This window comes from Rhodococcus sp. B50 (genome assembly GCF_013602415.1).
Taxonomy (GTDB): domain Bacteria; phylum Actinomycetota; class Actinomycetes; order Mycobacteriales; family Mycobacteriaceae; genus Rhodococcus.
The window spans coordinates 1,148,966-1,264,308 of the sequence record NZ_WPAG02000002.1; the positions used below are offsets into that span (position 1 = coordinate 1,148,966).

Sequence of the window (115,343 nt, forward strand, 5' to 3'; positions counted from 1 at the left end):
GTGATGAATGCGGTGTACTACCGCGTGGTCGGTCCGCGACGAAGCCGCCGGTACATCGCGTATGCGGTCAGGGCGCGTCGGTCGGCGGCACCGACCTCGACCTCCCACAGCGTGCGCGCCGCCGGGTGCAGCAGAGCGCGCACGACCCGGGCCGGAACCCCGCGCTGGACCCAGTCGCGAGGCCGCAGGATCTGGTCGCGGTAGCGGTCGCCGCTGGGGGTGCGCACCAGGAGCGAGGTGCAGGCGTCGTCGAAATAATCGGTGAACTCCGCCCAGTCCTGCGGCATCCGCCGATCCGAGATGCCGTAGCGCCGGTACCACGCACAGCAGTCCCGGTAGAGCGCTTCCTTCTCCGACTCCTCGAGTCGCCGGGCGAAGCCGTCGATCATCGCGACGAGTGTGTCGACGTAGGTGGCGTGCTGGAAGAAGAAGACATCCGGGTCGAGCGCGTGGTACCGACGACCGAGATCGTCCGTTCCCTTCACGTCCTCGTGCGCGAACCGGACGATCGGGTGGATGTGCCGATCGTCGTAGGCGGCACGGACGAGGACGGGCACGGTCCGGCGTTTGTGCAACCAGAGCCTGCGCGGCGTCCGCGAATGGTCCATGCCCGCCGCGATTGCCGGATGCAGCATCTGCAGTGCTACCGCCCGAGGCAGGGCGAGCAGGAAACGGCGGTCGTGCAGGTAGCGCCGCAACAGCCCATCCGGGTCGATGTCGGTGTCGGGAACCGTCATGTGCAGGTCAGATCAGATCGCGACCGGATCTGACGCGGCGACGTAGATCGGCGACGAGCGCTTCGCTTCCACCGTGTCGCAGGAAGCGCGGAATGAACCTGTTGACGAACGAGACGAACACGAACAGATGCTCGTAGCGTCGACGGTCGGCTTCGCTCCATTCCAGATCCAGACCCTCCCGGAAGATGGGGGGCAGGCTCCCGATGGTGAGGAAGCGCAACAGGTTCCGGAACATCAGACGCATCGGCCAGTTGATCATCTTCAGGTTCACCAGGTCCATCAGGTACGCCTTGGTGGTCTCGTCGAAGACGACCCGCTCGCACGCGATGTTCCAGTACCTGTCGAAGTCGGCCCGCGTCGCCGGCCACATGTCCTCGGTCACCTGCAGGGTCGTGCCGAGGGTGGATCCGGTGCGGTAGAACGCCTCGAGCTGCTCGTCGTCGAGCTTGCCGTGCAGCAACTGGTACATGTCCTCGATGCCGATGTACAGGCAGGCCGCCACCCACAGCTGCAGTTCGCGGTTGAACGCGTTGTACTTGACGGGGCTGTTCTCGTCGGAGCGCACGAACCGGTGGGCGCCGTTGACGGCCTCGCGGTAGGCCTTGCGGTCGTCGTCGTTGCCGAGGATTGCCACGGCGAGGTAGGTGGCGGTGGTGCGAGCGCGCTTCCACGGGTGTTTGACCAGCGAGCCGGACTCGACCTTGCTCTCCATGACGCCGTACGCAACTTCGGGCCAGCCGAGCTGCATGATGACGTTCGCGGCCGCACCGGCGAAGGACCAGAAGTCGACGGCGTCGGAGACCTTGTGCTGCTTGCGACTCCACCGGTTGGGTCCGCTCGTGATGGTGATGCGGGTCCGGCGCGAGTTCAGTACCGGTTCCCGGTCCAGGTCGTCGAGATAGGGAGTGGGCATCGCGTGTCTCCTCGTGGTGTGGGTCAGAGTGTTTCGACGTTGTCGACGAGCCAACGGTCATCCGCGCGAACCAGGGAGAAGACCATGCGGAAGCGCGAGGTGCCCCCGTCGGGCGTCGAGACGTTCGTCGCGTTCTGGTCGGCGAACACGAGCACCGTGGCGGTGTCGCCGTCGGTGTGCTCGGCGGCCGCGCGCAGCGCCTGCGCTTCGGCACTCCCCTGCCCCTCGGTGACGAGTTCGCGCAGCGCGTCGACCATCGATCCGTAGCGCTCGGCGAAGGCCGGCGTGGACATCTCCGCGATCCGCTCGCGGTTGGCGTCGAGGTTCTGGTAGTCGAAGGTCGACATCACCACGGCGTACTCGCGTGCCAGTGCCACGGCGTCCTGCGCGGCCTGTTCGTCGGTGCGCTGCTCTACGAGGACCACGACGAGTGTGGCCAGCGCCGCGACCAGGGTGGCGATCGAGACGATCAGCGCGACCGCCAACGCTCGGGATTTCGACGAGCGTTGTTCACGGGTTGCCGGTTCCGCGACCGGGGCCTCGCCGAGGATTGCCGTGCCGGCGTCATCGTGTGCCATCGGTATTGCCTTCCAGCAGACTCTTCCAGAAGTAGAGAAGTTCGGTGCCGCTCGGGATGAGGATGGGATCGGCGACGACCGGCGGTCCGATCACCGTTCCCGGGGTGGAGCCCCCGAGTCCTAGGTCGCTGGGTCGGGGTGCGTTGCGGGAACCGCGCTGCTCGAGGTCCTGGCCCGGCGGGCAGTAATAGGAGAGGTTCGGTTCGATCGGGGACGTGTCGCCGAGAGCGCGGCGAGGGTTGTCGTAGTAGCAGGCCGGCCCCTGCGTGGCGATCAGGGCGAAGTCCGCGCGGTCGCCGTGCACGATCGATTCGAGCGCCGCCAGGCCGCGAGGAATCGCGACCAGGCCGGTGCGCAGCGCAGCGGACCGATCGGAGATCACCGGGCCGACGGCGCCGAGATTGGCAAGCACCGCGGAGAACGACTCCTGGTTCGCGGCGAGGGTCTCGTCGGCGCGGCGCATCGCGTCGGGGCCGGTGGCCATCATCGAGGCGATGCGATCCTCGTTGGCCTGCAGGGATTCGGCAACGGTCCGCGCCGACGCCATCCCGTCGACGAATTCGGTGGAGTTCTCGGCCATGGTGCCCGTCAGTCCGGCCGCGCGGTCGAGCAGTTCTGCGACGGCGGGTGCATCCTCGGCGAGCTGCGCGGAGATCCGGTCGGCGTCGGTGACGAGACGGGCCAGGTCGGGTCCGAGTCCTTCGAAGGCGCTGCCGAGTTCATGACCGACCGTCGAGATCACTGCGGGGTCGATGGTTTCGAGGAGATCGGCGGTGTGGGCGAGTGTTTCGGAGATCTGGGTGGGCTGTTCGTCGGCGGGCATCGCGATCTCGTCGCCGTCGGCGAGATAGGGGCCGTGGTCGACACGCGGGAAGATGTCGACGTTGAGCATGCCCGCCATGGTGCCCTGGGTGATCTTGGCGTAGGAGTCGGCGGGGATGCGAGTCTCGCCGTCGAGCGCGAAGTCGATGCGCGCCCGGCGGGTGTCGGGATCGATTCCGATACCGGTGACCATGCCCGCTTGGACACCGCGATAGGTCACGACCGTGCCCTCACCGACACCGAGGGCGTTGTCGACCGTGGCGTGGATGTTGATGCGGTCGCCGACGCCGGTGGGTCCGACGATGTAGTAGATGCCGTAGGGCACGACGGTGAGGGCCGTGATGACGAACAGGACCAACTGGACGACAACGATCTTCTTCATCGCTCTCCTCCGAGCAGTTCTTCCAGCGAGGGCGGCGCCGAGGCTTCGTCGACTTCGGTGAAGTCACCGGTGAAATAGCCGCCGGTGAAGATCGTGTCGAGACTCTCGGGGATCTCCAGGGCACCGTCGAACACCAGGTAGTCGCCGCGGACGGAGCTGTCGAAGGCAGCCATGAACGCGTTCATGTTGGCGAGGGTGGTGCCGATGCGGTCGTTGAAGGATGCGAGCGTGGCAGTGATCGTGTCGGCGTCGCGCAACAGTCCGCCCGCCCCGTCCGGGATGGCGGCGGTCAACTCGTTGACGTTCGCCGCCAAGCGGGTAGTGGCGTCGAGCAACGATGTCATGCTCTCGCGCTGGGCCACCAGCACGTCGACGGCGCCGGCGGTCTCGACGAGATAGCGGTCGAACATCTCCTCCTCCTCGACCATCCGGCGGGTGACGTCGGCGGCGAGCGTCATCGCCTGGTCGAAGGCGGTTTGTTCGTCGATCGCGCGGGTCATCATCTCGGTGGCGGTGTCGGCGAGGGACCGGACACTCTCGGATCGGCCGGTGAACGCGACGTTGAGCTCGCGCACGACCGTTTCGAGTTGGGTCAGGCCGCTGCCGCTGACGACGTTGCCGAGCGCGGCGAGCATGGTCTCGACCCGGGGGCCGAGTTCGACCTTCTGCTCGGATACGACGTCCCCGTCGGCGAGCAGCGTCGAACTCGGGTTCGGTGGCGGGACGAGCCGCAGGTACGGGCTGCCGAGCGCGGACGGGATCTCGACGGAGACGAGGACATCGGAGGGGACCTCGAGGTCCTGCTCGAGGGAGACCCGCACGTCGGCGCCCCCTCGGGCGGTGTCGAGTCCGGCGACGCGGCCGACGATCTGCTGGCCGTAGCGCACGTCGGCGCCGAGGACCAGGCCATCGGCGGACGGCAGTTGCACGGTGACCTCGAAGTCGCCACCACCGATGGAGCGTCCGACGGGCAGATCCTGGATGCCGTAGCCGCAGGCGGACATCACTGTCGCGCAGGTGAGAGCGGCACCCACGAGCGCCAGACCCCGCGTCACGGACCGGCGCGGTGACGCTGCAGAAGCTGTGCTCACGGGTTGCCTCCTGGTTGTCCACCGGTGATAGCGCTGACGATGCCGAGCGGATCCGAGGCGCTGATCGGAAAGGAGATCGGATTGGTGAAGCCGGCTCCCGTGCACAACGGGAGCGGGTGCTCCGCACACAACGGAGCCGCGACCGCAAACTGCGTCAGCGCGGTCGAGATGTTCAGACGGATGCGACCGCGGCCGTCCGGGCCGATGGTGTTGGTCAGGTTCTCCATCATCAGTGGGACGAGGTCCATGAACTCGGCCAGGCCCTGCGGGTTCTCGCCGAGGGTGCCTCCGATGACCTGCAGATTGTCGGAGATCGCACCGAAGCTCTCCTGGTGCTGTGCGACGAAGGTGTCGACCTCGTCGAACACGACCTGCAGTTGCTGCAAGGGCTCGGTGACGTCGAGATCGCTCTCCTCCCAGACCGCAGCGAGCGTACTGAGATCGGTGACCATGCTGTCGAGACCCACCGACCGTTCGTCGAGGGCGCGCAGCAGTGCCGACAGGTTCTCGACGAGCAATGCGAAGTCCTCGCTGGATGCCCCGACGACGCCCGTGGCCGCAGCGAGATCGGCGATGGCGTCGTGGAAGGCCGCGCCCCGCCCCTCCCACACCTCGGCTCCGCTGGTGAGGACGGCGCCGAGGTCGGCGTTGTCCGGTCCCATCGTCTCGATGATCGTGGACAGGCTGTCGAGCATATTGTCGATGTCGATCGGCGAGTGGCTGCGGTCCTTCGGGATCACCCCGCCGTCGGAAAAGCTCGGGCCACCGTCGTAGGCGGGGCCGAGTTCGACGTAGCGTTCGCTGATGATGGCGGGGCTCATCACGTAGGCGGAGACGTCCTCGGGCAGTGTCACCTCGTCCGGAACGGTCATCGTCACCCGCACCGAGGTGCCCTGCGGCTCGATATCGGTGACGGTGCCGACCTTCACGCCGAGCACCGCGACGGTACTGCCCACGTAGATGCCGTTGACGTATTCGAAGTCGGCGTGGACGGTGTGGCTGCGATCGGTGCGGCCGAAGACGTACCAAGCGGGCAGTGCGATCAGGAGCAGTACGACCAGCGTCGCTGCGACGATCTTCTTCCGTCGCGTACTCCCGGTCGGTGTCGAGGTCACCGGCATTCCTGCATCACTCCGATCGCGCAGAGAAGATTGTCGGGAAGGACCGTGGCCGGGGTGACGACGTCCGCCCAGGAGCCGTTGCCGGTGGCGTCGGTGACGGTTCGCAGGGCCGGCGGCAGGCGGTCCATGAGCAAGCCGATCTGGTCGGCGTTGTGCTGGAGGGTCCCGGAGACCTCCACCAGGTTGGTGACGAGCCGGTCGGCGTCCGCGCGGTTGGCGGTGAGCGTCTCCGACAGGCTCGCGATGACGACTCGCAGATTCTCGACGAGGCGGGTGAGCGTGTCCTTGCGGACGACGAGGGTCTGTACGAGGGTGCGGGCGTCGACCGCGTTCTGCACCAGGGTGTCCTGCTGGTCGACCGCCATCTCCGACAGTTTCCGGGCGGTGTCGAGGAGCTGGTCGAACTGCTCACCGTGCCGCGAGAACGCCGTCGAGGCGGCGCTGATCCCGGTGAGGGCACGGTCGAGCTCGTCGCTCTCCCGGGGCATCACCTGCGACAGGGTGCTCATCATCTCGGTCATCGCGACAAGGTCGAGGTCCTCGGCGACCGTGTCGGCTCCGGCCCCGATCTCGTCGAGCGAGTAGGGAACGGTGGTGCGGGCCAGCGGGATCCGGTTCGATCCGTCGTCGACGCCGGCGGGCCGGAGGTCGAGATACCGCTTGCCGAGAACGGTTTCGAGCCGGACCGACGCCGTGGAGGTGTTTCCGACGGCGCGCTGCTTGTCGAGGCGGAACTCGACATCGACGTGTGTGCCGGCGAGACGGATGCCTTCCACGCGCCCGGCCGGCACACCCGCGACATAGACGGGGTCGCCGGTGGCGAGTCCGGCGGCGTTGGCGAACTCGGCGGAATACGGCTCGGTGCGCACCTGATACCACACCCGCGGAAGTCCCACGGCGGCACCGAGTCCGACGACGAGGACGAAGATCCCGATGGTGCCGAGCACGAGCGGCATATGGGTGGTGTTCTGCCGTCGGCCACCGCCGAACAGGAATTCGAGGGCACCGACGAAGATGTCGATGAGCTTGACGAGGAACATCATCGGGTGATCGCGCCTCCTCCGGCAACCGAGGCTGCGTTGCCCTCGAGGACGTGGACGAGATCGTCGATGTAGGTGATGCCCACCGCGACGAGCGAGACACCGGCGACGGCCACCACGACGACGACAGTCCAGGCCGCGACCTGGGGCACGCGACCGATGCCGCCACCGAGCGCGGTGACGAAACGTACGAGCAGATCGATGATTCGGGTGAGGGTCATCATGAGCACACCGGCGAATGGGTCGGGCCGAAGATGTTCACTTCCGCGTCGCCTGCTTTCAGGGTGAAATTGCAGAGATAGAGACTGATGAAGCTGCCGTACTGCCCCGTGTGGTTGATGTTGTCGGCGAAGGCGGGCAGGCCGGCCAGCATGCGCTCGAACTCGGGTGTCGATGCGATCCACTGGTCGGTGACGGCGCCGAACTGCTGGAGGCTGCGGGTAAAGGCGCCCTGAGAGTCGGCGATGGTGTCCGCCAGTGCGGACACGCTCTGCGCACCGGTGTCGAGGAAGGAGGCGAGTTGTCGGCCGTCCCCTACCACCGACGCGCTCAGCGCGGCCAGCCCGTCGGTGAGGTCGCGCAGTTCCTCGTGCCGGTTGTCGAGTGAACCGAGGATGCGGTTCATGTTGGTGGTGACCTCTCCGAGGATGTGTTCGCGGTCGCCGAGCTGCGTCGACAGCACCGCCACCCGGTCGAGGAATCGGGCGACCGCGTCGCCGCGGCCGTTGAAGGTGTCGACCACGTTCCGGGCGAGGACGTTCACCTCCTGCGGAGGCAACGACTCGAACAGGGGCCGGAAGCCGTTCATCAGCGCGGTGAGGTCGATGGGCGGGGTGGTCTGCGAAACGGGCACCACGCTTCCCGGTTCGAGCACCTCGGTGCCGTCGGATCCGGCGGGGACCCCCGCCTCGGGCAGCGTCAGGGCCACATAGCGGGCGCCGAGCATGTCGCCGTACCGGACGGACGCCTCGACGTCCTTCGGGAGGGTGCGGCCGCGTTCGACCTCGACGGTGACGCGGGCGAGCGCGCGACCGTCGTCGGTGTCGGCGACGTCGACCGCGTCGACCCGGCCCACCCGCACCCCGGACAAGGTCACGGGATTTCCGGGGTTGAGCCCTTCTACATCGGTGAACTCGAGGACATAGTTGTCGCTCGCACCCCGCACCGGCACGGCCAGCGCGTTGTAGACGAGGGCGCCGCAGACGACGCCGATGGTGCAGTAGCCGACCAGGGTCGAGACCTGAAGTCGTGTCAGTTTCACGGAATCCGTACCTCGCTTCCGCGGAAGAGGGGGGCGAGCAGCGCCGTGACCGCGGCGTGTGGGCCGGTCGGTTCCGCCCTGTCCTGTTCGGCCGGCGCCGCGGCGGGCTCACCGCGTAGCTGCTGTTCCAGAAGTTGCAGGGGACCGGCCTCGGCGGCCGCGTCGATCACCGGCTTCGCGGCACTGTAGGTGCCGTTACCAGGGCTGTTGCAGTTCGCGCCGGTGAGGGACCCGTAGCTCGGGCAATCCACGGCGGTGTAGGGCAGTGGGCCGGCGAAGGTCGGGACGGCGGTGATGTCGAACCGGCCGCTGCCGAAGACCCGGGCACCCGCGGCGCCGAAGGTCTCCGCGTTCGCGAGGGTGGCGTAGAGGCCGTCCGGGTTGGTGCCGGTGGTCGCGAGGATCGTGCCGAGCGAGTCGGTGACCGTGATCATCGTGTCCAGTCGGGGGCCGGCGAATCCGTCGACGGAGGCAGCGAGCAGGGTGGCCGCACCCATCGAGTCGGCCAGGTCGTCGCGGTGTTCGACGATGGCCCGGGAGACTTCGGTCGCGGCGGAGAGCACGCCCATCATGTCCGGGGTCGCGGACTGGAGGGATTCCATGACCGTGACGAAGTGCGGTGTCACGTCGATGAGCCCGTTGAGCGACGGAGTGAGCTGGTCGGTGGTCGCGGCGAGCCGGTCGATGGTGCGTCCGATCGTCTCGCCGTTGCCGTCCAGGGCGCGCCCGAGCGCGTCGAGAGCCTTGGCCATCTCCTGCGGCTGCATCTGTTCGAGCACACTCGCCATCCGGGTGAACACGTCGTACATCGCGACGGCCTCGGGCCCGGTGTCGACGGCGATCCTGTCGATGTCGGCGAGAGCCGCCGCTTCGGTGGTCGCGGCGCCGCCCTGGGCCGCACCGCCATCGGCCGGATCGGTGGTGACCAACTCGACGTAGATGTCGCCGAAGAAGGTGCGGGGCACCACGCGGGCCAGGACGTCGGACGGGATCGTGCGGGAGACCTCGACGTCGATCGCCAGTCGCACCCGCGATTCGGTGGCGCCGGCCTCCATCGAGGCGATGCGGCCGACGTCGACACCGAGATACCGGACAGGCGCTCCGGCGTTGACCAGACCCACGGCGGAGGGCACCTCGACGAAGATGTCGTCGGTCCGGTCGAAGGTGCCGGTGCCACGCAGCACCATCGTCGCCGCGACCCCGATACCGACGGCGAAGGCCAGGGCACCGCGAACCAGATAGTTCAGTCGCTCACGTGAACTGGGACGATCCACGAATCACACCCCCATACCAGGAATTTCGGGAACCAGTCCCCACAGCGCGAAGGTCAGGAGCACGTCGAGCACACCGATGGACAGGATCGCCGTGCGCAGCGCCCGCCCCGCAGCGGCACCCACGCCGGCGGGTCCGCCCGAGGCGTAATAGCCGTAAGCGCAGTGCACCAGGCTGACGACCATCGCGAAGACCATGGCCTTGATTCCGGAGTACAGCAGGTCCTGCGGGGTGAGCACGAGGTGGAAGAAATAGTCGTAGGTACCGGCGGATGCACCGTTGAACACCACCACGACCAGTCGGGTGGACAGGTAGCTGGCCAGTAGGCCGATCATGTAGATCGGGATCACGCAGACCATCGCGGCGATGGTGCGGGTGGCGGACAGGAACGGGATCGACTTGATGGCCATCGAGTCGAGGGCATCGATCTCGTCGGAGATGCGCATCGCCCCGATCTGGGCGGTGAAGCCGACGCCCACCTTCGCCGACAGCGCGATGGCGACGACGACCGGTGCCAGTTCGCGGGTGTTGGCCACCGCGGAGAGCATGCCCGACATCGTGGTCATCCCGACGAGTTCGAGTCCGCGCTGGGTCTCGACGCCGAGCATCATGGCCGCGGCGAGCGACATCGCGAAGACGATGCCGATCGTGCCGCCGCCGGAGAGCAGCGACTGCGTGCCGAAGCTGACCTCACTGATCTGCGCGACAACGTGCTTGCGGAATCTGGTGAGCGCGTAGGGAATCGACGCCAGGGTGCGGCAGTAGAAGGTGACGTGCATTCCGAGTGTGGCAAGGTTGTCGCCGGTCTGCCGGATCGGTTGTGCGAGCCGTGTGGCCTGCAGACGGACATCGGTGCTCATCGGAACTCACCCACTGCCGGGACGATCACCGTGTACAGCGCCGACAGTGCGGTGTTGACGATGAACACGAGCGCGAAGGCGATGACGACGGCTTCGTTCACCGCGTCGGCCACGCCCCGCGGCCCACCCTTGGTGTGCAGACCTTTGAACGTCGCGACCAGGGCGGCGAGCAACCCGAAGACCGCGGATTTCACGAGGGCCATGACGAAGTCGGCTGGACGGCCGTATTCGGCGAAGGTCGCCATGAATGTGCCGGCAGGCAGATGTTGCACGTAGATGTGATAGAGCCAGCACGCGGCGACACCACCGACGGTGACCATCGAGCACAGCGCCAACGACACGACGACGGCACCGACCAACCGCGGAGCGACGAGACGCTCGAGGATGTCGAGACCCATCACCTCCATGGCGTCGATCTCCTCGCGGATCTTGCGTGAGCCGAGGTCGGTACAGATCGCCGAGCCGGCCACACCGGCGAGCATGAGCGCACAGACCAGGGCCGAGGCCTGGCCGACGATGATGAACGCGACGACGGCGCCCGAGTAACCACCCGCACCGATCCGGCCGGCGAGTTCGCCGACGGACACCGCGATGAACACTCCCACCGGGACCATCAGCAGCAGGGACGGCCCGGTGCACACCCTTCCGATGAAGAGTGTCTGAGTGACCGTCTCGTGCAACGAAAGTCGCCTCCGGAGCACCGCGGCCGCGAGGACCACCAGCGATTGGACGGCGAAGCCGATGAGATAGCCACCTTCCGTCGCGACGTCCTTGACGGGGCCACGCGAGTTCGGCAACTCGTAGGTCATCTACCGGATCCCTTCATCGATCCCCCATGGATGTCGGCGCCGGAGAACCGCCCGTCGGCGCCGAGTGGAACTGTCCGGCCGGTGGCGGAGCGCGGCACGGTCCGAGCGCGTGAAGTGTGCCACACCCAGCCCGTCCCGGACAAGAGCTAAGTGAACAACCATTCCGACGCTCAGGTCATGCACACGTCGGAGAAGATGAGGACCGGCCAGCACACGATCGATCCGAGGAACGAGATCACCAGATCCACTCCGTCCATGGCGCCGAGGTGCGAGGTGTGGGTGAGGGTCCAGATCACCCCCACCAGGCCGTATGGGATGGCAACGAGGATGACGAGGCCGATGAACTCGGCGACGGTCATCTCGTAGGACAGGATCGTGCGGGCGATGGCAAGCATGGCGGAGCCCTCCTCGACGGATGGAAGAAAGAGCGGAGAACACGGTCCCGGTCCGGACCGGATCAGGATCGATCGAACCGGCCCGCAGGCACGACCGCCGGGGAGGTTATCAGGAACGTCCGATATTTGTGAACGTTGATTCCGAGCCTTCCGAAGTCTCGGGCCGGCCCGGGTCGATATCTTTCCCCGGCCACCGATCGCGGTGGGAGGCGGGCCGCTCGGATGGATCGGTACCGCGCCGATGTGTACTCTTCTCGCAGAACGGGTCGAGAATCCCCGCCGGAGTGACACCGATCCTCCGCGAACGACATCCAGAGTCAGTGAGGCGAACACGCGTGGTCGGCAAGACGTCCCCGGAACCCGGACGACGAACCCGCCCGAAGGATCGTCGTGCACGGATCGCTGCCGTCGCAGCCGTCGCCTTCGCCGAGCGCGGCTACCACGGCGTCAGTGTCGAGGACATCGCCACCGAGGTCGGTGTAACGAAATCCGCGTTGTACCGGCACTTTCCGGGGAAGTATGCACTGTTCCTGAACTCGGCGCTCATGTTGATCGAATCCCTCGAAGGCGCGCTCGACTCCGTGCCCGACGATCCCGCGTGCGATCCACGCGAGACCCTCCGCGCCCAGGTGTCCGCGATCGTCGCGGTGACCGTCGAGCAGCGTCGCTCGGCCGGGATCTACCGATGGGAACGCCGATATCTCCGGAAGGAGGACCGGCCCGCCATCCGGGAACGGTCCTGGGCGGTCAATGCCCGCATCCGTCGCACACTGCAGCGGAACCGGCCGGATCTGCCCGACGACGACGCGTTCGTGCTCGTCGCGGCGATGCTCAGTACCATCGGCAGTATCACCGTGCACAATCTGACGCTGCCCCCGCGGTACATGGAGCAACTGCTGCTCGATGCGTGCACCGCGCTCGCCGAGACACGGTTCTCCCATGCTCCCGCCCCGCCGAGGCCTGCCGTCGGCACGGATCGTCGCGGGCAGGACAACATGCGGGAGAACCTGCTGCGCTCGGCGATCGTGTTGTTCCACCAACGGGGCTACAACGAGGTCGCGGTCGAGGATATCGCTGCCACGGTCGGCCTTCCCGCCTCCGGGATCTACCGTTATTTCGTGTCGAAGGCCGACATCCTTGCTGCGGCCTTCCACCGAGCCGCCGATCGACTCGAGACAGCCGTGGCTGCCGGGACGGCCACGACGTCCGATCCGGAGGATGCGCTGCGGTCACTGGTCTCGATCTACGTCGACCTGTCGTTCTCCCAACGGGAACTGATGTCGGTGTACTTCGCCGAGCTCGTCAACGTCCCCGAGGCGTCCCGCGCCGATCTTCGACTGCGCCAGCGCGCCAATGTGGAGCAGTGGTCGTCCCACCTGCAGGCGATCTGCGAGGACCTGTCCGCGGCGGATGCCCGTTTCCTCATGTACGCGGCGATCAACCTGGTGCCGGACCTCGGGGTCCTGCTGGGCACGTCCGCGGCGCAACAGCAGGTGGAGAACATCCACCGGTGCATGCTCGCAGTGTTGCTGAGCCGCTCCGCTCGTGGAGTCGACCACGATGAGGACACCCCGTACACGCCGCCGCTGGGATCCACACACTGAGCGGCGCCGCTCGGTGCCCATGAGCGGCCGATCTCGGTGCACATGAGTGCATACCGCAGTTTCAGTCGAAATACACCTGTCCCAACCTGATCGAAGTCGCCCCATTGTTTTTTGCACTTTGTTGCACATAGGCTGGTGTCGGATGACCGCGCAGAGACAAGAAGGAGCCACATCATGACGCTGCCACCGATCCTGTCCGGCCCACTGAGCGTGCCCCTGGTCGCTTCCCCGATGTTCATCGCATCGGGGCCGGAACTGGTGTCCGCCCAATGCCAGGCCGGTGTCATCGGATCGTTCCCGGCACTCAACGCCCGCCCCCAGTCGACGCTCGCCGACTGGCTGCAGCAGATCACCGAGAGCAACGCCGACTACGCCACACGCCATCCCGAGCAGTACGTCGCGCCGTTCGCCGTCAACCAGATCGTGCACCGCTCCAACGAGCGGCTCGAGCAAGACCTCGAGGTCATCGTCGAGCACCGGGTGCCGATCGTGATCACCTCCTTGGGGGCGCGGGAGGAGGTCAACGAGGCCGTGCATTCCTACGGCGGCATCGTTCTCCACGACGTGATCTCCAACGAGTTCGCCCGGAAGGCGATCGACAAGGGCGCGGACGGAATCGTCGCCGTCGCCGCGGGAGCAGGAGGACACGCCGGTGTGCAGTCGCCGTTCGCGTTGCTCCAGGAAATCCGCCGGTGGTTCGACGGCCCCCTGCTGCTGTCGGGATCCATCGCGCACGGCCGCTCCATCCTCGCCGCGCAGGCAGCCGGCGCCGACCTCGCGTACGCAGGCACGGCGTTCCTCGCGACCGGAGAAGCCCGCAACCCCGATGCCTACAAGCACATGATTGTCGACAGCACCGCCAAGGACATCGTCTACAGCAACCTGTTCACCGGCGTGCACGGTAACTACCTGCGAGGAAGCATCGCCGCCGCCGGCCTCGACCCCGACAACCTCCCCGAGTCGGATCCTTCCGCGATGAACTTCGGCTCCGGTGGCAGCACCGACGCCAAGGCCTGGCGCGACATCTGGGGAGCAGGTCAGGGCATCGGTGCGATCGAGTCCGTCGTCGACGTCCGCGAGCTCGTCCAGCGGCTCCGGGACGAATACGAGCAGGCCTGGACCTCGCTCGAACGTCGTCGGGTCGTCGCGATCGACGCCGGATAGCGTGGCCTAGGCTGGCCCGATGTCACTCAGGTTCGCCATCCTCACCGCGCTGGTCGAGCGCGACAGCACCGGACTGGAACTGGCGCGGCGCTTCGACCGGTCGATCGGTTACTTCTGGCCGGCGACCCACCAGCAGATCTACCGCGAACTCGACCGGATGCGGGCGGGCGACCTGATCCGCGAGGTCCCGACGGACGGCAAACCCGGCCGAGGCCAGCCCCGGCGGTTCACCATCACAGCCGACGGGCGCCGGCTGCTGCGCGGCTGGATCTCCGAGAGCGAGGATCCGGACGTGGTGCGGTCCAGTGTCTCCGTCCGCCTGCGCGCGGCCGCGGCGCTGGACGATCCCGACTCCGCACGTCCGGCGCTGGAACATCAACGCGTGTATCGGACGGCGTTGCTCGAGCAGTATCGGGCCATCGAGCAACGCGACTTCGCCGAGGCCCGGGGCGATGCGCGGAGCACCCTGCAGCACCTCGTGCTCCGGCTCGGCATCGTCCTGGAAGAGACGTGGTTGACCTGGCTGGACGACACGCTCGACACGATCGACCGGCTCGATACGACACCGGATACTTCCGACGACCGGAGCGGAACGCTGTCGCAGGCCGAGCACGATCACACGTCGGTGCCCGACCCGATCCACGGGTCGTGAGGCTGTCCGAGCTCCTCGCATGGCGGTTCAGTCCTGCGGATCGAGCATCGCCGCTGCTGTTGCGAGGTCGGGTTCCTCTCCGGTGCTCAATGCGAAGAGGGCGTACCCGATGGGAGCAGCCTCCCACAGGTACTTCGCCTGGGCCGCCATCCCGTCGTGGACGCGTCCGCCCGCTGCTCCGTAAGCCGCGAGGGTGACCCGGAGCATGTCCTCCCCCGCAGCCCCGTACTGGCTCGCAAGGTCGCGCGCGGGATCGTCCACGCGTGCCGTGGTCCAATCCAGAACACCCGTGACGACACCGTCCTCGTCGAGCAGGACATGCGCGGGATAGATCTCACCGTGTGTCATGACCGTGTAGTCGGGCCAGCAACTGTCGTCGTCGAGCCAGACCTTCCATGCGTCGCCGAGAGTAGACGCGACGGTGAAAGCGTCACACACCCGCGCGATGTCGTCCTGCCATGCCTGGCGTGCCCGGTCGGGGGTGCGCACTTCGACTCCGGCCGCACCTGCGCGTTCCGCGTCGATCGAGTGCAGACGTGCCAGCAGCCGTCCCAGCCGCTCGGCGTAGCCGGGGTCGGCGGGGTCCATGTGCCAGACGGGTTCAGCGGCGTCGTTCAGGGTGAGTCCCGGCGCGCCGGGCAGAGCGCGGTAGGCGATGAGATCAGAAGTGTGGATCTCCCAGCGGGGCACCGCGATGCCGTCCTCGGCGAGGACGGGCCCGACCAGATCGAGGATCCGCAATTCGTCGGCCGTTGTCGCCGCGACGTCGGGTCGGCGCGGGATGCGCAGGACCCACTGTTGCCCGGTGTCGTCGGGGGCGATGACGACGCGGTAATCAAGTCCGGCTTCGTTCACCGTCACGCCGTCCGCCGAGAGGTGCAGGTCGTGCCGGGTGGCGAGCGAGAGGGCGTCGGTGACGTCGAAGAGGCTCATGCGGTTCACGCTCTCATCGCCGCACCGCTGTGGTCCACCGATTTCCTCGGGCCCCGTGAACACTCACTGCCGTTACAGGCGGGAACAGGTCGGCTCCACACGCGTGTCCTGACCCGGAATCGCCGGCCGCTCGTGGCAATGTCCACAGAATGCATCCGTACGACCAGGGGTTCGAACCTCCGCAAGCGTGCTCGGAGTGGTGCCGGGCGCGCTCGTTCGACCTGCAGGTGCTCGACGAGGGCGTCACCGTCGACCTGAAGTGGTGGAACAGTCATCTCGAGCGTGCCGGGCACGAGATCCACCTCCGCGGACGGAATCTCGACGGACGGATCATCGATGACGGTGACGCGATCATCCAACGCAACGACCTTCGCCTCGACAGTGAACTGATCGAGGCCGACCACGCCGGACTCGGTCTGCTGTTCCTGTGTGCGGCCTGGCGAAGTGCACACCCGAGGCGACGCGGGGCCCGACGTTTCCCCGATGTCCGAGACGTACATGCCCCGAAGGACCGGGACAGGTTCGCCAAGATCAAAGGAGTCCTCGACTACTGCGCGAAGACCAAGTCACTGCCCGACACTGCTCGGCAGACCTGGTCCGGATGGCCGGACACCCCCGGGGTCGGCGTGCCACTGCTGGCGACCTACCTGTGGGCGGTCGAGGTCCGGACCGAGGCGGGGCCGGCGCAACTTCTCGATCAGCACGCGGTGTCGACGCTCATTCACGAAGGGTGGCTCGAGGATCCGTCGGTCGCCGATTTCACCCTGCGGCGCTACCACCGGTACGTCGAACTCCTCAACATGTGGGCGTCGTTGATCACCACGCGTCCGGAGATGGTGGAGATGTGGCTCGTCGACCGCTGGCACGCCCGTATCTGTGAAGCCCGGGACGGGTCGCACGCGACTCCGCGATTGTTCTGACACCGCTCGGGTTGTCGACGCGAGGGCGCCCGAATCGGCAACGCCACGACTCCGGGGAGCACCCCACCTCGACTTCGTGCCATCGACATGTTGGTCGCGCCGCCGGGAAGGCGTCATGATGGAGGAGTGACGCCCGCGTCGCCCGGAGCCTACTTGCTCCTCGCCCGGATCCGTACTCGGGATCCGGAATCGCTGTGCGCCAGTTCTGTTCACGCAATCACCGCACGCCCTTCCATCGCGGATCCGCGCAGGAGTGACCGTACGGCACGAGGAGCAGCACCATGACATCGATCGAACCTTCCCGCGGTGGGGGTGGCGGCACGATGGCGCGGCCGAACTCGTCCGGCCTGGCAGACGTCATCGACACCATTCTGGACAAAGGCCTCGTGATCGACGCGTTCGTGCGGGTGTCGCTCGTCGGAATCGAGATCGTGACCATCGATGCCCGCATCGTGGTCGCCAGCGTGGACACCTACCTTCGGTTCGCGCAGGCCGTCGACAGACTGGAGATCTCGCAGACCCAGCCGAAAGGTGTGCCCGAGATCGTCGGTGGTATCGGCGGGAAGGCCGTGGAGAGCGCCGCCAAGCACAAGACCCACAGCGCCCTGGACTCCGCTGCCGAGAAGGTGCTCGGGTTCCTCGACGACGTGTCGGAGAAGCGCCAGGAAACTCCGCGGAACAAACGGTAGCAGCGGTAGCGGATCGATTCCGTTTTCTGCCGGCGAAGGGAGCCATGGGCAGGACCCGGCGCGCGTGACCCGCCTGTGGTGCAGGTGGGACTTCAGGCGCCACCGAACTGTCCGACGAGCGGCCTGCCGGTCATGAGCTGAGGAACCACGCGTCGTCGCTCTATGCTCGGACGATGTTCCTTCTCTTCGGTTTCGGCACCAAGCGACAGAACCTCGGTCAAGGGCAGAACCGGACGTGCCCTCGCTGCCACAACACCACGCAGTGGGCCCGAATGCGGGAGTTCAAGCAGTTCACGTTGTTCTTCGTCCCGGTTGCACGCTGGAGCCGGCGGCAGCTGGAGCAGTGCGGGATCTGCGGTACGGCCGTGGAGATCTGAGGGCGGTCAGTCGGGATCGGCGAAGGCGGGGGGCCGCTCGGCCATGCGCGCGGTGACGGCCTCGATCTGATTGGGCGATCCCATCAGCTCGACCTGCAGTGTGCTTTCGAGCAACAGCGCGGACTCCGCATCGGAGCCGGTCCACGTCTCTTCGTACAGGCGTTTGGCCGCCTGTACGGCGTGCGGCGACTTGCCGGCGATTTCGTGGGCCAGCTCCTGCGCCGCGGCCAGCGGATCGTCGGAGACATGGGTGACGAGACCGAGGGCGTCGGCCTCGGTGCCGGAAACGATGCGTCCGGTGAAGGTGAGTTCCTTCGCGACGTCCAGGCCGACGAGCCGCGGCAGGCTCTGGGTTATCCCCATATCGGGGACGAGGCCCCACTTCACTTCCATGATCGACAGTCGTGCGTCGGGCGTCGCGAAGCGGATGTCGGCGCCGAGGGCGATCTGCAGGCCGCCGCCGAAGCAATTGCCGGTGATCGCGGCGATCACCGGAGCGGGAACCCTGGACCAGCCGTAGGCCACGCGTTGGCCGTGGCCGGCGATCCGACCGCCCTCCCGTGCAAGAAGGTCTCGCGGGACGATGCCGTTCCTGTCGCCGAGACCGGTGATGTCGAGTCCGGAGCAGAAACTCTTGCCCGCCCCGTGGAGCACCACGGCGCGTACCGTGCGGTCGGTCGCGAGCTGCTCGGTGGCGTCGACGATCGCATCGAACATCGCCGGATCGAGCGCGTTGTGCTTCTCGGCGCGGTTCAAGGTCACGGTTGCGACACCGAACTCGTCGATCTCGATCTGCACTCTCTGCTCGCTCATCCGCCCGAACCTCCTCGAGTTTCCATGGGGACCGGGACGTACAGACACTTCTGCCCGCGATCGCGAAGCCGACTGTACAGCAAGGACTTCGCCGCCGGCGGTGAACATCCGACGGGTTGCGACGAACGCCCTCGGTCACCCTTCGGGGACTCGCCGCCACACCGGCGCCGCCCGCCTCCGGCGTGCAGACCGTGACCGAACCGTTATAGTCGGCATCATGACTACAGTTCTCGGTGTCTCGGTCGGTGCCAGCGCGGTGCGCTTTGCGCGCCGTGACACCGGGAGCCTCGACAGCCCCGTCTTCCGATCCCGCTCGATGCCCGCCCTGCTCGACCGGCCGGCCGAGATGGCCGCGGAGTCCATCGAAACGATGATCGCAGAGACCGACGAGATCGAGCAGGTGCGTGCCATCGGCGTCGCGTACCAGAACGAGACGCAGGCCGATTTCGTCCAGGGTGCGATGAGCCGCCTGGACATCGACAACTTCCGACTCGTCCCGGAAGTGACCGCTGCGCTCGAAATGCTGGAAACCACGGGCGATCTCGGCGACCACGAGACACTCGTGTTCTACGACCTCGGCAGCTCGGGCCTTACCGTCACGGTCGTCGACCGGGGCATCCGCATCGCGTTGAGCACGGCCCGCTCGGACGGGATCAGCGGCGACCTCGTCGACCGGTTGATCTACGACCACCACGTCGAACTCCAGCGCTTCGCCGAGCCGGCCGACATGGCCGCGCAGCGGGCGCTCACCGCCCGCTGCAGAGACGCGAAGGAGCAGCTGTCCTCGAAGGATGCGGTGTGCATGCCGGGTGAGGGTGGTCTGCTGCTGCTCTCTCAGGACAGCTTCGATTCGCTCATCGACGGACCCGTGAAGGCCTCGGCCCGCCTCACCCTCGACGTGATCCGTCGCTCGGGACGCACACCCGACGCCGCGGTGCTCATCGGGGGTGGCGCGAACATTCCGCTGGTCACCGCAGTGATGGAGTCGTGGCTCGACATTCCGGTCATCGTGCCCCCGCAGCCCGAACTCGTGGCGGCGGAGGGAGCGGCGCTGCTCGCCCGCCCGGCAACCGCGGAGTCCGCCGAGACCGCGGAGTTCGCCGCGACGCCTGCGTTCACCGAGACGGCACAGTTCGCCCCGCAGGTCCTCGCGCCGGATGCGCCCACCGAGAGTTTCGTTGCCGCCGACATCCGGCAGGAGATGAGGGCGCCCGCGCAGCCGCGGAACCGTCGGCGCCTCCTGCTGGCGGGCGGGGCTGTCGTCGTCGCCGCGGCGATCGGCCTGGGTGTCGACCTGCTGCAGGGTTCCGGACGCGAGCCACAACCGACCGCGACGCAACAGGAGATGCAGGTGCCGCCGGCCCAGCCGGCAGCGGAGCCACGTCCCACGACAACCACGGACGCCGCCACCTCATCGGAAGTCAGGCCCACGGTGGTGGACGAGCAGTCGACGGTCACGGACCGGAGCGAGTCCCGCACCACTTACCAGCCGCAGACGCAAACCTCCCCGCAGGCGCCCATCTCCACCGGGGCGCAGGAGGACGCGGCGGTCGACACCCCCGTGCCGTCACTCGAACCGGCGCCGGCCCCGATGGTCCCCGGACTCCCCGGGTTCGAGCTGCCGACGCTGCCGCAGCCCCCGCAGATCCAGCTCCCGCAGCTGCCCCGCATTCCCGGGTTCTGATCCGTCAGCCGCAGACCGCCGGCGTCCCCCGAGGACTCGCCGGTTCCGGATGAGGCAACAGTCGCTGCCACCACCGGGCCACCCGTGGACTCGGAAACAGCCGCGCGGCACGGAACCGGATCGCGTCGGATTCGGTGCGAACCGACAGGGCAGGTGCCACGACCTGCGTTCTCGGCGCCGAGTGCACGCGTTCGTCGTGGCACCAATCGACCACCACCGACCGCGCCCCGCTCCGGAGGATCAGCGACCGCACCGGCCCGTCGACGAAGACCTCCCGGTCGACGTGACGTGGGCCGAGACATCCGGCCTCCAGGACGGACGCGACGCCCAGAAGAATCTCGGGTTCGGTGGACGGCCGGCTGGCCTCGACCAACAGACGCTCTTCGTCGACCTCACGGACGGCGACGTCGCTCCCTCCCGAAACGTCCCCTACCAGCAACGCCACGTAGTCGGTCTCACTCTCCGAATCTCGGATCGCCAACAATCGGGCCTCCCGGGAGCCGCAGCGCAGCGATTCGTCGAGCTCCGGTGTCACCGTGCGCGCAACCTCTGCAGCACTCAGGTCGATCCGTCTCGACGTCCAGCTGAAGAACGGCTCCGACGATGTCGTGGTCATCACCAGCTCCTTCGGCCGCTTTCCGTTCGGTTACCTCGACGACTCCATCGTGGTCGCCGAAGGTGGGGACGTCGCGCGTAGTCGAGTACTCGATCTGCGGTCGCCCGCCGGAGGTGAAATCTCCAACCCGGAGATATCCGCACTCTGCACATCTACGATCGTGTGCATGGATCAGCGCTGGCCACTGATTCAGCGGCGGGGGGAACTGGAGATCATTGTCGCGGCCCTGACGGACCCCGACCGAGGCGGTGTGGTCCTCACCGGAGATCCCGGCGTCGGCAAGACCACCCTGGCCCGCATGGCCACCGACTCGCTGTCTGCCCCGGTGCGCTGGATCGCAGGAACAGAATCCGCTCGCAGCATCCCGCTGGGTGCCTTCGCGCACCTCATCGAAGCTCCCCCCGCTCGCGACCCCGTCGCCTTCCTCGCCGCCGCACGACAGACGCTGCTGCACGAGCACGGCTCCGATCACGCACGCCTGGTCCTCGGAGTCGACGACGCCCACCTGCTCGACCCGCTGTCGGCCACCTTCCTCCACCAGCTCGCACTCGATCGCGCGGTCCACGCGGTGGCCACGGTCCGCAACGGCGAGGCCGTGCCCGACGCCGTCACCTCCCTGTGGAAGGACGGCCATCTCATCCGGTTGGAGCTGTCACCGTTCACCCGGCAGCAATGCATCGACCTCGTCGAAACGGTGCTCGGTGGCCCATTGGAGGAGTTGAGCGCCGACCTGATCTGGAACGCCTCGGGCGGGAACGCCCTGTTCGTCCACCACCTGGTGATCGGAACCCGTGAAGCAGGCACACTCCGCCGCGCCGGGAACGTGTGGCAGCTCCGTGGCGGCACCGCCGTCACCTCCGAGCTGGCCTCACTCCTCGAACATCGCATCGATCACCTCGCGCCCGAGGTGCTGCAGGCGCTGCAACTGCTGGCGTTCTGCGAGCCGCTCGACCTCGAGATCCTCTGCGGTCTCGCCGGCGACGACGCGGTCGAGGAAGCGGAACGACGAGGGTTGATCGACGTCGTCGACGACCGCAACTTCCGCGTTCGCTACACCCATCCTCTGTTCGGTGAGGTGGTGCGCCGTCGCGTAGGCCGAGTCGCGGGTCGCAGGATCCGCGGTCAACTCGTCGAGGCACTCGGCTCCCGCGTCCAGCGGAGTCCGGCCGATCGAATCCGGCTGGCCGAGCTCTCCCTGGACAGCAACCGGTCCATCGATCCCGAACTGCTCGAGACCGCGGCCCACGACGCGATCGCCCTGGGCGACGCGCCGCTCGCCGAACGTCTCGCACGCGCGGCGTTCGATGCCACGGGCACGTTCTCGGCGGCGGACCTCCTCGCCCGCGCACTGGTGTGGCTGGGCGGCATCAGCGAGGTCGAGTCCGTTCTGGCCTCGTTCGACCCCCGCACCCTCGACGAGAGCGAACTCGTGCGGTGGGGCGCAACCCGCATCTCCAATCTGTTCTGGGGGATGGGCAACGCCGCCGAGGCCCAGCAGGTGCTCGCCACCCTCCGCGAACTCGTCACCCGACCGCATCTCCGCCTGGTGGTCGACGCGATCGACTGCGGGTGTGCGGTGTACGAAGGGCGCCCACGCGACGCGCTCACCCTCGCCCATCGCATCCTCGCCACCGAAACCGCACTCCCGTGGGCCGTCGAATGGGCCTTCTTCGGCGGCGGACTGGCCCTCGCGGTGATGGGACGCGGTCACGAGGTCCCCGCGATGGCTGCGCGCTGCGCCGCCATCGCCCACCAGGTCGACGGCCTGCTGCGCTATCCCGCCGGTCTGGGCGAAGTCCTCGCACTGCTCCTCACCGGAAACCTCGACGAGGCCGAGCGACGCGCCGAGACCTACCGGGAAAGTGCGGTGCGGGGTCCCGCCGACGCCCATGGGACCGCCACGTCGATGGGACAGTATCTCGCGTGGGGCCTGGCGAACATCCTGCTCGGCGTCGTCGACACCACCCGGGGGCGGTTCGTCCACGCCGTGCACCGCCTCGAACAGGCCGTCGCCGCCCTCCAGGTGGACGACCGCGCCGCCGTCGTCTCCTGGAACGTGCCGGCGTACATCGCCCTCACGCAGGGCTACGCCGTCCTCGGTCGTGTCAACGACGCGGATGCCGCACTGGCGCAGGCGACATCGTGCAGCGGGCGGCACGTCGCCGTCTTCGATCCGCAACTCCGGACCGCGGAGGCTTGGCTCGCCGCGGCGCGCGGCGAGACCACGAACGCGATCGCCCTCGCCCGAACCGCGGCCGAGACCGCGGCCCGGAGCGACCAGTTCGCTGTCGAGGCGAGCGCCCTGCACGTCGCCACCCGATTCGGGGATCACACGACAGCCCAACGACTCTCCGAACTGGCCGAACAGTGCGACGGGCGCCTCGTCGCGGTCATCGCCGCCCACGCGACCGCAGCCGCGGCCAGCGACGGCCGGGGACTGTCCGCCGCGGCGGCCGACTTCGAGGCCCTCGGCGCCCTCGCCGACGCCGCCGACGCCCACGCTCTGGCCGCCATCGCCTACCGCGATCACGGGGACACCCGGCGCTCGGTCGAGGCGGCCGCCGCGGCCGCCGCACTCGCCGTGCGATGCGACCACGCCACCTCGCCGGCCCTGGACGAAGCGGCCCGCCCGCTCCCCCTGACCAGCCGGGAACGGGAGATCGCCGCCATGGTCACCGCCGGCCTGTCCAACCGGCAGATCGCCGACCGTCTCGTGGTGTCCGTTCGCACCGTCGAGGGTCACATCTACCGGGCATGCACCAAACTCGACGTGTCCGACCGCACGGCGCTCGCCGAAATGATGCGGGACACCGGCCGGCGATAACAGGACCGCCGGCTCATCCCATCGACTTCGCGCCGTCGAAGGATTCGCGGATGATGTCGGCGTGACCGGCGTGCTGCGCCGTCTCCGCGACGATGTGCAGCAGCGCGCGGCGCACCGACCACGTCTCCTCGATGTTCCACGGCGCCTTCGGTAGTTCGTGGATCACGTCCAGCGACGGCAGCGTCCGCACCAGCTCGTCCGTCCGCGCCGCCACCTCGTCGTAGGCGCGCAGCGCTCCTTCGAGGGTCTCACCGGGCTGCAGCTGGAAGTCCTTGTCGCGCTCGGCGAAATCCTCTTCGGTCCACTCGGTGAAATCCTTCTCCATGTAGGCGGCTCCGATCACGAGGAAATCCGCCCATCCCCGCTCGACCTCGGTCACGTGCTTGATGAGTCCGCCGATCGTCAAGGCGCTCACCGTCGTTCGTTGTGAGGCCTGTTCGGTGGTGAGATCGCGGGCCGTGAACCGCAGGAAGTGCCGCGCGTGGGCGAGGCTCGACAGCAGATCGCGGCGTTCCTGGTCGAGGGTCGGGGTGGCGTTCCGGGTGGTGGTCTCGGTCATCGGGTGCTCCTCGTCGTCGTGGTCCGGCAAGAACTACGCTAGGAGCCATTGGTGCCAGTTCCTGTCACTTATAGGTCTGCAGGTGCGGAAGAATGAGGTCATGTCCGACACGAGCTCCCGCACCCTGCGGCTTCTGTCGCTGTTGCAGACCCACCGCTACTGGCTCGGCGCCGAACTCGCCGACCGTATGGGCGTCTCGCTGCGAACCCTGCGCCGCGACATCGAACGTCTCCGCGATCTCGGATATCCGGTGCGTTCCGATCGTGGGGTCGGCGGCGGGTACCAGCTCGCGCCGGGCGCGTCGTTGCCACCGCTGGCCCTCGACGACGACGAAGCGGTCGCGCTCGCGGTGGGACTTCTCACCGCCGCACAGACCTCGATCACCGGGATCGCCGAGATCTCCGTGCGGGCGCTGGCCAAGGTCATCCAGGTGATGCCGCCGCGATTGCGACGCCAGGTGGAGGCGCTCGATGCGGCGACGGTCTCCGCCGATACCCCCTGGGCGACCTGCGCGACCGATTCGCAGCAACTCGTCACCGTCGCGCGCGCGTGCCGCGACGACGAACGCATCGTCTTCGAGTACACCGCGGCCGACGGCACCGCGACGAGCCGGCGCGTCGAACCCCGGCAGCTCGTCTCACTCGGGCGACGCTGGTATCTCGTCGGCTACGACCTCGACCGCGGTGACTGGCGCAGCTTCCGGCTCGACCGCATGTCCGAGACCACAGCCACCGGGATGCGCTTCCGGCAGCGCGACCTGCCCGGCGGCGACGCCGCGGCCTTCGTCGAACGCGGCATCCGCAGCCGCTCCCACGTGAAGGTCAGCGCGGAACTGGAGGCGCCGGAGCACGAGGTGCGGCGTCGGATAGGCCAGTGGGCCGATGTGATCGCGATCGACTCCGAACGGTGCCGGATCGAGGTGGACGCCGACAGCATGGACTGGGCGGTCTTCGCCGTGGGCATGTCCGGTGGACGGCTGCTCGGTGCGTCACCGCCGGAGTTCGTCGAGCACCTGGAGACCTGGTCGAATCGGCTGGTCACCGTCGTCGACCACTCGGAATGACCGCCTTTCCGGCGCCATGACCCATCTCACAATCATTCGAGCGTCGGAATGCCGTCGGGGTGGGAGTGGTTGCGCCACCCATGGACCTGTTCACACCTGTAGCCCTCGGAGACCTCGAACTCGCGAACCGTATCGTCATGGCGCCGCTGACCCGCCTGCGTGGTGGTTCGGCCGGTGTACCCGGAGATCTGATCGTCGAGCACTACCGCCAGCGGGCGAGTGTCGGTCTGATCATCGCCGAGGGAACCTATGTGAACTTCGAATCCCAGGCCTTCGTCGGCCAGCCCGGAATCGTCACCGACGAGCAGGTCGCCGGCTGGCGCCGCGTGGCGGACGCCGTGCACGACCGCGACGGTCGCATCGTGGTTCAGTTGATGCACGGCGGTCGCGTCACACATCCGGGCGTCAACGGCGGCCGACGGGTCGTCGCGCCGAGCGCCATCGCGATCGACGGCCAGGTGCACACCGAGCAGGACAAGCAGCCCTACCCCGTGCCCCATGCACTGACTACCGGCGAGATCCCTTCCGTCGTCGACGACTTCGTCGCCTCGGCCCGCCGCGCCATCGACGCCGGACTCGACGGCGTCGAGGTCCACAGCGCCAACGGCTACCTGCTGCACGAATTCCTCTCTCCCGTCTCGAACGTGCGGGACGACGAATACGGCGGTTCGGTGGAGAATCGGACCCGGCTGGTCGTCGAGGTCGTCAAGGCCGTGTCGGACGCAGTCGGTGCCGGACGCGTCGGGCTGCGGATCTCCCCCGAACACAACATCCAGGACGCGCTCGAGACCGATCGCAACGATGTGCGCGCCGTCTACGGCGCTCTCGTCGACGAACTGCAGCCCCTCGGCCTGGCTTATCTGTCCGTCCTGCACAAGGAACCGACCGGCGATCTGGTACAGGAACTTCGGAAGCGTTTCGGCGGCAAGGTGATCGCCAACAGCGGGTTCGGTTCGCCGACCACCCGCGACGAAGCTCTGCAGCTGATCGAGGATTCGCACGCCGACGCCGTGGCGGTCGGTCGCGCGCTGATCGCCAATCCCGACCTGGTCGAGCGCTGGCGGGACGGGCAGCCGGAGAACGCACCGCGTCCGGAGCTGTTCTACGCGTCCGGGGCCGAGGGGTACACCGACTACCCGTTCCTGCAGACCGTCTGAGCGTAAGTCCTACGAGGCGCTCGGATCCTTGCGCGCCGAACCGTTTCTCGCCGCTGCTGTAGCGCGGGCGAGGCCCGGTTCGGCGCGCGAGGATTCGGCGCGGGCGTCCGATGTCACTCGTTCCGACGATCGCGGCCTGCACCGCCGCACCATTTCGCGAGCGCGTCGTCGAGACCGTCCGTCGAGCCCTCTCCCACCCATGCCACGTGCCCGTCGGGACGGACAAACACCGCCGTAGGCGCGTCCACGACACCGAGCATCGGCAACTCCCATACGCCGCCGTAGCGCGCTCGCACACTGTCGATGTGATCGGGTAGGTCCTCGGAATCAATTGGTAGGCCGTCGAATCGAAACAGGATCGGACGGGCCTGGTGCATGAGTTCGAACACGCGCACTACCTTTTCCTCGACAACGATGTCGAGATCCGGCATCCGCCGCCCCACCAGCGGATGGCCCTTACCGAGGTCATAGGCGACGTCGAGGCCGGAGAGCAACGCCGCGATCGGTGATCCGGCGTCGTCGACGCGAAGCACCTCGTCGATCAGCTCGCGCACGGCCTCCTGGCGCGGATCGGCCTTCTGGAAAAGAGATTGGGCCATCGTGAATTTCAGCGCCCGCGCCCCGGCCGGGTACCGTTCGGCGTGATAGGTGTCGAGCAGGTCCTCCCCCGAGACCCCTCGCGCGACCTGCCCGAGTTTCCAGCCGAGGTTGACGGCATCCTGGATACCCAGGCCGATACCCAGTCCGCCGGTGGGTGAATGCACGTGTGCGGCGTCGCCCGCGAGCAGGACCCGGCCCGCGCGATAGGTCGTCGCCTGCCTGGTCGCGTCAGTGAACCGCGAGAGCCAGGTGGGATCGTGCACACCGAAATCGGTGCCGAACACGTGGATCAGTTCTCGTCGCAGGTCGTCGAGCGTCGGCGGCGTGGGAGGTCCCAGTTCGGTTTCGGTCACCACGACCCGCGCTCGGCCCTCCCCCATCGGGTACAGACCGTGGACGCCGCGTTCGTCGATCTTAACGTCGGTGGGGAGTTCCTCGGTGACCCGTACTTCGGCGATCAGGCTGCTGCGTGTCGCATCGGGCCCTTCGAAACCGATCCCGGCCTCGCGGCGCACGACACTGCGCCCACCGTCGGCACCCACCACGTACCGAGCCTGCATCGTCTCCCCTGATGCGAACCGAAGACGGACGTTCTCCTCGTCTGCGTGGACCCCGACGACCTTGATGTTCCGCCGGATCGGCACGCCGAGTTCCTCGACCCACTGCAGCAACAGTCGTTCGATGTGGTTCTGGAACAACGCGAGCGTGTACGGATGGGGGGTGGGCAGACGGCCCACGTCGAGCCTGGTGCCCCCGAAGGTCACGGTGTTCACCGTTCGCCCCTCGGCGAGGAAGCGCTCGGCTATTCCTCTTTGATCGAGCAGTTCGATGGTGCGGGCGTGGATACCACCGCCCCGCGACCCTGCGAGTTCCTGCGATTCGCGACGTTCGAGAACGATGACGTCCACCCCGGCCAGGCGCAGCTCCCCCGCCAGCATCATTCCTGTCGGCCCGCAGCCGACAACCGCTACCTCGTGCATACCCGCCCCTCTCCTCGGCATCGGACGGGCAGTATGAACCCCTGCTGGGGGCTTGCGGCAAGCCCCCAGCAGCGCGATACCGTGAGAAGGGGCAGGACGACAAGCCCCCGTCAGCTCTCGAGGATGCGCTTGATCGCGTCCAGGGTCGCCGGAATCCCGCTGCGGGCGGACTGTTCCCGCGCAGCGATCTGGGCGGGTGCCTCCGCCCCGAACTTCTCGTGGAAGAACTCCTGCCCCGCTTCGGTGAACTCCCAGGTCTCCGTCAGTTCCGTGCCGGCGTCCGCGGGCTTGATGACGTAGCTCCAGCGCACGAGACCGGGACCGACCGACCATGCGAATTCGCGGCCCGGGGAGGCGACGACGACCTCCGAGCGGGTCTCCCAGGTGCGCTCGGGGGTGACGTTCCGGCCGGTGAAGAAGGAGCCGACCTCGGGGCCCTGCCCTTCGTCCCACCAGCATTTCGCACAGACGGGAGACCACTCACCGGTGCGGGTGACATCGGAGACGAGGGCGTACACCTCGTCGGGGGTGGCGGAAACGACGACGGAGGACTCGAAGGTCAGGGGTGTGGTCTGCATGGCCACCATCCTGCCCGACGAGACCTCCGGAATCGGCAGCGACACCCTGACGAGTACTGATCAGGACACGAGATTGCTTGCCGCCCACGCCATGTGCGAACGCACCGTGGACGCAGCCTTGTCGGAGTCGCCGGTTTCGATGGCGTCGACGATGGCACTGTGACGCCCGACATCCATGTTTCCGACGGCCTTCTCCAGACCTGCGAACATGATCGACATGCGGATCGATCCCTCGAGCGACTGCCACGAGTGCATCAGCGTTTCGTTGCCGGTGAGACGGCAGAGAAGTCGGTGGAAGTTCAGGTCGGACTCGATGCGCGCTTCGAGGTCGTTCTCGGCGTGCGCCATGGCTTCGAGCGCTTCGCGCAGGGCCGGGATCACCGAGGCACGGTCGGCCCGTTCGGCGAGGTCGCGGACGGCCAGTGCCTCCAGGGCCGCGCGCACAGCGAAGATGTCGCGGATCTCCTTGGCATCGAGGTGCCGAACGTAGAGGCGCCCGCGGGGACCGGCGGAGATCAGGCCTTCCTGCTGCAGTTGGCGCATCGCCTCACGCAGGGTCCCCCGGCTGATCTGGAGCATTTCGGACAGCTCGGTTTCGACGAGGGGGCTGCTCGGGGCGAGCGCTCCGCTCGTGATCGCGGTGCGCAGGGCGGCGACGGCCTGCTGACGCAGGCTGGTCCTCTCGAGCCCCAGTAGCGCAGCGGGTTGAGCAGCCATCAATTGCCTCCAGGTGTCAGCGGCCGACTGTCGACAACAGTCTGTCGACAATGGTACGGGTCCCGCACCGGCTCCGGTGCGGGACCCGTACCGCGGGTCGGTCAGCCGAGCTCGTCGAGCACCCGCGCGACCACCCGGTCGGTACTCAATCCGTACCGATCGTGCAGGGTCGGCAGCGCCCCGGCGTCGAGGAACCGGTCGGGAAGCCCGATGGGGACAACTCTCTTTCCCAGTCCCGCCCCGACGACCGCGGCAGCGACGGTCTCGAAGAGTCCGCCCACCACGGTGTGGTTCTCGAGAGTCACCGCCAGTCGGTCGGTGTCGATCTCCGCCAGGACCGTGGCCGCGTCGAACGGCTTGATCGTGGGCGTGTGGACGACCCCGACGTCCACCCTGTGGGTCGCCAGCACGTCCGCCGCCTGCAACGCCCTCATGGTCATCAGCCCGCTGGTGACGAAGACGACGTCGTTCCCACCGCGAAGCACCTTGGCCTTGCCGAGTTCGAAGCGGTAGTCGTACTCGTCGAGGACGGTGGCGACCTTGCCCCGGAGCAGACGGAGATAGGTGGGTCCATCACTGGCGGCGAGCTGCGGCACGGCCTGTTCGATGTCGATGGAGTCGCATGGGTCGACGATCGTCAGGTTGGGCATGCCCCGGAAGATGGCGATGTCTTCGGTGGCCTGGTGGCTGGGACCGTAACCGGTGGTCAGGCCGGGCAGCCCGCCGACGATGTTGACGTTGAGGTTCGGCTCGGCGATGTCCAGGCACAGGAAGTCGTACGCGCGGCGCGCAGCGAACACCGAATACGTCGACGCGAACGGGATCAGGCCGGTCTCTGCCATGCCGGCCGCAGCGCCGAGGAGCAGCTGCTCGGCCATGCCCATCTGGAAGAAGCGGTCCGGGAACGCCTCGGCGAAGATGTGCATGTCGGTGTACTTCGCAAGATCTGCGGACAGACCGACGATCCGGGCGTCCTCCTGAGCCGCCGCGACCAGCGCGTGGCCGAACGGCGCGGCGGTGGTCCGCTGACCCGGGTCGACGAAGGAGGCGATCATTGCCGAGGTCTTGAGCTTGGGGGCGGTGGTGGTCATCGGACGTCCTCGCGGTTGTGGCCGGCGGTCAGCTGGTCGCGGCAGATCTGCCATTCGTCTTCGTCGATACGCATGAAGTGCGCCTTCTCCCGCGCCTCGAGCAACGGAACGCCCTTGCCGACGCGCGTGTCGCACAGGACGATCGCGGGCGATCCGGTCGGAGCGGCATCGGCGACCGCTGCGTCGAAGGCGTCGAGCAGTGCGCCGGTGTCGTTGCCGTCGACGCGGTAGGTACGCCATCCGCAGGCTGTCCACTTGTCGTGGACCGGTTCGGTGCTCAGCACTCCGCTGGTGGCACCGTCCGCCTGCAGTGCATTGATGTCGACCATCGCGATGAGGTTGCCGAGCCGGTGGTGGTGCGCGCTCATGGCCGCTTCCCAGGTCGACCCTTCGTCGAGTTCGCCGTCGGACAAGAAATTGAAGACCCGTGCCGGTGAATTCTGGTGACGCAGGCCCAGTGCCATGCCGACGGCGATCGGAAGGCCGTGGCCGAGCGAGCCGCCGGAGATCTCCATGCCGGGGGTATAGGTCGACATGCCCGACATCGGCAGGCGCGAGTCGTCCGAGCCGTAGGTGAGCAACTCGTCGCGCGAGATGATCCCGGCCTCCGCGAGCGCCGCGTACAGGCCGATGGCGTAGTGGCCGGTCGACAGGAGGAACCGGTCGCGGCGGTCCCAGTGCGGGTCGTCGGCGCGGAAGCGCAGATGGTCTCCGTAGACGGTGGCGAGGATGTCCGCGGCGCCGAGCGCCTGGCCGACGTAGCCCTGCCCTTGTTCCTGGCCCATGTCGAGCACGTTGTGTCGGAGACGGTAGGCGAATTCGTCGATGGCGGCGAGTCGCTCGTTCCGAGGCGGGGCGATGCCGGGACGGGGATGCGCTGTGGTGGTCACAGAAGTTCCTTTTCCTTGGTGCTCGATGCCGCGTGGGCTCCGCCGGGCAGCGGGCTGTCGGGGCGATCGGAAGGGTGTGAGTTCGACCGGGTCGCCTGATCGGCGAGGCGGCGCTCGCTCGGCCCCCAGGTCTCGCGGGTGACAAGGGCGCAGACGAGACCGACCAGGCCGTAGAAGCTGAACAACAGGGCCGGGCCGATCCAGCCGATGGCGAAGTAGAGCAGCGCCGTGATGAACGGGGTGAACCCGGAGACCATCGCCGAGATCTGGTAGGCCAGGGACGCTCCCGAGGCGCGGCGCGCCGCTCGGAACAGTTCGGGGAACCAGGCACCTTGCGCTCCGGCGAGGGCGTTCTGGCAGACGGCGTAGGCGATCACGACGGTGGCGAGGATCAGCACGAACATGCCGGTGTTGACCAGGAGGAACATCGGTACCCCGAACAGAGCGGCGAACGCGCAGACCCCGAGATACACGGGCCGGCGGCCGATCCGGTCGGTCAGAGTGGCCCAGCCGACCGTGGCGAAGATACCGATCGCCGAGGCCACGCACAGCGCCAGCAGGGTTTCCGACTTCCCGGCGAGGTCGTTCTCGTGGAGGTAGGAGATCATGTAGGTGATCGACACGGCGTAGCCGGCGGTTTCGGCCACACGCAGACCGATGCCGCGGAGGATGTCGCGCCAGTCCTTCCTGATGGAATCGAGGACCGGAGAAGCAGCGATCTCACCGCTGTCCTTGACGTCTTCGAAGACCGGGGATTCGGGCACCTTGGACCGGATGATCAGTCCGACGGCGACGAGGATGATGCTCGCGAGGAACGGCACCCGCCACGCCCAGTCGCCACCGAGGTGGACGCTGAACAGGAACACGAGGTTGGCCAACAACAGCCCGACGGGGAATCCCGCTTGGACGATGCCGGTGTAGCGGCCCTTCGATTTCCACGGTGCGTGTTCGTAACTCATCAGGATGGCCCCGCCCCATTCGGCGCCGAAGGCGAGTCCCTGGATGATGCGGACGGTCACCAGCAACGCCGGCGCGATGAGACCGACCTGGCCGTAGGTCGGAAGGAGGCCGATGGCGAAGGTGGCCAGGCCCATGACGATCAGTGAGGCGACGAGGACCGGTTTGCGCCCCACCTTGTCACCGAGGTGACCACCGAGGATCCCGCCGAGGGGTCGAGCGGCGAATCCGACCCCGAGGGTGGCGAAGGCGGCGAGAGTACCGATGACGGGATCGCCACTGGGGAAGAAGGCCGTCCCGAAGTACAACGCTGCGGCGGTGCCGAAGCCGATGAAGTCGTAGGTCTCGATGACGGCGCCGACGGAGGAACCGACCGCGACGCGTTTGGCGTCCTTGGTGCCCTCGACGGGACCTCGCATCTCGAGCGCTTCTGTGCTCATGAATTTCTCCTTGCGGACCGAGGATACGGCCGCTGGTGCGACGGGGAAGACGATGTCGACTGTTAACAGTGACCTCAGTGTGAGCGCGGACACCCTGCCCTGTCAACTGTCATTAGGCGACGGTTGACTGTTGACAGTCGGCAGGGTTAGCGTGGTCCGCATCACCTTCCAGGAGGTTCCCGTGTTCCACCCTCGGCTCGGCTGCTCGACGATCAGCTTCCGCCACCTAGACCTGCCCACGGCGCTACGGACCATCGTCGATCTGGGTTTCGTCGAGATCGACCTCGGCGCCCTGCCCGGAGTGTGCGATCACGTCCCGTTCGCGCTCGACGCGGACGCCGTCGCCCGCGTCGCCGACGAGGTGGCAGCCTCGGGCCTGCGCGTCCGTAGCGTCAACGGCGACGTCGGCGACCTCGACGCGCCGTTGCTCCCCGAAGAACAGGACCGACGGGATCACCATCTCGACCGGTTGCTGACGCTCACCTCCCGCATCGGGGCACGCGCCCTGGTGCTCCCGTGCGGGCATCTCGACCACCGGCCGATCCGGTCCCTGGACGAAGACCTCGACACCGTCGCGGCTCAACTCGAACGGGCACGCGTCCGGGCCGAGGACTTCGGGGTGGGCCTGTGGACCGAATCGCTCCACGTCCATCGACTGTGCTGCGATATCGCTCGCGCCGCCCGACTGACGACACGCTTGTCCCCCGACATCGGCGTGGTGATGGACTTCAGCCACATCGTCGCGTCCGGGAGCGATCCCGTCGAGTTCGTGGATTTGTTCGCCTCCCGCATCGTCCATGTACATCTACGGGACGCGGTGCCCGGCAACATCAACCTCAGCATCGGCAACGGCCACGCCGACTTCGCCGGGGGCCTGGCTGCCCTCGACGCACGCGGGTACACCGGGCACTTCGCCCTCGAACTCGAAACCCGCGACATCACCGACCCTCGACGACCCGAAAGCACCTCTCGGGCCGCTCGATTCGTTACCTCCCTCCTATCCTGACCCACCTTCCAAGGAGAAATCTCATGTCCTCGATCCGACGCACCGCAGTCGTCACCGGCGCCACCTCCGAGCGCGGCATCGGCCTCGCGACCGCCCGCCGCTACGCCGAGGACGGCTGGGCCGTCGTCGTCCTCGATCTGGACGGCGAGAAATCCGCCAAGGTCGCCGCCGAGATCGGCAGCGAATACTCCGTCCCGTCCTTCGGACACGAGATCGATGTGGCCGATGAGACGTCGGTGCAGACAGCGCACGACGCCGTCGCCGCGGAAGTCGCCGCGGGCAACCTCCCACCCGTCGGCGCGATCGCGAACATCGCCGGCATCACCTCGCCGGTACCGTTCCTCGAGACGAGTCTCGAGCTGTGGAACAAGGTGATGGCCGTCAACGCCACCGGCACCTATCTCGTCACCCGCGCATTTCTGCCGGGCATGATCGAGAACGGATGGGGGCGCATCGTGAACATGTCGTCCGTCTCCGCCCAGCGCGGTGGCGGCGTCTTCGGCAAGGTCCCCTACTCGTCGGCGAAGGCCGCCGTCCTCGGGTTCACCAAGTCGCTCGCCCGCGAGCTCGGCGACAGTGGCGTCACCGTCAATGCGGTCACCCCCGGCGCGGTCGACACCAGCATCCGCGTCGGCAGCACCCCGGAGCAGGAAGCGGCCATCTGTCGCGACGTCCCGCTCGGACGCACCGCCACCACCCGCGAGGTGGCGTCGGTCATCACGTTCCTGTCCTCGGAGGATGCGGCCTACCTCACCGGCACGACCGTCGACATCAACGGCGGCAGCCACATGCACTGACCACATCGTCCGGTGTCCGCTCGCCCACCGCCACGGTCGGACACCGGACGGCACCACATCACTCCAGCCGCCGGACGACACCCATGATGACAACTCTTGCCACTCCATCCGGCAATCGACCGGACTCGGCGCTGCAGCAATGGCAGACGCGCGCCGACTGCCGATTCATCGATCCCTCGATCTTCTTCCCCTCGGACGACGAATCGCGCGGGATGCGGCAGCGTCGCGAACGAACGGCGAAACAGATCTGCACATCGTGTCCCGTCCGGATCCCGTGCCGGGACTACGCATTGGAAACCCGCGAACGTCACGGGATCTGGGGCGGAACCTCCGAAGCCGACCGTCGCCGCGAACGACATCCGCAGGCGCGGAACGGACGACTGGTGCCGTCGGGATGAATTCGCAGGGTGACTTCGGAGGACAGGCGCTGTTCACGCCATACGCCGGCGGCTCACACAGCCATGATCGGTGCACCGAACGTCTGTGGCCGTGATGATCTCGGCCTATACTCGCGCAATGTTGATCATCGGAATCATCCTGTTCGGGCTGCTCGTCGGTGCGGCGGCACAGCTCATCGTGGGCAGGTCCGGGACCGGCATCGACTGGACGCTCGCGTGCGTCGCGGGCATCGGTGGTTCGTTCGTCGGTGGTCTGCTCATCAGTCTCCTCGCGGGTGACGGACTCGAACTACGTCCCAGCGGAATCATCGGCTCCCTCGTCGGCGCAATCATCGTGACCGCCGCCTGGTCGGCTTGGAAGTCCCGGTCACGTCAGGTCTAGTGGCGCCGATATCCGGATCAGGACTACAGGTTCTGCGCACCTCATAGTTACGACGACCTGTTCGGCATGGTGATGCGCCCGAACCCGATGCTGGTACCTCGGCGAGGTGTACGAAACGAAAACCCGCCGGTGGCAAGCGGAGCGGCCTCGATCGACCGTTGTTCCGTGGCCCGGGGACCGACGCGATCATTCGGGAACATCGTCGAAGCTGCGCCGCGCCTCCTCGATACGGGGAAGATTCGTCGACGCCCACAGCAGGAGAGCGTCGATCGGTTCGCGCACAGTCTTCCCCAGTGAGGTGATGCGGTACTCGACTGCGACCGGTCGGGAGTTCACCACTCGGCGTTCGATGATCCCGTTGCGTTCGAGTCTGCGCAGCGTACTGGTGAGGGATTTCTGCGTGACCCCGGGAACCGCGCGGCGTAGTTCGTTGAAGCGCCGCGGTGCAACGCACAATTCGGTGAGCACGCTCAGCGACCACTTGTCGAGGATCTGCCCCAGCAGCTCTCGGTGGGCGGCGACGGCGAGCAGTTCGTGATCAGCAGTATCCGACATGAAACCTGGTTTCGTTGAAGTGACTTTCGGCTACCAAGTATAAATCGGATACCACTCGGGTCCGACCTCAGGAGCATCCCATGCCCGTCACCCTGTTCAGCCCTGCAGACATGCTGCCGAACGCGCCCTACCATCACGTCGCCCTCGCGACCGGAACACGGCAGGTCCACATCGCCGGCCAGGTCGCGCACATGCCGGACGGTTCATCGATCCCCGCCGATCTGGCCGGTCAGGTGTCCCAGACCTTACGGAACGTCGCCCGGGGCCTGGCCGGAGCCGACGCGAGCTTCCGCGACGTCGTGCGTCTGACGTTCTACGTCACAGACTGGCATCCGGACAAGATCCAGGAGTTCATGACCGGCGTTCAGGGCGTGGCGCAGGAAATCGGACTGCCCGATCCGATGCCGCCGGCGTCGCTGATCGGAGTCGCGGCGCTCTACGAGCCCACAGTACTCGTAGAGATGGAAGCCACCGCGGTAGTCGACCGCTGAACGCTGTTCGTCAGGCCGCGCAGACCCCGAAGACGGGAAACCCGTCGCCGCACGCCGTCGCCTGGAACTCGACCCGCACCCGGGCGTCGGCACATTCGGGGAACGATCCTTCGATCTTCGAGTACAGCCACGGCCCGTCGTCGAGTTCGACGATCGCGAGCGTGACGGCGTCGTCGTCCTGTGGGCCACCATCGAGAGGCTCGACGACCTTCCAGGACACGATCGAGCCGGCACCGGAGCAATGGGCGGACTCGAGGTTCGCGCTGCCACAGGAGGAGCAGCGCACTGCGTCGGGAGCGAGCAGCGTCGTGCAACTCCCGCAGCGCAGGATGGTCATGCAGCTCTGCGTCGCGTGGGGCGCCATCGCGGTCCTTCCGTCAACGGAGAATGTCCGAGCCACAGCAGCAGTCCGTCGCAGGAGGGGCGAAACCCGACGGGCCGATGACGTGGCTCCGGTCATCGGCCCCCAATACGAAGGTAGGCCTCGGTAGGTGGCTTGCCATCGGTCCGGGAGCACACAGATCGAGACCCTAGGCTGGTCTCAGCGCACAATCCCGGGTCTTTCGACAAGGGCTTTCGGGCTGCCGTGCCAAGTGCGGACGGGAGGCCGAACATCCTCTTGAACTGCAGGTTTACCCCACTAGCCAGTGACGCACCTCTCCTTGGCACCCGGTGCCGCACACAACCACTGTGCTCACAGCCCGAAGGAGTCTCGAAACAGTGTGCACGTACTCCGGTGAAAGCGAACACCGATCGTCCCTAACCTGGATGAGAAGCGAACCCGTTGCGCTGGGCCCCCCGCTCATCTCGGCCGTCTCCCCCTTGCGGATCGACCGGCCACAGATATCCGACCGGTTGTAAGGAGTTTTCCTGTGACGACCGCACGCGACGTGCGCGCGCCATCCGTTCCCCGTGTAGTCCCGACACCCGAGACGTCGCTTGGCGTTCCGACTGCTGTCCGCCGGCGCGAGTTTCACGGTGCCAGCCGCCAGGCTCGATTGCTGGCGCAATCGACGCGCATAGCGGTGCGGCCGCTGCTCGGTTTGTGGGGCCGTTCCACAGGGCTCCCCTGGCCGACGGGAATGCTGGACATTGCCGGAGGGCTGCTGCCGCCGATCGACGGAACGGTGTCCGCCCCGGTCGAACTTCCGAATTGTGGCGGATCCTGGGTGGAAGGACCGCGTGCGGGTTTCGACCGGGTGATGCTCTACCTGCACGGGGGAGGTTTCCTGTGCGGAGGGGTGCGCAGCCACCTGCGTCTCGTGTCGCGAATTTCCGACGCGGGACGAACGCCGGTGCTGATGGTCGACTACCGGATGCTGCCGAAGCACTCGATCGATGACGCCGTCGACGACGGGGTGGATGCCTTCCGTTTCCTTCTTGCCGCGGGGTACCGGCCGGAGCAGATCGTCGTCGCCGGGGATTCGGCCGGCGCCTATCTCGCATTCATGGTCTCGCTGGCACTGCGCGACCTGAAATTGCCGATGCCCGGGGCCATCGTCGCGTTGTCCCCGCTCACCGAGTTGGATCCCACGCGCAAGCTCGGTCACTCGAACGCGGCGCGGTGCGCACTGCTGCCCGGCAAGGCGCTCGAAGCGCTGGCGGCCCTGGCCGGTCTCGGGGACGAGCCGGATCGGGTCTGTCCCGCCGACGCCGATCTGTCGGGACTTCCGCCCACACTCGTCCAGGTGGGTTCGCACGAACTGTTCCTGGTGGACGCGGAGTCGATGGCCGAGCGCCTCGCCGAGGCGGGCACCGCATGTGAGTTGCAGGTCTGGGACCGCCAGGTACACGTCTTCCCGATCGCAGCCGATCTGTTGCCCGAGGGAATCCGCGCGATCGGCGAGGTCGGACGATTCGTTCGGGCAGTCGTGCCGGGACGCCGGGCCGGATGACCCCTCAGCCGGGCGTCGAGGGCGTCTCGGGATCCGGAGCAAGCACGGTGGGTCCGAGCCAGTGACACAGAGCCAACGCATTCTCGAGATCGAGTCGATGTTCGCGCACGCTGTGACCGATCTGCTCTTCCGCCTTGCTGATCCGATAGGCGACCGAATTCCTGTGCAGGTGCAGCCGTTCGGCAGTCGCTACGAAACTTCCTCCACTGGATAGGAATTCGCGGAGGGTGTGACGTAACTGCGCGGCGGCAGGATCATCCGCAGCGAGTCGGCCGAGCACATCGCCCACCCAGGCACGCGCCCAGTCGAGGTTCGTGCACATCAGCGCCACCGCCCCGACCTCGTCGATCGAGACGAGCCGCGGTCCCGGCAACTCGGACGTCAGAGCCACCTCCCGTGCCTGAGCCGCCTGCCGGTGGGTGCGGACGAAACCGTCGATGCCCTCGTGAGGTGCGCCGAGCGCGACACCGACGGGTCGCTGCCATGCCGTAACCATCTCGGACAATCCGCTTGCGTCGACGTGGTCGACCACGCCGAGCGGTATCCAGGCCCAGGCCGTGTACTCGTCGGACTGCTCGAACAGCGCTCGACCACCGACTCCGAGATGCTCGGTGAGCACCGTCACCGCCTGCTCGAGCCCGTTCCATTCGGTCCCGGACCGGCCACCGCCGGCCACCTGGATGTCGTCGGTCCAGACGATCACGCCGAGATGGTGCTGACCGAGCCGATATCCGAGGGTGCGCTCGGCGTCTCCCACCTCGATGGGACGTCCGGCCAGAATGTCCTGGATCCGGGCGGTTCGGGAGGCATTGCGGTTGAGCAACCAGGTGTCGCGCTCCGACTCGTACACCCCCAACAGCGTCTGGGACACCCCATCGATCCCGGCCGAGAGCCTCATGAGGATCTCCACCCCCGCCTGCGTCACCGCTCCGGCATCCTCGCTGAGTCCCGCCAGCGCCTCGAGACACCACCGCATGATGCTGTCCTGCGCGAGCCGGTTGCTCCGATCCACCACCGAGATCGGGAAGCCTTGCCGGGCGAGCATCCGGACCAGCGCATACGATGCTGCCGGTATCTCGATCTCGTCGCGGTCGTTTCTGAGGAACCGGGTTATGGCGTCGACACCGTCCTCGGCGGCCTGTTCCAGTGCGCGACGAGTCGGGCGGTCCTGGGACATCGCGTCGATCTCCGAGGAGATCCGCTCGAACATGTACCGCGTGATCTCCGAGCGGCGCGTGATCGACAGATCGGCCACCGCGTCGATCAGTGCACGCGTGTCCGGCGCCGGATCGCCCACCGCGCGGGCGCCCTGTCCGATCTCGTGAGCATTCATCGTTTCCGTTCCCGGAGCGTGCCGCGTCCGTCGAGGTGCGCTGCCTCGACGGTAACGGCTCGATGCGGGCGGCAACCGCGGATCGGCGGCGTTGATCCGGACACGATCGTGCCGACACTCACCCCGGGTATTGTCCGAACCCGTCGGCTCCGCCGCCTAACCTGTCACGGTGAGTGAATCAGGCCGAGCGCGGCTCGCCGCGATCGAGGACGCGTTGCTGCGGGACGACCGCCTGCGGTTGTTCTCGTTCGCCACGGCCGAGAAAAGGGTGCACTACCTGTGGGTTCTGCGCGCATTCGATCACGCGCGCGGCAACTATTCGGTGCTGCTGCACGCCGGGGACGTCGAGAACGTCCTGACCCGGCTACCCGGGGCGACCGGCGACGACGTCCCCGATTCCTCCGAGATCCCGGCGTTGCTCGAGCAGTTGCACGCGTGGGGCGTACTCGAACGCAGCTACGACGGCACCCGCGCTGCGACGCTCGCCGAATACCGCAACCGGCACTACGTCTACCAGTTCGGGCAGGCCGGTTACCGGGTCTTCCGCGCCGTCGAGGACGTACTGTCGTCCCGCGGTGAGGATGTGTCGCTGTCGCGCCTCGCGCTTCCCGATCTGCTCGCCGACCTGAACGATCTCGCCGACGCGAACGCGGCCGGCGACGGCGAACTGGTCTACCGGAAGTTGAGCCGGCTCGATGCGACCCTGTCGGACATGGCCGAGCGGGCCGCACGCTTCTACCTCGTCCTCGGCGACCTCGTGCGCACCACCGAGGTCACCCCGGAGACCTTCCTCGTGCACAAGGACGCGCTGCTCACGCATATGCGCGAGTTCAGCACCGACCTCGCCCGCTACGCCCCGAAGCTCTCCGCGGCCCTGGACCGGGTGCAGGCCACCGGCGTGCAGAAGCTCACCGCGGAGGCGGCCCGGCACGACGAGCGGGTGTTGCTGTCGTTCGACGAACGCGAAGCGGACTGGGCGCAGCGCTGGTGGGGCATCGAACACTGGTTCGTCGGTGTGGGTGCCGAACCGAGCGAATCCGAACGCCTGCGGGGCGCGACGATCAACGCGATCGCGGCGGTGCTGGGACTGCTGCGCCGGCTCACCGAGCAGCGGCGCGGAGGTGTCAGCCGCGAGTCGCAACTGCGGCATCTCGCCGGCTGGTTCGCCGCGACACCGTCCGAGGACGCCGCGCATGCGCTGTTCGATGTGGTGTTCGACCTGGGCCGGCCCCGGCACTTCTCCGTCGCCCATCCCGATGCCGACGTCATCCCGGTCACCCGGTCGTGGTGGGAGGCGCCGCCGGTGGAAATCTCTCGCACCCTGGCCGAGACCGGTCGCCGGCCCGCGGCAGGGGCGCCGGGGCGGATCCAACGCAACGATGCCGGGGTGCGGCGGTTGCGTGAGGCCCAGCTCGACAAGCAGCGTCGCCGGGCCGAGGCGGCTCGCTCGCTCGCCGCCGGTGGTGTGCGCGAACGGAAGCTGAGCGAACCGGAAGCAGAGGTGCTGTTGAGCCTGCTCGACGCGGCGTTGTCGGCGCGAGTCCCCGTGAGCGGCCGGGTTCGCAGCGACGATGCCGCTTCCGGCACCCAGGACGGGGTCGAGCTCACACTCCGCCCGAGCGGCGAGTCCACGGTGGTGCACACCGCGCGAGGCCGCCTGTATCTGGACGGTCTGTCGGTGGAGGTGCGATGAGAGCGCGTTCGATCCCGTCGGTCGAGTTGGATTCGTATCAACGTGCGGCCCGACTGGTGCTCACCCACCATCTCGTCACCGCGACTTTCCCCGACCGGACGGCGCTGGCGACGGTGCGCCGCTGGGCCACCGAGTTGCGGGACGACCTGCTGGCCACCTTCGGATACCGGCTCGAGGTCACCGAGACCACCGCGCGGCTGTTCACCGTCGCCGATCGCCTCGACGCGGGTGCAGGCACGTCGACGCACACGGGTCGGCCGTTCGACCGTCGCCGGTACGCCTATCTGGCATTGGCGATCGCGGCGCTCGGTCGTGGTGCCGGGCAGATCACTCTGTCCGAACTCGCCGAGCACGTCGCCTCCGAGGCGAGCCGGGTGGACGGTGTCGAGCTCGACACCGAACGTGCCGCCGATCGCGATGCCTTCGTCGATGCCGTGACCTGGCTCGGTGTGCGCGGCGCGATCACCCTCGCCGACGGGGATGCCGGTGGATGGGCGAACGATCCCGAGCGCGGCGAAGCGCTCTACGATGTCGATCGTGCGGTCGTGCACGCCGTGTTCCGGCCGCCGCGGGCGTTGCAGCATCTCGAATCGGTACGCGGTCTGCTCGGCAATGCCGGTGCCCCGCAATCGGATACGTCGGAGGTTCGGCGGCGGGTGAGACGCGCATTGGTGCAGCGTCCCGTGGTCTACGCCGATGATCTCGACGAGGACGAGGCGCTGCAGTTGGCGTTGCGCCGCACCACCGACGAGGTGGAGCTGCTGACCGGCTCGGTTTGTGAGCGTCGCGCCGAAGGCGTTGCGCTGGTGGACACTTCGGGACGGTTGTCGGACGTCCGGTTCCCGAACACCGGGACGGTCGCGCAGGTCGCCCTGCTGCTGGCCGGGGAGATGTGCGACCGCATCCTCGATCCCGACGCCCCGGCCCCACCCCGATTGCCCGTCCCCGCGGAGGCGCACGACGCCCTCGTCGCGGCGGTCGATACCGCGATCCCGACGTCGACGGTGTTCACCCCGCTCGCGGTGTCCGACACTCCGATCCCGCACGAGCAGGCCGAGAACGACATCCGCGCACCGCTCGAACACCCTTTGCTCGAGGATTCGTGGTTGGCAGGCACCGTCGGGCATCTCGTCGACATCTACGGCCGGACCTTCGCCGCGCAGTGGCAGGCCGACCCCGCCGGACTGACCGAGGCCGCGGTGGACATGCTCGACAGGCTGCGCCTGGTGGCCCGGGTACCCGGCGGCGTGCTCGCCCTGCCGGCGCTGGCCCGATTCCGCGGCGTGACGGTCAGTGTGCGCGAACGAGATCCGGAAATCGACCTCTTCCCCGAGACCACACCGGAAACAGTCCCCGACCCCGACACGACCCCGACGGAGATCTCATGAGCAGCGCCCGATTCCGCCCCACGCGTGCCGGGATCATCAACCTGTGGGACTACCGCGACCAGGAGTTCTCGTTCGCCGACGGACGGCTGGTGCTGCGCGGACCGAACGGGTCGGGCAAGACCAAGGCCCTCGAGGTGCTGTTCCCGTTCGTCCTCGACGGCCGCATCGAACCACGACGCCTGAACCCGTTCGCCGGCGAGGAACGCACCATGCGCTCGAACCTGCTGTACCGGGGGCAGGACAGCGCCCACTCCTATGTGTGGATGGAGTTCTGCCGTGGCCGCGCCGACGACCCCGAGGCCGTCACCGTCGGCATCGGTATGCGCGCCACCCGTGGCAACGACAAGGTCACACGCTGGCATTTCGTCGTCGATGGCCGTGTGGGTGTGGACTTCTCGCTGCTCGACGACGAGGACCGCCCACTGACCCGCAAGCAACTCGTCGATCGGATCGGGGCCGACGCGATCACCGATCGTCCCGTCGATTACCGGGCCGCGATCGACGCGCGCATGTTCGGACTGGGCGCGCAACGCTACGACCAGCTGATCAATCTGATCCTGACCCTGCGTCGCCCGCAGCTCGCCAAGAACCTCGACCCGAAGGGCTTGTCTCAGGCCCTGACCGACGGACTCCGTCCTCTCGACGACGATCTCATCGTCGAGGCCGCCCGCTCGTTCTCCGCGATCGAGGAAGTCGAGCGCACACTCGAATCCCTCGCGGCCGCCGACGATGCGGCGCAACAGTTCGTCAAGGTGTACTCGAAGTACATCCGTCAGCACGCCCGCACCGCCGTGGACAAGGTCGCCACCCGTCTCGGGGTGGTCGACACCGCGGTGCGGTCGCTGCGTGAGGCGGCCGAGACCCGCACCGAGGCCGCCGCCGCACGAGCCGCCTCGGAGGAGCAGCTCCTGGTGGCCGAACGCGACCACGAACAGGCACGCACCACCCTCGAGGCACTGCACCGCTCCAGCGCCTACGAGGGTAAACAGCAGCTCGACGACCTCGCGTCGGCGGTGAAGAACCTGGAGCGGACCACCGCCGCGCAGGCCGAGCAAGCCAGCCGCGCCCAGGCGGTCGTGGCGGACCGGCTCCGCGACCACGACAGTGCCCGCGACGCGCTCGAGACCGCGACGGCCGCGCGCCGCCGCGGCGAGGACGGGCTGCGTGCGGCCGCCGAGGACGCCGACATCACATGGACCGGCCTCGACGGCATGGAGCGGACCGAACAGCTGGTCGCCGCGATCGACGCGCTCGCCGAGGAACGCGACGCCGACGTACGCGCCGTGCGCAGCGCACTGTCGCAGCTCGACGGTGCCGCCGCCGCGCGGGCACGCGCCGAGGCAGCCGCGGTGCGCAGCCGCGCGCAACGCGACACCGCGCTGGCCGCGGTGGAGGCTGCCGAGACCACGGTCGAGCTGTCCCGCAGTGAGGTCGCCGCCGAGCTGGGCCGCTGGTGGTCCGATCGTGCCGAGATATTCGCGGCCGTAGGCCTGTCCACCCCGGTCTTCGAGGTGCTCGACGCCGCATTCGGCACGGTCGGGCAGGACGACGCGCCGTCCCCGTCGGCGGTGTTCGCCGAGCACACCGCGCCCGTGCTCGACGACCTGCGGTTCCGACGTCGCGTGTGCGCATCGGAGATCGAGTCGCTCGGCACCCGAATCACCGAACTCGAGGCCGAACGCACCGCCGTCGCGGCCGAACGCGACGATGCTCCCCCGCTCTTCCCCGCCCGCAACGGCAACCGCGACGAGCTGGCCGGGGCGCCGTTGTGGCAGCTCGTCCGGTTCCGCGACGATATCTCGACGCGGGACGCCGCCGGTATCGAAGCAGCATTGCAGGGCGCGAACCTGCTCGACGGGTGGATCACCGACGGCACCGGCGACCTGCCGAACATCGAGTCGGAGCAACTGCTGGTGCCGCTGGCGCCCGAGCACCGGCCGAACGGTCCCACACTGGCGGACGTGCTCGTGCCCGAAGTCGATACGGCGGTCCCCGAGGAACGCGTAGCTGCGGTGCTGTCGTCGATCGCGTGGACCACCGAGCCGGGTCCGGACACGAGGGTGTCGGTCGATGCCCACGGCGGGTTCCGGCAAGGAGTGCAACTCGGCCGCCATGTCAAGGAGCAGGCCGAGTTCATCGGGGCCACCGCCCGCGCCCGCCGTCGGCGGCGTCGCATCGTCGAACTCGAGACCACCATCTCCGAATGCCGCGCCGACGTGGAGTCGCTGCGGGATCAGGATCGCGAGATCGGGCACCGACTGACCGCTCTCGACGAGGCCGTGAAGTCGTTGCCGCGCACGGGATCCGTACTCGCGGCACTGCGGAAGGTCACCGAATGCGCTGGGGCGCTGCGGACCGCCTCCGAATCCGCGGCCGCAGCCGACCGAGACCTGGATCAGGCGATCGCCGCGGTCGCCACCAAGGAACAACACCTGAGGTCGGCTGCCGGCCGGCACCGGGCGCCGCTCACCGCGACGGAACTCGACAGTCTCGACGCGGCCGTGCGGCACTTCCGTTCCCAGGGGCAGGCCCTGCAGCGCGTTCTGCGCGAGCAGGTCGCCTGTGGTGATCGACTCCGCGACACCGATGTTCGGCTCGACGAAGCACGGACCTCGGCCGAGAGCGCGGCCGAACTCGCCGCGGAGAACGCCGAGACATTGGCCAACGAGCACCAGAAACTCGCGACGCTGCGCGAATCCATCGGAGCGAGCGCCGACCGCATCGACGCCCAGCTCGACGAAGCCCGGCGCCGGATCGAGACGGCGAAGGCCGCCGAGCGGACCGCGCGCAAGGCCCACGAAGCGGCGCTCGAGCGGACCGGCAAAGCCGACGCCGCGCACACGGGCGCGGAGAACGCGTTGCGGTCGGCGCTCATCGAGGCCCGGGCCGACGCCGAAGCTCTCGCGCCCTTCGCCCGCCGCGACCTGCTGACCCTACTGGGGGTGGAAAGCGAGCACGTGTGGCCGTCCAGCGCGGCCGCGTGGCTCGACGCCGATCAACTGGCCTACCGGATCCGGCAGTCCCCCGACGATCCGATCGAGGTACTGCCCGCCGAGGTCCTCGCGTTGTTCCGGGCACTCGATGCCGCGACCGAGTCGGTCACGACCTCCGAGTCGACCCGCAAGTCCACCGCCTCGGCGCTGACCTCCGCGCTGCAGGAGTTCGACGCCGAACTCGCCCGCGGCCGCGACTACCGGCTGCACTGGGACGCCGCCGACGGCATCACCGTCGTGCAGGTGCAGGACGAACAGGGCTACACGTCCGTCGCGGCGTTCGCACAACGCATCGCCCGGGCGCGGCAGGAACAGGAGACTCTGCTCACCGACTCCGAACGGCGCATCCTCGAGGACGCCCTGCTCACGGGGCTGGCGCAACAGATCCACGAGCGCACCGTCGACGCCCGCGACCTCATCGCCCGGATGGGCACCGAGATGCGGCAACGGCACATGTCCTCGGGCAACACCATCGGGGTGCACTGGGTGCTCGCCGACCATCTCGACGAGCCGGCCCGCGCGGTGTGCAAGCTCCTCGACCGGGACGCGTCGATGCTCGCGCCGGAGGACCTTGCGGGGATCCGCGCGCATTTCGCGTCGCGTATCCGTGCGGAAAGGGCCGCGCATCCGGAACGGTCGTATCCGGAGATCCTCGCCGCGACGCTGGATTACCGCCGGTGGCGGGTGTTCTCGTTCAGTCTCGTCGGTGCGGACGGCAGCGAGGACCGGCTCACCCCGGCCCGGCACTCGGCGCTGTCCGGTGGCGAGCAGTCCGTCTCGTTGCACCTGCCGTTGTTCGCGGCGGCGCACGTCATGCTCGATTCGGCCGACCCGCACGCACCGCGTCTGCTCGCCCTGGACGAGGCCTTTGCCGGTGTCGACGACACCGGACGCAGCGAATTGCTCGGCTTGTCCGTGCAGTTCGACCTCGATCTGTTCATGACCGGTTTCGACCTGTGGATCACCTATGCCGGCGTGCCGGGTTGTGCGCACTACGACCTGTCGCATTCGGTGGCCGAGCACACCGTCGCCACCACGCTGCTGGTGTGGTCGGGTGGCGAATTGCTCGCCGAGCACGACGGGTCGGATCTGGAGAGCGCGTTGGGATCCCCGCGGACCCGGCGGGTCACACGACCTGTGGAGGGGGCCCTCGAGTTCGCCTGATTGTGACAACCGTCACTGCGGCGTGTTCCGCCTCGATCGAGACTCCGACTTGTGCCGCGGCCCTACTATCCGGAAGATGACGAGGCTTCGGGTATCCAGACTCATCGTCGGCGCCGCGACCGTGGTCGGACTGCTGCTGGGCACGAGCACCGCGGCAGCGGCGCCGGCGCCCGGCGCGCGGGTGACCGCGTCGCCGGACGGTTTCGCACTCGACGGTCGCGCCTGGTGGCCCACCGGGTTCAACGCCTATCAGCTCGCCACCGACTGGTCGGTGAACTGGGGATGCGGAGCGATGGTCGACCTCGACGCCTACTTCGGTGCGCTGCCCCCGAATTCACTCACGCGGTTCAACCTGTTCCAGGCACTGGCCGTCAACCGGTTCACCGGGCAACTCGATTTCGGACCGATGGATGCGGTCTTCGCGGCGGCCGAAGCGCACGACCAGATGCTGCTGCCGGTCCTGGCACCTCAGGACGGTGCGTGCGAGGACGAGGTCTTCAAGGGCCGGCAGTGGTACGTCGACGGGTGGACCGAATTCACCCCGGGTCACGAGCGGGCGGTGATGAGTTACCGGGACTGGATGCACACCGCCGTCGCCCGCTACCGGAACTCCCCCTCCCTCGCGGCGTGGGAGCTCGTCGGCGAACCGGAGACGAGCACCTGCACCGACGCCGCGTGCTACTGGTGGACCCGGTCGTGCGAGCCCGGCGCCGCCCAGGTGCTACGCGACTTCTTCGACACCGCCGGAGCCGAACTGCGCGCCATCGACCCCCGCACCCTGATCACAGCCGGTTACACCGGGGGCGGCCAGTGCGGAACCCAGGGTGACGAATATCAGTTCGTCAGTGCTTCACCGTATGTCGATGCCGTGCAGTACCACGACTACGGTGCCGACGGCGTTCCGTTGCCCGGTGATCAGTGGAACGGTCTCGCCCGTCGCGTCGTGCAGGCCGCGGCCGTCGGGAAACCGTTGCTCGTGGCGGAGATCGGCGAACTCGCCGGATCCTGCGGATCGGTCGTCGACCGCGCCGAGCACATCACCGCGAAGATCGAAGGTCAACGTGCCGCCGGTACCGCGGGTGCGCTGCTATGGGCGTTCGTGCCCGACCCGCGAGCGTCCGACTGCACCTTCGACATCGGATTCGACGACCCCCTGTGGGAGGTGGTCGAGGACTTCGGCCGTCTGGAGCGTGCCGGCGCTCCGGGCCTCTAGGTCGACCGATGCCCGGCGCAGGTGCCGTCCTCGTACGTCGACGGTGAAACCCAGGTCGACATCGCACGCGGCCTGCCCGCCGCGGATTGCCCACTCTCGGTCGGGATGTTCCGGACGATGACCGTGACGTGGTCGGCGTCGATGATGCCGGTCTCGACGTCGCGGTCGTGGCGGGTGCGAATCTCGATGAGCGTGCTGGGCATCCGGCACTTCTACCGGTCGAAGGACCCCGGCGCAATGAGCGGAGGAGAGTTCATCCGCGGGTGGCGAGGAAACTCTTCCGCCTCTCGTTGGGGATCGCCGCCGGCGCGCCGTCGGTTTTCCGGTGCCGTCGAAGGTGGCCCGCGCACACCCGTCCCATGAGCGCAGGATGGAACAGATAGCTCGGCGGATCCATCAGGCTGCTGACCCTGAGGAATCGGTCGACGACCACGGGATCGTTCTCGGCGGCCGCCAGGACCCGCGCCACGTACGCGTTGCCGAGCCGGATCTGCACGCTGCGGGGGCCTTCGACCTCCGGCAGCGCCAGGTCGGAGCCGATCGCGAGCTGCCACGCAGCGCCGATCGGTTTCTTCGCGGCCCGGAAGAACCTTCGGGACAGCTCGTCCTCGCCGCGCCGTAGGCAGTCCCGCAGCGACATCGCTTCGACGGCGGCGACCGTCATGCCCTGACCGTAGATCGGGTTGAAGCTGCAGATCGCGTCGCCGAAGACCAGCAGTCCGTCCGGGAAGCGGCGCATTCGCTCGTAGTGCCGCCACTGGCTGGACGGGAACTTGTGCTGTGCCACCTCGCCGAGGGCTTCGGCGGTACGGAGCGCGGCCACCACGTGGTCGGGTGCGTACGCCTCCACGGCGGAGATCATGCCGTCCAGGCTCGGTGGCGGTTCACGACCGGCCATCGCGGCGACCGTGAACAGCCATGTGTCGTTCTCGTAGCCGAACAGCGCCATGCCCGCCGGGCGTCCCGGCACGGCACCGATCAACACCATCTTCTCCATCGGTGTGCCGGGCGCGAGTCGCAGCAGCTGGCTGCGGTACACGACGTGGACGACGACGTGCTCCTCGACCGGTCGCCCGTAGCCGAGTTTCTCCAGACCCGCCGGAGTGCGGGCTCCACGTCCCATCGCGTCGACCACCAGATCCGCCGTCAGGGTCCGAACACCCTCGCGGCTGCCCACCTGCACTCCGGTGACCCGGCGGCGGTCGGGTGTCGTCGTCAGGTCGCCGACGTTGTGTCCGTCGAGGAGAGTGATGTTCGGGATCGCGCGCACGCGTCGCCGGACCTGATGTTCGAGCAGCGGCCTGCTCGGCACGTAGGTGGCTCGGCGGTCGCGGAAGTAACCCGACGGCGCCAGCCGGTGCCCACCCAGGACGAAGTGCATCTCCGACAGGTTGCCGTCGGCGATCACCGGTGCACCGTCGGCGATCAGTTCGTCGAGGATCCCCGGGAACAACTCGTCCATGGTCCGGGCGCCGCGGGCGAGAAGCCCGTGTCCGTGCCGCCCCTGCGGTACCCCGTGTCGATTCTCCGCACCGGTCGGGAGAACGTCGCGTTCGACGACCGTCACCGCGTCGTAGGACTCGGCCAGTGCGCGGGCCGCGAGCAGACCACCGACGCTCGCGCCCAGAACGATTGCATGGTCACCGATCTTGTCCATCTCGTCATCTCCGTCGGCCGATCGACTGTCGCGCACTTACGTGCCTGTACACGAAGTCTGAGGTGGCGATCGTCGACGGTCGCGAGTAGCGCACTACTCGATTCGGAATCCGGTTGCCCGGCTGCGGCGCCCCTGCTTCGATCGGTGCCATGAGCGACCGCACGCGCCTGACCCGCAAACCCGAACGCGGCACCGACGATCCCGCGGTGCTGCACCGCCTCCTCGACGAGGCCCGCATCGCGCACGTGGGATTCGTGCGCGACGGATCGCCCGTGGTGCTGCCGATGGCGATGGGCCGCGACGGAGACCGGGTGCTGTTGCACGGCTCCACGGGCGCCGGGATGTTCCTCGCCGCTCGTGCCGGAATCGAGGTGTCCGTCGCGGTGACGCACCTCGACGGACTCGTGTTCGCCCGGTCGGCCTTCGACCACAGCATGAACTACCGCAGTGCCGTGCTGTTCGGAGTGGCCACCCCGGTCGCCGCGGACGAGAAGGAACGGGCATTGAGGATGGTGACCGAGCATCTGATACCGGGACGCTGGGACGAGGTCCGGTCGCCGACCTCGAAGGAATTGGCTGCAACCACCGTCCTGCAGGTGCCGCTCACCGAGGTGAGCGTGAAGGTCCGGGCGGCCGGTCCGGGTGAGGATGCCGGGGACGGTGAGGATCACTCCGTGTGGGTGGGAGTGGTGCCCCTGCGTACCGTTGCCGACGATCCGATCCCGTCACCGATCACCGGTTCCGCGAGCGCACTACCACGCTCCGTGCGCGCACTCCTGTGATCTCGCCCGGAGTGTCCGCCGTGTCCACCCCCGATTCCTGCATCGATGATGAAAGGATGCCCGCGTCGGGGGAACAGATCGGAGTCGCCGCGAGTGCCATCAACGTCCGTGTCCGTGAAGGCCGCACGCAAGCGGCTCGGTGAGCTGGTCCGAGAGGTCAACGACGACACTGTCGCCGTCGAGATCGTCGGCAAACGTGGCACGGGCGTCCTGATCTCCAAGGCCCGCTACGCGGCGCTGCAGGAGGCGACCTTCCTGCTGCGCTCCCCCGAACTGATGGACAGCCTCCGCCGCGAGATGCAGCGTTCGCTGGAGGCCGCCGCGTCGACGGACCGACCGCAGCCGCCGCCTGCTCGCCGGCGCACGAAGAACAAGAAGAAGAAGCGCAAGAAACGGCATCGAACCCGCTGACCCTCGAACACCGGACGGTCGCTAGCCCGTCGTCCACAACAGTTCCGGGCGGATCGATCCCATCCCGTACATCTGCACGCCGTGAACACCGGCACCGAGGACGGCGGCCGGCGCGGTGCGGATGTACCAGACGGCAGGGTTCAGTTCGACGATGCGCTGTTGTGCGGTCTCGTAGGCGGCGCTGCGCGCGTCGAGGTCCGCGGCTCGTCGTCCTTCATCGATGGCGGCGTTCAGGTCCGGGTCGTCGAGGCCGGTGAAGTTGCCGGTCGAGTCGCCGTGGAAGTTCGACCACAGGGCGGTGTCGGGATCGAGGATCGTGGCGGAGGTGATCGCCACATCGAAGTCGTCGGCGTTCAGCCGCGGAAGCGCGGAGGCGAATTCCAGGACCTCGACCCGGACGTCGACGCCGTCGAATGCGCTCAGCTGCGCCTGCACGGCTTCTGCGACGGCCTTGTTCTCGACGGAGGTGTACGCCAGGAAGGTGAACGACACGGGCTTGCCCTCCGCAGCGAGTTCGTCGAACAGCTCCTGTGCTGCCTGCGGGTCGTGCGTCGGGACCTCGATATCGGCGTAGAACGGCGAGGACTCGTCGAAGAGGGTGCGCGGGAGTTCCGCGCGCCCCGAGAAGACGACGTCGTTCAGCGCGTCGATATCGATGGCGAGCGCGAGTGCGCGTCGTGCTCGCGCGTCGTCGAAGGGAGCTCGCCGGGTGTTCAGCGCGAGGAACTGGCCGCCACCGGTCGGCTGGACGAGGGTGCGGAGTCCGGCGTCTTCGGCGCGGCCGAGTGAGGCCCAGCTGCCTTCGACGGCGACCCCGGCCTCCCCCGCGATCACCGCGTTGACCCGCTGGTTCGTGTCGCCGTTGTGGATCAGTTCGATGCCGTCGAGATAGGGCGCCGGTTCGTATCCGCTGTTGCGTTCGAGGATGATCCGGTCCTGACGGCGCCATTGGGTCATCGTGAACGGTCCGGCGCCGACGGGCTGCTCGTCGAACGTTTGCCGGCCACCGGCGAGTGCGGCCGGAGAGGCGATCCAGTTCAGGCCGCTCCACACCACAGCCTGACCGTAGTGCGGGTTGGGCGCTTCGAGCGTGACGCGCAGTGTGAAGGGGTCGGTGACTTCGAGGGCTTCGATCTGCGATGCCTGGATCAACGACGGCGATCCGGTGGCCGGATCGCGCATCCGGTCCCAGTTGTACCGGACGGCGTCGGCGTCGTAGACGGTGCCGTCCGTGAAGGTGATGCCCTCGCGCAGTTTCAGTTCGAAGGTGGCCCCACCGTCCACGGTGTCGAACGACTCCGCGAGCACGGGGCTCAGCTCGGCGGACTCGGGATCGTTGACCAGCAGCGTTCCGTACAGGGCGTTGCCGATGAGGCTGTTCGACACCCATGCGTTGACGAGGGTCGCAGGATCGAGCGAGCGCGGCTCCCCGCCCTGGACGATGCGCACCGTCCCGCCCTGGACCGGGTCACCGACCTCCGCGTCTGCCGTGGCCCCCGCGCCCCCGCCTCCGCAGGCGGTGAGCACCAGGGCCACCGATGCGGCCGCGGCGACCGCCGAAACCGCGCGTCGGGTTCGACGACGTAGATGGTGCAGCATCGGGACTCCTTCACCGGCAGTGCCTGTGGCAGCGGGACTTCGGATGGAACAACGGTTGCGGTCGAAGCCTGGCCACGACCGGATAGAAACGATACTCTCACACAAGAGAATCATCTTCTTGTCATGCAGAGTGAATTTCTGGAGGTTCCCATGACGGCATCGGCCACCGACCCGCGCCGGCTCGAGCTCACCCCGGCCGCCCACGCTCGGCGCACGCCCGACGCACCGGCGATCGTCATGGGACGGGGCGAGAAGGTCACCTATCGAGAGCTCGACGACCGATCCGCACGACTCGCGACCTACCTGCGGGTGCACGGTCTGAACGTCGGCGATCACGTCGCGATCCTCATGGAGAACTCCCGCGCGTTCCTCGAAGTCGCCTGGGCGGCCCAGCGCTCGGGCCTGTACTACACCGCGATCAACCGGCACCTACGCCCATCGGAAGTCCAGTACATCCTCGACGATTCCGGCGCGGCGGCACTGATCACCGCCGCATCGATGGCCGAGGTCGTCGACGGACTGGATCTGTCGACCGTCGGCATCCAGGTGTGCACCGACGGTGCCCTACCCGGCTTCGACGACTACGCCGCAATCCTCGCCGGCCACGAACCGCTACCGCTCGACGAGTCCGTCGAGGGCCGAGAGATGCTGTACTCCTCGGGAACCACCGGGCGCCCGAAGGGAGTCCGCAAACCCCTGCCGGCCGCACCGTTCGGCGACCCCACCGCACCCCCGGTCCTGATCGCGCAGGGCGTCGCGACTCGGGGCATCGGACCGGGAAGCGTCTACCTGTCCCCCGCCCCGCTGTATCACGGCTCTCCCCTGGTGTTCTGCATGTCGGCGCAGCGCCTCGGCGCGACCGTCGTCGTGATGGAACGGTTCGATCCGCTCCACTGCCTCGCACTGATCGAACGTCATCGCGTGACCTACGCACAGTTCGTGCCGACCATGTTCGTGCGCATGCTCAAACTCTCCGACGACGAGCGGGCGCGCTACGACCTGTCGTCGCTGCAGGAGGTCACGCACGGCGCGGCACCGTGCCCGGTCTCGGTGAAACACAGGATGATCGAGTGGCTGGGCCCGATCGTCCACGAATACTATTCGGGCACCGAGGATGTCGGCGCGAGCCAGATCTCGGCCACGGAATGGCTCGCGCATCCCGGCTCCGTCGGCCGCCCCATGCAGGAGTGCCACATCGTCGGCGAGGACGGCGAAGAACTACCGCCCGGCGAGATCGGGGTCGTATACTTCGCCGGCGGTCGCCCCTTCGAATACCACAACGATCCGGAGAAGACCGCCGGTGTCACCCACCCGAACGGCTGGCGCACGCTCGGCGACGTGGGATATCTGGACGACGACGGCTATCTCTACCTCACCGACCGACAGGCGCTGATGATCATCTCGGGCGGCGTGAACATCTACCCGCAGGAGGCCGAGAACGTGCTCATCGGGCATCGCGCGATCCTCGACGTCGCCGTCATCGGCGTCCCCGACGAGGATATGGGCGAGGCGGTGAAGGCGGTCGTCCAGCTCGTCGATCCCGACACCGCCACCGACGCACTCGCCGACGAGTTGCTCGCCTACTGCCGCCGCGAACTCGCCACCTACAAGTGCCCGACCAGCGTCGACTTCGTCCGCGAGCTGCCGCGCGACCCGAACGGCAAGATGTACAAACGACACATCCGTGAGCAGTACTGGGAGAACCACACCGCGACCCGCACCCGACTCGTCCAGGGTTGACCGAGACCGGCGTTGTGTGCGACATCCACGAGGCGGTTTCAGGTGGAAATCGCACACAACACCGACCTCGACCCGTCGGACAGGCGCACTCTCGTTGTTCCGCTCTCCAATCGTCGTCACAGTTCTCTCACCATCGGGCTCCCCACGTTCGTAGCGTCTGGCAGCACAGGACTCGGTCCTGTTCCTCCCCGGCTCCACGGACAGAAACGAGAGAACGATGTCGTTGAACGGAAAGATCGCAATCGTCACCGGTGCCGCGCAGGGCATCGGCGAGGCCACCGCCAAGCGGCTCGCCTCGGAAGGCGCCACCGTCGTCACCGCGGACATCCAGGACTCGACGCGCACGGTCGACACGATCCTGGAACTCGGCGGCAAGGCCGAAGCCCACCACCTCGATGTGCGGATCAAGGACAACTGGACGGAGGTCGTCCGGGAGGTCGTCGAGCGCCATGGCCGCGTCGACCTGCTGGCCAACGTCGCGGGCGTGGTCAACATGCTCAGCGAGGACAGCGTCGTCGGGCTCACCGAAGAGGCGTGGGACCACGTCGTCGGCACCGACCTCAAGGGCGTCTGGCTCGGCATGCAGGCCGTGATCCCCGGCATGATCGAGCGCGGCGGCGGACGGATCGTGAACATCGCGTCCATGGCGGCGCTGCGCGGCCTGCCCAATCTGGCGTCCTATTCCGCCGCGAAGGGCGGGGTGGTGTCTCTGACCAAGCAGGCGGCCTTCGAGTACGGCGAGAAGAACATCCTCATCAATGCGATCTGCCCCGGCACGATCGACACCCCGATCCTCGCCGACATCACCGACGAGATGCGGCAGGCCAACGCGAATGCCCATATCGTGCGACGTCTCGGCGAGCCCGCGGAGATCGCATCGATGGTCGCTTATCTCATGCGTGAGGGCAGTTTCCTCACCGGCGAGATCTACCCCGTCGACGGTGGATGGGCGGCCAAGGGCAACTTCTGATCCTTTGGATCCGCCCACAAAGGCCGCGGCACGGATCGCTTCACCGCCGAGCATCGGGGAGGCATCGTGTGATCCACGACATACCCGAAGCCCGCCGACGAAGCTCGAGGAGATGCGCCGTGAACGATGAGAACTGCACGTTCGGCCTGTGGTACGACTTCCGCAACCCGGAACGGTGGCCGCGGACGTTCACCGACTTATATGCCCAGACCCTCGAACAGATCACGTGGGCCGAGGCCCGGGGCATCGAATCGGTCTGGTTGACCGAACACCACTTCATGGCGGACGGATACACCCCGTCGCCATTCGTGCTCGCCGCAGCGATCGGAGCACGCACCCGTTCGCTGCGCATCGGCACGAATCTCATCGTCTCGCCGCTGCACAATCCCGTCCGGCTCGCGGAGGACGCCGCGACCCTCTCGTTGCTCACCGCGGGCCGCTTCGATCTGGGGGTCGGGCAGGGCTACTGGAAGCCGGAATTCGCCGCCTTCGGACAGACTTTGCGCAACCGCCCGAGTCTGCTCGAGGAGGGCGTCGAACTCATCCGTCACGCGTGGTCGGGTCAGTGCGACGAATTCCACGGCAAGCGCTACGACTTCCCGGCCCTGCCCGTCACCCCACGACCCGAAGCCACCCCGCAACTGCTCGTCGGAGCGATGGCCGAACCGGCGATCGAACGGGCCGCGCGGATCGCCGACGGGTACCTCAGTACCCAGAACGCCCACCACGAGATGTATCTCGACGCCCTCGAACGCGTCGGCCGTTCACGCGAGGACGGCCGGATCTACGCCGGCCAGTGGGCGGTGATCGCCGACGATCCCGAACGCGAATGGGCACGCATCGGCGAACACGCGCTGTACCAGATCAATGGGTACATCGAGATGGGCGCGTTCGGGCCGTCGGACGCCGTCCCGGCCTTCGCCACTCCCCAGGACCTGCTCGATGCCGGCTCGTTCACGCTGTGGGACGCCGACACCGCGGTCTCCGAACTGACCGCGATGCTCGTGGCACGCCCGCAGATCAAGGACGTGCACTTCTGGGCGCAACTGCCGGGCGAATCCGTCGACAGCGGATCGGCACGCATCGAACTGCTCACCTCCAAGGTGATCCCACAAGTACGCGCGGCGGTCGCCGCCGCCCGACAGGAGGTAACCGCATGACCTCGGCGCCGGCAACCGGCTCCACCACTCCCCTCGTCATCACCGACTTCCTTTATCGGGCACGAGATCTGTTCTCCACCAAGACCATCACCCAATATCAGGACGGCGGGAAGGTCTTCGAATACACCTACGGCGACTACGCCGATCGGGTGCTGCGACTCGCCGCGGCGCTCGTGGACCTCGGCGTGCGTCCCGGCGACCGGGTCGCCACCCTCGCGTGGAACCACTACCGCCATCTCGAGCTCTACATGGCGGTTCCGTTGGCCGGCGCCGTTCTCCACACCGTCAATCTGCGGCTCGAACCCGGCGAGATCGCCTACATCGTCGAGCACGCCGACGACCGCGTCGTCTTCGTCGACTCCTCCCTGCTCCCCCTGCTCGACGCGACCCGCGCGCAACGTCCAGACATGCCGGTGTTCACCACCGACGGAGACGGCAGCGACCTGCCGAACCTGGACGCGCTCGTCGCAGCCGCCGACCCGCTCTCCGAGCCGGTGCCACGGGACGAGAACGACCTCGCCGCACTGTGTTACACCTCGGGCACCACAGGATCACCGAAGGGCGTCGGGTATTCGCATCGGGGCCTGTACCTGCACACTTTCACGGCCTGTCTCGCCGACGGCCACGCGATCAGCGAACGCGACACCGTCTGCCACGTGGTGCCGATGTTCCACGCCAACGCTTGGGGTATTCCCTTCGCGGCCCTGATGACCGGCGCGAACCAGGTACTTCCCGGCGAGCATCCGATGGTGCCCGACATCGCCACGATCCTCACCGACGAACAGGTCACCTACACCGGGATGGTGCCGACAGTCGCCGTCGACCTCGTGCGACACGCGGTGTCCTCGGACATCGACCTGACGAGCCTGCGCGCACTCGTCCTCGGTGGGTCGACCCCGACCCCGGAGCTCGTGCGCAGCATCGAGGAAGACCTCGGTGTGCGCGCCTATCAGGGCTGGGGCATGACCGAGCTCTCGCCGATGGGTACCTTCGCCCGGCCGCCGCGAGCCGCCGACGACGACCCGCAACTGCGATATTCCTACATCCGTCGGCAGGGGCGCCTGCTCCCCGGACTGCGGTGGAAGCTCGTCGACGACGACGGCGCTGTAGTTCCCCACAACGGCATCGACCGCGGGGAACTGCTCATGCGGGGACCGTGGGTGGCCGAACGGTACTTCCGCGACGAACACCCGGAAGCGTTCGTCGACGGCTGGCTGCGCACAGGCGACATCGCCACGATCGACCCCGAAGGCTATCTGACCATCGTCGATCGGGCGAAGGACCTGATCAAGAGCGGCGGCGAGTGGATCAGCTCGCTCGCGCTCGAACAGGCACTGACCACCGTCGCGGGTGTGGCCGAGGCCGCGGTGATCGCGGTGCCGCACGAACGCTGGCAGGAACGTCCCCTGGCGTTCGTGTGCCCCGTCGAGGGAATCACGCTCGATCCGGACGTCGTGGCCGACGCGCTCACCGCGATCGTGCCGCGCTGGTGGGTGCCCGAGCGCATCGTTGTGGTCGACGCCCTGCCCCGCACCAGTGTCGGCAAACTCGACAAGAAACGCCTGCGCAGCACCGTCGGCGACCGGTTGTTTGTGGATACCCACAACGGCTCGACCGCAGGTTCGCCCGGGTGAGGCCACCCCCGCTCTAGCGTCGGGTCCACCGGCCCACCGCTCCGGGGGCATCCGTCGTCACGAGGAGGAACACCGTGAAGTTCGGGATCTTCTACGTCCTCGAATGTCCCGACCACGACTTCGCGCGGGCCTACCGCGAGATGCTCGACCAGATCGCCTACGCCGAGCAGCTCGGCTTCGACGAGGTGTGGCTGGCCGAGCATCACGGAACCGACTACGGCTCGATGCCGTCGCCGCAAGTCGCTGCGGCGGCCATCGCCGCTCGCACCGAGCGGATGCGCATCGGCATCGCCGTGAGCAACCTGACCTTCGACTGGCCGGTGCGCATCGCCGAGGACTACGCGATGGTCGACGTGCTGTCCGGCGGCCGCCTCGACTTCGGGGTCGGTCGCGGCTACCAGCCGCAGGAGTTCCACAACATGGGCGTGGGACATCTGCAGAGCGAGAGCCGCGAGCGGTTCGTCGAGGCCCTGGAGATCGTGCGGGGCCTGTGGAGTAAGCCGGTCGGGGCACCGTTCTCCTATCACGGCAAGCACTTCGACCTCGTCGATGTCGACTGCCGGCCGGCGCCCGTCCAGCAACCCACTCCGCCGATCTACATCGCGTCCATCAGTCCCGAAACCCTGGATCTGGCGGCCGACCAGGGTTACAACATGCTCGTCACCCCCACCCTCATGACGATGCCGGAACTCAACACCTTCGTCGTCGACGCCAAGCGGCGCCTGCGCGATCTGGGCCGCGACATCCTCGACCTCGACTTCCCCATGAACTGGCAGATCCACCTCGCCGACACCGAGGATGCCGCGGTCGAGAACGCGCGCGAGGCGCTGACCTGGTATTTCGACGCGGCACTCACAGCGGTACCGCAGGGACCGGACGTACCGGCCACTTATGAGCGCTACGCGCAGCTCGTCACCGCCGCCGACGAGGCCGGAGGTATGACCGTCGACGGCCTGCGCGAGGGCGGCGTCGTCTATGTCGGTGAGCCCGACGGGCTGATCCGCCAGATCGAGGCCCTGCACGACGAGACCGGTCTGCAACACCTGATCTGCTGGATGCGCTTCGGCGGACTCGACCACGACAAGGTCATGCGCTCGCTGGAACTGTTCGCCGAACACGTCATCCCGCATTTCCGTGAGCGCGAACCCGTCGTGCCGCGCGCTCTGCGTGAAACCGACCCGCACACAGCGACATCGGTACCCGAAATCCATCCCTACCCCACTTCCCCACTCGCACAGGAGGACACCATGGGATTTCTACCCGTCGAGAACGATCGCAGCATCTACTTCGAACACCACCGCGGTGACGGACGGCCGGTCGTCCTGATCCACGGCTGGGGTGCGACCACCCGTGCGTGGGACACGACCCTGCCGGCACTGCGCGCCAACGGCAACGAGGTCGTAACCGTCGACCTGCGCTGCTGTGGCCGTTCGGACAAGGACTTCGACGACGTCTCCATCGAGGCGCTGGCGTCGGACATCGTGCGCCTGGTCGACCATCTCGGTCTCGATCGCCCGGTGATCAACGGCTGGTCGCTCGGCGGCGCGGTGGCCACCGCCGCGGTCGCACAACTCGGCGACCGGGCATCGGCCCTGGTCCTGACCGGGGGCGCCTCCCCGCGCTACACCGCCACCGACGACTGGCCGCACGGCGGCAGCGTCGCCGACGTCGAAGGCGTCCTCGCGTCGGCTGCCGCCAATCGCGCCGAGACCTTCCGCGGGGTCGCTGCGGCGGTGTGCGCCGAGAATCCGGGTGAGGCAGTGCTCGATTCGATCTGGGACATGTTCATGGCCATGGGCCCCCGCGGGGACGACTCGCTGCGGGATCTGGCCACGGTCGATCTGCGCAAGGAGATCGCCGCCCTCGAGGTGCCCATCCTGCTGCTGCACGGCCGGGCCGACAACTTCGTTCCGTTCTCCGCGGCCGAAGCCGTACCTGCGCTCAATCCGCGAGCCGAGGTCGTGGAATTTCCGTCCAGCGGGCACGCGCCGTTCCTCGAGGAGCGCGACCGCTACCTCGCCGAATTGACGGGATTCCTGAACCGATGAGCGACTCGAAGAATTGGCTGGTCACCGGTGGCTCCCGCGGCATCGGCCGCGCCGTCGTCGAGGCGGCCACCGCCCGCGGGGACCGCGTCGCGGTGTTCGCTCGCAAACCGGCCACCGAGCAGTGGACCCATGCCGATCGGGTGATCGAAATCCATACCGACATCGGCGATTCGGCGTCGGTCGGCAGCGGCGTGGCCGAGGTGTTCGACCGGTTCGGTTCGCTCGACGTCGTAGTCAACGCCGCGGGCGTGCACCGCGGCGGCCGCATCGGTGATCTGTCCCGGCAGCACTGGGACGAGGTGATCACGACGAATCTGACGGGGGCGTTCGAGCTCGCACGCGCAGTGGTCCCCCGCCTCGACGCCGGCGCTGCGCTGATCAATGTCGGTGCGGTAGTGGGTTTCCGGGGTTTCCCGGGTGATGTCGCCTACGGTGCGGCCAAGGCCGGACTGAGCGGACTGACCCAGGTGCTTGCCGTCGAACTGGCTCCGCGCGAGATCCGCGTGAACCTGGTGATCCCGGGTTTCGTGGATACCGACATGACCTCGGCGCTCACCGGACGCGCTCGCGAGAAGGTCGTCGCGGCGATTCCGATGGGCCGCACCGGCCGACCCGAGGAGATCGCGCAGGTCATCGTGGGTGTCGCGGATTCGCCCTACATGACAGGCAGCATTGTGGCCACCGACGGTGGGTTGATGAGCTCGTTCAGCTCGCGTAGTTGAGCCTCCGGTCGTTGTAGCGACCTACAACGACCGGAGAACTCGCGTGACCCACACCACAGCAACGCGATTACTCTCGACACCAGCAGCACAGATACCCATTCCCCCGCTGCAGGATTCATCCGATTCCTCGTTCCAAGGAGCCCCAGATGGACAACGTCGCGAGTGCCGGAAGTCTCGAAGCGGCCAACAAGAAACTCGTCGCCGAATTCATGGAGGTCTTCTCCACCGGCAACGTCGAGGCGATCCTCGGCTATCTCTCCCCCGACGCGACCTGGTGGGTCGCGGGCACCATCGAAGGCATATCCGGCACCAAGACCAAGGACGAATTCCGCGCGATGCTCTCGGGGCTGTCCGCGAACACGAAGACCGGAGCGATCGCGCTGAACCCGCTCGCGTGGACTGCCGAGGGCGACCGCGTCGCGGTGGAGACCGAGTCGTATTCGGAGATGAACAACGGCCGTGTCTACAACAACCTCTACCACTTCGTCTTCGAAGTCCGAGACGGACTGATCCGGTCGGTGAAGGAGTTCCTCGACACCGAACACACCCGGGCCGTCTTCCTCGCCCCCTGACCGACACCCCGCTCCACCCCATCCCATTCCTCGACTCACACAAGGAGATACGTCCATGGACGTCGGAATGCTGCTGGTCTTCCAGAACTACCACGAGAACGTCAGCGACCAGGAGGTCTTCACCCGCGAACTCGACATGGGTGTCGACGCAGAGAAGTACGGCTTCGACGCCGTCTGGTCCGCCGAGCACCACTTCGACGACTACTCGATGTGCCCGGACAACATGCAGATCATGTCGTACCTCGCCGCGCGCACCTCGACGGTCAAGCTCGGCACCGGCGCCGTGATCCTGCCGTGGAACAACCCGGTGCGCGTCGTCGAGAAGATGACGATGCTCGACATGATGTCCGGCGGCCGCGCCCTGTACGGCATGGGTCGTGGCCTGGCGAAGATGGAGTACGACGCCTTCGGGATCCCGATGGACGAGGCCCGCGGACGGTTCGTCGAAGGCGCGAAGATCACCATCGAGGGCCTGCGCACCGGCATTGTCGACAACCCGGACGGTGAGTTCTACCCGCAGTCACGCGTGGAGATCCGGCCCGCCCCGAATCCGGCCTACGAGTGGGGCCGCGACCGCCTGTTCGGTGCCGCGATGTCCCCCGATTCGGTCCCCGTCATCGCCGACCTCGGCGTCCGCATGATGACCTTCATGCAGTTCGAGTTCTCCAAGCACGCCGAGACGATCAACCGCTGGCGCGCTCTGTACCGGGAGCGCTGGGGCACCGAGCCGCTGCCGCCGGTCATCCAGGATTTCGTCATCTGCCACGAGGACGCCGAGGAAGCCCGCCGCCTCGCCTACGAGCACGTTGCACGCTACTTCCTGTCGGTCATCAAGCACTACGACTTCGCCGGTGAGCACTGGCGCAGCACTAAGGGCTACGAGACCTACCAGGCGGGCGCCGACATGATCCGCGAGGCCGGCATGGAAGCCGCGGCCGACGCGTACGTCGAGGCCAACGTCTACGGCACACCCGAGCAGATCGTCGAGAAGTACGCGGCCCGGCACGAGCAGATCGGCGACTTCTTCGCCAACGCGGCCTTCGCGTTCGGTGGCCTGCCCATCGATCAGGCGGAGAAGGCCCTGAAGCTCTACGGCGAGAAGGTCGTTCCCGAGCTGCACAAGATGAAGGCACCGGTTCCGGCCAACGCCTGACCCCGATCCGGGCGGTGCCCGAGCCCTCGGGCACCGCCCGCTCCACCCCGTCGGAGGACGACATGAATTCCCCTGCCACCCAGGATTTCACCACTGCGTTCCGTGATGTCATGGCCGGTGTGTGCACCCCGGTCACGGTGGTGACCGCACTCGACGGCGACCGCCCGCACGGCACCACCGTCAGCGCCTTCGCCTCGTTGTCGATGACTCCTCCGATGGTGCTCGTCGCACTCGATCGCGGCTCGGACCTGTTGACGGTGGTCCGTGACCAGGGCCGGTTCGGCATCAACATCCTCGGTCACGGCCAGGACGATCTGGCGCTGATCTTCGCCCGGAAGGGCACCGACAAGTTCGCCGGCGTCGACTGGGCGCTGACCGGCGGCGCACCCCGGATCGTCGGCGCACCCGGCTGGGTGGCCTGCACTGTGGCGGACCTCGTCGACGGCGGCGACCACGTGGTGGTCCTCGGGCACGTCGAAGATGCCGACCGTTCGGATCACCCGCCGCTCACCTACCACCGGCGCACCTTCGGCACGCACAGCGTAGGACAGGAGTAGTCGTCATGCCTCGAACACCCGCACAGCAGGTCGAACTCGCGGTCGAGACCCTCGCCGCCGGCGGCATGGTCGTCGTCGTGGACGACGACGACCGTGAGAACGAAGGCGATCTGGTCGCTGCGGCCGGCACGATGACCGCTGAGCAGATGGCGTTCATCGTCCGTCACACCACCGGCATCGTGTGCGCGCCCATGACGGCCCACCGCGCCGATGTGCTCGATCTGCCTCCGATGGTCGAACGCAACACCGATGCCCACGGCACGGCGTTCACCGTCACCGTCGACCACGTCTCCACGGGCACCGGGGTCAGCGCCGAGGATCGCGCGACGACCGTGCGCGCCCTCGCGGCCGACACCACCGAACCCCCGGACCTGCGCCGACCCGGCCACATCTTCCCGCTACGTGCCCGCGACGGCGGGGTCCTCGCCCGGGCCGGGCACACCGAGGCGACCGTCGACCTGCTGCGCCTCGCCGGCGCCGGCGATGTCGGGGTGATCGGCGAAATCGTCGCCGAGGACGGCTCGATGCGACGGGGTGACGACCTTGCCGAGTTCGCGCGCATCCACGATCTGCCGATGCTGCGCATCGCGGATCTGGTGCGCTACCGCACCGCGACCGAACCGTTCGTCGAACTGGTCGCCGAGTCGACGATGCCCACCGAGTTCGGGCAGTTCCGGGCGGTGGCGTTCCGGTCGGTGCTCGACGGCACCGAGCACCTCGCGCTGGTGATGGGCGATGTCGCCGCGGCCGGACGCAGCCACGACGGGGTGCTGGTCCGCGTGCACAGCGAATGCCTCACCGGCGACATCCTCGGTTCGCTGCGCTGCGATTGCGGCGCCCAGCTCGAACGCGCCCTCGCCGAGATCGCCCGCGAAGGCTGTGGGGTGCTCGTGTACCTCCGCGGCCACGAGGGCCGCGGAATCGGTCTCGCTCACAAGATCCGCGCCTACTCGTTGCAGGAACAGGGCCTCGACACCGTCGACGCCAATCGGGCTCTCGGGCTGCCCGACGACTCGCGGAGCTATGGCGTCGGCGCCCGGATCCTCGCCGATCTGGGGGTGCGCCGGATGCGATTGATCACCAACAATCCCGCGAAACTCGGTGGGCTCGAGGGCTATTCGATCGACATTGTCGGTCGCGTCGCACTGCCCACCGTCGCGACCGCCCACAACGTGCGTTATCTGCGGGCAAAGCGGGACCGGATGGGGCACGTGCTCGACCACGGCCTGCCCGACGTGATGGCGACGTGACGACATCGGGTACATTGTGATATTCCACAACTCAACGTTGCAAAGTAACCACCGCCACACCCCGCCAGGAGAAGGAACGGTATGACTCTGCTGCCGAGCGCGGGCACCGAGAGCTCCACGCGGCCCGACACCGCCGGCACGATGCCGCCCGTCTCCTCCACCCGACCGCGGGAACGCGACGTCATCACCGCCTTCGCCGAGATCACCGGGGAAGCCATCGGGGACGCCGACCTCGAACACCTCCTGCGCTCGGTGTGCGTGAAGCTGTGCAGCGTCATCGGGGTGTCGCGGTCGTCGCTCTATCTCAAACGGCCCGACGGCCGGTTCCGCGGCGCCGCCGGACACTGCGCCGACCAGGGCGACATCACCGAGGCCGTCAAACGCCAGGAATCCGGTATCGCCGGCGACCGGTTCAGCCGGGAAGTCATCGAGACCGCGCGGCCGGTCCTCATCGACGACGTCGCCAACGATCCGCGCCCGCACCGCCGCACCATGGAGCACTGGCGGGTGCGGGCGATGCTGGGCGTCCCCTTGGTGTTCGACGACGAGGTCATCGGTCTGCTCTTCGTCGACGACAAGGACCGCGACCACCGGTACACACAGGAGGACATCGAGATCGCGGAGATGTTCGCGCAGCTCAGCGCGCTGTTCATCAGTCAGGCGATGCTCAATGTCCGGCTGCGCAGCCAGGCGTCGGAGATCGCCCGCAGCCGCAACACCCTCGCGTATCTCGCGGATGTGCACCGCAAACTCACCAACGCCGTCCTCGAGGGCGCCGACATCCACAGCGTGGTGACGCTGCTGTCGAACCTGTCCGCGAAGCCTGTCGTGCTCTACGACGAGGACTTCCGGGTCCTGGCCTGGGCATCTCCCGCAACGCTCGGTCTCGACCGTCCACCGGTGATCTCCCAGCAGGTGCGGAGGATGCCGTCGGTCGAAGCGGAGCTGGCGGGTCTCAGCCCGGAACGTCCCTCCGCGGTCGTCCCACCGACTCTGTCGGTGGGACTCGGACGCCGGCACCTGATGTGCCGCCTGATCATCGAGGGGCGACCGAACGGCTATCTCGGCATCGTCGAGGTCGGGCGTTCCCTCGAGACGGTGGACAGCCATCTGGCCGAGCACGGCGCGACGGTGCTGTCATTGCAGATCCTGTCCGAACGACGCCAGATCGAAACCCAGGGTCAAGCGCGAGACGACTATCTGTCCGACCTGCTGCGCAACACCCGCGACAAGGAACATCTGCTGCGCCGGGGCCCGCAGTTCGGCATCGACCTCACCCACCCGCACGTGCTGGTGCGTTTCGAGCTGTCCGCTGACCCGCGCACCACAGCTTCCGCGGCGCAACGGCTCGTCACCCGCCGGTTCCGGGAGGTCTTCGGCATCGACGAACCCGCCGCGGTGAAACTGCCCGGCCACGTGATCGTGCTCGTCCCGCTCCCCGACGGCGGGTCGGCGGAGGAGATGCAGACCCTCCGCGACCGGGTCGGGCGGGTACGGGAGTCGCTACAACCCGAGCTCGCCACCGGCGCCACGGTCATCTCCGGCGTGTGCCGCGAGGTCACCGGTTTCCCGCAGGCGGCCCGCGAGATGAAAGAGGTCGCCGACATCGCGCGATCGTTCGACTGGTCGGACGGCGTTCTCGACGTCACCGAACTCGGGCTCTTCCGCGTCGTCGTCAGTTCCGGACGAGTCAAGGACGCGGTGCGCTTCGCCCACGAGTACGTCCACGCCGTGCGCGGTGCCGACGACGGTGTGCTGCTCGAGACGTGGCGGGCGTTCGTCGCTGCGGAGGGACGCGTGCAGGGTGCCGCGCTCGCGTTGGAGGTCCACGAGAACACCGTCCGGTACCGGATGGGCAAGATCAAGGAACTCACCGGCCTGGACCCGACGAGCCTGGACGTGCTGCTCTCCGCCCGGCTGGCCTTCCAGATCCTCGACTTCGCAGCCCGCTGAACAGCGCAGATCCCTGACCGGATGCTGTTGTAGGAATCCACAACGAGGATCGACGAAGTGCGGTGCCACCGACGGATCCGGTCGATACGTTCTATTCATGCCGACCGACACCACACACAGCGACCTCCTCGGGGTCGACCTCACCGCCGTGCGGGACTGGATGGACGCGCAGGGCCTCGGGTCCGGTGATCTGACCGACGCCTCCCCCATCGGGGGCGGAACGCAGAACGTCATGCTCGGCTTCGAACGTTCCGGCGTCCGCTACGTTCTCCGACGTGGACCGAAACACCTTCGGCCACATTCGAATCGGATGATGTCGAGGGAGATGACATTGCTCCGCGCGCTCGCCGGCACCACCGTGCCGCATCCCACCTTCGTCGCCGGCAGCGAGGACACCGACATCCTCGGCGCGGTGTTCTACCTGATGCACGCTGTGGACGGCTACAACGCCGCCGAGTCGCTCGCCCCCGGCCACGCCGCCGACCGCGGCGTACGCCACCGGATGGGCCTGGCCATGGTGGACGCGCTCACCGAACTCGGTCGCGTCGACCCCGCGCAGATCGGGCTCGGCGACTTCGGTCGTCCTGACGGATTCCTGGACCGCCAAGTCGCTCGCTGGAGCAGCGAACTCGAGTCCTACACCCTGCTCCCCGGCTATCCGACCGTCCTGCTACCCGACGTCGACCGGATCGCGTCCTGGCTCGACGACCACAAACCCCGGCACTGGACGCCAGGAATCCTGCACGGCGACTACCACGTCGCCAACGTGATGTTCGACCGCGTCGATCCCGTGCTGACGGCCATCGTCGACTGGGAGATGGCCACCATCGGCGATCCCCTCCTCGACCTCGGCTGGATGCTCGCGATGTGGCCCGACGCCGACAGCGAACCAGACCTGCTCGAGAGTCGTCTCGCCGCGGCCGGTGGTCTCCCGTCCCGCACCGAACTGCTCGACCGGTACGCCGCGAACACCGAGCGCGATCTGAGCGCGATCGACTGGTACACCGCATTGGCCGGGTTCAAACTCGGCATCATCCTCGAAGGCACCTATGCGCGCGCCTGCTCCGGGCAGGCAGACGCCGAGGTCGGTGACCGCCTGCACCGCTATGCCCTTCGACTGTTCGGCCGCACCCTGCGGTTCCTCGACTGACGCTCCACCCACCGACCGGAGGTACGAAAGATGGCATGGGATTTCTCCACCGAACCCGAGTTCCAGCAGAAACTGGACTGGATGACCAGCTTCGTGCGCGACGAGATCCGTCCGCTCGAAACACTCGAACTCACCTGGCCGCAGCTGCTGAAGGCCATCGCACCGCTGCAGCAGGAGGTCAAGTCCCAGCAATTGTGGGCCGCTCACCTCGACCCCGAACTAGGCGGCCAGGGCTACGGTCAGGTCAAGCTCGGTCTGATGCACGAGATCCTCGGCTCCTCCCCGCTCGGACCGATCGTGTTCGGTTGCCAGGCACCGGATTCCGGGAATGCCGAGATTCTTGCCGCCGTCGGCACCGACGAGCAGAAGCGCCGCTGGCTCGACCCGTTGCTCGCCGGTGAGAAATACTCCGCCTTCGCCCTGACCGAACCCGACAACGCCGGTGCCGATCCGACGAACCTGCAGACCACCGCCGTGCGCGACGGGAACGAGTGGGTGCTCGACGGACACAAGTGGTTCATCAGCAACGCCTCGACCGCCGATTTCGTCATCGTCGTCGCCGTCACCGATCCCGACGCCGAACGACACCGCCGCGCATCGCAATTCATCGTCCCGATCGACGCTCCCGGACTCGAGGTGGTGCGCGACATCGCGTCGATGGAGAACCCGTCGCCCCGCGACAACACCTACGGTTCGCACTGCGAGGTCGTCCTGCGCGGTGTGCGGGTCGGTGACGACGCGCTGCTCGGCAAGCCCGGCGACGGCTTCCTCATCTCCCAGAAACGTCTCGGCCCCGGCCGGATCCACCACTGCATGCGCTGGATCGGGCAGGCAAATCGCGCCTTCGACATGATGTGCGAGCGCGCCACCTACCGTTTCGCCCACGGCAGTGTCCTGGGCGAGAAGCAGACCGTGCGCAATTGGATCGCCGACTCCGCCGCCGAGATGCAGGCACTGCGCCTGATGACGCTGCAGGCCGCATGGGTGATCGATACGAAGGGCACGAAGGAAGCCCGCAAGGAGATCGCCATGATCAAGTACTACGGTGCGAAAATCCTGCACGACATCATCGATCGGTCGATACAGACACACGGCTCTCTCGGCTACAGCTCCGACCTGCCGCTGGACTTCATGTACCGCGCGGCTCGCGCCGCGCGCCTGTACGACGGCCCCGACGAGGTGCACCGCGACACCGTCGCCAAGCTGATCCTGCGCGGTTACGAGGCACCGGCCGACCGCGTGCCGTCCGAGCACGTGCCGACCCGCCGGCGCGCGGCGCAGGAACGGTACGCCGACCTGTTCGACGAGGTACTCGCCTCCGTCTGACCGCACTCGAGGACCGTGTGGTGTGCGATTCTTCGAAAAATACCGCACACCACACTGTTCTCGTCGGCGGCCGGCGCGGTCAGAAGACGACCGGATCCGCTCCCGCCGACTCGCCGAGATACGCCTGCTCGAGCAGGTGCGGAGACGCCGCGAGCTCGGCGGCCGGACCGCTCGTCGTCACCTCGCCGTGCCGCAACACCATCGCGTGGTCGGCGATCGAGAGCGCCATGTGCACGTGCTGCTCGACGAGCACGACTGCGGCGTTCCTCTCGTCGGCGAAACTGCGGACGACGGGAAGCAACGACTCGACGACCACGGGCGCGAGACCCATGCTCAGCTCGTCGACGAGCAGCACCTTCGGTGCCTGCACGAACGCCCGTCCGAGGGCGAGCATCTGCTGTTCGCCACCCGAGAGCATGCCCGCCGCGATCGAGCTACGTTCACCGAGCGCCGGGAAGTACTCGATCACCTCGTCGATCGTCGGGCCGTCCTTGCGGCGGGCGAGGCGCAGGTTCTCGACGACCGTGAGGGACTTGAACAACGATCGATCGTCGGGGACGAGCACGATGCCGGCCTTCGACGCCGCGCGTGCGTTGCCCGCCGCGACGGGTTGGCCGTCGAGTTCCATCGACCCACCGAGCGGGGTGAGCAATCCCGCCAGGGTCAGCAGCAGCGTGGTCTTCCCCGCCCCGTTCGGGCCGAGCAACGCCATCACCTGCCCGGAACCCAGTTCGATGTCCACATCCCGCGCACACGGCCGTCCGCGGCCGTAGCCGGCGAACAATCCGGTGGCACTGAACCTCGTCGTCACGAACCCGCCTCCGCTTTCGCTGTCGTCATGAGCTCGCCTGCGCTCGCTGTCGTCATGAGCTCGCCTGCGCCCTCCCGAGTGGCACCGAGGTAGGCCGCGACGACCGCGGGGTTGCCACGGATCTCGTCGGGTGTGCCGTCGGCGATGATGCGTCCGAGGTCGAGCACCACGATGCGGTCGCACAGTTCGAGCACCAGATCCATGTCGTGGTCGACGATGAGGACGGTGACCCCGGCGTCGCGCACGGCGCGCAGTTTTTCACCGAGCCAACGGCTCTCGGAACTCGCCAGTCCTGCTGCCGGTTCGTCGAGCAGGAGCATCCGTGGACGGCCCGCCAATGCTCGTGCCACCGACACCAACTGCTTTCGGCCCTGGGACAATTCGGCGACCGGATCGTCCGCGCACGATTCCAGATCGAGGATCCGGAAGAGCGTGTCGATCCAGTGACCACCGGCTCTGCCGGCGCGGGGACCCGTGGTGAAGTTGCCGACTGCGACGTTCTCCCGCACCGACAGGTCCTCGTAGAGCGACATGTCCTGGAAGGTGCGGCCGAGCCCGAGTCGGGTCCGGCGATGCGGGACGAGACCGTCGATCCTGCGTCCTTCGAGGGTCACCGTCCCCGCCGCGTCCGCAAAGCCGCTCAGTGCGTCGATGCAGGTGGTCTTGCCGGCGCCGGTCGGTCCGATGAGACCCACGATCTCGCCGGCCCGGACCTCGATCGAGAAGTCCGCCAGCGCCGTGACGGCACCGTGGGTGACGGTCAGGCCGTCCGCGGTGAGCGCTACCGCACCTTCCGGGCCGCCGGACAGCATCGTCGACAACTCGGTCTGTGTGTCGATCGGAGCGGCTGCCTCGGTCTGCTTCGGCCGTCCCGGCTTCCAGCGCAGGACGGCCTGCAGTCGCGCGACCCGTTCGGCGAGGTGCCCGGCGATGCCCTCGGGATAGCTGATCACGGTGAGCGTGAGCAGGACTCCGCCGATGATCGCGTAATAGTCGGCGAATCCGAGTAGGCGGTCGAGCAGGATGAACATCACCCCGCCGGCGCCGAGGACACCGGAGAGGATGCCGCCGCTGACCAGCGTGACGCCGGCGATGTAGATCATCGCGAACAATGCGATGCCGCCGATGGTCGTGTACGACTCCGCGGTCACGACAGTTTGCTGATAGGCCATCAGCGATCCGCCCAGCCCCGCGATGAACGCCCCGATGGCGAAAGCCAGCAGCTTGGTCCGCGACACGTCGATCCCCGAGGCCGCGGCGGCCCGTTCGTCGGCGCGCACGGCCAGCATCGCCGCACCCAGCCGGCCGGTGCGCAGTTTCGCGACGGCCACCGCCACGATCACCAGGACGACCAGACAGAGGAATCCGAACGCCATCCTCGGGTCTCCGGCGCCGGATCCGATGGACAAGTCGAGGCCGAAGAGCGTGGGCGGTTCGACCTGGGCGCCCTGCATCCCGCCGTTGAGATCGGTGTTGCGGAACCACACGAACTCGAGGAAGACCGCCAACGCAAGGGTCACGACGGTGACGGGCAATCCGCGGATCCGCAGGGCGGGCAGCCCCACGACCACCCCGATCACCATCGCGGCCAACGCCCCGAGGATCGGCGCGAGTGGGAAGGGAATACCCCAGTCGGTGGTCAGACGGCTCAGGGTGAACGCACCGACGCCCGCGAGGGGCAACTGTGCCAGCGAGATCTGCCCCGCGAAACCCGTCACGACGACCTGCGACAGGCCGATGATCGCGAGCACGAGGCTGACGATCACCGCCGCCCGGTAGCTTCCGGACGTCAATGTCAGCGCAAGGACCGCGACGACGATGCCGGCGAGGGTCGGCAGCAGGATCCGCTGGGGTCGCGGTGCCCTGCCCAGCGACGACTTGACGATCGCCCCACGGGTGGGCAGCGGTTTGCCGCGCACTACCAGAAAGCCCAGGATCAGCACGAGCGGAACGAGTTCCGCCATCCCCGATTGCGGGAACCAGTCGACGGTCGCCTGTAGGTGTGTCATCTCGGACTGCAGCATCCCGATCACGAACCCCGCAGCGACCGTGACACCCATCGCGGTGAAGTTCCCGACGAGCGCCGCGGCGAGTGCGGGAATCACGAACAGCGAGTACGACACCGGGACGAGCGGAACGATGGGTGCGATGAGGATGCCGCCGATGCCGGCGACCACGGTGCTCAGCGCCCAGTTGCCGAGCGCGATGCGGTCGGGCGACAGACCCGTCACGAGCGCGCCCTTCTCGGATTCGGCGGCCGCGCGGGTCGCGAGCCCGAACCGGGTGTACCGGAACAGGCACACGAGCACGACCGTCATCGCGATCATGAGGACCGCGAACCACAACCGGTCCTGCGGAATCCGCATCCCCGCGACGGTGAGCACCCCGTTGGGCAGGATCGGTTTGACCGATACCGGGGTGGTGCCCACTCGCAGCGCGAGCAGCGCCTGCACGACCAGCATCACCCCGATGGACACCACTGCTTTGGCGACCGGCGGTGCGTTGCGCACCAGCCGGAAGACCAGGCCGTAGAGCACCACACCGAGGACCGCGGCGATCAGCAGGGACAGTGCCAGCGCCGGCGCGAATCCCCACGGACCGCCGAGGTCGACGGTGGTCGGCATCCCCGGAATCGGATTGAGCAACTCGCCCTTGCGCAGGAACCCGTAGGTGTACGCCACGTACAGGGCGATCGCGCCGGTCGCGAAGTTCACGACACCGGAACTCCGGAAGGTCATGACCAGCGCGAGCCCGAGCGCCGCGTATACGGCGCCGTTGCCCAATCCGAGTGTGAGGAAGACCAAGTGGTCGGACATCAGTCACTCGCTTCCGGTGAATCCACCCGACTCGTCACTGCCCGACCTTGGGATCGGTCGCCTTGCCGTTTTCGACGGTGGCGATGATGCCCTGATTCGCGCACACGGCCGGCATCCCGGGCATCGCTGTGCCGTCGCAGGTGAAGGTGATGCCGTCGGCGGCCGGCATCGGCACGTCCACAGCGGTCTTGATCGCATTGTCGATCGCGGCCGAGGTCGGTTCGCCCTCGAGACCCTCGGCCGCCCGGATCAGACCGAGCATCGCCTGGTAGCCGGTGAAGGTGAAACCGTTGATGTCCGCATCGGGTGCGTAGCGTTCCATGACCGAGCGGTAGAGCACCGCTTCGGGTTCGTCGGAGTCGATGTCGGCGCCGAGAAATGCCGTTGCTCCGTCGAGGGAATCGCCGACGGCGTCGATCACGGACGGATCGAGGCACGGCTGGATGATCATCTTCGCCTCGTCGGCGCCGAGCGTCATCATCGACCGGAGCACGGAGGTGCACATCGTCGCGTCGCCGATCACCGCGACCGCGTCGACACCGTCCGCCAGTCCCGCGCTGACCTGCGGCGTCGCATCGGGGGTTCCGGGTGTCACGGGCGCGATCTTCAGTTCGACACCGGCGGCACCGAAGGTGCTGTCACCGAGAGCCTGGGTGGAGGCGATCACCGCGCCGGTGTCGATGACGAAGGCCGCGACCTTCTGGTAGCCCTGTTCCTGCGCGTAGTTCGCCATCGCGGCAAGGGATCCGGGGAAACCGCTGTTGAGGGCGTAGGCCGACGGGGAGGTCAGTTCGGCCGGGGTGGTGCCCGAGGGAGTCATGTACGGGATGCCCGCGCCGGTGATGATCGGGACCATGGCGGCGCCGTGGCCGGAGGAGGGCACGACGACGGCCGCGACTCCCTTCTCGACCATCTGGTTCGCGCAGTCCTGGTTGGAGGCGGGATCTTCCTTGGCGGCACAGATCTCGAGTTCGATCGGGTGTCCCCCGATACCGCCGAGGTGGGCGTTGGCGTATTCGGCGGCGGCCTCGGCGGCGCGGCGGTTGTTCGGCATCGAGATCGCCGGTCCACCTTCGGGATTGATAACCCCGATCTTCACGGGCGTGCCGGTTGCCGGGTTGTCGGGGAAGGCGCTGCTCGGCGCTTCGGCGGAACCGGCGTCCGCGCTGTCGTCCGTGCTGCCGCACGCCGTTCCCACCACCAGCGCGGAGGTCGCCAGGAGCAACCCCAGCCGCATTCGTTTGACGGATTCCCTGCGGGTCGAACCGAACATCTGAGACACGGGGCCACTCCTCGTTTCATGACACAGGCGTTGGACGTTCCGGTTAAGTGACGCAACTCACACTGGAGTGGGCTGAGCGTAAGTTGGCTTCCCAGTTGTGTCAATAGGATTACATAGTTAGCTATGTAATAATGGTGGAGAAGTCACGCCCGACCGCGCAGATGCCGGTCGGGCATGTCGAATGCGCACATCTCGCCGCGCCGCCTCGGCGTGTCGCGACGAGATGTGCGCGGAGTAGGGCGGTCAGGTACCGCAGAAGGTCCGGAAGGACTCGGCGAACGAATGCGGTGCGGGCGAGGCGTATTCGGTCCACTCGGCACGCTCCTCGAAGGGATGCGTGACGACCTCGAGCAGCATCGCGAACGGCGCGAGATCGCCGCCGGTCGCCGCCTTCAGCGCGGCGTCGACCCGGTGATTGCGCGGGATGTACAGCGGATTGACGCGGTCCATCGCATCCGCCCTCTCCCCCGCGGCGCGGCCGTCGTTCTTCCCTGCGGCGTGCCAGCGTTCGAGCCATGACGCCGAGCGATCGGGCGGCAGTAGACCGTCGAGGCGGGCCGGGTTGCCTCGCAGCTCATCGGCGAGTGCACGGAAGGCCGCCGTCCAATCGGCTCCGTGCTCTTCCAGCAGGGTCAGCAGATCATCGGCCAAGGCCTGGTCGAGCGAGTCCTCGGAGAGTCCGAGTTTGGCGGCCAGACCACCTCGGTAGTGGTGCTCGTAGCGGGAATCGAAGCCGTCGAGCACCTCGGTGACGGCGGTAATCGCCGCGTCCGGGGTCGAATCGACCAGCGTCAGCAGGGTTTCGGCGAACCGCGCCAGATTCCACTTCAGGACGGCGGGTTGATTGCCGAACGCGTAGCGTCCGCCGTGGTCGATGGAACTGAACACGGCCCCCGGATCGAAGGCGTCGACGAACGCGCACGGACCGTAGTCGATGGTCTCCCCCGAGATGGTGGTGTTGTCGGTGTTCATCACGCCGTGGACGAAACCGACGAGCATCCACCGCGCGACCAACGCCGCCTGAGCCTCGAGTACGGCGGTGAAGAAACCCAGGTAGCGGTTGTTCTCGCCGGTCTCCGGCTGGTCGAGCAAGTGCGGATAGTGCCGGGCGATCGCGTGGTCGGCGAGCGAGCGCACGATCTCGCCCCGCCGCGCCGCGAACTCGAAGGTCCCTACCCGCAGGTGACTGGACGCGACACGGGCCAGCACCGCACCGGGCTCGACACCCTCGCGGTACACCGGCCGGCCGGTCGCCACGACCGACAACGAACGGGTGGTCGGGATGCCGAGCGCGTGCATGGCCTCGCTCACGAGATACTCACGCAGCATCGGCCCGACGACCGCGAAACCGTCGCCACCGCGGGAGAACGGCGTGGGCCCAGAGCCCTTGAGATGCAGGTCGGCACGTCGGCCGTCCCTGTCGACGAGTTCGCCGAGAAGCAACGCGCGACCGTCGCCGAGCAGCGGGGAGTATCCGCCGAACTGGTGACCGGCATACGCCATCGCGACAGGCTTGGCACCGACCGGCACCGCGGAGCCTGCCAATACTGCCACCCCATCGGCGCTTCGCAAGGCCGGCACGTCCAGTCCCAGCGACACCGCGAGCTCCTCGTTGAGCGCGAGCAGTTCGGGTTCGGGCGCCTCGGCGCCCTGCCACGGCACCGACAATCCGCTCAACTCATCGACGAAGGAACTACCGAGACCGGATATCGTGGTATTCGTGCCGACGGGGAAATCCGGAATCGCAGTCATCCCTCAAGGGTAACCAAGGGGTGACGCCGTATGTCGCGGGCGAGTGAACCGCCGATGCACCCCACCGCACCGGCGGGGAATCATTTCGCTCCGGATCGGGTATCCGCCCCCGTGCATCCCGACCCGGACGATCCTGGCCGCCTCTCCGGGCAGATCCGGATCCGCGACGTCGCCGAGCATCTCCGCGATGTCCTGCGGGCCGGACCGTCGGACGGACACGACCGCGCGATCACCGGGATCAGCGACGATTCCCGGACGGTGCAGCCGGGCGATCTGTACGTAGCGCTGCCCGGGCACCACGTCCACGGCCTGGACTTCGCGGCCGAAGCTGCCTCCCGCGGCGCGGTCGCCGCGCTCAGCGACCGGTCGTCGAACCTTCTGCCGACGTTCGTTGTCGATCGGCCCCGCGATGTGGTCGGTCCGCTGGCGTCGTGGATCCTCGGTCATCCCTCCCACGACCTGCAGGTCCACGGCATCACCGGTACCAACGGCAAGACGAGCGCAACCTATCTCCTCGACACCGCGCTGTCCGCGACCGGTGTCGTAACGGGCATGATCGGCGGTGTCGTCGTCCGCGGTCCGGTGAGCACTCGACCCGCCACTCGCACGACCCCCGAGGCTGCGGTGGTGCACCGCACCCTCGCCGAGTTCCGCGACCAGGATGTGCAGGCGGTGACACTCGAGGTGTCCTCTCACGGCATCAGTCAGGGCCGCATCGACGGTGTGCGGTTCCGTACCGTCGCCTTCACCAATCTCGGGCCGGACCACCTCGACTTCCATCACACGATGGAGCAGTATTTCGCCGCCAAGGCGGCACTGTTCACCGCCGATCGCGCACAGGCCGCCGTGGTGAACATCGACGACGAGTACGGCCGGCGCCTGGTGGCGTCGGTCGAGGTACCTGTGTGGACGCACTCGACCCGCGATGCCCGCGCCGAGGTGTACGCCGACGCGATCCGGTGCGACCTCCACGGCACCACCTTCACCGTGCATACGCCGGCCGGACGTGCTCCGGTGCGACTGTCCTTGCTCGGACCCCACCAGGTGGCCAATGCGCTGACAGCGCTCACTTCGGTGGCCGCCGCCGACGGAGACGTCCTGCAGGCCGCAGCGGGGCTGGAAACCCTTGCGGGTGTGCCCGGCCGACTCGAACGCGTCGACGCCGGCGAAGGCGTTCTCGCGTTGGTGGACTACATGCACAACACCTCCGGGCAACGCGAACTGCTGCCGTTCCTCCGGTCGCTCGCACCCGAGCGACGACTCGTTCTCGTCATCAGCGCGACCGGAGAACGCGATCCAGGCAAACGATTTCCGCTCGGGCACACCGCGGCGACCTACGCCGACGTCGTGGTCGTCACCGACGACAGTCCACTCTCCGAAGACCCGCGTGTCCTCAGAGAAGCGGTTGCCGAAGGTGCGTATGCTGCGCGCAGTGCCCGTGTCGTCGTCGAACCCGACCGTCACCGCGCCTTCGAGATCGCCGTTTCCCATACCGGTCCCGGAGATGTCGTCGTCGTGGCCGGGCGGGGATGCGAGCCACGCCTGGTCTCCGGGGAGAGGATTCAGTTGTTCGACGACCGGGACGAACTGCGACGCGCACTGCACGACGTGAGGCGGACGCCCGCCTCACGCGTCCCCCGCCCGTGAGAGGCCCGGCAGGTCGCTGCGACTACAGCCCATTGCGTTCGGTTCACGGTTTTCACAAGACGGACGGAGACGGACGTCCCGGGATCTACCATCAAAGGGCTCGGACGGAGGAAACAGTCATGGTTTTTCCTGCACTCACGCACGTCGCCGTCACCGTCTCGGATCTGGCTGCAAGTACCGCGTGGTACTCGAACCTTTTCGACGCCTCACCCGTGCTCGACGAGGACGACGAATCGGGCACCTTCCACCACGCGGTCTTCGCTCTCGACGGCGGCACGCTGTTCGGTTTGCATACCCATTCCGGTTCCCCACCGCAGGGGTCTTTCGACGAAAGGAACACGGGGCTCGACCACATCGCGTTCGGTTGCACGACGAGCGAGCTCGAGAAGTGGCGCGACCGACTCGACAGTCTCGGAATCCCGCACGGGGACATCAAGAACGCGGCGTACGGCTCCGGGCTGTCCTTCCGCGACCCCGACAACATCGCGCTCGAATTCTTCGCGCCGCCGAGCTGATCGCCCCTGCACGTCGGTGGATATCCACTGCGGCTACATACTCTCCGGCGTCATCTCCACCGCGGACGATAGATCGACGTCGCCCACCGAATGGCGTCCTCGAGCTGCTGCTCGCTGATCTCGAATACGTGGCCGACCTCCGACTCAACCGGCTCGCACGGGCAGTAACCGTTGGCTGGGCCCGCGTAGGTGGAGAGGACGGCCCCGCCATCCACGACGAACACCTCGGGGTAGATCTCGCACGCGAGTCGCCGGTTCGCCAGGACGCGGTGAGTGACCTTCACTTGGTACACCTTCATTACCTCCTCGAAGGCCCGAGTATTCGGACCGGTACTTCGCTGCACTGCCCGGTCTGCGGGTCGGCTCGCTCGGCGTTGCCGACGACGGTCACCACATCAGTTCATCGTTGCTCCGGTTCGACACAATTGTTCATCGACACCACAGACACGTGCGCTGCGGGCGCACCCGGCGCTCCCCGGCCGTCCGCAACGGCCGATCCCGCCACGGCGGCCCAGAGGGAAGCTGGGTCGACTTCACGCGAATCGAGTGAAGCACCTGCTGTTCGTCGACGATCCGATGGCGGCCTGCGGGTGGAGCGTTGGATGCAGTCGGTCATCGAACCGACTGCGCGGACTCCAGGCTTCGTCGATGCCTGCGCCGCAAACGTCGCGTGCCCTCCCCCTCCTCGGGGTCTTCACGTTAGAGTCCACCCACCTGCCCACCCACCGAAGCGTTGGAAGGTCGGCGCACCACCGGCCACCGATCAGCTCGATGGGCCACCGCAACCCGCCCTCAGGCGGCGCGCCCGGGGCATGCCCGAAGAACGGACGCGCCACCGCACGTATCGTGCGTGCCCTCGGTGTCGATGCCGCGGCGGGATCAACCTCAACACGACCTCGAGAACATCGCCCATAGAAGAGGTGCCAGCGAGCGGTAATCGAGAACCCAGCCGGGAACAAACACCACAGTCACGTGATCAACGGACACAATGGTCGCTGTCGACCCCACGCACTCGACGAACCGATGGACGACACCATCGGGCGCGGCTACCTTACCGCGTCACGTCGACTCAGTCCGATCCTTACTCACAAGGATGCAGATCTCCCTGTCACAGTGCGGTTCCGGACTCAGGGTTGACGGTCGCCAGCGCGGTGTTCAGGGTCTGACTCGGCCGCATTACGGCCACGGTCTTATCCCTGTCCGGCCTGTAGTAGCCGCCGATGTCGACCGGCGAGCCCTGCACCTCGTTCAGCTCCCGCACGATCGTGTCCTCGTCCCTGGCCAGCGTCTCGGCCAGCGGGGCGAACTGTTCTGCGAGTTCCGGGTCCTCGGTCTGCGCGGCAAGTTCCTGCGCCCAGTACATCGCGAGGTAGAACTGGCTGCCCCGGTTGTCGAGCTCGCCTGTCTTGCGCGACGGGCTCTTGTCCGTCTCCAACAGCTTGCCGGTCGCTGCATCGAGCGTGTTTGCCAGAATCTTGGCGCGCTTGTTGCCATTCTTGATGCCGAGGTCCTCCAGGCTTACAGCCAACGCGAGGAACTCACCGAGCGAATCCCAGCGCAGGTGGTTCTCCTCCACCAACTGCTTGACGTGCTTGGGCGCCGACCCGCCGGCGCCCGTCTCGTAAAGGCCGCCGCCCGCCATCAGCGGCACGATCGACAGCATCTTGGCGCTCGTACCGAGTTCGAGGATCGGGAACAGGTCGGTGAGGTAATCACGCAGGATGTTGCCTGTCGCGGCGATAGTGTCCATCCCGCGGATCAGCCGCTCCAGCGTGTATCGCATCGAGCGCACCTGCGACATGATCTGGATGTCGAGGCCCTCGGTGTCATGATCCTGCAGGTACAGCTCGACCTTCTTGATCAACTCGTTCTCGTGAGGACGGTACGGGTCGAGCCAGAACAGGACCGGCATACCGGAGTTGCGTGCCCGGGTGACCGCGAGCTTGACCCAGTCGCGGACCGGCGCGTCCTTGACGGTGCACATGCGCCAGATGTCACCCGCCTCGACGTGCTGGGTGAGCAGCACCTCACCGGTCTCGACATCGACGAAGTTGGCCTCACCCTCCTCCGGAACTTCGAAGGTCTTGTCGTGCGAGCCGTACTCCTCGGCCTTCTGCGCCATGAGCCCGACGTTGGGGACGGTACCCATGGTCGTCGGGTCGAACGCGCCGTTCGTCTTACAGAAGTTGATGATCTCCTGGTAGATGCGCGCGAAAGTCGACTCCGGCATGACCGCCTTGACGTCCTTGGGTCGTCCGTCGGCGCCGTACATCTTGCCGCCCGAGCGGATCATTGCGGGCATCGAGGCATCGACGATGACGTCGCTGGGTGAATGGAAGTTCGAGATGCCGCGGGCGGAATCGACCATGGCCAACTCGGGGCGGTGCTCATGGCAGTTGTGCAGGTCCTGCTTGATTTCGTCGCGCTGCGTGCTGGGCAGCGTCTCGATCTTGTCGTACAGGTCACCGAGGCCGTTGTTGACGTTGACGCCCAGTTCGTCGAGCAGCTCCTGATGCTTGGCGAAGGCGTCCTTGTAAAAGGTCTTCACCGCATGGCCGAAGACGATGGGATGCGAGACCTTCATCATCGTCGCCTTGACGTGGAGGGAAAACATCACGCCCGTCTTGCGCGCATCCTCCATCTGTTCCTCGTAGAAGTCGAGCAACGCCGTCTTGCTCATGAACATGCTGTCCATGATGTCGCCCTCACCCAGGTCCACCTCGGGCTTGAGGACGATCGTCTCGCCGCCCTCGGTCACCAACTCCATCCGGACCTTGCGCGGACGGTCCAACGTCATCGACTTCTCCCCGTGGTAGAAGTCGCCGTGCCGCATGTGCGCGACGTGGCTGCGTGAGGCCATCGACCACTCGCCCATGCTGTGCGGGTGCTTACGGGCGTACTCCTTCACCGCCCGGGGTGCGCGCCGATCGGAGTTGCCCTCACGCAGGACCGGGTTGACCGCACTGCCGAGAATCTTGCCGTAGCGCTCCCGGATGGCATGCTCCTCTTCCGTCTTCGGGGTGTCCGGGAAATCCGGGACCTGGTAGCCCTTGCCCTGCAGTTCCTTGATGGCGGCCAGGAGTTGCGGCACAGACGCGCTGATGTTGGGCAGTTTGATGATGTTGGTCTCGGCCAGTTGCGTCAGACGACCCAGCTCGGCAAGGTTGTCCGGGACGCGCTGCTCTTCCGTGAGGCGGTCGGGGAACTCGGCCAGGATCCGCGCCGGCACCGAGATGTCGCTGGACTCGATCTCGATGCCCGCGGCACCAGCGAAGGTACGCACGATCGGCAGGAAGGCGTAGGTCGCGAGCAACGGTGCCTCGTCGGTCAACGTGTAGATGATGGTCGACTGCTTATCGGCGCTCATTTTTGTCTCGTCTCCCATGTCGGTTCGTCCGCTTCACGAAGTGCTTCGCGTGCGGTATCGCATCGACTATCAGGCTACGTGCGAGAACATAAGAACCATATTTACTCGCCGGTAGCATCGGGGGGGTATACAGCGCTGGCAGCCCGGGCCGGGGCGGATGCGACCCGGCAGCGATCCCAGCCCCGTTCGACGACATCGACGACGCCTGCAGTTGGCTACCGCTCGACTGGCATCCCGAGGCGTTCGATGTCGCCGACGCCACCACCGTGATCGCCGCCGCGATGACCGCACCGATGCCCGTGGCTGAGGAACTGGCAGAGTTGCGCGCACGACTCGAACGCCGCGCAGATCCGACGCTGACCCACCTGTGGGAGCAGTCGGCATCGCACCCTGCGCTCCCGATCGGGGAGGCAGAAGCCGCACATCTGCTCGAACCATTCCTCGTGCTGCGCGACCTGATCGGCGACGGGTCGGGCTGACCAACGCCGGCTACCTACCACCGGCGCTGGTCGAGCAACTCGCCGTGGACCACACGACCAGGTAGTCGCGAAAGAGCACGGCGTGCTGGTGTTGCAACCTCGACACGGTAGTTCTCGGGTGGCGTTGTCACCGCGGCGGTAGGCCGTATTCGGCGCGCAGATCCTCGAGTGAAGTCGTCCGGCCGCTGGCATACTCCCGGTCCGCCTCAGCGATCGCCTCACGCGTGCCAGAACGCGAGAGCCAGTAAATGGTTTCGTGCAGCGATTCGAGGTCCTCGGCTGACATAGGCACTGCCGCCGGTTTGCCATGCCTAGTGATCGTGATGATGTCGTGAGTCGACTCCGCGCTGTCGACCAACGCGGACAGCTTGTCCTTGGCTTCACCTAGCGGCACCGTGCGAATCGCCACCATCGCCATCTACGGCGAAACCCGCACACCCTTGTCGACCGCTCCCGCTACACCGGCCCCTACCTCCCCGGCTATGTCGAGCGCACCTCGACCGACCGCAAGCGTGACGGCGCACCGAAGCGGATCTTCCAGGCCCTCGACCACGTGGTCGGCAACGTCGAACTCGGTAGGATGGACGACTGGGTCGACTTCTACAACCGCGTCATGGGTTTCACGAACATCGCCGAATTCGTCGGTGAAGACATCGCCACCGACTACTCCGCACTGATGAGCAAGGTGGTCGCCGACGGCAACCACCGGGTCACGTTCCCGCTCAACGAACCAGCAATTGCCAAGAAGCGCTCGCAGATCGACGAGTACCTCGACTTCCATCGCGGACCCGGCGCCCAGCATCTCGCCCTGGTCACCAACGACATACTCACCGCCGTCGACCAACTCACCCCCGAAGGCATCGAATTCCTCTCCACCCCGGACTCGTACTACGACGACCCCCGGTTGCGATCCCGGATCGGTGGGGTGCGCGTGCCGATCGAGGAACTGAAAAAGCGAGGCGTCCTCGTCGACCGCGATGAGGATGACTACCTGCTGCAGATCTTCACCGTGCCCTGGTAGACCGGCCCACCGTGTTCTTCGAATTGATCGAGCGTCACGGCTCACTCGGATTCGGCATCGGCAACTTCAAAGCCCTGTTCGAGGCGATCGAACGCGAACAGGGTGCCCGCGGCAACTTCTGATCCCTGCAAATTCCTGCCCCTGAACCAGGGATGTCTCATGCGGCACACAGTGCCTAGACCGTCCGCCACCACCTGCAGCCGCCCTTGGACCCAGCGTCCGGCGGGCCACGGCGGGTTGACCCACCATCCCGACCGCTTCACCGACGACAACCGGCACCAGCCCGATGCGCTACTCGAGCGCAGTCCCCCGCTGGTTACTACCCACCGCCTCGTGCACGAGTTCGTCAACATCATGGCCGAACGCCGCGGACGCGACCCGACCGCCTGGATCAGCGCCGTCGACACCGATGAAGAACCCGCACTGCGCACTTTCGCCATCGGACTACCCCGAGACATCGGTGCCGTCACAGCAGGGCTGCCTCTCTCCCACAACTCCGGGCCCGTCGAATGCCACATCAATCGCATCAAAATGCTCGAACGACGGAAGTACGAGCGCGCAACCCTCGACCCACTCCTCGAACGCGTCCTCCACACCCGGTAACGCAGGGCCACAACCCAATCACGCGAAGTGCTTCAGATCCAACTTCAGCGAGTGCCGGCAGACCGACGATCTGTCGGGCTCGCCGGCACGGAGCTCCGTCACAGATGCCTCGGTCAACGCGGCCACGCGGGTAGCTTCGTCACGTTCTCACAACCCACTGCCCGCATTGCTGCGCTTCCCTAGACTGGAAGCCACCGGCGAGGAGTACGGAGTATGGACAACGGTCCGAAACCCCCACCCCTTCGAGCTGAGCACAACACGGCGCCATGACCGCCGACACACTCGTCAACCTGGCGTTGGTACTGGTCTTCGTACTCGTCGGCGGCGTGTTCGCTGCCACTGAAATCGCGTTGGTGTCTTTGCGCGAAAGCCAGATCCGCGAACTCGACCGGCGTGGGGGACGCGGTCGACGCACCGCCACCCTCGCGCGCGACCCCAACCGGTTCCTGTCCGCGGTGCAGATCGGGGTGACCGTCGCCGGGTTCTTCTCGGCCGCCTACGGTGCCTCCACCCTCGCCCCCGATCTTGCTCCGACACTGCGCCAGTGGGGATTGTCCGAGAGCGTCGCCAACGCCGCAGCCTTGATCGGCACCACCTTGGTCATCGCGTATCTATCCCTGGTGCTGGGCGAGCTGGTACCCAAACGTATCGCCCTCCAACGCGCCACCAGCACGGCACTGGTCACCGCCCCGGCGCTGGATCGCTTCGCCACTCTGATGCGCCCGGTGATCTGGTTGCTCTCGGTCTCCACCGACACCCTGGTGCGCCTGCTCGGCGCCGATCCGTCCCGCAAGAACGAAGAGATCACCCACGACGAGCTACGCGACATGTTGATCGAGCACGATGCTCTTCCGACCGACGAGCGCAGTGTGCTCACCGAAGTCTTCGACGCCGGAGCACGGTGCCTCACCGAGGTGATGCGGCCACGCACCGAAGTGGACTTCCTCGACGCCGACACCTCGATCCCGACGGCTCGCACCATCGCACTGAACACGGCACACAGTCGTTTCCCGATCACGGCCGACACCGTCGATCATGTGGTCGGATTCGTGCACCTGCGGGATCTGCTCGTCGCCGACCCTGTGACCGGACCCGAGCGGGTCGCCGACCTGTGCCGTCCCATCCTGGCCCTGCCCGGTTCCAAACCGGCCCTGGCCGCGCTGACGGTCATGCGACGGGGCAACGCGCAGATCGCCGTGGTCATCGACGAGTACGGCGGCACTGCCGGCATCGTGACCATCGAGGACATTGTCGAAGAGATCGTCGGTGAGATCGGCGATGAATTCGAATCCATCGATGATGTCACCGCCATCGGACCGGCCGCCCAACAGCCCTCTTCGATCGGCACCCAACCGATCGACGGACGCCTGCACATCGACGACTTCTCCCGCCTGACCGGCATCGAGTTACCCGACGGTCCCTACGACACCGTTGCCGGTTACGTCCTGCACCGCCTGCAACAACTGCCGCGCGGTGGCGAATCCGTCGAGTGCGACGGGCACCGGCTCACCGTGGACGAACTCGATGGCCGTCGCATCGCGCGTCTGCACCTGATCCGACGCCCATAACCGAAGCCGGCCACGGCACGGCGACAACCACGGCGACCTCACGAAAGGGCGACCATCGCGCCGATCTCGTTGACCGCGCCTGCCGCGGTAGCGAGCCCGAGCGGCTGTGGCACTGTATCGAAAACCGCTTCGTGCGCTACCCGCACGTTCCAGAACCGGATCGGGCCGCCGTCGCGCGTCTACGTCGACCGCGCTGTTCGGACGAGGTTGAGCTTGTAACTCGTCACCGATGGTGGACTCAGCTAACGCAGCATCTTGATCCCCACCCGGTGACGGAGTAGCCACGACCGGGCAACGTCAAGTTGTGGTGACGCGAAAGCTCGGGAGTCGAGCAACGTCAGCTCGAACGGTTCGAGGGGAACAAGGCTCGTCGCACGTCCACCGCATGCGAGTGGGAAGTGCCCTGAAGACAGGCTTGCGGTCCTGACTGCTCATCATGGCCTTGCCGCTGGTGAGCCGGGCAGCGTCCTCGGTCCAGAGCCGCAGAATTCCGGCCAACCCGGTCCGATCGATATCTTCGGTCGGGTTCAGGCCGAACTGATGCCACCCGCTCAGACGTTGGGGGTCGGTAGGGTGTGCTGCTCAGCCACTGTGCCCGCCGGTACCGTGGTGGGAGCGGTGCGGACTCATCGGACTTGTCGGCTCGAATGGGGTTCCCTGCTGAGCGCACGACAACGGACAGTATGCGTTCTCCGCCCAGCCGGGAACCCTTCGATCAGCTGACCCAGAGCTCTTCCGGCAGTGGGGATCCCAGAGTATAGAGCGTTACGCCGTGGAGATTGTCACCATAGGTGACAGAGGGCGTTGCTCGTGTGTACCACACCCCGACAGCGAGTTCGTCGAGGCGTTCCTGCGCAGCGGTGTAGGCATCGACGCGCTCGTCCTGTGATTCGGACACTCGTCCGCGGTCGAGTGCCGCGTCCAGTTCGGGATCGTTGACACCCATGAAGTTGCCTGCCGAGGTGGAATGGAAAGCCGTCCACAGTGCGTAGTCGGGATCCTGGACGATCGCGGACGTGATCGACATATCGAAGTCGCGGCTTGCCGTTCGCGCATGCGCGTTGGTGATGTCGTGCATCTCGACCTTCACATCGACGTTGTCGTAGGCGCTCAGTTGTGCCTGTACGGCTTCGGCAAGCATCTTGCTCTCGCTGGCTGGATAGGACATGAAGGTGAAAGAGACCGGCTTGCCTTCAGCTGCAAGGGCATCGAACAGCTTTTGTGCCTCTTCACTGTTCGTTTCCGGAAGAGGAGCTCCGGTGTAGTAAGGGGATCCCTCCGGGAACAGCGATGTAGGTACCGCGCCCTCGCCGTTGTACACGACGGTATTGAGGTTGTCGGGATCGAGTGCCAACTGAACGGCTTGTCGTGCACGTATGTCATCGAACGGTGCGCGACGTTGATTCATCGCGATGATCTGGCCTCCACCGGTGGGGACGACCTCGTAGCGCAGCCCTTGAGTTTCGGCCTTGCGGATGTTGCTCGCGCTGGATTCGGACGCGAGATCCGCCGCGCCGGTGGTCATGGCGTTCATGCGCTGGTTGGCGTCGTGGGCCGTACGGATCGTCAGGCGGTCGAGGTACGGCTTGGGAGCGTCCCAGTATCCGGGGTTCTTCTGGAGTTCGATGTCGCTTTGACGTGTCCAGTCGACCAGTGTGAACGGTCCGGCCCCCACTGGGTTCTCGTCGAATGATGTGGTGCCCTTGTCCAGTGCGGTCGGTGAGGCGATCCAGTTCATTGCCCCCGCGACGAGCCCTTGTGCGAAATACGGGTTCGGCGCCGCCAGTGTGACTTTCAGGGTAGTGGGATCGACGACCTCGCTGCTTGCGACTTGTACTGCGTGCCGGCCCGCCGTCGAGCCGATCTGTGGGTCCTTCAACCGGTCCCAGTTGTACTTCACCGCGGCAGCGTCCAGGGGGGTTCCGTCGGTGAATGTCAGTCCAGGTCGCAGTGTCAAGGTGAAGGTCTGGCCGCCGTCGGTCGAACTGAAGTCGGTGGCCATCTTGTATTCGATGTCGAAGTTCTCGATATCGTTGATCATCAACGTGCCGTACAGGGCATTTCCCAAGGTGGCCATGTGCGCCCAGGTGTTGGACAGTTTGGCGGGGTCGAGGGACTGCGGCTCGGCGACCTGCAGCACTCGCGCCGTACCACCCGAGACGGGCTCACCTTCGTTTTCGGATGCCGCGCCGGCTGTGGCGCCGTTCCCGGCGCCACAGCCGGCGACGAACATGCACAACACTATCGACAGTATTGCGCTGGGCAGTTTCGGTATACGTCTGGATCGGACCACGGGAACCTCTCGATCAATGCAAGCGGGTGGGCAGTGGATTCGACAGTGTGCGTGCAACGCAGGGACGCCGAGGTGCGTGTCATCCCGGCCCCTGACACAGGCACGCGAATGAGCTGGGATCGAACAGTTCCGCTGAACAGGAGAGTGACCGTACGTTGGCCTTCAGCGCGCAGAGCCGCCGAGTGCTTTCAGGCAGAACTGCCAGAGCTGCTCCTGCACGTCACCGATATCACCGGTGGCGTAGGCGTAGTGGTGGTACACCGACCGAACGAGCTCGGCGATGAACCACGCGTCTTTCTCGGTGTTGGTGGAGGTCAGAAGGCCGGCTGCGACACCGGCGCGGATTTCGGTGTGCAACAGGTCGACCAACGGTTGCTCGACCTGGGCCAGTTCCTTCGGGAAGACACGCTGCAACTGCCAATGCGTCGACACGATGAATTGGGCGAGCGTGTGGCGACGGTGTTCGCCGTCCAGTCCGCTCAACGGCGACGTCACGAAGAACCGCAGGCGCTGCAGAGGATCCGTCAGGTCATCGGCCGCCACGGACCACCGGCGGCACGCATCACTCAAGCCGTCACCGATGACTGCCAGAAGGAGTTCATCTTTGCTGGTGAAGTAGCGGTAGAAGGTCTGGAGTGCGACTCCTGCCTCCTTCGCGAGTTCCTGGGTGGTGAACGAGTCGCCCTTGAGCAGCACGAGCCGGTGTGCGGCATCGAGAATCGATCGCACGTGATTCTCGATGCGACTGCGCGAGCGCTGTACCGCTGTCGACCGTTCGACTGCGCGTTCCTCAACCCAGGACATGCTGACAAATCCTAGTCGGCGTCATGTCGGCGTGAGCACCACGACGGGGATATCCCTATCGGTGCGCGCCTGGTAGGTGTCGTAGTTGGGCCACGTGTCCGTCACGATCTTCCAGAGTCGAGGCTTTTCTGCCTTCGAGGCGGTCCTTGCGACGACCTGCATCTTCCGGTCCTTGACCTGCACCTCCGCGTGCGGGTTCTCCTGCAGGTTGACATACCACAGCGGATGCTTCGGGGCGCCTCCCTTCGAGGCGACCACCAGCAAATCCTCACCGTCGCGCGCGAAGATCAGAGCTGACGTCAATCGCCGTCCGGAACGCCGACCTGTCACGGTGAGGAGCAGTATCGGTACACCATTCCAGAGATAGCCGACTTCCCCTCCGGTCTGTTGGTAGACCCGGACGTGTTCGTCACCTCTGAGCGAAAGATCCGGTGAAGCATAGTTTTTCTCAGACATCGCTATCTCGTTCCGTATCGAAGAGCACGGGTATGGCGGTGGCGCCTCGTTCGTACATTCCGACGATCCGGGGCTGCTCGGCTGCAGGGTCGAGGCGCAGGCCGGGAAGCCGATCCAGCAGTGCGTTGATACCCACCGTCATCTCGCCACGCGCCACGTGCATGCCGAGGCACGTGTGGACACCTTGGCCGAACGCCAATGTGGACCTTGTGGGGCGGGTGATGTCGTACTCCTCGGGACGCTCCCATCTTTCCGGATCGCGATTTGCCGCACCCACGCACAGATGTATGACCGAGCCCTTCGGAATCTCCTGACCGTAGAAGTCGATGTCTTCGGTGACCCAACGGGAGAACATCGGATCGGTGGGCATCCATCGCAAAGTTTCTTCGATGGCAGCGCGCAGTAACTGTCGATCGTTGCGCACCGCCTCCAGGACCTCCGGACGTTGCAGCAGTGCGGTGAGGGTGGTGCCCATCTGCTTCCATGTGGTGCCCGACCCCGCAGCGAGAAGGAGTAGCGAAAAGGTATAGATCTCCGCATCGGAGAGTCGTTGGGCAGCACCGTCCGCATCCGGGAGTTCTGCCTGTACCAGGACGCTGATCAGGTCGTCCTGTGGTTCTTCGCGCCGCGCAGCAACGATCGGCATAAGGATCTCGACGATCTTCTGGTGGTCGCGTGTCAACGCGGCGCGGATATCGAGGGCCTGATCCATCGGGACACCGAAACTGCCCGTGATAGTGAGCACCGGAATGGCAGCACAGAAGTCGACGTTGAGTTCGGCGCTCCCGTCGCCGACGAAGCCGTCGATGAGCAGGTGGACGGTTTCCTCGATCCAGTTACGGATCCACCACTCGGCGTTCGACGGAAGGAACGACGGTTGTACGAGACCGCGATATCGTCGATGCTGCACGCCACCCATCGACAACATGCTGTTGTGTCCGAGTGAACCCTTCTCCGGATCGACATCGACTGCCTCGGGGGACGAGGCGAACACCTTCGGATTTCGAAAGGCTTCGTTGCATGCTTCGAAGCTGAATGCCGAGAAGTGAGGCCGGTCCGGAAACGGAAGCCCCTGAAAGTAAAGTTGATCCGAGATTCCCGTGAGTTCGTGCACGGTCCCCCGATGCACCGGCCGCTCGCTGCGGAGCCGACGCCAGATCGGATACGGGTCCTCGCCATAGAGGCCTCCGGTGAGCTCGTTGTACGAACCTCGAAGATCGAACAGTTCCCGCATTCGGTGGCGGTCGAGTGAAGTGGTCGTCATCGTGCTACGTATCCTCCGTCGACGGGCATGGCCACGCCCGTGATGTTGTGTGCCCGGTCGGACGCGAGGAACAAGATCGCCTCCGCGCAGTCCTCAGCGGTAACGGCGCGGCCCAGTGGATGTTGTGCCGCCACCGTGGTCTCGACACGTGCGCTCAGCGCGGGATCCATGCCGCCGGCGGCCATGAAACCGGTCGCGGGCATCCCTGCGGGGCAGATGGCGTTGACCCGGATGTCGTGAGGTGCGCCTTCGATCGCCAACGCGCGTGTCAACTGCAGTACCGCGCCTTTGGTCGCTCCGTAGAGCGATCCGCCCCAGGCAACGATGCCCGCGACCGATGCGGTGTTCACGATCGTGCCGCCGGTACCTTGTTTTTTGAAGCGCAGCACCGCGTGCTTGCACCCGAAGAAGACACCACCGAGATTCACCGACACCAACCGGTTGAAGTCGTCCAGCGTGTGATCTTCGAGCAGCGCACCGAGCCGCGGTGTCGGGATGCCGACGTTGTTGACAAGCACGTCGAGCCGACCGTACTGCTCGACGGCGGCCGCGACCATGGCCTCGACCTGGTCCTCGCGAGAGACGTCGACACCCATCGCGATGGCGTTGCCCCCGGCACTCTCGATGAGGCGAACGGTCGCCTTCGCCTCATCGACATCGATGTCCGCACAGACCACTCGCGCACCGTCGCCGGCGAAACGTACGGCCGTCGCCCGTCCCACCCCGGAAGCGGCACCTGTGACGATCACACTCTTGTCTACGAACAGCCCGCTCATACAGAACTCCGTTCTATTGCGAAGAACTCGCACATGGCGACATGGTCAGACATGGGGCAGCACCGGCGGCTCGGCCGGGGTGAAGCGGTACAGTCGCTCGGCGTTGCCTCGCAGAATCTTGTACTGGACTTCGGGTGAGAGGTGGTCGATCTGCTTCTTGACTGCCGAGATGCAGTTGGGCCACGTCGAATCCGAGTGCGGGTAGTCGGTTTCGCACATGATGTTGTCCTCACCGATCTCGTCGATACTCGCGATCCCGTGATGGTCCTCGATGAAGCATCCGAAGATGTGCTTGCGGAACACCTCGCGCACGTTGAGCGCGCCCAAGTCGGTGTCCATACCTGCATGTCCGGTGAAATTGGCTCCCCGCTGCACCCAGTACCGCTGCTTGTCGAGCACTTGTTCGGCCCGCTCGAGGAAGTACGGGATCCACCCGATCTCCCCTTCGGACAAGGCGATCTTGAGGTTGGGGAAACGTTGGAACACGCTGCTGAACAGCCACGTCAGCATCGCACCCGAAGTGCGGGTCGCACCCCAGGACAGGTTCGCCATGAACGGGGCGTCCGCGGAGATCCGGGGCACCGTGGACGACGAGCCGACGTGCATCGAGACGACCATCTCGAGGTCGTTGGCTGCGGCGAACACCGGGTCCCAGTAGCGGTCCTTGTCATGGATGGTCGGCAGTCCGAGAGGCTCGGGATTCTCTGAGAAGCAGAAAGAAGTCACGCCCTTCTCCGCGCAGCGTTCCATCTCCTTGGCCGCGAGTTTCGGATCCCATAGCGGAATCAGCATCAACGGGATGAAACGTCCCGGTGCCGCGCCGGCCCATTCCTCGATGTGCCAATCGTTGTACGCCTGCAGGCACGTGAACCCGAACTCGCGGTCGCTCGCTTCCATGAAGAGCTGACCACAGAATCGGGTGATGGTCGGAAACGACAGCGACGCAAGGATTCCTGCGCGGTTCATATCCTCGACGCGTTCCAGCGCGTCGTAGCAACCCGGACGCATGTCGCTGTAGTTCAGCGGTTCGGGGCTGAACTCCTCTTTGGATTTGCCTGCCACGGCGCTCAGGCCGCTACTCGGGAACTTCTTGCCGTCGTAGACCCAGACGTCCATCCCCGTCTTGTCATCCTTGATCATGTGGGGGGCGCGGTCCCGATCTTTTTTCGGTACTCGGTCGACCCAGAGGTTCGGGGGCTCGAGGATGTGATCGTCCACCGAGATCAGCCAATCCAGGTTGTACTCGGTGGTGTTCGTCTCGTTGCTCATTTCGGCAGTTCTCCTATCGACATGTGCTTGACTTCCTGGAATTCGCGGATGCCCTCCGGACCCCGTTCGCGACCGAGCCCGCTCTGCTTGTAACCGCCGCTCGGCGCATATGCGCTGAATACGGTGGTGTTGACGTTGACGGCGCCGGCGCGCACGCGCCGGGCAACGGCCAGTGCTGCTGCCGCATCGCGGCTGTATACCTGGCCGGACAGCCCGTAGATGCTGTCGTTGGCGATTCTCACCGCGTCGTCGATGTCTCGGTAGCCGATCACACTGATCACCGGCCCGAAGATTTCCTCCTGTGCAGCTGGGTTCGTGTTGTCGGGGAGATCCAGCACAGTGGGCTCGAAGTAGTAGCCTCGATCGAAATGCTCCGGGCGCCGACCGCCTGCCCTGACCTTGGCGCCGTGCTCCTCGGCGAGCTGTACGAACTGTTCGCACTTGGAGCGTTGCGGCGCGCTGATCACGGGTCCGATCAATGTTGACGGGTCGGTGGGTGCACCCACCGGGATCGAGCCGTACGCAGCAGAAACCACTTCGAGTACTTCCTCTTTACGTTCCTGGGGCACCAGCATTCGCGTCGCGGCCACACAGGCCTGGCCCGCGGTGCGCGCCACCACGGCGAGAGCACCCATGCCGACCCGCTCGAGCGCATCGGGCAGGTAGATCTGCGCGGACTTGCCCCCGAGTTCGAGCGAGAGTCGCTTCACTGTCGGGGCCGCTTGCGCAATAATGCTGCGCCCCACGACAGTCGATCCGGTGAAGGACACCATGTCCACCGCCGGATGAGTCGTCAACAGTTGCGCACCCTCCATACCCGCTTCGGCCACCACACTCAGCACGCCGGGGGGAAGGCCGGCCACGTCCGCTGCCTTACCGAAAATCAGCGATGAAATCGGCGTCAGCGGGCTCGGACGCAAGATGACCGAGTTGCCGGCCATCAGCGCAGGAATCAGCTTCTGCAGAGCCATGATCAAAGCGGCGTTGTAAGGCGTGATCGCAGCGACCACCCCTACCGGTTCGTGCCGCCGGATGCTGAGGGCGACCCGCCCTCGCACCAGATCGTCGACCGGAACAGGATTGGCTTCCTCGTGCGGCATCGACAGGTACAAGTCGATTGTCTGCCGCGCGATCGCGATGCCTCCGCGACACTGTGTTTCATCCGCGAACTTGATCGGCTGGCCGGCCTCGGCGACGAGTGTGTCGACCAGTATCTTATGGTTTGCTTCGATGTGGTCGACCAGTGCATGCAGCACTCGAGCACGGTCTCGAGGCGTGCGATCGGCCCATACTCCGTCGTCGAAAGCGCGCCGTGCCGCGACGATGGCGCGCTCGACCTCTACGAGGGGCGTGGCAGTCACATCGGCGACATGGCTTTCGTCGGCCGGGTTTTCGACGCTGATGGGGCTCTCGCCGGTGATCCAGTCTCCGGCCACATAGGTTCGGCGTTCAGATAGGACGTTCAACTCGACTCCTTATCACTGCTAGCAGTAGAACATAATTCTCGTACTTACGAGAGTCACATTCTATTTTTTCAGAACGGGTATGCGGAGTACACGACTGCACCGCCGTAATGAGGCGAGGAATGGCACGCCACGGCGGTCGTGGCGGTCGTGCGTTGACGCAGGCCGGCTCGTCCGGACAGCTGTAGATAGCACTCGAGCATCTGCGGAATGCCGTGCATTCGACCGTTTCCGAGGGCGCCGCCCCCCGACAGGGCAGGTATCGCGCCGGGGAGGTCACTGTCGATACCGCCGGCCTCCACGAAGCGGTGCGCCTCCCCCTGGGGACACAAACCCAGCACTTCGAGCCAGAACCACACGAAAGGAGAGAAACCGTCGTAAACCTGCGGAAGGTCGACCTCGCGCATCGAGATCCCCGAACTTTCCCTCAGTCGGCGAGCCAATAGTGTTCCGCTGTCGAAGATGTCGTCCAAGGGCCAATGCAGCGGAAGTCGCCGACGGGTCGGTGTGCTGCTTGCATAACCGGAGATGTATACGGGCGCGTGCGGGAGGCCCTTCGCGCGGTCCGCGGTGGTGAGGACGAAGGCCGCGACCCCGTCGACGGGGATGTCACAGTCGTAGCGGGATACGGGATCGAACAATTTCGGAGCCGACAGGTATTCCTCGGTATCGAGTGGTCGGTCGTACCAGTACGACCAAGGAATGCGCGCGCCGTTCTTACGAGCTTCGATCACAACCGCGGCCATCGACTCCGGTCGGGCGCCGAAGCGCTGCACGTACTCGTTGTACGGGAGAGCGATCATGGCCAGAGGGCCGAAAAAACCCTGCGGTGCCGTCCATTGCTGTAGACCGTGAGCCTGTTGGAGCGAGTTGCCGTGGTATCTACCGGGAGGATTGTGCAGTGCACGATGCACCACGACGTAGTCGGCAGCTCCACTGACGAGGGCGTTGACTGCCATTGCCACCGAGCCCGTCAGCTGACCGATGCCGTCGAAGCCGGCGACGTACCGAGGGTTGCCGCCGAGTCGCTGCGCCAGCCATGTGGACGAGACGATGCTGACGCCGTCCTCCGGAGTCCGGCCACCTGAACTCGGCAGCAGACTGGAGCTGACGTAACCGTCCACCTGCCCTACTCGAAGTCCTGCGTCCTCGATCGCCGCACGTGCCACCTCGACCGCTACGGCACCGAGGGATCGGTCGGCCGTGCGGTGAATGTCGCTGTGCGCGTACCCCACGATCGCGACCTTGTTGCGTGCTCCGAACCCGTCGCTCATCCGGCAAGCTCGAAGGCCGGGAGGGAGATTTCAGGAGACAAGTCCTCGAAGGCTATGGAAACAGGGGTCCCGACGCGGAGCTCGACGTCGATGCCATCGAGTAACCGGCCGATCATCCGCAGCTCTGTTTGCTCACGGAGTTCGACGTCGACCAGCACGAACGGAAGAATGTCATCGAATCCGGGAAGAAAGGACCGACGAACAATTGTCCACGACCGGACGGTGCCGTGTCCGCTGACCGGAACGAACTCGAACTCGGGGGTGCTCGAACCACAGTTCGGGCACACGCTGTCGGGTGGCAGTGCGAAGCCGTGGCAACGTCGACAACGTGGCAGTGCGAGTACACGTTGGGCCGCCGCCGCCCAGTACGGTTTCGAGTTCGCGTCAGGTAGCGGCAGTGGACGGTGGGCGGTCACGGTATGACGCCTTTCTCGTTGAGCGATCCGATTCGCTCCCAGTCGTAGCCGAGCTCGAGCAGCACCGCCTCCGTGTGTTCGCCGTGTTCCGGAGCGCGACGTAGTGCCGGAGGTTCGTGATTCAACTGGACCGGCACAGTGGGCAGTCGGTAGACGAGTCCGTCGTCGAGTCGAACCTCGCCGATGTATCCGTTGGCTGCCACCTGCGGATCGTCGACCACCTCGTGTACCGACTGGACGGGCGCCCATGGTGCATCAAGCTCGGCGAGTAGGTGTTTCCATTCCTCCAGCGTGTGCTTGGCGAAGACCCCGTCGAGTTCCTCGATGCACGCGGCACTGTTTGCCCTGCGGGCAGCCATGTTCACGAAGCGGGGATCCTCGACGAGGTCCTCACGACCGATGAGGCGGGCGAATGCCGGCCAGTACCGGTCACCTTGGAGAAACATCAGCTGGATGTGCCGACGGTCCCGGGTCATATAGGTCCCGGTGAGGGGATTGACGCCCGGCCCTCGACCGGTCACCGCCGCCACGTCACCACCGTTGAGGGCTGCAAGCAGATCCGACGACAGCATCCACATCGCGGTAGCGAGCAGCGACACGTCGACAGTGGTGCCCATTCCGGTCTTGGCACGTTCGAGGAGGGCGGTTGCGATCCCGAAGGCCAGCGCCATTGCACCGTTGCGGTCGCCCATGGCACCGCGTTGGCTGATCGGATACTCGCGTTCGGTGGGGGTGAGCACGTGACCGACTCCGCCTCGAGCCCAGAATGCCGAGCTGTCGTAACCGGGTTTGTCGGCATCGGGACCGCGGGCACCGAATCCGTGTCCGCGCGCGTAGATCAGGCGCGGGTATCGTTTCCGGACGGTGTCGGCGTCGAGCCCGAGTCGCTCGAGCGCGCTGGGGCGAAGACTGGTGATGAACACGTCGGCAGATTCGAGCAATTGGTGCAGGACCGCCAAGCCTTCCGCGCGCCGCACATCCAGCGCGATCGATCGTTTGCCGCGGTTGGCGAGGGCCATGGAGAGATTGGGTCCACCGCGATCGGTGCCTACCCCCTGGGTTGCGAGTCCACGATACGGATCTCCCTCCGGCGGCTCGATCCGGATGACGTCCGCCCCCCAGTCGGCCAGTAGCGCTGCGGCGACCGGCACGAACACCCACTGGGCGAGTTCGACTACGCGTACTCCCGCGAACGCCTGTTTCTGCGGCGAGTTGTCATCAGTCATCGTGAGAATCCTTTTCCTCCGAATGGCCGGGTGAGGCTGCGCGGACACCGTCCGTGTCACCCGAACGCAAAGCCAGAGTGATTGCTCCCGTGGGGCATGCGGCTACTGCGACCTCGACGTCCGCCGACTTGGTCACGACCGATTGCTGCACGTCGGCCTTGGCATCGTTTCCGATGACGAAGGCGTCGGCGGCGTACGACACGCACACGCCCGATCCCATGCAGATCTCCCGGTCGATATCGACGACATACTCTTCTTCACGCATGCGATGCCTCCTGTTCGATGGACACTCCACTCCGCCGCCCGACCTCCGCGACGTGCTGCCGCACTCGGTGCTTCTGCACCTTTCCGGATGGGGTCCGCGGAAAATCGTCGACTTCGTGCAGTTCCTCCGGCCACTTCTGGCGCGCCACCCCCGCCGCCGCGAAGTGTTGACGAACCTCGTCCAACGACGGCATGGGGTGCCCTGGCTTCAGTCGCAGCACCGCCGCTGCACGCTCACCGAAACGGGGGTCGGGAGCGGCGACGACAGCGGCCTCGACGATGGCAGGCATCGTGAGAAGGGTGTCTTCGACGGCCGCCGCCGCGATGTTCTCGCCACCGCGGATAATGATGTCGGACTTGCGGTCGGTGACGGTGAGATACCCGTCGTCGTCGACGATCCCGATGTCGCCGGTGTGATACCAGCCCTCATCGTCGAAGGCTCGTGCGGTCAAACTCGCATCGGTGTAGCCGACGCAGAGGTCGGGCCCGCGACTGAGAATCTCTCCATCGTCGGTCAGTCGAATCTCGACCCCGAGTCGGGGTCGTCCATCGGTGAGCAAACGCTTGTCCTCGGGTGCGGTGGTGAGCGAGCCCGTGACAGAAGGATGCTCGGTGCTTCCATACGACCGAGTCACGAGGAGACCGAGATCGGTCAGGCGCCGCGTGACGGCTGCCGGCACCGTGGACCCACCCAAGCCGATGGGCCCGAAGTGGCGAAGGTGGTCGGAAGTGAAGTCGGGGTGCTCGAGCAGACTGGTGACGAAATAGGGCGGTCCGCCGCCGATCGCCACCCCATCGGAGTTCATCAGGGCGAGCACTCGGGTGGGATCCCATTCGTCGCACAGATCCGCAGGAGTTCCTTCTACAAGCGGAAAGAGGAACGCGCCCAACATCCCTATGAAGTGGCCCACGGGCAGGGCGGTGAGTTGCCGTCCACGGTCGGGTTCGTAGCCGGACAACAGTTGCCGGGTTTCGAATGCCAGGGTCTGGTGGGTGTGGATGACACCCTTCGGGTCTCGCGTCGTCCCGGAGGTATATGCGATCAGAGCCGGGGCCGCCGGATCGACTTCGAGCACGCCCGGCATCGGCTCCGCAGCGAACAGGTCGTCGAAGTCCCTGTCGACCACGCCGACGATCGGCACGTGCGCGCTCGGCTCCGGGGTGTACGCCATCCGTCCGAATCGCTCGGCGGTGATGAACACGCGTGGTCGGGCGTTGTCGAGGATGAAGCCCAGTTCTTTGGGACCATAGAAGTGGACGATGGGGACCGTGACTGCGCCGAGCAGCGCCGACGCCCAGAAGGTTGCTGCTGCCTCCATCCAGTTGGGCAGCTGGAACGCGATCACGTCGCCGGGTCCGACACCTCGCGCGCGCAGCCCGGCGGCGAGCCGACGGGCGACGACCTCGACATCGGCGAACGTGCCCGAATAGGGCCTGACAACCGAGTGCACATGAAAGCCCTTGTCGGAATGCTTCTCCAGTCCTTCTGCGAGGATCTCGCCGAGTGATTCCCGGCTCCACCACCCCATCGCTTCGTAGTGGCTGGTCAACGCTGCGGGCACATCGCGCACTGCCAGACTCGAGCTATTCGTCACCAAATTCAACGCCTTTCTCGGATGGGAAGACAACGATCGTCGTCTCGGGTGGAGGAAACGGCACCCGAATTGGTGCCCGAAAGTGACTGTTCACGGTAGAACATCATTCTCATGTAGGTTGTCACGATCGCGGTGGCGATTCAAGACCGCATCGCTCGAACCGAGCTATTCGCGTGCGGAGAGTGCGTGCCGCTGTGGTCGAAACAGCAGGGGCACAGTCGGTTCCCGGTATGCAGGACGACCGGCGCGGTTGTGACCGGCGATGTGGAGCAATCATCCGTCGGTGTCGCCCGACGGCGAATGCACACAGTGCTTCATCCTGTTGTCGGCCACGGCACGACGGACAGATCTCTACCCGGCCGGATGTGCGCCTGTCGCTCTGTCGGCCACCCGCTGTATCGCATTCATCAAGTGCTGCAGTGCGTACGCCGGGTTGAATTCGAGGTGACTGGTCTGGTCTCGGTACTTCAGGATGTGCCCGGCCGGAAAGAAGTACACCTCACCGGCGACGGCGGTTTCGTCCTCCTGGTCGGTATCCGGGTAGCAGGCGGTGATCGAGCCGGTAAGCACGTATCCGTAATGGGGACACATGCAGATTCCGCCCGGAAGTCCTGCCGCGCGGTACAACTCCGTGCAGTCGCGCGGTCCGGCGGTCGTGGTGTAGCCGACTTCGAGGTCTCCCCACTGGGTAGAGTAGAAGTGGTCGGTGGCCGAGGGCCAACGACCGCCGCCGGCGTTGGGTAGATCGGCAGGTCTTGCGTGTGGCATGGTGCTTCTCCGGTTTCGACGGTGGGTGCCGGCGCACCCGCTGTGCTCCGTGGGTAGGTCTGTCGGAGCGGTGGGCTAACAGCGGACCGAATACAGTGCGGGGGAAAGCGCATCGTGATCCACGGCAGCTGTACTCAAACGATGGAGCAAAATCTCGATGAGGCGTGGCTCCACCTTGACCGTGATTCCCCATAGATAAAGACCACGCACGATTCCCCGACCGAGCGCGCGCCAAGCCGCGTCTGCTGTCGGAGGTTCGACCCCGTACGAGGCGAGGCAACCGAGGTAGTGCGCGAGAAGATCGCGTTCGGTTCGTCGTCGATCGTCGACGGTCAGTGCAGTAGCGATGTGGGTTCCTACGTCCATGTACCACATGCCACGCTGAACGAGCTGCCAATCGACCAGACTCGGGCGTCGCCGGCCGTCGAGATAGATGTTCCCCACATGCGCATCACCATGGATCACGCACCACTGCGCCGATGAGTGCTCGGCCGCGAGGGCGCCCACCAGGCCTTGATAGGCCTTTACCAGACGAGGTGCATCCCGCAGGTCGTCAGGCACTCGCCGTCCGTTCGGGCCGTGAAAATTCCGGTGAATTCGCGCAGTGATCTCCTCGACCCCGAAGGCGCGAAGCGCCCCGGTCAGGCGCGGCGACAACCATTGCTGCCTTTCCCAGCGTGCGTTGCCCCACGTAGCCGCATGAAGCCGTGCAAATTGTTCGAGGCTCTCCGCGACTTGATCTGGCGTGAAAGAACTTCCGGCATCGAGGAACGTGCCGCCCTGAGCCACGATGTCCTCGGTGATCACCACGCCGTGACGGGTATGTTCATCGAAATCGGCGTACAAGCTCCAGAGCGTTCGAACCTTGATCTGCGAGGCTAGGTCGCGGTAGAAGCAGGCTTCCGGTTCACCGGCGGCGCGGGTTTCCCGGCCCTGCTCGTTGAAATAGCCTTTGACGCAGAGGTGCGGTGACATACCTGGGGGGATGCCTCCGGCGCATTCGATCGTGAAGCGGGCGTTGGTGGACACCCGATCCACGATCGGACCGGGGGCGACTCGCTGCACTTCGATCCCCGGATATCGAGGTTGAAGTGCCGCCGTGAGCCATTGCGGTGACAACGCCTCATCCAGGGTGTCCGGCACGACCGTCGTCATGAGAGGTCCACCTGTCCCGAAGTGCGCGTTGGGACGCCTCCCCGAGCATGCCTCGAGCATCTCCGCCCATATGACCTGGAAGAAGTAGAATGACGTTTCGACATAGTGAGAATGTACTACTGATATGACGAGATTCACACTCTTGTTCGCATCTTTTTGTTCGCACCGCGCGCGGCACAGAAGAACCAAGCGCAGCACACGGTGCCGTTGTCGAAGATCCCGATAGCATCCGGACCCGAGGGACGTGTGCAGTCCCGGCAACACTTTCCGAGTTTCTGAACCGCAAGTTCTCAACGTCGTGCCAGGTGTGATTCTCACGAACTTGTCGAAAATCCTCAGCACTGGTCACTTTCGCGTGAGCGGGAGGGCCGGACGCAGGGGCATGGCGTGGATACCGTCAGCCCACGCGGATGCCGTGGTCCGCGAGGAACTCGCGGGCACGCCCAACCGACCGAACGCACCCTTACCCTCGATCGCCAGGTCAGCCGGTTGACGACCGACACCGCCACCGGTTCGGCCTGCGCCCGGCGCTGCTTCAATGCCCTCGATATGCCGGCCACGCGTGCAGCAACATCGGATGTGGCCGGCTCGGTCTGCGCGGCGGCGGGCTCTGCCCGTCGTCGTCGGCCCACTGGCGCCCGTACTGGTCCGGAATGGTGCCCCAACCCCAATACGGCACAGGGACCTCGGGGCGGATACCCACTACCTCGAGGGGGTCGACCTTGTCACCGCCGATCACACAGCGGTGGGTCCAGCCAGCGCCAAGGTCGAAGGTGAACTGGAACTGCGCCCCGGGCCCCAGCAGTCTTGTATGCACATCTGCTCGGAACACCGGACCACCGATCTCTATTCGTCGACGAACCCGCCGGCCTGCCCGTAGTGATCTGGAGCGCGGATTCATTATCCTGCGCGACAACGGAAACCGTAGCGGCGAAGAGAACGCCCAGAACCTCGCTGCGCGATGAACTCATCGAGCGTGAGCGGCACTCCGGTCACGTCGCTATCAGACGGCAGCGACGAGTCCCCCGGTGTCATTCCACTTCGGTCATTGCCAGCAGTTCCGCTCGCGCCAGCGCCAGGTCCTCATCGGTGAGATAGGGACTCGAACGCGCCACCGCCAGTCCTTCCGCGGCGTGCTGGATGACCAACGCACGCGCATACTCCACACCATCGGCTACAAGGGCGGCTTTCAGGTTCTCGGCGTCGCGTGCATACAGCTCGTCGAGACCGGACACGTTTCCCAGGGCAGCGCTGAGACCGGCCGGATCGAGAACGGTGGCGAGATACTGACTGTCACCGGTCAACGCACGGATATAACCACGCAGCAACTTGCCCGGCCGGTTCTCCGACAGATCGACATGGGCGTGAATCTCGGCCCACATGCGTTCGATGCTGTGCTCGACCACCGCGTAGAGCAGAGCCTCCCGCGTCGGAAAGTGATGCCGCAGTCCTCCCTGGGTCACTCCCGCTGCCTTCGCGATGGCGGCGAGGCTGGCCTTGGAACCGTGTTCGGCGAACATCTGCTCTGCTGCGTCGAGGATCGCCCGGCGGGTGCGTTCCTTGTCCCGAGTAACGATCTGATCAGTGCGCTCCATGAGTCCCCACTGTGGCACCTGTCGGTGACGGGATCACCTTCCAGGCCACCACCGCCGAGACCACGAGGATCGCCGCGGCGATGAAGGAGGTGGTCTGCACTGCGGTGGCGAACGCGGACCGGGCGTGGTCGACCACCACCGGATCGGTGACGGTCTCTGCGGTGACCGCCAGCGAAGCCTGTGCTGCTGCCGCGTCGGCCGGGTCGGTGCCGGGCGGCAGATCCAGATGCGACCGGTACATCGCCAGGTGGATCGAGCCGAGGACCGCGATGCCCAGAGCCACACCGAGTTCGTAGGCGGTCTCGGCGATCGCCGAGGCGGCACCGGCACGCTGCTTCGGCACCGCGGAGACCACCGCATCGGTCGACAGGGTCATCGCCACCGCCGTCCCCAGACCGATCACGACCAGCGCGAGACCGAGCCCCCAATAGGCGGACTGGAAGGTGCTCAGCCCGATCCCGGTCAGACCGATCGCCCCGACCGCCAGACCGAGACCGATCGCGCGGCCGGCACCGAGCCGGGTCGCCAGCACACCGACGAAGACGATCACCAGCATCGAGGCCAGAGTCGTCGGCAGTTCGGCCAGCCCGGCCTGCAACGGTCCGTACCCGCGCACGAGCTGCAGATACTGCGAGAAGAAGTACAGCAATCCCACGAAGGCGAAGATGGCCAAACCGTTGGCGAGCACCGCACCGGAGAACGCCGGCACCCGGAACAGCGTGATGTCGAGCAGCGGATGGGTCAGCCGGAGCTGGCGGCGGACGAAGATCGCACCGGCGATCAGACCGAACAGCGCGAAGACCGGGACACCGGCGTCCCAGCCGCTGCCGACCCAGTGCTTGACGGCATACACCAGCGGGACGATCGCCAGGATCGACAGCAACGACGACCACAGGTCGATGCTCGCCGAGGTATCACCGCGGGATTCGGGGATCAGGACCGGACCGGCGAGCAGGACCAGCACCATGATGGGCAGATTGATCAGGAACACCGAACCCCACCAGAAGTTCTCGAGCAGCACACCACCGACGACCGGGCCGACGGCGGCGCCGGCCATCGCGCCGGTCGACCAGATCGCGATCGCGGTGGTGCGTTGTTTCGCATCGGCGAACATCGCCCGCACGATCGACAACGTCGACGGCATCAGGGTCGCCCCGGCGATGCCGAGCAACGCGCGAGCAGCGATGAGGATTTCGGGGTTCGGCGCGAAGGCCGCGATCGCCGAGGCGACACCGAACGCGGCGGAACCGAGCAGCAGCAGACGCTTGCGGCCGATGCGGTCGGCGACATTGCCCATCGTGATGAGCAACCCCGCCAAGACGAACGAGTAGATGTCCCCGATCCACAACAACTGTGTCGCGCTCGGTGCGATGTCCGCGGTCAGCGACGGAACCGCCAGATACAACACGGTGCCGTCGACGGCGAGCAGCGTCACCACGAGCACCAGCACGGCCAGCGCGGACCATTCCCGGCGCCCGGCGCGCGGCGTGGCGGATTGGGCTTCTTGGTTCACGGCTCACAACATTAACAACTCATTTGAGTTGTTGTACAGTTCAACCGAGTGGCCTGTTGCGCGTCCGATAAGCGTCCCGCATGGGAGGCCGCAGTAGGTGCCGCCGGCCTCGTGCGAGTGGGCGCCGGCCGCTGACCGACTCAGGTCCGGGGTCATGACGTGCGGGACCAGGTTGCCGTACCACCGGCGGTCCGGCCCCGACACATGCCACAGAATCGGTACATTGCCTGCGGCCAGAATTCGACTTCATCGGAGTTCGCGATGAGCACTGCGATGCTCGACGTGGCCTCGATCGAACATGGACCCGTGCACTCGCTGCCCAGTGCTCTGCGTTCCACGTCACACCCGACTCCCCCAGTGTTCACCCGGTGTCCCAATTCCGGTACAGCAGTCTCGTAATTTCACGTCACCTTCGGACGTTCCAATACTCGCGTTCTCGCAACCTCCACGGACGTCACCACGTGAAAGGGACACCATGTCTCGCAACACCCCACCCTTGTTCGCGGTACTGGGCGCCGGCGCCCTCGTCGTCGCGCTGACCGGCTGCTCGTCGGACAACGCAGGCGCCGAGGACTCCGCCCCCGCAAGCGGCCCCATCACCATCGCCACCACTCCGATCGGTGACGATCCGACCGCGGCGAACCCTGTCGAAGTACTCGCCGACAAGCTCGAAGCCGAGACCGGCCGCACCATCGAGATTCGCGACGTGCCGGACTATCTCAGCGTGGTCGAAGCGATCCGGTCCGACCATGTCGACTTCGGCATCATGAGCGGTTTCCCCTCGGCACTCGCCGTGAACACCGGAGAAGTGGATGCGCTCCTCGCTTGGAAAGGCAGCGACGAGCCGGTGTCGACGTGTGTTGTGCTCGACGACTCGCCGATTCGTAACCTCACCGATCTGCGTGACAAAACCGTCGCCTTTGCCGACCAGGCATCGAGCTCCGGCTATTTCATGCCCGTCTACATGCTCCACGAGGCGGGGCTCGAGCGGGATGACGACTACGAGGCGATCTTCGCCGGCGGGCATGAGGGCAGCTTCGCCGCTCTCGAGCAAGGTCAGGTCGACGCCGCCTGCACCGCGGTCATGCTCACCGAGCTCGGTGAGCCGATGTTCCCGTTCGCCGACGGTGAGTGGCGCGGGGTCGGTCAGAGCCCGTCGATGCCGATCCAAGGAACAGTGCTGGCCCGCCAGTCACTCGACGACGAGACACGCGCACAACTGCAGCGCGCACTGCCCAAGGTGTTCTCCGAGGACAACGCCGAGGCACTCGGCGCGTACTCCGGCTTCATCGGCCTCGAGGCGATCGTCGATCCGAGCGCCTCGGAATTCCAGTCCTTCATCGATATCGCTGCGGTCGCCGGCGTCGAACTGTCGGACCTCGAGGGATGACCGCCGTGAGCATCCCGGCGCCGAGTGCGGTGCCGGCCATCGAAAACCCCACCTCACCCGTCGTCACCGTGCGGAAGTTGCGGGTGGACTACGGTGACCACACCGTGCTCGCAGGTGTCGACCTCGACCTGTACGCCGGCGAGACGGTGGCATTGCTCGGTGCATCCGGGTCGGGTAAGTCGACACTGATGAAGAGCCTGACCGGGTTCGCCCCCATCACCGGTGGCAGCGTGCACGTCGCCGGACGCGATGTGACCGCCCTCCGCACCCGCGAACAACGTCAGTTGCGCGCCCAGGTCGGTCAGGTATTCCAGCAGTTCAACCTGATTCCGCGTCTGAGCGTGCTCACCAATGTCCTCACCGGGGGGCTGCACACCGCCGGACCGATCAACTCCATCGGCGGATTCTCCAGCGATCAGCGCCAACTCGCCATGCACTACCTCGACCGGGTGGGCATCGCTCACAAGGCGAAAGATCAGGCCCGATCGCTCAGCGGTGGTCAGCAGCAACGCGTCGCGATAGCACGCGCGCTCATGCAACAGCCGCATATCGTCCTTGCGGACGAACCTGTCGCCTCACTCGACCCCAAGCTCGCCCACTCGGTGCTCGAACTTCTGCGTGACATCGCAACCGAGTACAAGATCCCGGTGCTGGTCAGTCTGCACGTGCTCCCACTTGCGTTACGGCACAGCGACCGCATCGTAGGTCTTCGGCAGGGTCGGATGCCGATCTCCGCATCCACGTCCGAACTCGACTCCGAGCGACTTCTCGCACTCTACGAACACGAGGACCCTCGTCATGACGATCTCACGTGAATCCTCGAAGACGGAGGTGAATTCCGTGGTCGGTCCAACCATGCTCGATCCCGCCGAACGTGCCCTCCTCGAGAGGGCGTTCTCCGTTCCACGAGGCAGGTTCGTCGCCGGTATTCCTCTCGCGCTGCTCGTGCTCGCGTGGTCATCGGCCGGAGCCGACTTCGACTTCGCGAAGCTCTCCGACGGCGCAGTCAACATGGGCGAGTTCCTCTCTCGCCTGTTCCCACCGGACTTCTCGAAGTTCGGCACCATCGTCGAACTGCTCATCGAGACCCTGCAGATGGCCATTGTGGGAACGGTGCTCGGTGGGGTGCTGTCGCTGTTGGTCGCCTTCGCGGCATCGTCGAACATCGCTCCCAGATGGCTGTACTACACAGCACGCTGGACGATGAACATCATCCGCTCGGTTCCTGATCTGGTATTTGCTCTGATGTTCGTCTCCGCAGTCGGCCTCGGACCGTTCGCCGGCATCCTTGCGATGACACTCGGCTCGATCGGCTCGATCGGCAAGATCTATGCCGAGGCGATGGAGGCGGTCGACCGCGGTCCGGTCGTCGCCATGGAAGCAGTGGGCGCGTCACAGCGTCAAGTCGTCACCTACGGCATCCTGCCGCAGGCGGCACCCAATCTCGTGTCCTACACCCTGCTGTTGTTCGAGGGCAACGTGCGTGGGGCAACGATTCTCGGACTCGTCGGCGCCGGTGGTATCGGACTCGAACTCACCACCGCGATGAAGATGTACGACTACGGACATCTCAGCGCCATCATCATCTGCATCGTCACGCTCGTGACGGCCATCGACCAGGGCAGTGCCCTCATCCGAAGGAAGATCACATGACAACCGCCCCCGCCATCACCATGGGACGTGACATCACCCTCAGCGCGCCGGTGAACCTGCGGCACCTCAGCGGAATCCCGATCATCGGCGGCGTCCTGCACCCGGGCCTCGCGATCCGGGCCGACGACCTGTCCACCTGCACCGAGGAATACGCCGCCACCCTCGTAGCAGACGGACTCACAGACGTGATCGACCTTCGCTCCAGCACCGAGGTCGCGCATACCGGACGTGGGCCGCTCGCAGAGCATTCCATCGCCTACCACCACTTACCCTTGCTGACGAATATCAACCGGAGCGGCGGCACCGCCGGACCGGTCCCCACCTCTCGTGCCGAGTTCGGCGACATGTACGCCAGCATGATGGAAAAGGCTGCGGCACATATTGTCACGGCACTGAACATTATCGCCTTCGCACCTGGCACTACTGCCTTCCACTGCGCAGCGGGGGCCGATCGGACCGGTGTTCTCGCCGCCTCGCTGCTGCTCGCGCTCGGTGCCGACGACGACGCGATCATCGCGGACTACTGCGTCACGGGCACCAACATCGACGCCGTCCACACACGCATGAACCCCGTCATGGGAACCCTCATGGCACAAATGGGATTCGACCTCGACGAGGAAGCCTTTCGGCAGGACGACACCCCATGGGACCGTCCGATGCGCCACACCCTCGCGCTGCTGCGTGAACGTCACGGCGATGCGCTCGCACCGTTGCGAGCCGCCGGACTCACCGACGTCACCGTGGCACGGTTGCGCAGGCGCGCTCTGGGTGGACAGCCATGACCGCTCCTGCATGCGCCAGACCTATCACGCGAGGACCGGGGCGACCCCGAAACGATCACATCGACCGTCGGATCCTCGACGCGACCCTGGCACTGATCGACGAGAACGAGACCCCGACCGTCGCCCGAATCGTCGCGCGTAGTGGTGTCAGTCGTGCTGCTCTGTACCGGCGGTGGCCGTCCATCACCACTTTGATCGCCACCGCCGTCGACACCGGACGCGAACAACCGGAGGCGATTACGGCCGACGGTGATCTCCGCGAAGTCCTCCTCGAGGTTTTTCTCAGCTCCGCGGACGGCCGGGTCGAATACCCGGAAGCGCGGTTCCGCCGGCGCATCCGGATGGCGATGGAGGACAGGCAACTTCAACGTGTGTATTGGGATTCGCACGTGTCGCGGCGGCGAGTTCCAGTGGAGAATCTTCTGCGCACCGGAATCGAGCGTGGTCTGTTGCGCACCGACCTCGACATCGAAGCGTGCTTCGACCTGCTCGCCGGCGTGTTCTACTACCAACTCGTCGTTCGCGGTGTCCCGTTCGAAGAAGACGGAGCCCGTGCGCGCTGTCGAAGCGCTCTGGAAGTCGCGTGGCGCGGAATGTCGACGTGCCCGACAGATCCTGGATCCGATCGGCTCACCGACCATTCCTCCCAGTAGAACCCGATCCCCCGCGTCGGTCGTCGGGACATGTTCGTTGCGCGGAGTGCGACGGGATGACGGTGTGCCGGCCGTGCGCTACCGTCGCCGGCCGATTACTTCCAGTACGCCTGATACTTCACGGCCGCCTTCGGCAGCCCGTGAGTGTGCCTGAGAGTCTTGACGATCGAGCGGGTGGTGTGGCCGTCACAGGCCACCCAGGCGAAGGTATCGCCCGGGCAGGTCATCTCCTGCGCTGCCTCGCACAGCAGTCTGCCGTCGTTCACCCGCTGCAGCCAGGTGACCTGATGGTGGGGCTTGTTGCGCACCGGCAGCTGCCGGTCTGATTCGTACTGCCACTCCAGCCATACCCGTGCAGGGGTGTCGCCGATGGCATCGAGCAGGGTGTTGATGGCGGGCAGTGAGGCGGTGTCGCCGAACACCACATACTCACCGGGAGTGGTCTCGGGTAGGGCGAAGTTGGAGCCGAGCACCGTTGCGTCGAGCGGGTCGCCGACTGCCGCGCGTTCGGCCCATCGGCAGGCGGGGCCGCCGTGCAGGGCGAATTCGATGGAGAATCGGTCGCCGGCGGGATCCTGATCGATCAGCGTGTAGCCACGGTGGTGCAGCTTGTCGCTGTGTTCGTCGGGGATCCAGAGCCTGATCCACTGGGTCGGGTGCACCGGGTGATCGGCGAGCAGTCCGCCGCCGGCGAAGCCGAGACGGATGTACTTGTCGGTCACGTATTCGCTGGAGGTGACGGTGAGGTGGTAGTCACGGCCGCCCCAGGCCTTGACCATGACTCCGTTGAAACCTTTGCCCATGCGAGTGAGGCTAGCCTAACAACACGTGTTTCGTGTCACCCACAGTAAATCTCGATCCCAGAACAACGATGCCCGGCGACTCGCAGCCTCACCGATGCCGCCGAGGAGGGACACGGCCGGACGCTGCCGGGACGGGGCGACGACCACCCTGTGCATCGCCCCTCACAGGTCGGTTTCCAGTGTCATCCATCTGCAACGGGACCCATGGAGTGGCCCTCCCGAACCGGCAATGTGCATAATGACGCGAACGTTGCTGACACCCAGTGCAGGGGAAGTCCGGTCGAAACCCGGCGCTGACCCGCAACGGTAGACCGCCGAGCCCGGCGGTGAGCCCGAATACCTGCCTGGGGGTCCGCGACTCCGATATATCGCCGTGGTCTGCGAGACGGAGTCCAGCAGGGCAGTTGGTGCACCCTTCGGTGCCTGCTGCCGTGGTGGGTCCCGGCTTCGGACCACCCGAGCAGAGCACGAGGTCCCATGCTCGTCCACGCCAAGTCGGCCCGCCGCTGCATCGTCGCGCTCGCCTCGATCACCTCCGCAGCCCTGCTGCTGACCGGATGCTCCCGCGGTACCACCACCGCAGGAGCCGAGGCCGAAGCCGCCGAATCGTTCACCGAACCGGTGACCATCACCAACTGCGACCGCACCGCCACCTTCGACGCTCCCCCGCAGCGCATCGTCTCGATGAACGACCACGTCACCGAGACCCTCATCCAGATGGGTGTGGGCGACCGCATCGTCGGCATGGGCTACGGCGAACAACCCGATCCCCTACCCGAGACCGCAGAGCAGTTCCGCACCATCCCGTCGCTCGCACAGGAGTATCCGACCTCCGAGCAGGTCCTCGATCTCGAACCTGATCTGGTCGTCGGGGGCATGCGCAGCGCATTCGACGACAAGAACGGTCTCGGACGTGACGGTCTCGAAGCCGCCGGTATCGCCACCTTCCTGTTCTCCGAGTACTGCGGCCAGGGCTTCCCTGACATCGATCTGCTCGAGAACGACTTCGCGCAGCTCGGCGCGATCCTCGGTGTCGAGGAGTCGGCCGCGCAGCTGACCGAACGAATCGTCGCCGGCCTCGACACGATCAGTGCACGCCTCGACGACGCTGGGGTGCAACCGATCCGAACGTTCTTCTACGATTCCGGCGAAGCCGAACCCCTGTCCGTCGGCGGGGTCGGCATCGGCAACCTCATCAGCGAATACGCCGGCGTCGAGAACATCACCGCCGAAGGCCCCAAACCCTACTTCGCGACCAGCTGGGAAGTCGTCGGCGAACGCCGACCCGAGGCGATCGTTGTCCTCGACTACGGGTCCACCAGCGCCGCGGACAAGATCGCGTTCTTGAAGAACCATCCCGTCATGGCGACCACCCCGGCCGTGCGCGACGATCGTTTCGTCGTCGTCCCACTCGATGACTTCTTCGAAAGCTCCCGCATGGTCACCTCCGCCGACACCATCGCCCGAGCACTTCATCCGGAAGCGTTCGCCGAATGAGCACGGTCACCGAGACCGCACCGCTCGCGTCACCGCCCACAGGTAGCGATGCGAGAAGAAGCGATCGTCGCCGAACTCTGGGAGCGGTGCTGACACTGCTCACGGCAGCTCTTGCTCTCGCGATTGCCATGGCCGTGTCGCTCGGCACGATCACCATCCCGCTCGGTGACGTATGGGCCATCGTGGCCTACCGGATCTCTCCCGTTCCCCTCGAGGCCGTGTGGGGTGATCCGTGGTGGAGCGCGACCCGCGAAGCAATCGTGTTCGAATCCCGACTTCCTCGCGCCTTGACTGCCGCAGTCGTAGGCGCAGCGCTTGCCGTCGCCGGCGCCGTCGCGCAAGCCGTGACCCGCAATCCCCTCGCCGACCCGTACCTTCTCGGGGTGTCCTCGGGCGCCGGTTTCGGAGTCGCCACCGTGACGGTCCTCGGGTTCGGTGCCGGCGCCCTCGGGATCTTCACCTTGCCGTTCGCCGCTTTCCTGGGAGCTCTGCTCCCTCTCGCCGCGACGATCGTGGTGAGCCTGCGCGCCCATTCGGTGACCGCGATCATCCTGGTCGGGGTCGCATTGTCGATGGTGTTCTCCTCCATGGTCACCTTCGTACTGTTGGTACTCGGTGACGTGCATCAACTCGGCACCGTGATGCAATGGCTCGCCGGTGGTTTCGGCGACGCCAACTGGGCGTCGCTCATCGCACCGACCCTGGTGCTCCTCGTCGTCGGAACCGCTGTCGTGCTGTGCAGCCGACAACTCAACCTGCTGCTCACCGGCGACGACGGAGCCACCGCCCTCGGTATGAACGTCCCGCGGTTCCGGGTCCTGATCCTGCTTGCCGTCTCACTCCTGGCCGCCGCAGCCGTCGCGGTATCGGGCACGATCGGATTCGTGGGCCTACTCGTTCCCCATCTGGCCGCCTATCTCGTCGGCCGCAATGCCGCACGTCTCGTCCCGGCCGCGGCCCTTCTCGGCGCGGTCGCTCTCGTACTCGCCGACATCCTCGCCCGGTCGCTGAGCAACACCACCGAACTGCCGATCGGAGTCATCACCGGACTCGTCGGAGGACCGATCTTCATTGCCATGTTGTGGCGCCGCTACAGTCAGGACCGCCGATGACCCGGCTACGTGCTTCCGGAGTGCAGGCCCGGCTCGGGGAACGCACAGTCCTTCACGGCGCCGATCTCGACGTCAATCCCGGCGAGGTGCTCGCCCTGGTGGGCCCGAACGGCAGCGGCAAGACCACCCTGCTGCGAACCTGCTATCGCGCCCTGGCAGTGACCGGGGGTGCGATCCTGCTCGACGACACGAATATTCACACCCTGCGACGCCGCCGAGTGGCACGCACCATCGGGGTGAGCACCCAGGAACCGGCCGCCTTCGGTGGCGTGACCGTCCGGGAATCCGTTCGACTGGGCCGCTCGGCGCGACGTGGATGGCTCGAACCCTTCCGCACCGAGGACGACGACGCGGTAGACCGCGCACTCACCCAGGTCTCCCTCACCTCGCATGCCGACCGTGACGTCACCGAATTGTCCGGCGGCGAACGTCAACGTGTCTCGATCGCCCGTGCACTCGCTCAGGAGCCGCAGGTACTGCTTCTCGACGAACCGACCAATCACCTCGACCTGCGTCACCAACTCGGTGTGCTCGAGCTCCTCCGCGCACTCGCCGTCGACGACCTTGCTGTGCTCGTCACTCTGCACGACCTACGACTGGCGGCCGAGTACTGTGACCGAATCGCGGTACTCGACGCAGGGCGGGTAGTCGATGCCGGTACACCCGAGCGCGTCCTCACGCCCGAACTGCTCGACACCGTTTTCGGCGTGCGCGGACGCATACGAACCGTCGAAGGCCGGCGGGTCCTCGATCTGTACGGACTCGTCGATGGCTGAGACCGATCTCGATTCGCAGCCCCTCGACCGGGCGTACCGGCGCATCAGGCCTGTTCTCGGCGACTTCGCCCACACCACCGATCTGTTCGGTGAGACGTTCTCCGGGGAACGGATGGCCGATCACGACTGGATCGCCGAACGCATCGCCGACACGGGCAGCCGATGGCGGTGCGGCGACCCGCGCATCAACGGCACGTTGTGGTGGTATTCGGTGAGTTCGACGATGATCGCCGCGCCTGTCGCCATGTTGTGCACCGAGGGCTTCGCCCCCGATCCGCAACTGCAACAGCTCGAGTGCACCCTGCACGACAACGGCTACCTCGGTGCCGTCCGGTCCCGGCGGATCCTGCACGACGCCGCTGCCTATGCCGAGGCTCTGATCATCTCGTACGGATCGGTGATCGATGCTCTCGCTGCGGTTTCCGGTGCGGCACCTCGCGCCCTGTGGGCGGTCGCCACCGATTCCGTCGCCAACCGTGCCCTCACCGCGGGCCGCACTCTGGGCAGAGTCGACGAAGCGTGCACACTTGCTGCCGCACTCGCGGCGCCGCCGATGCTCACACCGAGATTCGTCGATATCGAAGCCGAGTCCCGCTCGGTGCGTTTCGTCCGACGCGGGTCGTGTTGCCTGATCTACCTCACGGACAATGACAAATGCGCGAGCTGCCCGCGCCGGACACCGGCCGATCGCCATGTACGACTTCTCCGGCACATTGCCGACGGATGAATCTCCGGCTCCAGCGCGACGACCAGTCCGAATCGTCAGGGAGGGTCACCGGGCTACGCCGACAACGCCGTAGCCCGGTCCTCACACAGCCTGCATCGATGTGATCAGCTTTCTGGTAGCGCTGACGATCCTGTCGAGCCACGCATCGTCACCCATCGCCTGCCGCAGCGGCTCGTTGGGTAGCTCGATGCTCACCGGTAGGTCCACCGGTAGCGTGGCCCAGATTCCTCGCAGGTCGATTCCGCCTGTTCCCGGGACGAGCCGTTCCTCACGGGCTTGCCTGATCAATTCGGCGTCGTCGTTCGGAACGGGATGGGAGCCGTCACACATTTGCGCATAGTGCAACCATTCGCGCGGGATCGCGGCGAGATCGTCGAAGGTCGTGCTCGACCGTCCCACATGCAACGCGTCGACAAGCACACTGCGCGCCGGCCCATCTGCCTGCGACACGATCTCGATCGCAGCCTTCGCGTCGGGAACCGCTGTCCACGGCATGAATTCGAGGCTTGCGACGATCCCGTACTCGGCGCACACCTGCGCCAGCTGCGCGTACGAGTCCGTCAACCGCCCGCGATCGGGATCGTCGCCGCCGACGAGCACAGCACGTGCGCCGAGCCGTGCACCTGCCTCGAGCAGGGGACGGTAGGACGAAGCATCGAATTCTTCTGCGATGCGGATGATCTCGAGATCGAACACCTCGATCGGTGAATCGGCGAGGCGGCGCACGAGCGTGTCGAGGGCTGCGGGATCTTCGTGCAGCGGGTAAGCGGTGGTGCCGGGCGCCGCGGGTAGGAGCCGCAAGCCGATGGTGTCGAAGCCATGCCGTTCGGCGAGGTCCACGTGCTGCAACGGCGGGGTGTCCAGGACGGTGAGGGCAGCGAGCCCGAGCGGTGCGGTCATCGGCTGGCTCCTACAGGTGAGGCGAGACGGAGTCCGGTGAGATAACCGAAGGTCATGGCAGGACCGAGGTTGATACCCCCGGACGGGTAGTGACCGCCCATGACGCTCGCCTGGTCCACACCCACGGCGTACAGGCCGTCGATGGGCACGTCGCCGGAGCCCAGAACTCGGGACCGGGCGTCGGTGACGAGGCCGGCGAACGTACCGAAGCTGCCGGGCACCACTTTCACGGCATAGAACGGGCCTTTTTCGAGCGGAGCCAGCGACGGATTGGGCCACGAGTTGTCGGGATCACCTGATCGGACGTTGAACGGAGTCGACCCACGGCCGAAATCGGGATCCTGCCCGAGCCGCGCGTTCTCGTTGAACGCGGCAACGGTCTTGTCGAGTCCGTCCGGGTCGACGCCGATCTTCTCGGCGAGTTCCCGAAGGGTGGCAGCGCGGGTGAGGTACCCGGACCGCAGGTACGGCCAGGTGGGGATCGGGAACGGCTTGGCCATCCCCAGCGGGTAGTACTTCATGTATCGAGCGTCGGCGATCAGCCACGAGCACACCTCCTCGCCCTCGGGGACCTGCTCGATCATCGCGACGGTGTAGTCGTGGTAGCCGAGCGCCTCGTTGACGAATCGGCGGCCGTCCGCCAACACACCGATGGCGCCCGGTTTGGCGCGGTCCATGATGTGCGGGAAGACACCTTGCTTGCCGTTGCGGTATCGGACCAGGGAAACCGGGCAGTACGCGACCGGCGACGCAAGCGTGCGATCCAGACGTCCACCGACCGATTCACCCAGCGAGATCCCGTCACCGGTCGTGGTCGGCGGCGTCAGCGTCCAGTGCTCGCGTCCGGTGGGTGTGCGCGGGAACAGTTCCCTACGTCGATCGAGGTCGTGCGTGAAGCCACCGGTGGCGAGGACGACACCCCGCTGAGCGGTGACGGTGTACTGCCCATCGGGACCTGCTAGGCGCACTCCGGTCACCCCGTCGTTGTCGGTGACGAGTGCGGTGGCTGCGGTGGATACCCGGAACTCGACACCGGCATCGAGCGCCGAGCGCAGCAGGCGACCGACGAGCGCGGTGCCGTTGACGAGTTGCTGACCACGACGCCTGGTGACGAGGTCGACCATATGTGTGCTCACGCGTCGCGCACAGTGTGCGAACGCCCTCGCCGAACGCGTCGAGTGCAGGAACGCTTGCAGGTCGGGGCCGGCCATGATTCCCATGCCGAGGAACGAGGTCTCGTACAGTTGCCGGCGCAGCAGGGCCGCAACCTCGGGGCCGAGTGTGCGCAGGCTCACCGGCTTCGGTCCGACGGACCGGTGTCCGGTGCCGGCACCGGGGGTGTCGCCATGGATGTCCGCGATGGCCGCGCCGGGAACGAACTGCAGGGCCGTGCGCGTCTCGAAGAATTCGACCATCTCGGGGGCGCCGTCGAGCAACGCGTCGACCTTGTCGGCGTCGAAATTGTCGCCGAGTCGGTGTTCGAGGTAGGTACGGGGCAGGGCGCGGTCTTCGTCGATGCCGTCGGCGTGCGCGAACAGGGTGCGCGGCGTCCACATCCATCCGCCGGACCATGCGGTGGCTCCGCCACATACGTCGGCCTTCTCGACCACGAGAACCGATGCGCCCCCGTGTGCAGCCGCGACGGCGGTGGACAATCCGCCCGCGCCGGACCCCACGACGACGACGTCGAAGATGTTCTCGGCGATGGAACTGGCGGTGGTCATCGATTCTCCTCTGCTATGGACACAAGTGCGCGGGCCGGCTCGACGGGCCGGCCGGTGCGGGCGGATTCGTAGATTGCCTCGATCACGGCCAGTGACGTGCGTGCGTCGCGGCCGGTGACGGCAGGTGGGCGGCCGGTGCGGACGGCGTCGGCGAAGTCCTGCACCTGCAGGGTGTGGAAGTCGGTGAGTCCGGCGTTGATGTCCTCGACATCGAGATTGGCGGGGGTGGCACTGTCGTAGGGTGTGCTCAGCGCGAGTTCGCCGGGCACCGTCCACAGTTCGTTGATCCCTTCGCGGCCCTCGGGGAACTCGAGCACACTCGCAACGGCACCGGTCGTACCGATGACGGTGACCCGGTTGCCGAGATTGTGGTTGACGCCGGTGGTGGCGTTGATCGTGGCGGTGCCTCCGGATGCGAAGGTCACCACGGCCGAGGCCGTGTCCTCGGTTTCGATGTGATCGCCGTGGAACCGCGTACCGATGCTGCCGGTCACCGAGACAGGTTCGCCCATGAACCACTGCAACAGGTCGATCTGGTGCACTGCCTGGGTCATGAGTACGCCGCCCCCATCGGTGTCCCACCGCCCCCGCCATGCGTCGGCCGAGTAGTAACTCGACGGCCGGTGGAGCAGCACCGACACCTCACCGAGTACGGGCATGCCGAGCCGACCATCGTCGATCGCGGTCTTGATACGCCGGGCTGCAGGCCAGAAGCGGCGCTGGAACAGCACTCCGAAGACGATGCCGGCCCGA

104 protein-coding genes, 2 pseudogenes and 1 riboswitch (1 of these 107 cut by a window edge) are annotated in these 115,343 nt (G+C 66.5%); of the genes and pseudogenes, 50 read left to right on the forward strand and 56 right to left on the reverse strand.

The window, feature by feature from the left end; genetic code table 11:
• Positions 1-17: 17 nt before the first annotated feature.
• From GON09_RS05660 to GON09_RS05720, 13 genes are all read right to left on the reverse strand, one after another.
• Positions 18-737 (reverse strand): oxygenase MpaB family protein, encoded by a 720-nt coding sequence (locus GON09_RS05660; RefSeq protein WP_213930964.1) that lies wholly within the window; start codon positions 735-737, stop codon positions 18-20.
• A gap of 7 nt (positions 738-744) precedes the next feature.
• Positions 745-1,650: an oxygenase MpaB family protein gene (locus tag GON09_RS05665; RefSeq protein WP_213930965.1), complete on the reverse strand. Its 906-nt coding sequence runs from the start codon at positions 1,648-1,650 to the stop codon at positions 745-747.
• A 23-nt stretch (positions 1,651-1,673) separates the two neighbouring features.
• The gene (locus tag GON09_RS05670) at positions 1,674-2,228 is read right to left on the reverse strand and encodes a mce associated protein mas1a (protein WP_213930966.1); all 555 of its coding nucleotides are present in this window, start codon (positions 2,226-2,228) and stop codon (positions 1,674-1,676) included.
• Complete coding sequence (locus GON09_RS05675) at positions 2,215-3,432, reverse strand: MlaD family protein (RefSeq protein ID WP_213930967.1); 1,218 nt, start codon at positions 3,430-3,432, stop codon at positions 2,215-2,217. Before GON09_RS05675 ends, GON09_RS05670 begins: the two co-directional genes overlap by 14 nt.
• Complete coding sequence (locus GON09_RS05680; protein ID WP_213930968.1) at positions 3,429-4,523, reverse strand: MlaD family protein; 1,095 nt, start codon at positions 4,521-4,523, stop codon at positions 3,429-3,431. Before GON09_RS05680 ends, GON09_RS05675 begins: the two co-directional genes overlap by 4 nt.
• Entirely contained in the window at positions 4,520-5,644 is a 1,125-nt protein-coding gene (locus GON09_RS05685; RefSeq protein WP_213930969.1) for an MCE family protein, read from the reverse strand. The genes GON09_RS05680 and GON09_RS05685 overlap by 4 nt, the downstream gene beginning before the upstream one ends.
• A complete protein-coding gene (locus tag GON09_RS05690) occupies positions 5,635-6,687 on the reverse strand; it encodes an MCE family protein (protein WP_307854323.1) in 1,053 nt (350 codons plus the stop codon). The genes GON09_RS05685 and GON09_RS05690 overlap by 10 nt, the downstream gene beginning before the upstream one ends.
• Complete coding sequence (locus tag GON09_RS05695; RefSeq protein WP_213930970.1) at positions 6,684-6,905, reverse strand: hypothetical protein; 222 nt, start codon at positions 6,903-6,905, stop codon at positions 6,684-6,686. Before GON09_RS05695 ends, GON09_RS05690 begins: the two co-directional genes overlap by 4 nt.
• On the reverse strand, positions 6,905-7,945 hold the full coding sequence (locus GON09_RS05700; protein ID WP_213930971.1) for an MCE family protein: 1,041 nt from the start codon (positions 7,943-7,945) through the stop codon (positions 6,905-6,907). The genes GON09_RS05695 and GON09_RS05700 overlap by 1 nt, the downstream gene beginning before the upstream one ends.
• Positions 7,942-9,219 (reverse strand): MCE family protein, encoded by a 1,278-nt coding sequence (locus tag GON09_RS05705; RefSeq protein WP_307854324.1) that lies wholly within the window; start codon positions 9,217-9,219, stop codon positions 7,942-7,944. Before GON09_RS05705 ends, GON09_RS05700 begins: the two co-directional genes overlap by 4 nt.
• Positions 9,220-9,222: 3 nt before the next feature.
• The gene (locus GON09_RS05710) at positions 9,223-10,077 is read right to left on the reverse strand and encodes an MlaE family ABC transporter permease (RefSeq protein ID WP_213930972.1); all 855 of its coding nucleotides are present in this window, start codon (positions 10,075-10,077) and stop codon (positions 9,223-9,225) included.
• Entirely contained in the window at positions 10,074-10,886 is an 813-nt protein-coding gene (locus GON09_RS05715) for an MlaE family ABC transporter permease (protein WP_213930973.1), read from the reverse strand. Before GON09_RS05715 ends, GON09_RS05710 begins: the two co-directional genes overlap by 4 nt.
• A gap of 170 nt (positions 10,887-11,056) precedes the next feature.
• Positions 11,057-11,281 carry a hypothetical protein gene (locus GON09_RS05720; RefSeq protein WP_213930974.1) on the reverse strand — a complete coding sequence of 75 codons (225 nt, stop codon included), beginning with the start codon at positions 11,279-11,281 and terminating at the stop codon, positions 11,057-11,059.
• A 320-nt stretch (positions 11,282-11,601) separates the two neighbouring features.
• Between GON09_RS05720 and GON09_RS05725 the strand changes: the two genes are divergently transcribed.
• From GON09_RS05725 to GON09_RS05735, 3 genes are all read left to right on the forward strand, one after another.
• Positions 11,602-12,885 carry a TetR/AcrR family transcriptional regulator gene (locus GON09_RS05725; RefSeq protein WP_213930975.1) on the forward strand — a complete coding sequence of 428 codons (1,284 nt, stop codon included), beginning with the start codon at positions 11,602-11,604 and terminating at the stop codon, positions 12,883-12,885.
• A 174-nt stretch (positions 12,886-13,059) separates the two neighbouring features.
• Entirely contained in the window at positions 13,060-14,049 is a 990-nt protein-coding gene (locus GON09_RS05730) for an NAD(P)H-dependent flavin oxidoreductase (protein WP_213930976.1), read from the forward strand.
• 19 nt (positions 14,050-14,068) lie between these two features.
• Positions 14,069-14,701, forward strand: coding sequence for a PadR family transcriptional regulator (locus GON09_RS05735; RefSeq protein WP_213930977.1), 633 nt, complete (start codon positions 14,069-14,071; stop codon positions 14,699-14,701).
• Between the two features lie 27 nt (positions 14,702-14,728).
• Here the strand turns inward: GON09_RS05735 and GON09_RS05740 are convergent, their stop codons facing one another.
• The gene (locus tag GON09_RS05740) at positions 14,729-15,634 is read right to left on the reverse strand and encodes a macrolide 2'-phosphotransferase (RefSeq protein ID WP_213930978.1); all 906 of its coding nucleotides are present in this window, start codon (positions 15,632-15,634) and stop codon (positions 14,729-14,731) included.
• Positions 15,635-15,783: 149 nt separating this feature from the next.
• Here GON09_RS05740 and GON09_RS05745 point away from each other — a divergent pair, with 149 nt between their 5' ends.
• From GON09_RS05745 to GON09_RS05755, 3 genes are all read left to right on the forward strand, one after another.
• Entirely contained in the window at positions 15,784-16,554 is a 771-nt protein-coding gene (locus tag GON09_RS05745) for an 8-oxoguanine DNA glycosylase OGG fold protein (protein ID WP_213930979.1), read from the forward strand.
• Positions 16,555-16,877: 323 nt separating this feature from the next.
• Entirely contained in the window at positions 16,878-17,243 is a 366-nt protein-coding gene (gene gvpJ, locus GON09_RS05750) for a gas vesicle protein GvpJ (RefSeq protein ID WP_213934302.1), read from the forward strand.
• 173 nt (positions 17,244-17,416) lie between these two features.
• Entirely contained in the window at positions 17,417-17,620 is a 204-nt protein-coding gene (locus GON09_RS05755) for a zinc-ribbon domain-containing protein (protein ID WP_016934322.1), read from the forward strand.
• A 6-nt stretch (positions 17,621-17,626) separates the two neighbouring features.
• Here the strand turns inward: GON09_RS05755 and GON09_RS05760 are convergent, their stop codons facing one another.
• Positions 17,627-18,433: a crotonase/enoyl-CoA hydratase family protein gene (locus tag GON09_RS05760; RefSeq protein ID WP_213930980.1), complete on the reverse strand. Its 807-nt coding sequence runs from the start codon at positions 18,431-18,433 to the stop codon at positions 17,627-17,629.
• Positions 18,434-18,650: 217 nt separating this feature from the next.
• Between GON09_RS05760 and GON09_RS05765 the strand changes: the two genes are divergently transcribed.
• On the forward strand, positions 18,651-20,117 hold the full coding sequence (locus tag GON09_RS05765) for an Hsp70 family protein (RefSeq protein WP_213930981.1): 1,467 nt from the start codon (positions 18,651-18,653) through the stop codon (positions 20,115-20,117).
• Between the two features lie 4 nt (positions 20,118-20,121).
• Here GON09_RS05765 and GON09_RS05770 read toward each other — a convergent pair whose 3' ends face one another.
• On the reverse strand, positions 20,122-20,733 hold the full coding sequence (locus tag GON09_RS05770; protein ID WP_213930982.1) for a hypothetical protein: 612 nt from the start codon (positions 20,731-20,733) through the stop codon (positions 20,122-20,124).
• A gap of 166 nt (positions 20,734-20,899) precedes the next feature.
• Between GON09_RS05770 and GON09_RS05775 the strand changes: the two genes are divergently transcribed.
• A complete protein-coding gene (locus tag GON09_RS05775; protein ID WP_213930983.1) occupies positions 20,900-23,557 on the forward strand; it encodes a helix-turn-helix transcriptional regulator in 2,658 nt (885 codons plus the stop codon).
• Between the two features lie 13 nt (positions 23,558-23,570).
• On the opposite strand, the gene GON09_RS05780 is transcribed toward GON09_RS05775, so the two are convergent.
• A complete protein-coding gene (locus GON09_RS05780; RefSeq protein ID WP_213930984.1) occupies positions 23,571-24,116 on the reverse strand; it encodes a DinB family protein in 546 nt (181 codons plus the stop codon).
• 100 nt (positions 24,117-24,216) lie between these two features.
• Between GON09_RS05780 and GON09_RS05785 the strand changes: the two genes are divergently transcribed.
• Positions 24,217-25,179, forward strand: a complete 963-nt coding sequence (locus tag GON09_RS05785) for a helix-turn-helix transcriptional regulator (RefSeq protein ID WP_213930985.1) — start codon at positions 24,217-24,219, stop codon at positions 25,177-25,179.
• 80 nt (positions 25,180-25,259) lie between these two features.
• Positions 25,260-26,336, forward strand: a complete 1,077-nt coding sequence (locus GON09_RS05790; RefSeq protein WP_213930986.1) for an alkene reductase — start codon at positions 25,260-25,262, stop codon at positions 26,334-26,336.
• A 113-nt stretch (positions 26,337-26,449) separates the two neighbouring features.
• Here the strand turns inward: GON09_RS05790 and GON09_RS05795 are convergent, their stop codons facing one another.
• From GON09_RS05795 to GON09_RS05820, 6 genes are all read right to left on the reverse strand, one after another.
• The gene (locus GON09_RS05795; RefSeq protein ID WP_213930987.1) at positions 26,450-27,916 is read right to left on the reverse strand and encodes an FAD-dependent monooxygenase; all 1,467 of its coding nucleotides are present in this window, start codon (positions 27,914-27,916) and stop codon (positions 26,450-26,452) included.
• A 110-nt stretch (positions 27,917-28,026) separates the two neighbouring features.
• Complete coding sequence (locus tag GON09_RS05800; RefSeq protein ID WP_213934303.1) at positions 28,027-28,503, reverse strand: SRPBCC family protein; 477 nt, start codon at positions 28,501-28,503, stop codon at positions 28,027-28,029.
• A 51-nt stretch (positions 28,504-28,554) separates the two neighbouring features.
• Complete coding sequence (locus tag GON09_RS05805; protein ID WP_213930988.1) at positions 28,555-29,211, reverse strand: GntR family transcriptional regulator; 657 nt, start codon at positions 29,209-29,211, stop codon at positions 28,555-28,557.
• Positions 29,212-29,312: 101 nt separating this feature from the next.
• The gene (locus GON09_RS05810; protein ID WP_213930989.1) at positions 29,313-30,302 is read right to left on the reverse strand and encodes a transketolase family protein; all 990 of its coding nucleotides are present in this window, start codon (positions 30,300-30,302) and stop codon (positions 29,313-29,315) included.
• Positions 30,299-31,192 (reverse strand): transketolase, encoded by an 894-nt coding sequence (locus GON09_RS05815; RefSeq protein ID WP_213930990.1) that lies wholly within the window; start codon positions 31,190-31,192, stop codon positions 30,299-30,301. The genes GON09_RS05810 and GON09_RS05815 overlap by 4 nt, the downstream gene beginning before the upstream one ends.
• Positions 31,189-32,589 (reverse strand): MFS transporter, encoded by a 1,401-nt coding sequence (locus GON09_RS05820; RefSeq protein WP_213930991.1) that lies wholly within the window; start codon positions 32,587-32,589, stop codon positions 31,189-31,191. Before GON09_RS05820 ends, GON09_RS05815 begins: the two co-directional genes overlap by 4 nt.
• Before the next feature lie 181 nt (positions 32,590-32,770).
• Between GON09_RS05820 and GON09_RS05825 the strand changes: the two genes are divergently transcribed.
• The 4 genes from GON09_RS05825 to GON09_RS05840 all read left to right on the forward strand — a co-directional run bounded on the left by GON09_RS05825 (position 32,771) and on the right by GON09_RS05840 (position 35,172).
• Positions 32,771-33,595, forward strand: coding sequence for a sugar phosphate isomerase/epimerase family protein (locus GON09_RS05825; protein WP_213930992.1), 825 nt, complete (start codon positions 32,771-32,773; stop codon positions 33,593-33,595).
• Between the two features lie 23 nt (positions 33,596-33,618).
• Positions 33,619-34,392, forward strand: a complete 774-nt coding sequence (locus GON09_RS05830; RefSeq protein WP_213930993.1) for an SDR family NAD(P)-dependent oxidoreductase — start codon at positions 33,619-33,621, stop codon at positions 34,390-34,392.
• An 86-nt stretch (positions 34,393-34,478) separates the two neighbouring features.
• A complete protein-coding gene (locus tag GON09_RS05835; RefSeq protein ID WP_280521659.1) occupies positions 34,479-34,790 on the forward strand; it encodes a WhiB family transcriptional regulator in 312 nt (103 codons plus the stop codon).
• 118 nt (positions 34,791-34,908) lie between these two features.
• On the forward strand, positions 34,909-35,172 hold the full coding sequence (locus tag GON09_RS05840) for a GlsB/YeaQ/YmgE family stress response membrane protein (RefSeq protein WP_213930995.1): 264 nt from the start codon (positions 34,909-34,911) through the stop codon (positions 35,170-35,172).
• A 186-nt stretch (positions 35,173-35,358) separates the two neighbouring features.
• On the opposite strand, the gene GON09_RS05845 is transcribed toward GON09_RS05840, so the two are convergent.
• Positions 35,359-35,727, reverse strand: a complete 369-nt coding sequence (locus tag GON09_RS05845) for a winged helix-turn-helix transcriptional regulator (protein ID WP_213930996.1) — start codon at positions 35,725-35,727, stop codon at positions 35,359-35,361.
• Positions 35,728-35,807: 80 nt separating this feature from the next.
• On the opposite strand from GON09_RS05845, the gene GON09_RS05850 reads away from it, so the two are divergent.
• Positions 35,808-36,218: a RidA family protein gene (locus tag GON09_RS05850; RefSeq protein ID WP_213930997.1), complete on the forward strand. Its 411-nt coding sequence runs from the start codon at positions 35,808-35,810 to the stop codon at positions 36,216-36,218.
• Positions 36,219-36,228: 10 nt separating this feature from the next.
• Here the strand turns inward: GON09_RS05850 and GON09_RS05855 are convergent, their stop codons facing one another.
• Positions 36,229-36,582 carry a Zn-ribbon domain-containing OB-fold protein gene (locus GON09_RS05855; RefSeq protein WP_213930998.1) on the reverse strand — a complete coding sequence of 118 codons (354 nt, stop codon included), beginning with the start codon at positions 36,580-36,582 and terminating at the stop codon, positions 36,229-36,231.
• A 718-nt stretch (positions 36,583-37,300) separates the two neighbouring features.
• Here GON09_RS05855 and GON09_RS05860 point away from each other — a divergent pair.
• Positions 37,301-38,113 (forward strand): alpha/beta hydrolase, encoded by an 813-nt coding sequence (locus GON09_RS05860; RefSeq protein ID WP_244865401.1) that lies wholly within the window; start codon positions 37,301-37,303, stop codon positions 38,111-38,113.
• 4 nt (positions 38,114-38,117) lie between these two features.
• Here GON09_RS05860 and GON09_RS05865 read toward each other — a convergent pair whose 3' ends face one another.
• Positions 38,118-39,446, reverse strand: a complete 1,329-nt coding sequence (locus tag GON09_RS05865; RefSeq protein WP_213930999.1) for a PucR family transcriptional regulator — start codon at positions 39,444-39,446, stop codon at positions 38,118-38,120.
• 232 nt (positions 39,447-39,678) lie between these two features.
• Here GON09_RS05865 and GON09_RS05870 point away from each other — a divergent pair, with 232 nt between their 5' ends.
• From GON09_RS05870 to GON09_RS05885, 4 genes are all read left to right on the forward strand, one after another.
• Entirely contained in the window at positions 39,679-41,139 is a 1,461-nt protein-coding gene (locus GON09_RS05870; protein WP_213934305.1) for a TIGR02677 family protein, read from the forward strand.
• A complete protein-coding gene (locus tag GON09_RS05875; RefSeq protein ID WP_213931000.1) occupies positions 41,136-42,527 on the forward strand; it encodes a TIGR02678 family protein in 1,392 nt (463 codons plus the stop codon). Before GON09_RS05870 ends, GON09_RS05875 begins: the two co-directional genes overlap by 4 nt.
• Positions 42,524-46,684 carry a TIGR02680 family protein gene (locus GON09_RS05880; RefSeq protein WP_213931001.1) on the forward strand — a complete coding sequence of 1,387 codons (4,161 nt, stop codon included), beginning with the start codon at positions 42,524-42,526 and terminating at the stop codon, positions 46,682-46,684. The genes GON09_RS05875 and GON09_RS05880 overlap by 4 nt, the downstream gene beginning before the upstream one ends.
• A gap of 76 nt (positions 46,685-46,760) precedes the next feature.
• Positions 46,761-47,897 carry a beta-mannosidase gene (locus GON09_RS05885; RefSeq protein ID WP_213931002.1) on the forward strand — a complete coding sequence of 379 codons (1,137 nt, stop codon included), beginning with the start codon at positions 46,761-46,763 and terminating at the stop codon, positions 47,895-47,897.
• Here GON09_RS05885 and GON09_RS05890 read toward each other — a convergent pair.
• Both GON09_RS05890 and GON09_RS05895 read right to left on the reverse strand, forming a co-directional pair.
• On the reverse strand, positions 47,894-48,100 hold the full coding sequence (locus GON09_RS05890) for a hypothetical protein (RefSeq protein ID WP_213934630.1): 207 nt from the start codon (positions 48,098-48,100) through the stop codon (positions 47,894-47,896). The genes GON09_RS05885 and GON09_RS05890 overlap by 4 nt on opposite strands.
• A gap of 50 nt (positions 48,101-48,150) precedes the next feature.
• Positions 48,151-49,554 carry an FAD-dependent oxidoreductase gene (locus GON09_RS05895; RefSeq protein ID WP_213931003.1) on the reverse strand — a complete coding sequence of 468 codons (1,404 nt, stop codon included), beginning with the start codon at positions 49,552-49,554 and terminating at the stop codon, positions 48,151-48,153.
• Between the two features lie 149 nt (positions 49,555-49,703).
• Between GON09_RS05895 and GON09_RS05900 the strand changes: the two genes are divergently transcribed.
• Complete coding sequence (locus GON09_RS05900; protein WP_213931004.1) at positions 49,704-50,336, forward strand: pyridoxamine 5'-phosphate oxidase family protein; 633 nt, start codon at positions 49,704-49,706, stop codon at positions 50,334-50,336.
• A gap of 108 nt (positions 50,337-50,444) precedes the next feature.
• Positions 50,445-50,747 (forward strand): type II toxin-antitoxin system Phd/YefM family antitoxin, encoded by a 303-nt coding sequence (locus GON09_RS05905; RefSeq protein WP_213931005.1) that lies wholly within the window; start codon positions 50,445-50,447, stop codon positions 50,745-50,747.
• A gap of 21 nt (positions 50,748-50,768) precedes the next feature.
• Here GON09_RS05905 and GON09_RS05910 read toward each other — a convergent pair whose 3' ends face one another.
• Complete coding sequence (locus GON09_RS05910; protein WP_244865402.1) at positions 50,769-52,346, reverse strand: ABC transporter substrate-binding protein; 1,578 nt, start codon at positions 52,344-52,346, stop codon at positions 50,769-50,771.
• Positions 52,347-52,496: 150 nt separating this feature from the next.
• Here GON09_RS05910 and GON09_RS05915 point away from each other — a divergent pair, with 150 nt between their 5' ends.
• The 13 genes from GON09_RS05915 to GON09_RS05975 all read left to right on the forward strand — a co-directional run bounded on the left by GON09_RS05915 (position 52,497) and on the right by GON09_RS05975 (position 68,581).
• Entirely contained in the window at positions 52,497-54,086 is a 1,590-nt protein-coding gene (locus tag GON09_RS05915; protein ID WP_213931006.1) for an acyl-CoA synthetase, read from the forward strand.
• Between the two features lie 217 nt (positions 54,087-54,303).
• The gene (locus GON09_RS05920; RefSeq protein ID WP_213931007.1) at positions 54,304-55,056 is read left to right on the forward strand and encodes an SDR family NAD(P)-dependent oxidoreductase; all 753 of its coding nucleotides are present in this window, start codon (positions 54,304-54,306) and stop codon (positions 55,054-55,056) included.
• Positions 55,057-55,175: 119 nt separating this feature from the next.
• On the forward strand, positions 55,176-56,216 hold the full coding sequence (locus GON09_RS05925; protein ID WP_307854325.1) for an LLM class flavin-dependent oxidoreductase: 1,041 nt from the start codon (positions 55,176-55,178) through the stop codon (positions 56,214-56,216).
• Positions 56,213-57,850 (forward strand): long-chain-fatty-acid--CoA ligase, encoded by a 1,638-nt coding sequence (locus tag GON09_RS05930; protein ID WP_213931009.1) that lies wholly within the window; start codon positions 56,213-56,215, stop codon positions 57,848-57,850. Before GON09_RS05925 ends, GON09_RS05930 begins: the two co-directional genes overlap by 4 nt.
• 74 nt (positions 57,851-57,924) lie before the next feature.
• Entirely contained in the window at positions 57,925-59,898 is a 1,974-nt protein-coding gene (locus tag GON09_RS28845) for an LLM class flavin-dependent oxidoreductase (RefSeq protein WP_213931010.1), read from the forward strand.
• On the forward strand, positions 59,895-60,620 hold the full coding sequence (locus GON09_RS05940) for an SDR family NAD(P)-dependent oxidoreductase (protein ID WP_213931011.1): 726 nt from the start codon (positions 59,895-59,897) through the stop codon (positions 60,618-60,620). The genes GON09_RS28845 and GON09_RS05940 overlap by 4 nt, the downstream gene beginning before the upstream one ends.
• A 146-nt stretch (positions 60,621-60,766) precedes the next feature.
• Positions 60,767-61,192 carry a nuclear transport factor 2 family protein gene (locus GON09_RS05945; protein WP_213931012.1) on the forward strand — a complete coding sequence of 142 codons (426 nt, stop codon included), beginning with the start codon at positions 60,767-60,769 and terminating at the stop codon, positions 61,190-61,192.
• 55 nt (positions 61,193-61,247) lie between these two features.
• Positions 61,248-62,345 carry an LLM class flavin-dependent oxidoreductase gene (locus GON09_RS05950; RefSeq protein WP_213931013.1) on the forward strand — a complete coding sequence of 366 codons (1,098 nt, stop codon included), beginning with the start codon at positions 61,248-61,250 and terminating at the stop codon, positions 62,343-62,345.
• A 62-nt stretch (positions 62,346-62,407) separates the two neighbouring features.
• Positions 62,408-62,902, forward strand: coding sequence for a flavin reductase family protein (locus tag GON09_RS05955; protein ID WP_213934307.1), 495 nt, complete (start codon positions 62,408-62,410; stop codon positions 62,900-62,902).
• Between the two features lie 5 nt (positions 62,903-62,907).
• Positions 62,908-64,152: a bifunctional 3,4-dihydroxy-2-butanone-4-phosphate synthase/GTP cyclohydrolase II gene (locus GON09_RS05960; RefSeq protein WP_213931014.1), complete on the forward strand. Its 1,245-nt coding sequence runs from the start codon at positions 62,908-62,910 to the stop codon at positions 64,150-64,152.
• Positions 64,153-64,233: 81 nt separating this feature from the next.
• Positions 64,234-66,105: a helix-turn-helix domain-containing protein gene (locus tag GON09_RS05965; protein ID WP_244865403.1), complete on the forward strand. Its 1,872-nt coding sequence runs from the start codon at positions 64,234-64,236 to the stop codon at positions 66,103-66,105.
• A gap of 97 nt (positions 66,106-66,202) precedes the next feature.
• The gene (locus GON09_RS05970; protein WP_213931015.1) at positions 66,203-67,255 is read left to right on the forward strand and encodes a phosphotransferase family protein; all 1,053 of its coding nucleotides are present in this window, start codon (positions 66,203-66,205) and stop codon (positions 67,253-67,255) included.
• 30 nt (positions 67,256-67,285) lie between these two features.
• A complete protein-coding gene (locus GON09_RS05975) occupies positions 67,286-68,581 on the forward strand; it encodes an acyl-CoA dehydrogenase family protein (protein ID WP_213931016.1) in 1,296 nt (431 codons plus the stop codon).
• 79 nt (positions 68,582-68,660) lie between these two features.
• On the opposite strand, the gene GON09_RS05980 is transcribed toward GON09_RS05975, so the two are convergent.
• From GON09_RS05980 to GON09_RS05995, 4 genes are all read right to left on the reverse strand, one after another.
• Positions 68,661-69,392, reverse strand: coding sequence for an ABC transporter ATP-binding protein (locus tag GON09_RS05980; protein ID WP_213931017.1), 732 nt, complete (start codon positions 69,390-69,392; stop codon positions 68,661-68,663).
• Positions 69,389-72,208 (reverse strand): branched-chain amino acid ABC transporter permease/ATP-binding protein, encoded by a 2,820-nt coding sequence (locus GON09_RS05985; protein WP_213931018.1) that lies wholly within the window; start codon positions 72,206-72,208, stop codon positions 69,389-69,391. The genes GON09_RS05980 and GON09_RS05985 overlap by 4 nt, the downstream gene beginning before the upstream one ends.
• A 34-nt stretch (positions 72,209-72,242) precedes the next feature.
• Positions 72,243-73,481 carry an ABC transporter substrate-binding protein gene (locus GON09_RS05990; RefSeq protein ID WP_244865904.1) on the reverse strand — a complete coding sequence of 413 codons (1,239 nt, stop codon included), beginning with the start codon at positions 73,479-73,481 and terminating at the stop codon, positions 72,243-72,245.
• A gap of 252 nt (positions 73,482-73,733) precedes the next feature.
• Positions 73,734-75,242, reverse strand: a complete 1,509-nt coding sequence (locus GON09_RS05995; RefSeq protein ID WP_213931019.1) for a protein adenylyltransferase SelO — start codon at positions 75,240-75,242, stop codon at positions 73,734-73,736.
• Between the two features lie 30 nt (positions 75,243-75,272).
• Between GON09_RS05995 and GON09_RS06000 the strand changes: the two genes are divergently transcribed.
• Positions 75,273-76,889, forward strand: a complete 1,617-nt coding sequence (locus GON09_RS06000) for a Mur ligase family protein (RefSeq protein ID WP_244865404.1) — start codon at positions 75,273-75,275, stop codon at positions 76,887-76,889.
• A 119-nt stretch (positions 76,890-77,008) separates the two neighbouring features.
• A complete protein-coding gene (locus GON09_RS06005) occupies positions 77,009-77,404 on the forward strand; it encodes a VOC family protein (protein ID WP_213931020.1) in 396 nt (131 codons plus the stop codon).
• Between the two features lie 50 nt (positions 77,405-77,454).
• On the opposite strand, the gene GON09_RS06010 is transcribed toward GON09_RS06005, so the two are convergent.
• Positions 77,455-77,688, reverse strand: a complete 234-nt coding sequence (locus GON09_RS06010; RefSeq protein WP_307854326.1) for a hypothetical protein — start codon at positions 77,686-77,688, stop codon at positions 77,455-77,457.
• Positions 77,689-78,512: 824 nt separating this feature from the next.
• Positions 78,513-80,771 carry an NADP-dependent isocitrate dehydrogenase gene (locus GON09_RS06015; protein WP_213931022.1) on the reverse strand — a complete coding sequence of 753 codons (2,259 nt, stop codon included), beginning with the start codon at positions 80,769-80,771 and terminating at the stop codon, positions 78,513-78,515.
• Positions 80,772-81,052: 281 nt separating this feature from the next.
• On the opposite strand from GON09_RS06015, the gene GON09_RS06020 reads away from it, so the two are divergent.
• Positions 81,053-81,250, forward strand: coding sequence for a hypothetical protein (locus tag GON09_RS06020; RefSeq protein WP_213931023.1), 198 nt, complete (start codon positions 81,053-81,055; stop codon positions 81,248-81,250).
• Positions 81,251-81,377: 127 nt separating this feature from the next.
• On the opposite strand, the gene GON09_RS06025 is transcribed toward GON09_RS06020, so the two are convergent.
• Positions 81,378-81,653, reverse strand: coding sequence for a type II toxin-antitoxin system Phd/YefM family antitoxin (locus GON09_RS06025; protein ID WP_213934311.1), 276 nt, complete (start codon positions 81,651-81,653; stop codon positions 81,378-81,380).
• Here GON09_RS06025 and hppD point away from each other — a divergent pair.
• From hppD to GON09_RS06040, 3 genes and pseudogenes are all read left to right on the forward strand, one after another.
• Positions 81,640-82,393, forward strand: a pseudogene (gene hppD / locus GON09_RS06030) (4-hydroxyphenylpyruvate dioxygenase); the annotation flags it as partial. The gene GON09_RS06025 and the pseudogene hppD sit on opposite strands and share 14 nt — an antisense overlap.
• A 37-nt stretch (positions 82,394-82,430) precedes the next feature.
• Positions 82,431-82,874 (forward strand): transposase, encoded by a 444-nt coding sequence (locus GON09_RS06035; RefSeq protein ID WP_213931024.1) that lies wholly within the window; start codon positions 82,431-82,433, stop codon positions 82,872-82,874.
• Positions 82,875-83,140: 266 nt separating this feature from the next.
• Positions 83,141-84,442 (forward strand): hemolysin family protein, encoded by a 1,302-nt coding sequence (locus GON09_RS06040; RefSeq protein WP_213931025.1) that lies wholly within the window; start codon positions 83,141-83,143, stop codon positions 84,440-84,442.
• A 715-nt stretch (positions 84,443-85,157) separates the two neighbouring features.
• On the opposite strand, the gene GON09_RS06045 is transcribed toward GON09_RS06040, so the two are convergent.
• The 16 genes from GON09_RS06045 to GON09_RS06120 all read right to left on the reverse strand — a co-directional run bounded on the left by GON09_RS06045 (position 85,158) and on the right by GON09_RS06120 (position 102,573).
• Positions 85,158-86,675, reverse strand: coding sequence for an ABC transporter substrate-binding protein (locus GON09_RS06045; protein ID WP_213931026.1), 1,518 nt, complete (start codon positions 86,673-86,675; stop codon positions 85,158-85,160).
• Positions 86,676-86,897: 222 nt separating this feature from the next.
• Entirely contained in the window at positions 86,898-87,539 is a 642-nt protein-coding gene (locus GON09_RS06050; RefSeq protein WP_213931027.1) for a TetR/AcrR family transcriptional regulator, read from the reverse strand.
• A gap of 21 nt (positions 87,540-87,560) precedes the next feature.
• The gene (locus tag GON09_RS06055; protein WP_213931028.1) at positions 87,561-87,995 is read right to left on the reverse strand and encodes a nitroreductase family deazaflavin-dependent oxidoreductase; all 435 of its coding nucleotides are present in this window, start codon (positions 87,993-87,995) and stop codon (positions 87,561-87,563) included.
• Positions 87,988-89,259: a cytochrome P450 gene (locus GON09_RS06060; RefSeq protein ID WP_213931029.1), complete on the reverse strand. Its 1,272-nt coding sequence runs from the start codon at positions 89,257-89,259 to the stop codon at positions 87,988-87,990. The genes GON09_RS06055 and GON09_RS06060 overlap by 8 nt, the downstream gene beginning before the upstream one ends.
• Positions 89,256-90,035, reverse strand: a complete 780-nt coding sequence (locus GON09_RS06065) for an SDR family NAD(P)-dependent oxidoreductase (protein ID WP_213931030.1) — start codon at positions 90,033-90,035, stop codon at positions 89,256-89,258. Before GON09_RS06065 ends, GON09_RS06060 begins: the two co-directional genes overlap by 4 nt.
• A 45-nt stretch (positions 90,036-90,080) precedes the next feature.
• Positions 90,081-91,304: an amidohydrolase family protein gene (locus GON09_RS06070; protein WP_060653453.1), complete on the reverse strand. Its 1,224-nt coding sequence runs from the start codon at positions 91,302-91,304 to the stop codon at positions 90,081-90,083.
• Positions 91,301-92,770, reverse strand: coding sequence for an aldehyde dehydrogenase family protein (locus GON09_RS06075; RefSeq protein ID WP_213931031.1), 1,470 nt, complete (start codon positions 92,768-92,770; stop codon positions 91,301-91,303). The genes GON09_RS06070 and GON09_RS06075 overlap by 4 nt, the downstream gene beginning before the upstream one ends.
• 68 nt (positions 92,771-92,838) lie before the next feature.
• Complete coding sequence (locus tag GON09_RS06080) at positions 92,839-94,041, reverse strand: thiolase family protein (RefSeq protein ID WP_213931032.1); 1,203 nt, start codon at positions 94,039-94,041, stop codon at positions 92,839-92,841.
• Positions 94,038-94,457 carry a Zn-ribbon domain-containing OB-fold protein gene (locus GON09_RS06085; protein WP_213931033.1) on the reverse strand — a complete coding sequence of 140 codons (420 nt, stop codon included), beginning with the start codon at positions 94,455-94,457 and terminating at the stop codon, positions 94,038-94,040. Before GON09_RS06085 ends, GON09_RS06080 begins: the two co-directional genes overlap by 4 nt.
• The gene (locus GON09_RS06090) at positions 94,454-95,683 is read right to left on the reverse strand and encodes a CaiB/BaiF CoA transferase family protein (protein WP_213931034.1); all 1,230 of its coding nucleotides are present in this window, start codon (positions 95,681-95,683) and stop codon (positions 94,454-94,456) included. Before GON09_RS06090 ends, GON09_RS06085 begins: the two co-directional genes overlap by 4 nt.
• Positions 95,676-95,948: a ferredoxin gene (locus tag GON09_RS06095; RefSeq protein ID WP_213931035.1), complete on the reverse strand. Its 273-nt coding sequence runs from the start codon at positions 95,946-95,948 to the stop codon at positions 95,676-95,678. Before GON09_RS06095 ends, GON09_RS06090 begins: the two co-directional genes overlap by 8 nt.
• Complete coding sequence (locus GON09_RS06100; protein WP_213934312.1) at positions 95,941-97,476, reverse strand: AMP-binding protein; 1,536 nt, start codon at positions 97,474-97,476, stop codon at positions 95,941-95,943. The genes GON09_RS06095 and GON09_RS06100 overlap by 8 nt, the downstream gene beginning before the upstream one ends.
• A 417-nt stretch (positions 97,477-97,893) precedes the next feature.
• Positions 97,894-98,310 (reverse strand): hypothetical protein, encoded by a 417-nt coding sequence (locus GON09_RS06105; protein WP_244865405.1) that lies wholly within the window; start codon positions 98,308-98,310, stop codon positions 97,894-97,896.
• Between the two features lie 75 nt (positions 98,311-98,385).
• Positions 98,386-99,465: a phosphotransferase family protein gene (locus tag GON09_RS06110; RefSeq protein WP_213931036.1), complete on the reverse strand. Its 1,080-nt coding sequence runs from the start codon at positions 99,463-99,465 to the stop codon at positions 98,386-98,388.
• Positions 99,466-100,496: 1,031 nt separating this feature from the next.
• Positions 100,497-101,060 carry a TetR/AcrR family transcriptional regulator gene (locus GON09_RS06115; RefSeq protein ID WP_213931037.1) on the reverse strand — a complete coding sequence of 188 codons (564 nt, stop codon included), beginning with the start codon at positions 101,058-101,060 and terminating at the stop codon, positions 100,497-100,499.
• Entirely contained in the window at positions 101,047-102,573 is a 1,527-nt protein-coding gene (locus GON09_RS06120; protein WP_213931038.1) for an MFS transporter, read from the reverse strand. The genes GON09_RS06115 and GON09_RS06120 overlap by 14 nt, the downstream gene beginning before the upstream one ends.
• A 475-nt stretch (positions 102,574-103,048) precedes the next feature.
• Between GON09_RS06120 and phnD the strand changes: the two genes are divergently transcribed.
• Genes phnD through GON09_RS06145 form a run of 5 tightly spaced genes read left to right on the forward strand, consistent with a single transcriptional unit; the run spans position 103,049 to position 107,051 of the window.
• On the forward strand, positions 103,049-103,963 hold the full coding sequence (phnD, locus tag GON09_RS06125) for a phosphate/phosphite/phosphonate ABC transporter substrate-binding protein (protein ID WP_213931039.1): 915 nt from the start codon (positions 103,049-103,051) through the stop codon (positions 103,961-103,963).
• The gene (locus GON09_RS06130; protein WP_213931040.1) at positions 103,960-104,778 is read left to right on the forward strand and encodes a phosphonate ABC transporter ATP-binding protein; all 819 of its coding nucleotides are present in this window, start codon (positions 103,960-103,962) and stop codon (positions 104,776-104,778) included. Before phnD ends, GON09_RS06130 begins: the two co-directional genes overlap by 4 nt.
• A gap of 25 nt (positions 104,779-104,803) precedes the next feature.
• Entirely contained in the window at positions 104,804-105,616 is an 813-nt protein-coding gene (phnE, locus tag GON09_RS06135) for a phosphonate ABC transporter, permease protein PhnE (protein ID WP_307854328.1), read from the forward strand.
• Positions 105,613-106,398, forward strand: a complete 786-nt coding sequence (locus GON09_RS06140; protein WP_244865406.1) for a tyrosine-protein phosphatase — start codon at positions 105,613-105,615, stop codon at positions 106,396-106,398. Before phnE ends, GON09_RS06140 begins: the two co-directional genes overlap by 4 nt.
• A complete protein-coding gene (locus tag GON09_RS06145) occupies positions 106,395-107,051 on the forward strand; it encodes a TetR/AcrR family transcriptional regulator (RefSeq protein WP_213931042.1) in 657 nt (218 codons plus the stop codon). The genes GON09_RS06140 and GON09_RS06145 overlap by 4 nt, the downstream gene beginning before the upstream one ends.
• Positions 107,052-107,146: 95 nt before the next feature.
• Here GON09_RS06145 and GON09_RS06150 read toward each other — a convergent pair whose 3' ends face one another.
• Complete coding sequence (locus GON09_RS06150; RefSeq protein ID WP_213931043.1) at positions 107,147-107,854, reverse strand: siderophore-interacting protein; 708 nt, start codon at positions 107,852-107,854, stop codon at positions 107,147-107,149.
• A 244-nt stretch (positions 107,855-108,098) separates the two neighbouring features.
• A riboswitch (cobalamin riboswitch) is annotated at positions 108,099-108,217 on the forward strand.
• Positions 108,218-108,331: 114 nt separating this feature from the next.
• Between GON09_RS06150 and GON09_RS06155 the strand changes: the two genes are divergently transcribed.
• Genes GON09_RS06155 through GON09_RS06170 form a run of 4 tightly spaced genes read left to right on the forward strand, consistent with a single transcriptional unit; the run spans position 108,332 to position 111,966 of the window.
• The gene (locus GON09_RS06155) at positions 108,332-109,351 is read left to right on the forward strand and encodes an ABC transporter substrate-binding protein (RefSeq protein WP_213931044.1); all 1,020 of its coding nucleotides are present in this window, start codon (positions 108,332-108,334) and stop codon (positions 109,349-109,351) included.
• Positions 109,348-110,463, forward strand: coding sequence for a FecCD family ABC transporter permease (locus GON09_RS06160; RefSeq protein WP_213931045.1), 1,116 nt, complete (start codon positions 109,348-109,350; stop codon positions 110,461-110,463). Before GON09_RS06155 ends, GON09_RS06160 begins: the two co-directional genes overlap by 4 nt.
• Complete coding sequence (locus tag GON09_RS06165) at positions 110,460-111,239, forward strand: ABC transporter ATP-binding protein (RefSeq protein ID WP_213931046.1); 780 nt, start codon at positions 110,460-110,462, stop codon at positions 111,237-111,239. The genes GON09_RS06160 and GON09_RS06165 overlap by 4 nt, the downstream gene beginning before the upstream one ends.
• Entirely contained in the window at positions 111,232-111,966 is a 735-nt protein-coding gene (locus tag GON09_RS06170) for a (2Fe-2S)-binding protein (RefSeq protein WP_213931047.1), read from the forward strand. The genes GON09_RS06165 and GON09_RS06170 overlap by 8 nt, the downstream gene beginning before the upstream one ends.
• Positions 111,967-112,047: 81 nt before the next feature.
• Here the strand turns inward: GON09_RS06170 and GON09_RS06175 are convergent, their stop codons facing one another.
• From GON09_RS06175 to GON09_RS06185, 3 genes and pseudogenes are all read right to left on the reverse strand, one after another.
• On the reverse strand, positions 112,048-112,866 hold the full coding sequence (locus GON09_RS06175; protein ID WP_213931048.1) for a sugar phosphate isomerase/epimerase family protein: 819 nt from the start codon (positions 112,864-112,866) through the stop codon (positions 112,048-112,050).
• On the reverse strand, positions 112,863-114,590 hold the full coding sequence (locus GON09_RS06180) for an FAD-dependent oxidoreductase (protein ID WP_213931049.1): 1,728 nt from the start codon (positions 114,588-114,590) through the stop codon (positions 112,863-112,865). The genes GON09_RS06175 and GON09_RS06180 overlap by 4 nt, the downstream gene beginning before the upstream one ends.
• Positions 114,587-115,343: pseudogene (locus GON09_RS06185) on the reverse strand (Gfo/Idh/MocA family protein) (it continues 340 nt past the right edge of the window). Before GON09_RS06185 ends, GON09_RS06180 begins: the two are co-directional and overlap by 4 nt.

Bases quoted from the DNA above. Each gene is read 5' to 3' on its own strand.
- GON09_RS05910 (WP_244865402.1), bottom strand. From the start codon at position 52,346: ATGCTGCACCATCTACGTCGTCGAACCCGACGCGCGGTTTCGGCGGTC.
- GON09_RS06005 (WP_213931020.1), top strand. From the start codon at position 77,009: ATGGTTTTTCCTGCACTCACGCACGTCGCCGTCACCGTCTCGGATCTG.
- GON09_RS05795 (WP_213930987.1), bottom strand. From the start codon at position 27,916: ATGCACGAGGTAGCGGTTGTCGGCTGCGGGCCGACAGGAATGATGCTG.
- GON09_RS05830 (WP_213930993.1), top strand. From the start codon at position 33,619: ATGTCCTCGATCCGACGCACCGCAGTCGTCACCGGCGCCACCTCCGAG.
- GON09_RS06060 (WP_213931029.1), bottom strand. From the start codon at position 89,259: ATGACGACCACTTCACTCGACCGCCACCGAATGCGGGAACTGTTCGAT.
- GON09_RS05855 (WP_213930998.1), bottom strand. From the start codon at position 36,582: ATGGCGCCCCACGCGACGCAGAGCTGCATGACCATCCTGCGCTGCGGG.
- GON09_RS05840 (WP_213930995.1), top strand. From the start codon at position 34,909: ATGTTGATCATCGGAATCATCCTGTTCGGGCTGCTCGTCGGTGCGGCG.
- GON09_RS05955 (WP_213934307.1), top strand. From the start codon at position 62,408: ATGAATTCCCCTGCCACCCAGGATTTCACCACTGCGTTCCGTGATGTC.
- GON09_RS05675 (WP_213930967.1), bottom strand. From the start codon at position 3,432: ATGAAGAAGATCGTTGTCGTCCAGTTGGTCCTGTTCGTCATCACGGCC.
- GON09_RS05730 (WP_213930976.1), top strand. From the start codon at position 13,060: ATGACGCTGCCACCGATCCTGTCCGGCCCACTGAGCGTGCCCCTGGTC.
- GON09_RS06130 (WP_213931040.1), top strand. From the start codon at position 103,960: ATGACCGCCGTGAGCATCCCGGCGCCGAGTGCGGTGCCGGCCATCGAA.
- GON09_RS05845 (WP_213930996.1), bottom strand. From the start codon at position 35,727: ATGTCGGATACTGCTGATCACGAACTGCTCGCCGTCGCCGCCCACCGA.
- GON09_RS06100 (WP_213934312.1), bottom strand. From the start codon at position 97,476: ATGGGGTGGTGGAGCCGGGAATCACTCGGCGAGATCCTCGCAGAAGGA.
- GON09_RS05975 (WP_213931016.1), top strand. From the start codon at position 67,286: ATGGCATGGGATTTCTCCACCGAACCCGAGTTCCAGCAGAAACTGGAC.
- GON09_RS05850 (WP_213930997.1), top strand. From the start codon at position 35,808: ATGCCCGTCACCCTGTTCAGCCCTGCAGACATGCTGCCGAACGCGCCC.
- GON09_RS05715 (WP_213930973.1), bottom strand. From the start codon at position 10,886: ATGACCTACGAGTTGCCGAACTCGCGTGGCCCCGTCAAGGACGTCGCG.
- GON09_RS05945 (WP_213931012.1), top strand. From the start codon at position 60,767: ATGGACAACGTCGCGAGTGCCGGAAGTCTCGAAGCGGCCAACAAGAAA.
- GON09_RS06070 (WP_060653453.1), bottom strand. From the start codon at position 91,304: ATGAGCAACGAGACGAACACCACCGAGTACAACCTGGATTGGCTGATC.
- GON09_RS05885 (WP_213931002.1), top strand. From the start codon at position 46,761: ATGACGAGGCTTCGGGTATCCAGACTCATCGTCGGCGCCGCGACCGTG.
- GON09_RS05780 (WP_213930984.1), bottom strand. From the start codon at position 24,116: ATGACCGAGACCACCACCCGGAACGCCACCCCGACCCTCGACCAGGAA.
- GON09_RS05740 (WP_213930978.1), bottom strand. From the start codon at position 15,634: ATGAGCCTCTTCGACGTCACCGACGCCCTCTCGCTCGCCACCCGGCAC.
- GON09_RS05940 (WP_213931011.1), top strand. From the start codon at position 59,895: ATGAGCGACTCGAAGAATTGGCTGGTCACCGGTGGCTCCCGCGGCATC.
- GON09_RS05990 (WP_244865904.1), bottom strand. From the start codon at position 73,481: ATGTTCGGTTCGACCCGCAGGGAATCCGTCAAACGAATGCGGCTGGGG.
- GON09_RS05710 (WP_213930972.1), bottom strand. From the start codon at position 10,077: ATGAGCACCGATGTCCGTCTGCAGGCCACACGGCTCGCACAACCGATC.
- GON09_RS05685 (WP_213930969.1), bottom strand. From the start codon at position 5,644: ATGCCGGTGACCTCGACACCGACCGGGAGTACGCGACGGAAGAAGATC.
- GON09_RS05690 (WP_307854323.1), bottom strand. From the start codon at position 6,687: ATGATGTTCCTCGTCAAGCTCATCGACATCTTCGTCGGTGCCCTCGAA.
- GON09_RS06180 (WP_213931049.1), bottom strand. From the start codon at position 114,590: ATGACCACCGCCAGTTCCATCGCCGAGAACATCTTCGACGTCGTCGTC.
- GON09_RS05810 (WP_213930989.1), bottom strand. From the start codon at position 30,302: ATGACCACCACCGCCCCCAAGCTCAAGACCTCGGCAATGATCGCCTCC.
- GON09_RS05765 (WP_213930981.1), top strand. From the start codon at position 18,651: ATGACTACAGTTCTCGGTGTCTCGGTCGGTGCCAGCGCGGTGCGCTTT.
- GON09_RS06080 (WP_213931032.1), bottom strand. From the start codon at position 94,041: ATGAGCGACGGGTTCGGAGCACGCAACAAGGTCGCGATCGTGGGGTAC.
- GON09_RS05930 (WP_213931009.1), top strand. From the start codon at position 56,213: ATGACCTCGGCGCCGGCAACCGGCTCCACCACTCCCCTCGTCATCACC.
- GON09_RS05775 (WP_213930983.1), top strand. From the start codon at position 20,900: ATGGATCAGCGCTGGCCACTGATTCAGCGGCGGGGGGAACTGGAGATC.
- GON09_RS06140 (WP_244865406.1), top strand. From the start codon at position 105,613: ATGACAACCGCCCCCGCCATCACCATGGGACGTGACATCACCCTCAGC.
- GON09_RS05875 (WP_213931000.1), top strand. From the start codon at position 41,136: ATGAGAGCGCGTTCGATCCCGTCGGTCGAGTTGGATTCGTATCAACGT.
- GON09_RS05720 (WP_213930974.1), bottom strand. From the start codon at position 11,281: ATGCTTGCCATCGCCCGCACGATCCTGTCCTACGAGATGACCGTCGCC.
- GON09_RS05915 (WP_213931006.1), top strand. From the start codon at position 52,497: ATGACGGCATCGGCCACCGACCCGCGCCGGCTCGAGCTCACCCCGGCC.
- GON09_RS06110 (WP_213931036.1), bottom strand. From the start codon at position 99,465: ATGACGACGGTCGTGCCGGACACCCTGGATGAGGCGTTGTCACCGCAA.
- GON09_RS05920 (WP_213931007.1), top strand. From the start codon at position 54,304: ATGTCGTTGAACGGAAAGATCGCAATCGTCACCGGTGCCGCGCAGGGC.
- GON09_RS06035 (WP_213931024.1), top strand. From the start codon at position 82,431: ATGCGGCACACAGTGCCTAGACCGTCCGCCACCACCTGCAGCCGCCCT.
- GON09_RS06065 (WP_213931030.1), bottom strand. From the start codon at position 90,035: ATGAGCGGGCTGTTCGTAGACAAGAGTGTGATCGTCACAGGTGCCGCT.
- GON09_RS05770 (WP_213930982.1), bottom strand. From the start codon at position 20,733: ATGACCACGACATCGTCGGAGCCGTTCTTCAGCTGGACGTCGAGACGG.
- GON09_RS05860 (WP_244865401.1), top strand. From the start codon at position 37,301: ATGCTGGACATTGCCGGAGGGCTGCTGCCGCCGATCGACGGAACGGTG.
- GON09_RS05735 (WP_213930977.1), top strand. From the start codon at position 14,069: ATGTCACTCAGGTTCGCCATCCTCACCGCGCTGGTCGAGCGCGACAGC.
- GON09_RS05820 (WP_213930991.1), bottom strand. From the start codon at position 32,589: ATGAGCACAGAAGCGCTCGAGATGCGAGGTCCCGTCGAGGGCACCAAG.
- GON09_RS05880 (WP_213931001.1), top strand. From the start codon at position 42,524: ATGAGCAGCGCCCGATTCCGCCCCACGCGTGCCGGGATCATCAACCTG.
- GON09_RS05670 (WP_213930966.1), bottom strand. From the start codon at position 2,228: ATGGCACACGATGACGCCGGCACGGCAATCCTCGGCGAGGCCCCGGTC.
- GON09_RS06000 (WP_244865404.1), top strand. From the start codon at position 75,273: ATGTCGCGGGCGAGTGAACCGCCGATGCACCCCACCGCACCGGCGGGG.
- GON09_RS06045 (WP_213931026.1), bottom strand. From the start codon at position 86,675: ATGTTCGTCGCCGGCTGTGGCGCCGGGAACGGCGCCACAGCCGGCGCG.
- GON09_RS06055 (WP_213931028.1), bottom strand. From the start codon at position 87,995: ATGTCTGAGAAAAACTATGCTTCACCGGATCTTTCGCTCAGAGGTGAC.
- GON09_RS05760 (WP_213930980.1), bottom strand. From the start codon at position 18,433: ATGAGCGAGCAGAGAGTGCAGATCGAGATCGACGAGTTCGGTGTCGCA.
- GON09_RS06150 (WP_213931043.1), bottom strand. From the start codon at position 107,854: ATGGGCAAAGGTTTCAACGGAGTCATGGTCAAGGCCTGGGGCGGCCGT.
- GON09_RS05785 (WP_213930985.1), top strand. From the start codon at position 24,217: ATGTCCGACACGAGCTCCCGCACCCTGCGGCTTCTGTCGCTGTTGCAG.
- GON09_RS05800 (WP_213934303.1), bottom strand. From the start codon at position 28,503: ATGGTGGCCATGCAGACCACACCCCTGACCTTCGAGTCCTCCGTCGTC.
- GON09_RS05950 (WP_213931013.1), top strand. From the start codon at position 61,248: ATGGACGTCGGAATGCTGCTGGTCTTCCAGAACTACCACGAGAACGTC.
- GON09_RS06090 (WP_213931034.1), bottom strand. From the start codon at position 95,683: ATGACTGATGACAACTCGCCGCAGAAACAGGCGTTCGCGGGAGTACGC.
- GON09_RS05835 (WP_280521659.1), top strand. From the start codon at position 34,479: ATGACAACTCTTGCCACTCCATCCGGCAATCGACCGGACTCGGCGCTG.
- GON09_RS06040 (WP_213931025.1), top strand. From the start codon at position 83,141: ATGACCGCCGACACACTCGTCAACCTGGCGTTGGTACTGGTCTTCGTA.
- GON09_RS06160 (WP_213931045.1), top strand. From the start codon at position 109,348: ATGAGCACGGTCACCGAGACCGCACCGCTCGCGTCACCGCCCACAGGT.
- GON09_RS05995 (WP_213931019.1), bottom strand. From the start codon at position 75,242: ATGACTGCGATTCCGGATTTCCCCGTCGGCACGAATACCACGATATCC.
- GON09_RS05755 (WP_016934322.1), top strand. From the start codon at position 17,417: ATGTTCCTTCTCTTCGGTTTCGGCACCAAGCGACAGAACCTCGGTCAA.
- GON09_RS06020 (WP_213931023.1), top strand. From the start codon at position 81,053: ATGACCGCACCGATGCCCGTGGCTGAGGAACTGGCAGAGTTGCGCGCA.
- GON09_RS05805 (WP_213930988.1), bottom strand. From the start codon at position 29,211: ATGGCTGCTCAACCCGCTGCGCTACTGGGGCTCGAGAGGACCAGCCTG.
- GON09_RS05985 (WP_213931018.1), bottom strand. From the start codon at position 72,208: ATGTCCGACCACTTGGTCTTCCTCACACTCGGATTGGGCAACGGCGCC.
- phnD (WP_213931039.1), top strand. From the start codon at position 103,049: ATGTCTCGCAACACCCCACCCTTGTTCGCGGTACTGGGCGCCGGCGCC.
- GON09_RS05960 (WP_213931014.1), top strand. From the start codon at position 62,908: ATGCCTCGAACACCCGCACAGCAGGTCGAACTCGCGGTCGAGACCCTC.
- GON09_RS05865 (WP_213930999.1), bottom strand. From the start codon at position 39,446: ATGAATGCTCACGAGATCGGACAGGGCGCCCGCGCGGTGGGCGATCCG.
- gvpJ (WP_213934302.1), top strand. From the start codon at position 16,878: ATGGCGCGGCCGAACTCGTCCGGCCTGGCAGACGTCATCGACACCATT.
- GON09_RS05895 (WP_213931003.1), bottom strand. From the start codon at position 49,554: ATGGACAAGATCGGTGACCATGCAATCGTTCTGGGCGCGAGCGTCGGT.
- GON09_RS06015 (WP_213931022.1), bottom strand. From the start codon at position 80,771: ATGAGCGCCGATAAGCAGTCGACCATCATCTACACGTTGACCGACGAG.
- GON09_RS06145 (WP_213931042.1), top strand. From the start codon at position 106,395: ATGACCGCTCCTGCATGCGCCAGACCTATCACGCGAGGACCGGGGCGA.
- GON09_RS05965 (WP_244865403.1), top strand. From the start codon at position 64,234: ATGACTCTGCTGCCGAGCGCGGGCACCGAGAGCTCCACGCGGCCCGAC.
- GON09_RS05890 (WP_213934630.1), bottom strand. From the start codon at position 48,100: ATGCCCAGCACGCTCATCGAGATTCGCACCCGCCACGACCGCGACGTC.
- GON09_RS06115 (WP_213931037.1), bottom strand. From the start codon at position 101,060: ATGGAGCGCACTGATCAGATCGTTACTCGGGACAAGGAACGCACCCGC.
- GON09_RS06105 (WP_244865405.1), bottom strand. From the start codon at position 98,310: ATGCCACACGCAAGACCTGCCGATCTACCCAACGCCGGCGGCGGTCGT.
- GON09_RS05900 (WP_213931004.1), top strand. From the start codon at position 49,704: ATGAGCGACCGCACGCGCCTGACCCGCAAACCCGAACGCGGCACCGAC.
- GON09_RS06155 (WP_213931044.1), top strand. From the start codon at position 108,332: ATGCTCGTCCACGCCAAGTCGGCCCGCCGCTGCATCGTCGCGCTCGCC.
- GON09_RS06050 (WP_213931027.1), bottom strand. From the start codon at position 87,539: ATGTCCTGGGTTGAGGAACGCGCAGTCGAACGGTCGACAGCGGTACAG.
- GON09_RS06095 (WP_213931035.1), bottom strand. From the start codon at position 95,948: ATGCGTGAAGAAGAGTATGTCGTCGATATCGACCGGGAGATCTGCATG.
- GON09_RS05695 (WP_213930970.1), bottom strand. From the start codon at position 6,905: ATGACCCTCACCCGAATCATCGATCTGCTCGTACGTTTCGTCACCGCG.
- GON09_RS06170 (WP_213931047.1), top strand. From the start codon at position 111,232: ATGGCTGAGACCGATCTCGATTCGCAGCCCCTCGACCGGGCGTACCGG.
- GON09_RS05665 (WP_213930965.1), bottom strand. From the start codon at position 1,650: ATGCCCACTCCCTATCTCGACGACCTGGACCGGGAACCGGTACTGAAC.
- GON09_RS05970 (WP_213931015.1), top strand. From the start codon at position 66,203: ATGCCGACCGACACCACACACAGCGACCTCCTCGGGGTCGACCTCACC.
- GON09_RS05660 (WP_213930964.1), bottom strand. From the start codon at position 737: ATGACGGTTCCCGACACCGACATCGACCCGGATGGGCTGTTGCGGCGC.
- GON09_RS05745 (WP_213930979.1), top strand. From the start codon at position 15,784: ATGCATCCGTACGACCAGGGGTTCGAACCTCCGCAAGCGTGCTCGGAG.
- GON09_RS06175 (WP_213931048.1), bottom strand. From the start codon at position 112,866: ATGACCGCACCGCTCGGGCTCGCTGCCCTCACCGTCCTGGACACCCCG.
- GON09_RS05790 (WP_213930986.1), top strand. From the start codon at position 25,260: ATGGACCTGTTCACACCTGTAGCCCTCGGAGACCTCGAACTCGCGAAC.
- GON09_RS06165 (WP_213931046.1), top strand. From the start codon at position 110,460: ATGACCCGGCTACGTGCTTCCGGAGTGCAGGCCCGGCTCGGGGAACGC.